This window comes from Georgenia deserti, assembly GCF_042680605.1.
In the GTDB taxonomy this organism is placed as follows: domain Bacteria; phylum Actinomycetota; class Actinomycetes; order Actinomycetales; family Actinomycetaceae; genus Allobogoriella; species Allobogoriella deserti.
Map to the genome: position 1 here is coordinate 1 of NZ_JBHUEE010000004.1, position 111,925 is coordinate 111,925.

A 111,925-nucleotide genomic window follows, 5' to 3' on the forward strand; every position below is an offset into this window, starting at 1 on the left:
GAACGATGTCGCGCCACACCCGTGGAACGATGTCCCGACACAGGCCCGGAACGATGACGTGACACAGGGCGGAACGATGTCCTGAAACCAGACACCGCCACCCCGACCATTGTGATGTCGCAGGACATCGGCGACAGCCCGAACCCTCAGTGTGAGGGTTCGGGCTTCGTCGTTTCCAGGTGCTGGTATGTGCGGCTGGTGTCGAGGGTGAGTTCGCGGAGGATCTCGCCGGTCTCGGCTGTGGCGATGGTGATGTGCAGGTCCTGGATGACCATGACGATCGCAGCTCGGGCGTGGGCCCGGTGGAGCCTGTCGACGGTGGCGGTGGCCAGTGTTTTGGGCATGAGTTCATCGAACGCGGAGGGGTGCAGGTTCGAGGTGATCGCAACCGAGCGTTTCTGGTAGGCGGCGTCGACGAACCGGTAGAGGCCGCCCTCGGCGGCGTCCGCGGCGACCGGCACGAGTCCTATGTTGTCGAGGCCTGGCGTACCGAGCCCTGCAAGCCCGTGGCGGTGGTGCCGTCTCGCGCAGAGGCCCGTACGTCCCGGACCGGCCCGCCTACTCCTCGTCCGGTCCGACCTCTTCCGGGTCCGGCGGGTTGAACAGGTTCGGGTCGTCGAGGTCCTCGTCGTCGACGCCGGTCCGTTCGGCGGCTGCCCCGCCGTCCGCCGGGGCCTGGTCGTCGTCGAAGTCACCGGGCTCGTAGCCCTCGCCGAACCCCGGGGCCGTCGGCGGTGCACCAGGCCCGGGGTCGGCGGCCGGGATGCCGCGCTCCTCGTCGGGCTGCAGATTGGGCTGGAACGGCTGCGCCTGAGACATGCTTCGTGTCTAGCATCGGCCCGGCAGGCCCGCACGGCGAGATCGGCGCGTCCGCACCGCGCCGCACGGGCCGCTGCGACCTCATCGCACAGTGCAGCGACTTCACGACGCAGTGACGTGGATTTTCGGCCCGGTGCCGGCACCGGGCGGGCGGTCACCGGCAAGGACACCCGTGACGCCGTCGAGCCCGACGGACGTCGCAACCAGCACGCGAGGGTCGACCTCACCGCCCGCGTACGCCTCGATCACGGCCCCGAGAGCGGGGGAGGCACTGAGGATGCCGACCACGGTCACGTCGGCGAGCACGAACACGCGTGAATCCACCAGGCTCGGCGTCCCCGACAGACCGACGCAGACGATCCTTCCACCGGGTTCGACGAGTTCCGCCGCCCGGGCCGGCAGGTCCGGCGACGTCGAGGCGTCGATGATCGCGTCCCAGCGCAGGTCCGGCAGCTCGGCTGCCGTCCACACGCCGTCGAAGCCCAACGTCCGGGCGAACTCGGTGGCCGGGCCGGGGAGTCCGAAGAGGTGCACCTCGGCGCCTCTCGCGCGGGCGAACATCGCCGCCAGCAGACCGATGGTGCCCGGCCCCATCACCAGCAGCCGGTCGCCCTCACCCACCGCGGCGGCCCGCACGGCGCGAAGCGCGTTGCCGCCCGGCTCGACCATGGCCCCGGTGATGTCGTCGAGCGTCTCGGGCAGGACATGCAGCGCGGCCGCAGGGACCGCCACCCGTTCGGCCAGCGCTCCGGGGCGTCCACCGCGGATGCCGAGCTCCGTGCGGTGCGCGCACAGGTGCTGCCGGCCGTTGCCGCACCGTCGGCAGCTGCCGCAGCCGAGCATGGTGTCACCGGTGACCCGGCGACCCAGCCACGCCCGGTCGACGCCGTCCCCGACGTCGACGACGGTGCCGCACCATTCGTGCCCCAACCGCATCGGGTACGCCGCGTGCCCGTCGTGGAGGTACTGCATCTGGCCGGTGAAGAACTCCACGTCAGTCCCGCACACACCGGCACGGGCGACCTCGACCACGGCCTCACCCGGAACCGCCACCGGCGGCTCCACCTCCTCGATGCCGGCCCGTCCGGGGGCCGTGACCACGAATGCCCGCATGTTCGTCCGATCATGCCCGAGTCCGACGTCGGTGGCGACGGTGCTCCGTGCACGGCGCAGCCGTTTGGACGCCGCGGCCTCAGCCTCAATACGCTCGCACCACCACGAGGAGGTGCCATGGACGTTCGCGAGGCGACCTACGAGATCCTGCGCGCGCACGGGTTGACGACGATCTTCGGCAACCCTGGCTCGAACGAACTGACGTTTCTCGACGACATGCCGAGCGACTTCCGTTACATCCTCGGCCTGCACGAGGGCGTGGTGCTCGGCATGGCGGACGGCTACGCGCAGGCCACGGGCCGGCCGGCGTTCGTCAACCTGCACGCCGCCGCCGGTACCGGCAACGCCATGGGCGTGCTCACCGACTCCGCCAACGCGCACACCCCGCTCGTGGTCACCGCGGGTCAGCAGGTCCGTTCCCAGGTGGGGACCGAGGTGATGCTCGCCAACGTGGACGCGCCGCTGTTGCCGCGACCACTGGTGAAGTGGAGCGCCGAACCGCTCTGCGCCGCAGACGTACCCCGCACGATCTCGCAGGCGGTGCACACGGCCGGGACACCGCCGACCGGCCCGGTCTACGTCTCCGTGCCGCTGGACGACTGGCAGACCGAGGCCGGTGCGGACGTCGCGCACCTGACCCAGCGGACCGTCACGTCCGCCGGGGCCCTCACGCCCGGACAGCTCGACGATCTGACCGCGATGCTCGACGGCGCGACGTCGCCGGTCCTGGTGCTCGGTGCCGCGGTGGACGCCGCCGGCGCCAACGAGGACGCCGTTATCCTCGCCGAGCGACTGCAGGCACCGGTGTGGATCGCTCCCTCTCCGTCGCGCTGTCCGTTCCCGACCCGGCACCCGCTCTTCCGTGGCGCCTTGCCGGCCGCCATCGGCGCGGTGACCCACCTGCTCGCGGGACACGACGTCGTACTCGTCGCCGGCGCCCCGGTCTTCCGGTACCACCAGTACGATCCCGGGCAGTACCTGCCTGAGGGTGCCCGGCTGGTCCATCTCACCGACGATCCCGCGGAGGCGGCCCGGGCACCGATAGGACGCTCCGTCGTCTCGGACGTGGGCGCCGCACTGCAGGCACTGGCCCGGTCGGTGCGGCAGGCCGACCGCCCGGGTCCGCCGGCGCGCCCGCTGCCGGGCGTGCCGGGAGGCGAGCAGGAGGCTCCGCTCGACCCTGCCGTGGTCCTCGCCACGGTGGACGAGGTCACCCCCGAGAACGTCGTCTACGTCAAGGAGTCGACGTCGACGACGGCGCTGGTGTGGGACCACCTCGACCTCCACCGGCCAGGCAGCTACTACTTCCCCGCCGCGGGTGGCCTCGGCTGGGGGATGGGCGCCGCCGTCGGCGTCCAGCTCGCCGAACCGGACCGTCCGGTCGTCGCGTTGATCGGCGACGGCTCCGCGAGCTACGCCATCACCGCCCTGTGGTCGGCGGCCCGGTACCGCGTGCCGGTGACGTTCGTCGTCCTGGTCAACGGCAACTACCAGGCACTGCAGTCCTTCACCGAGCACATGGGAGTCACCGGCGCGCCCGGCATCGACGTGCCCGGCATCGACTTCGTCTCACTCGCAGCGGGTTACGGCGTCGCCGGGCACCGTGCCCACGGCCGGGACGAGCTGCGGCAGCTGCTCACCGACGCCGTCGCCGACGACGGTCCGCACCTCATCGAGGTCCCCACCCGGGCGATCAACCCCTTCGCGTAGCCGAACCTCCCGAACCGCCGGAAACGTCCTGCGATGCCGCCGCGCCGGGACGGGTACAGTGGAATACATCCGGGCGAGGAGATGTTGCCCGGTCGACGAGCGCTGGTGCACCCCGGCGAATCCGCCCTCGCTGCGAGGGCGCGGTTTCGGCGGGCGTACGTTCGAGGCTCACGCGTCGATCTCGCGAAGATCCGCGTCCAGCGCACGTCCAGGACGGCGGTACAGCCGTCCGGGTCGCCGGATCGTGCCGGCTGAACGGCACGGGCGCGGCCCAGACGCGAGTGTGGAGGATGCCTTTGGCTCAGGGAGCCCGACGCCGATCGGGCGCGACCGCCGACGGTCGTGCCCGCGGCACGAATCGCAGTAATCAGCGGCGCACGCGCCACAGCGACGAGGACGGCATCATGCCCGTGCTGGCGCGCGTCTCGCGCGAGGTCGAGGCGGCCGTGCAGCGCCGCCGGGTCCGGCCCTCGGTGCGGACCAAGTTCCAGGTGGCCGGGCTCCTCATGCGGGAGGAGCGCGCGCGAGTGAAGGCAGACACCTCGCTGGCCGAGTCCCGTCGCGCCGAGGAGCTCAAGCGCCTCGACGGCATCGCCACCATCCTCGCCAAGACGGCCGCCCGCGACACCTCGCTCCTCGGCCTGCTGGACGAGCAGGCGACCGTCACCGACGCCGCACGTGCCCTCAAGGAGGAGATGCTGCGCGAGGCCGGCATGGAGGTCCCCGCCGAGGAACCCGAGGAGGAGCCCGCCGAGGCGTCCGCCGCCCGCCAGCAGCAGGTGGTACCGCCGTCGGTGGCCTCACGGCAGCTGGCCAATCCGTTCCTCGCGCCGGACTTCTCGGCCGCGCAGAAGCGACAGACGCGGCCGCGTCGACTGGCCGGATGGGACCTGTTGGGCCCCTTGCTGACGGCGTTCGAACGCGGCGGGGAGTCCTCATGCATGGACCTGCCGGAACCGACGTTCGTCCGGGCGCCGGACGGTCTCGAGCTCATGGAGCACCAGGCACGGGTGGTCGCCGCCGCGGCGACCGGCCACCGCACGTTCCTCCTCGCCGACGAGCCCGGCCTCGGCAAGACGGCACAGGCCTTGCTCGCGGCGCAGGCGGCGAACGCCTACCCGCTGCTCGTCGTCGTCCCCAACGTCGTCAAGACGAGTTGGGCCCGCGAGGCGGCGATGTGGACCCCCGGCCGTCGCGCCACCGTCGTTCACGGCGACGGCGAGACGATCGACGGCTTCGCCGACATCGTCGTCGTCAACTACGAGATCCTCGATCGGCACATCGGTTGGCTGGGCGATCTCGGATTCCGCGGCATGATCGTGGACGAGGCGCACTACATCAAGAACAAGAAGTCTCAACGGTCCCAGCACGTGCTGCGGATCGCGGACCGCATCCGCAGCCGAGCCGGGGACCCGCTGCTGATGGCACTGACCGGCACCCCGCTGATCAACGACATCGACGACTTCCGCGCCATCTGGCAGTTCCTCGGCTGGATCGACGAGAAGAAGCCGCTCGGCGAGCTCATGGAGGCGCTGGAGGAGATCGGCCTCACCCCGGCCGACCGCGGGTTCTACGCCGCGGCCCGCACGAGCGTCATCGAGCGCGGGATCGTCCGTCGCCGGAAGGTCGACGTCGCCACCGACATCCCGGCCCGCCGCGTCGCGGACATGCCCGTCGAACTCGACGACGGCGCCGGCCGGTCCATCCGGGATGCCGAGCGCGAACTCACCCGCCGCCTCGTCGAGCGCTACGAGCGGGTCTACGAGGCACGGCACGGCAGCCTCCCGGGCGAGGAGCTCGACCTCGAGATCGTGCGTCAGGTCGCCCAGTCGGAACGGGCGGACAAGGCCTCCACCGCCGGCGAGAACCTGTTCACGATGATGCGTCGGATCGGCGAGGCGAAGGCCGGCCTGGCCGCCGACTACGCCGCGCAGCTCGCACGCAACGTCGGCAAGGTCGTCTTCTTCGCCAAGCACATCGACGTCATGGACGCAGCGGAAACGGTGTTCGCCGAGCGGGGGATCGCAGTCGCCTCGATCCGCGGCGACCAGACCGCCACCGCGCGGCAGAAGCAGATCGACGCGTTCACGCGCGAGCCCGAGGTCGCCGTCGCGGTCTGCTCGCTCACCGCCGCAGGCGTCGGGCTCAACCTCCAGGTCGCCTCCAACATGGTGCTGGCGGAACTGCCCTGGACCGACGCCGAGCAGACCCAGGCGATCGACCGGATCCACCGCATCGGCCAGGACCAGCCGATCACGGCGTGGCGCATCATCGCGGCCCAGACACTGGACTCACGGGTCGCCGAGCTCATCGACAACAAGGCCGGGCTCGCCGCCCGGGCGTTGGACGGCTCGGACGAGGAGGTCTCGTCCTCCTCGGACGTCCAGCTCGAGGCGCTCGTCGCGCTGCTGACCGACGCGCTGGCCACGTCCCACGGTGCATACCATGCACACGAGCCGACATCTGTGGCGTCGTAGGACGGTCATGAGTCGAGGTGTCGTGCGACTCAAGCGGGTTTACGACCCCGTCTGCCCTGACGACGGCGCCCGCATCCTGGTCGACCGGCTGTGGCCGCGTGGCATCAGCAAAGAGCGCGCAGCCATCGACCTGTGGTTGAAGGAGATCGCACCTAGCCCCGACCTGCGCGTCTGGTGGCACGGTGAGTCCGGAACCTTCGACGAACTCGCCGCCCGCTACCGCGTCGAACTCGATGACAACCCCGGCCGTGGACGAGCTCCGGACCGCGCTCAGCGCGCACTCCGTGGTCACGCTGGTCTACGCCGCCCGTGACACGCAGATGAACCACGCCGTGGTTCTTCGCGACTACCTCTGAGCTGTCTCGGCATACGCACGGACGAAGCGGCTGGCCACAGCGTCGACGTAACGTTCGATGTCCCATGCAAAGGAGAACAATGGATCCGCAGCTGGAGTCGGTGTTCGACGAGGTGCTACGTCGTAATCCTGGCGAGGCAGAGTTCCACCAGGCAGTCCGGGAAGTCTTTGACTCCCTCGGCCCGGTGCTACGAAAGCACCCGCAGTACGTCGAAGCAGCGGTCCTCGAACGTATCTGCGAGCCCGAACGCCAGATCATCTTCCGGGTACCGTGGGTCGATGACGCCGATCGCGTCCGAATCAACCGGGCGTTCCGCGTCGAGTTCAACTCGGCCCTCGGCCCGTACAAGGGCGGCCTGCGGTTCCATCCCTCCGTATACCAGGGCATCATCAAGTTCCTCGGCTTCGAGCAGGTGTTCAAGAACTCACTGACCGGTATGCCGATCGGCGGAGCCAAGGGCGGTTCCGACTTCGACCCCCGTGGGCGTTCCGCTGGCGAGGTCATGCGATTCTGTCAGTCCTTCATGACCGAGCTGTACCGCCACATCGGCCAGTACACCGATGTGCCTGCTGGAGACACAGGCGTCGGCGGCCGCGAGATCGGCTACCTGTTCGGGCAGTACAAGCGGATCACGAACCTTTACGAGTCCGGCGTTCTCACAGGCAAGGGCATCACCTGGGGCGGCTCGCTGGTCCGCACGGAAGCGACCGGATACGGGACGGTCTACTTCGCTGAGCACATGCTCGGCACCCGCAACGAGAGCATGCACGGTCAGCGCGTCCTCGTGTCGGGGTCCGGCAATGTCGCCATCCACGCGATCGCCAAGGCACAGGAACTGGGCGCCGAGGTGCTGACGTTCTCGGATTCGTCCGCGTACGTGATCGACGAGCGCGGAGTCGATCTCGATCTGCTGCGGCAGATCAAGGAAGTCGAACGTGGGCGGGCCGCCGACTATGTCGCCCGGCGCCCCGAGGCCCGGCTCGTCGAGGACGGTCGTGTCTGGGACGTCCCCGCCACCGTCGCACTGCCGTGTGCCACCCAGAACGAGATCACGAAGGACGATGCACGTCGGATGGTCGGCAATGGTGTCGCCGTCGTCGCCGAGGGAGCCAACATGCCGACGACCTCCGAGGCCGTCGCATTGTTCCAGCAGGCCGGGGTCCTCTTCGGTCCCGGCAAGGCCGCCAACGCCGGTGGTGTGGCCACGTCAGCACTGGAGATGCAGCAGAACGCATCCCGGGACTCTTGGTCCGCCGAGTACACCGAGGAGCGACTCGCCGGCATCATGGAAGGCATCCACGATCGATGCCTCGAGACCGCTGACGAGTACGGCGAGCCGGGCAACTACGTACTTGGCGCGAACATCGCGGGCTTCACCAAGGTGGCAGACGCCATGATCGCTCTGGGAGTGGTGTAAACGCGCGGTACGTGAGTCGCTTCTCTGCGCGCAGGTCGCCGCCTGCTCGGGGCACAACGAAAGATGCCTCCCGAAGCGCAGCTAGTTTTCGGCATTCCGCACATGGGTGACGCAATCTCGCCAGAATGCGGAAGAATAGGAATCGATGCCTCCCGATACCCCCGCCGGGGCCGACCTGTCGACCCTGGCCTCCTTGCGTCGTCTACTTCCGTACGTTCGCACCGCCCTGCCGCGCCTGACGGCGGGCCTGCTCTCCGCCCTCGGTGCCAGCCTCGCGGCACTGGCTATCCCGCGCGTGCTCGAGCGCGTCGTCGACGGCCCGCTGACCGGCGCCGTCGGCGACCACGACTTCAGCGTCCTCATCTGGCCGGTGCTCATCGTCCTCGCCCTCGGCGTGGCCGAGGCTGCGCTCATCCTGCTGCGCCGGACCCTCGTGATGTTCCCCGGGACACGCGTCGAGTCCGAGATGCGCATGGCGATGTTCCGTCACCTGCAGGACCTGCAGATCGCCTTTCACGACCGGTGGCCCGGCGGCCAGCTCCTCTCGCGGATCGTGGGTGATCTGGGCCTGCTGCGGCGGTGGCTGGTCTTCGGCCTGCTCCAGCTCGTCGTCAGCTTCGTCACCATCATCGTGGGCATCGGCATCCTGCTCACGACCGCCGGGTGGCTGGGCCTGATCTACCTCGCCGGCGCCGTCCCGGTGACCGTGATCGCCTTCCGCTTCTCGCGGCGGTACCGCGTGGTCGCGCGCCGCTCGCAGGACCAGCTCGGTGACCTCGCCAACAGCGTCGAGGAGTCCGTGCACGGCATCCGCGTGCTCAAGGCCTTCGGCCGCGGACGCGACGCTCTGTCCTCCTTCACCGGGCAGGCCGAGCAGCTGCGTCAGACCGAGATCCAGAAGGCGACGACGCAGTCCTGGATGGTCGCCGCGCTCCAGCTCATTCCCGAGGCCACCCTGGCGATCTCGCTCGTGGTCGGGACGCTGCTGGTGGTCGACGAGCAGATCACCATCGGGGCCCTGGCCGCCTTCTTCGCGACCGCCGCGGTCATCACCGGCCCGGTCATCGAGCTGGGCATGACGCTCTCGATGACCCTGCACGCGCGCACCGCCGTCGACCGCTTCTTCGAGGTGATGGACACCCCGAACCTCGTCGATGACCCGACCGATCCGCTCGAACCGGGCACGCCGGGTCCGCACGGCTCCCACGTGCATCTGGACGACGTCGAGTTCCGCTATTCCGACGCCACGACCCCGCTCCTGCGGCACATCGACCTCGAGCTGCCCGCAGGGACCACGACGGCGCTCGTGGGCCTGACCGGCTCGGGCAAGTCCACCCTCGCCATGCTCGTCCCGCGGCTGTACGACGTGACCGGCGGTGCGGTCGAGATCGACGGCGTCGATGTGCGCCGCCTGCGCCGGGCGGACGTGCGTGACGCCGTCGCGGTCGCGTTCGAGGACCCGACCCTCTTCTCCGCGTCCGTGCGGGAGAACGTCCTCCTCGGCGTGGACGACGCGCTGCCGGCGGCGGAGAAGGAGGCGATCCTGCACTCCTCGATCGACGTCGCGCAGGCCCATTTCGTCTATGACCTACCCGAGGGTGTGGAGACCCGCATCGGGGAGGAGGGCCTGTCCCTGTCCGGTGGCCAGCGGCAACGCATCGCGCTGGCCCGCGCGATCGCGCCCCGGCCCCGGGTCCTCGTCCTGGACGACCCGCTTTCCGCTCTTGACGTCGCCACCGAGGAGGCGGTCAGCGCGCGGCTGCGGGAGGTGCTCACGGGCACCACAAGCCTGGTCATCGCGCACCGCCCCTCGACCGTGGCCCTCGCCGACCGGGTGGCGGTGCTCCAGGACGGGCGGATCACCGCCGTCGGCACGCACACCGACCTGCTCGCCACCGACCCGCACTACCGGTACATCATCTCCACGCTCGAGGACGACGCCGCCGAGCACGGCGTCGGGCGGCTCGCCGAGGACGACGCCTTTCCCGAGTGCGACCCGCAGGACGTCGACGACGAAGCGAGAGGAGCCCGCCTGTGAGTGCCCCGACCGCTCCGCGCGCCGGCGCGACGGCTAACGAGGACGATTTCGACCTGGACCGGGACGCCTCGCGCACGGTCCGGCGGCGATCGCTGCGCCTACTCGGCAACCTGCTCAGTCCGCATCTGAAGAAGCTCGCGATCGCCGGCGTGCTGGTCGTCATCTCCACCCTGGGCCAGGTTGCCGGCCCCGCGCTGGTCGCGGTGACCATCGACCGTGCGCTGCCCGCTCTGCTGGAGCGTGACGACTCCGGCCTGTTGACCCTCTACGGCGTCCTCTACGCCGTCGCGGCCGTGGCCGGCGGCCTGGCCGCCGGCGCCTACATCCGGCAGGCGGCCCGCATCGCCCAAGGTGTGCTGCTCGATCTACGACGGCGGGTGTTCCGCCAGACCCAACGGTTGTCGTTGGAGTTCCACGAGACCTACACCTCCGGTCGGATCATCTCCCGGCAGACCTCCGACCTGGAGGCGCTGCGTGAGCTGCTCGACGGCGGCCTGACGGGCGTGATCTCGCAGATGCTGCTCATGGTCTTCGTCGCCGTCTCGCTGGTGATCCTCGACTGGCGCTCGGGCGTCGTGCTGGCCTGTGCGTTCATCCCAGCGGCCATCCTCACCCGCTGGTTCCAGCTGCGCTCCCAGGTCTTCTACCGTGAGCAGCGCACCGCCTCGGCTCGGCTCATCGTCAAGTTCGTCGAGACGATGACCGGGATGCGGGCCGTCCAGGCGTTCCGCCGTGAGTCGACGACGGAACGCGACTTCGGCGGCCTGTCGGACGACTACCGCGAGGCGAACCTCAAGACGTTCGGGCTGAACGGACGCTTCCAGCCGGGGCTCATGCTCATCGGGAACCTCACCGTCACCGTCGCCCTGGCCTACGGCGGATGGCGGGTGCTGGGCGGCACCATGGAGGTCGGCGTCCTGGCGGCGGCGCTGCTCTACGTCAAACGGTTCTTCCAGCCTATCCAGCAGATCGGCATGTTCTACAACGCCTTCCAGTCCGCCGCGGCGGCGCTGGAGAAGGTCTCCGGGCTGCTGGCCGAGGAGCCGAGCGTGGTCGAGCCGAAGCGTCCGACGCCGCTGCCAGAGCCACGCGGGGAGCTGCACCTGGACCATGTGCGCTTCCAGTACGGCGACGGCCCGACGGTGCTGCCAGACCTCGATCTGCACATCCCGGCCGGTCAGACGATCGCCCTGGTCGGCACCACCGGCGCGGGAAAGTCCACGGTGGCCAAGCTCGTCACCCGGTTCTACGACGCCACCGACGGGCACGTGCGACTGGACGGGATCGACGTACGCGACCTGTCCTCGACCGATCTTCGTCGCGCCGTCGTCATGGTGACCCAGGAGGCGTACCTGTTCAGTGGCTCGGTACGCGAGAACATCGCCCTGGGCCGGCCCGATGCGTCGATGGCGGAGATCGAACAGGCCGCCCGCGCCGTCGGAGCGCACGAGTTCATCGAACAGATGCCCGACGGCTACGACACCGATGTGAACAAGCGCGGCGGCCGCGTCTCCTCCGGCCAGCGTCAGCTGCTGTCCTTCGCGCGTGCCTTCCTCGCCGATCCGGCGGTGCTGGTCCTGGACGAGGCCACCAGCTCGCTCGACATTCCCGGCGAGCGCCAGGTGCAGCACGGGCTGCAGACGCTGCTCGCCGACCGCACGGCGATCATCATCGCGCACCGGCTCTCGACGGTGGCCATCGCGGACCGCGTGCTGGTGATGGCGCACGGCCAGATCGTCGAGGACGGCACTCCCGCCGACCTCATCGCCGGCGACGGGCGGTTCGCCGCACTGCACGCCGCCTGGCAGGACTCGCTGGTCTAGGTCGCGCCGGCAGCCCGTGCCGGTCCCGGAACGCTCCGCCCCGGCCGGACGGCACGCGGCAGGTGGGTGACATCCGCTGCGAGAGGAGGGACCGATGCCTGTCATCGATCTCAACGCCGACCTGGGGGAGGGCTTCGGTCGCTGGGAGCTCGGCGACGACGACGCCATGCTCGACGTCGTCACGAGCGCCAACGTGGCGTGCGGGTTCCACGCGGGAGACCCGCGCTCACTGGCGAACACCCTGCACGCGGCAGGGACCCGGTCCGTGGTAGTGGGCGCCCACCCGGCCTACCGGGACCTCGCCGGGTTCGGGCGACGGTACGTCGATGCCTCGCCCGCCGAGCTCCGCGCGGACGTGATCTATCAGATCGGCGCGTTGCAGGCGCTGGCCCGCGCCAGTGACACGGCCGTCCGGTACGTCAAGCCGCACGGCGCGCTGTACAACACGATCGCGCACGACCGTGCCCACGCCGGCGCCGTGGTCGACGCGGTCGCCGACCTGGACCTGGATCTGCCTGTGCTCGGTCCGGCCGGCTCGGTGTTCCTCGAGCTCGCCCGGGACGCGGGCCTGCGGGTCTACGCGGAGGCCTTCGCCGACCGCACCTACACGCCCGACGGGCGGCTGGTCTCGCGCCGGGAGCCGGGCTCCCTCCTGCACGACCCGGAGGAGGTCGCGGCTCGGATGGTGCGCCTGGTGCACACCGGCACCCTGCAGGCCGTCGACGGCAGCGTGATCGCGCTGGAGGCCGACTCGATCTGCGTGCACGGTGACTCCCCGGGAGCGGTCGGGACGGCCCGCGCGGTGCGCCGGGCCCTCGAGGCTGCCGGGATCGACGTGCGGCCGTTCGTCACCGGCCCGGGCATCTCCTGATGCGCGCCCTGCGGGCCGGGACGGACGCCGTTCTGGTCGACGTGGCCGACCTGGAAACGGCACTCGCGCTGACGTCGTCGTTGCGGGACCAGCTGCCCGACGGAGTCGTCGAGGTGATTCCGGCCGCTCGGACCGTGCTGCTGCGATTCGACCCGACGGTCACGACGGCGCGGCGACTCGCCGACGAGGTCCGGTCGCGACCGCGCGGACGCGACGCGCCGCCACCTGCGAGCGAACCTCTCGAGATCCCGGTGGTCTACGACGGCGCGGACCTCACCGAGGTCGCCCAGTGGTGCGGCCTCAGCCCTGCAGACGTCGTCGCGCGGCACACGCAGGCCGTTTACACGGTGGCCTTCACCGGCTTCGCGCCGGGCTTCGCCTACCTGTCTGGAGGCGATCCGGTGCTGCGGGTTCCTCGGCGCGCGAGCCCGCGCACGTCCATCCCGGCCGGCTCCGTCGCGATCGCGGGCGAGTTCTCCGGCGTCTACCCCCGTTCCTCCCCGGGAGGCTGGCGGCTCCTGGGGCGCACGGACGTCGACCTCTTCGACGTCGACCGGGATCCGCCGGCTCTGCTGCAGCCGGGCGGGCGCGTCCGGTTCGTCGCGGTCGAGGAGCTGCCCGGCCGGCGCGTCATCGCCACCGGCCTCGGTCCCGCCTCCCGGTGGCGCACCGCCGATCGGCAGGCTTCAGGCGACGTCCCGGGCCCGGGCCTGGAGGTGACGGCCGTCGCCGGGCAGGCGCTGCTGCAGGATCTCGGCCGCGACGGTGTGGCCCGGCTCGGCCTGGCGTCCTCGGGGGCGATGGACCGCGGCGCGCTGCGCCGGGCGAACCGGCGCGTCGGCAATCCGCCGCAGGCGGCGGCGATCGAGGTGGCGCTCGGCGGGCTCACGCTGCGCGCCCGGGGTGATCTCGTCGTCGCCGTCGCCGGAGCGCGGGTGCCGCTGACGGTGGAGGGCCGGCAGGTCCCGTCGGATCGCGCCGTCGCGGTGGACGACGGCGAGGAGATCCGTCTCGGGCCACCGGAGACCGGCGTGTACACCTACCTCGCGCTGCGGGGCGGTTTCGACCTCTCGCCGGTGCTCGGTAGCGCCGCCCGCGACGTTCTCGCTGCGGTCGGCCCCGAACCCCTGGCAGCGGGTGACGTGCTGGCTGCCGGCGGTAGGCGGGCCGACGCGGTTCCGCTGCCGGAACCGGAGCCCGTGCTGCCGGGCACGCACGAGACCACGACTGTCGACGTCGTCCTCGGTCCGCGGGCCGACTGGTTCAGTTCCGGTGCCCTGGCGGTGCTCACGGGGCAGACCTGGACGGTCCTGCCGGAGTCCAACCGGATCGGACGACGTCTGACCGGCGAGCGGGCGCTCACCCGCGTGGCCGAGGGCGAGCTCGCCAGCGAACCGACGGGGCGGGGTGCCCTGCAGGTACCGCCCGAGGGCCGCCCGGTCCTCCTCGCGGCCGACCATCCGGTCACGGGTGGATACCCGGTGATCGCCCACGTCGCGGCACATGACCTCGACCTGGCCATGCAGGTCCCGCCCGGAGCATCGATCCGGTTCCGCGCCGTCGATCTCGCACAGGACGCCGAGGCGGAGGAGGAGCGATGACGACGGTCCTCGTCGCCGATCGCGGCGAGATCGCGGTCCGGATCATCCGCGCGTGCGCGGAGTACGGAGCCCGGTCGGTGGCCGTGTACGCCGACAGCGACGTCGAGGCGTTGCACGTGCGCATGGCCGACGAGGCATTCGCGCTCCCGGGCGGATACCTCGACCTCGACGGTGTGCTCGACGTCGCCGTGCGTTCCGGGGCCGACGCGGTCCACCCCGGTTCCGGGTTCCTCGCCGAGAGCGTCGAGGCCGCACGGCGCGTCGAGGCGGCCGGGCTGACGTGGATCGGGCCGACGGCCGAGACGCTCGTGGCGCTCGGGGACAAGACCCGCGCACGGGAACTGGCCCGCCAGCTCGGCGCGCCGCCTGTGCCCGGCAGCGACGGTCCGGTCGCCTCGGCCGAGGAGGTCCTCGAGTTCGCCCGCACGCATGGCCTCCCGGTGATGATCAAGCCGTCCCGCGGCGGTGGCGGCCGCGGTCTGCGCGTGGTGCGCCGCATGGCGGATGCCAGGGACCTGTACCACTCGGCCGTGCGGGAGGCCACGGCGTCCTTCGGCAGCGGCACGTGTTTCGTCGAGGCGTACGTCGACCGGCCCCGGCACGTCGAGGTCCAAGTGCTCGGTGACGGCACCGGGTCGGTCGCCACGCTCGGCACCCGGGACTGCTCGGTCCAGCGCCGCGGCCAGCAGCTTCTCGAGGAGGCACCCGCCCCGTTCCTGACGCCGGAACAGACCGCTGCCATGACGACGGTGGCCCGCCGGCTGTGCTCCGCAATGCGGTATCGCAGCGCCGGCACCGTCGAGTTCCTCGTGGACCGGCGGGGCACCGTGTCCTTCCTCGGGGTCGATGCCCGAGTCCAGGTCGAGCATGCTGTCACCGAGGAGGTCGCCGCCGTCGATCTGATCCGCCAGCAGCTCCTCGTGGCCGACGGCCGGCCGCTCGAGGTCGCCGGGGACGTGCCGCTGGGCGGTCATGCGATCGAACTGCGGCTCGCCGCCGAGGACCCGGGCCGTGGATTCGTGCCGGCTCCCGGCACGGTTGTCCGGTTCGATCCTCCCGGCGGTCCCGGCGTGCGGGTCGATTCCGGCGTCGTCTCGGGTTCTGCGGTACCGGCGGCATTCGACTCCCTGCTCGCCACGGTGACCGCCCGCGCGCCGGATCGTCCGGCGGCACTCGCACGCGCTCGGGCCGCACTCGCCGGCACCGAGATCGGGGGCGTCCCGACCGTGGTGAGCTTCCACCGTCGGCTGCTGGCAGACCCGGCGCTGACCGCCGAGGGTGAGACTCTCGGGGTCCACACGCGGTGGGTGGAGGACGAGTGCGCCTGGCTGACGGACCTCGGCGAGAAGCGGCCCGAGCCACCGGATGAGCCGCTCCTGCGCACATGGATCGAGATCGAGGGCCGGCGCACATCCCTCGGACTGCCGGCCGTACTCCTGGGCCGGTGGGAGCCGGATCCGCCGACGGAGGAGGACGCGTCACCGGCGCCCGGTCCGTCCGCAGGGAGCGGGTCGGCGTCGGCGGGATGACCGCGCCGTCGCCGGCACGCTGGGCGCGTGACCGCGACCGTCGTGATTGGCTGTGCCGCATCACCCGTCACCGGAATGACCTGGGGGAACAGTGGAGTCGTCCGTGCTGTACGCCGCTGCCGGCGTCGCCGCGCTGCTCGCGGCACTCCTGCCTCGGCTGCTCAGCGGTGCGCCGACTTCCATGCCGATGGTGTTCCTCGGCGCCGGAATCCTCGGGTTCGCGCTCATGGACGACCTGCCGGACCCGGACCCCATCGCGCACCAGGCGGTCGCCGAACACATCACGGAGCTGACGGTCATCGTCTCCCTCATGGGTGCTGGCCTGGCGTTGGACCGCCCGTTCGGCCGTCGGAGATGGTCGACCACATGGCGACTGCTAGGTCTCACCATGCCGATGACCGTGATCGCCGTCGCCGTGCTCGGAAGCTGGTTCCTCGGACTCGGCGCCGCGGCAGCGATCCTCCTCGCCGCCGCGCTCGCGCCGACCGACCCCGTACTCGCCAACGAGGTCCAGGTGGGCGAGCCGACGGAGGAAGAAGGGAAGGAGGACGAGACACGCTTCGGGCTCACCTCCGAGGCCGGCCTGAACGACGGCCTCGCCTTTCCGTTCACCTACCTCGCGATCACCGTCGCCGCCGCGGGTTTCGCGCCCGCGGCCCTCGGATCATGGGTCGCGATCGACGTGCTCTGGCGCATCGTGGCCGGCGCGGCCGTGGGACTCGGTGTCGGCACCGGGCTCGCCGCGCTCTTCTTCCGGGCGCGGCCGGCACGGTTACGGCTCGCCGAGAGTGGCGAGGGCTTCGTGGCACTGGCGGCGACATTCGGCGCCTACGGGTTGGCCGAGGTGATCGAGGGCTACGGCTTCATCGCCGTGTTCGTCTGTGCGGTCGCGATCCGCGCGGCCGAACGTGACCACGGCTACCACAACGTGTTGCACGACTACATCGAACAGGTCGAACGGCTGCTCACCGTGGTGGTGCTCGTGCTGCTCGGCGGTGCCGTCGCGCGCGGGTTGTTCGCCGAACTGACCTGGCAGCAGATCCTCCTGGCCGCCGTGGTGCTCGTCGTCGTTCGGCCGGCCGCCGGCTGGGTGGGGCTGACCCGCTCCGGCGTGGAGCGGGGTGATCGGGCCGCGATCTCCTACTTCGGCATCCGGGGCATCGGTTCCCTGTACTACCTCTCCTACGGCCTGGGCGAAGGCGAGTTCGGCCATGCCGAGACCTTGTGGGGTGTCGTCGGGCTCGTCGTCGTCGGCTCGGTGGTGCTGCACGGCGTCACGGCGACTCCCGTGATGGGGCTCGTGGACCGGATGCGCGGGGACCGGTCCGGAGAGCCACCGGCCTAGACTGGTGCGTCGTGCAGTGTGCCTATTTCGACGCCGCCGCATGCCGCTCGTGCACCTTGATGGGCATGGCCTACGCGGAGCAGCTCGCCGAGAAGCAGCGGCACTGCGCCGACCTGCTCGCCGGGCACGACGTGGAGTGGCTCGCGCCCGTGGCCGGCCCCGAGACCGGCTACCGCAACAAGGCCAAGATGGTGGTCGGCGGCAGCGTCGATGCCCCGACTCTGGGAATCCTCGACGCGGACGGTCGAGGAGTCGACCTGCGTGAGTGCGGGGTCACCGGTGACGCGGTGCGTACGGCGATGCCGACGTTGGCGGCGTTCATCAGCCGGGCCATGCTCACGCCCTACGACGTCCCGGCACGACGCGGGGAACTGAAGTATCTCCTCGTCACCGAATCGGCGACCGGAGAGCTCATGCTGCGGTTCGTGCTGCGTACGGACGAGGCCGTGCCGCGGATCCGCAAGCACCTGGCCTGGCTGCACTCCCAGCTCCCTCAGCTCGCGGTCGTCACGGCGAACCTGCAGCCCGAGCACAAGGCGGTCCTCGAGGGCGCGTGCGAGATCGAGTTGACGGAGTCCGTCAGCATGCGCATGCCGGCAGGCGATCTCACACTGCGCCTCCTGCCGCAGAGCTTCTTCCAGACGAACACCTCCGTGGCCACGGCCCTATACCGCCAGGCTCGCACCTGGATCGAGGAACTGGCGCCCCGGACGGTGTGGGACCTCTACTGCGGTGTCGGCGGGTTCGCGCTGCACGCCGCCGGGCCCGGGCGCCAGGTCACCGGCGTCGAGGTGAGCCCCGCCGCCGTCGATGGCGCGGAGGCCGCCCGAGATGAGGCCGGGATCAGCGGCGTCGAGTTCCTGGTCGGGGACGCGACCGAGTTCGCCGAGTCTGCCGCGACCGCCCCGGACGCCGTGATCGTCAACCCGCCCCGGCGGGGCATCGGGCCGCGACTGGGCGCGTGGCTCGAGGCCTCCTCGGCGCGGCACCTGGTCTACTCCAGTTGCCAGGCCTCCACTCTCGCGAAGGATCTCGCGGCGATGCCGTCCTGGCGGGTGCGGCGGGCACGCGTGCTGGACATGTTCCCCCAGACCCGGCACTACGAGGTCATCACGCTGCTGGAGCGGACCGCCCCGTCCACGGGCCGCTAGATCCGCACCGTCTCGGGCTCCGCCGCCCGGAGCTCGCGTTCACGGCGCAGCGCTGGGCGGAGGAACCACATGCCCCCGACGCTCACCGCGCCACCGAGCACCATCGCGAGTTGGGTGGACGTCGCGTCGGCCGCCCAACCCAACACCGGGGATGCCACGGCGTAGGCCGCGAACGCGCACATGGACGCCATGGACAGCACTGTCGCGCGAGTGGCGGAGCTCGACTCGCGGTGCAGCAGGGCGTGCACCAGCGGCCCGCCGGCGCCGTGCCAGCCGTAGGTGATGAGGTAGACGGCCACGAGGGCTCCTGGGCCGGCCACCAGCCCCATCCAGACACAGCCGAGACCGTGACAGACGCGCGCCACCATCGCCGCCCGGGCGACCCCGATGCGCCGCGCCATGATGCCGCCGAGAGCCGCGCCGCCGGCGAAGACCGCCCACCCGACCGAGGCGACCGGTCCCATGAGTGCGCCCGCCTCGTGTTCGCTGCCGAGGATCTCGGCAAGGCGTATCGGCTGGAAGGACTCCATGACCACCATGGCCACGGACCCACACGCCTCCAGGGCGAGGAGGCTGCCCAATACGCGGTTCCCTCCGGCCAACCGCAGACCGTGGACGGCGGTCTGTGGCGCCTGGCGGGCTGCGGCCGCGGCGTCCCGCAGGCGGGAGCGGTCCTGGGCCGTCGCCCTGGCAGGCTCGCGCAGGAGCACCGCGACGGCGACCAGGTGGCCCGCCGCGAGCACGGCGTACACCACGAACGGCAACGTCATGGACGACCACGCCTGAACCGGGTGCCACCACACCAGGCCACCGGAGACGAGCGCGCCCGTGGCCATGGATCCCCCGAGCACGGCGCCCTGGTGAGCGAGGGTCCGGTCGACGTCGGCGCCGGGGGAGGTGGCGTGCACGGTGTCGACGAACCAGGCCTCCAGCGGGCCGGAGTCGAGCGCCCGGAACACGCCCATGGCGGCGGCCGCCACCATGAAGATCACGACCGAGTCGGCCACGACGTACAGCGCGACAGCCAGGACCTGCGCAGCGGCCGCAGCGAGGAGGACCGGGCGTCGACCGAGAGCGTCCGCGAAGCCGCCGGTGGGCAGTTCGAGGGCGAAGACGACGGCGCCGGTGACCGAGGCGAGGGTCAGGGTCTCGGTCACTGTCAGCCCGCGATCGATCGGCAGCAGCGTCACGGCCGCCACGACGAGGCCGACCGGGAACCATCGGCTCACCGTCAGACCTAGGTAGACCCGGCGGGCGGCGCCGGGGGAGAAGGGGGTCATCGGTCGCCCGCGGCGCGGGGGACATCGTCGGGCTCGACGGGGAAGGCGAAGCGCCAGACGTGGATCCGACGCGCGTTCGGATCGCCCGTGCCGGCTCTGGCGTATCGTTCGAGCACCGCGGCGAGCTCGGCCTGCATGTCGGCCATCTGTTCCGGGGTGACCTCGACCCAGGTGTCGGACATGCCCGTCGCGTCCTGCCACTCGGCGGGCCACGACTCCTCGACATCAAGCCAATGCGCGTACGCGGTGTCGAACTGACGGTGGTAGTCACGGACGAGCCAGCCGACCGCGGTGCGTGCGTCCTCGTCGGCACTGAAGGTCGAGGGCGTCCAGCCGTGGCTCTCGGTCGCGGCCCGCCAGAGGCGCTCTTTGCCACGCCCGCCGCCGGTGTCCTCCACCAAGCCGACCGACTCCAGACGGCGCAGGTGGTAGCTCGTCGCTCCGGTGTTGGTGGACAGGTGCCCAGCCAGCGCCGTGGCAGATGCGGGCCCACCTTGACGGAGAGCAGTCAGCAGCCGGGAACGGAGCGGATGCGCCAGGACCTTGACGGCGTCCGGGGTGAGGTCGAGATGCGAGTCGGGCATGCGTGCACACTAACCGTGCACAGATACTGTGCACAAGAGTTATGCACGATCACCCGGACCCAGTGAGCACCTCGAGATACCGCCGGGTCAGGACGCCGGCGTCGACGGCGGTCGCGACGCGGACCGGTGACCACGGCTCACGGGCGGCGAACTCGTGCCGCGAGGAACGCCGGTCCGCCAGGGTCATCCCGCGTGTGGGACCGGGGCGGGTGTCGACCATCACCGGCATCTCGGTGTAGGTCACACCGCCGACGTCGAGACTCGTCACCAGCCCGGCGTCGCCGAGGTAGGGCCGTCCGGAGAAGGCGTCCTGGCCACGCCGATCCAGCAGCTCGCCCGCGAGGGAGGCGGCGACGTCGTCATCCGCGCGGAGGGCAGTGATCGCGGACTCGGGAACGACGGGATCGTAGAACACGTCGAGTCCGTAGGCGGTGACCGGCCAGGCTGCGCCGAGCACCACCGCGGCGGCGTGCGGGTCGACCCAGTGGTTGAACTCGGCGGTGGCGGTGATGTTGCCGGCGCCGAGGCTGCCGCCCATGACCCGGATCTCGGCGACCTGCTCGGCCACGTCGGGGCGGGTCCGCAGCAGGAGCGCCAGGTTGGTCAGCGGTCCGAGTGCGACGACGGTGACCTCGCCGGGCGCCCCGGTGATCGCCTCGTGCAACACCTCGACGGCGTGGCGTCGGTCGACCGCGATCGGTCGCCCGGGTGGGGCGATCCCGAGGAGCCCGTCGTCACCGTGGACGCTGACGATGTCCGGCGAATCGACCACGAGCGGCCGGTCTGCCCCGGCCGCCACAGGGACGTATGCGCCGAGAGCGCCGGCCAGCGCCACGGTGTTCCGGACCACGTGCGAGAGGGCGACATTGCCGGCGACGCACGTCAGCGCGCGTACGTGCAGGTCCGGGCTGCGGAGCGCGTACAGCACCGCGAGCGCATCGTCCACGCCCGTGTCGACGTCGAGGATCACCTCACGCATGCCCGACCCTTGTCACACCTGTCCCGTCCCGGCACGTCCCCGGGGATGTCGCACCGCCGCGACGATACGCTCCGGCATCGAGCGAAGCTGTTCCCGGCCGCTGGCCGGCCAGAGCAGCACACCGAGTCGACGGCGTCTCGGTAGGCGGCTGCGGGCCTGCTCGAGGATCACCCGCACGTCGGCGGCCACGGCGCGCGTCCCGGGCCCGTCGTCAGCCGCGCCGGCGGCGTAGCGGGCGCGTTCGAGGCGGGCGACCATCCGGTCCAGGGCCGCCGCAGCGGCACCGGTCAACTCGGCGTCGCGCCGGTAGCGGTCAGCGGCGCGGCGGGGCGTCGCTCCGACCGGTGCGCGGACACCCAGATCGGCCAGACCGGCGACGAGGGCCTGCCAGTACCCCTCGACCCGGCTCGCGGGATCCTCGGCGCGACGCAGCGCCGACTCGCGACGCCACCGTCCCGCCGCCGGCACCACGAGGAGCAGGGCGGCCAACGCGAGCAGGCCGAGCACGACCGGTGCAGCGACTCGTCCGACGTCGCTCGAGGTGGGCGGGGAGGACTCGTTCGGCTCGCTCGTCGCGGCGGTGGTCTCCTCCTGTGTCGGCCGTTCGGGCTCCTCCACGGGAGTCGGATCCGCCGTCGACGGGGCGTCGGGCAGGTCGGCCGCGCTGAGGTAGACCGGTGCAGTGCCGGACCGCGCGGCCGGCGTGGGCTCGAAACGCGTCCAGCCGAGCCCGTTGATGTACAACTCGGGCCAGGCGTGCGCGTCCGAGGCGACGACGGTGTACGACCCGTCGACCTGTCGTTCGCCGGGGAGGAAGCCGAGCGCGAGCCGCGCCGGGATGCCCGCGGCGCGGGACATCATGACCATGGCGGTGGCGAAGTGGGTGCAGTAGCCCACCTGTGTGGTGAGGAAATGGGTGATCGGGTCGGCCTGGGGATCGGTGCGTTCGCCGTCCTCCTCGCCGTCCTCCAGCGGTGCGGGATCGGCGAGGGTGAGCGAGTAGGTGAATCGGGGGCCACGGAGGTAGGACTGGATTTCGCGGGCGAGTCGGAGCTGATTGTCGGCGGCCCCGGGGCGGGCCGTGTCGAGGACCTCGGCGAGCGCCTCGGAGACGATGCCGGCGGAGGCGTCGTCGACGTCGAGCAGGTCCGGGTCGAGCGAGCGCTCGGGCCCGCCGGCGCCGATCCCCGCTGGCAGGCGCCCGGTCACCTCGGTGAACGTGACGGAGTAGCTCTCCGGGCGCCGATCCACCCGCACGGTTCCGGTCCGCGGGTCCTCCTGCCAGGGAATGTCGCCCAGATCCAGGCTCGACCTGGGGTAGGGCAACGCGACCTGGGGCGCGGAGAGCTCGTTGGCGACGACCGTGAGTTCGTGGTCTGTCCGCTCCACGTCCTCACGGTCGACCACCTCGGGTGGGAGATCGTCGGGCTCGCCCTCCTCATCGTCCTCGACCGGGCGCCATCGCCCGTCCTCGTACCGGTGCGAGGCCAGGACGCGCAGGGGCGCGGTGCCCTCGTCGGCGGCGCGGTACTCCAGGACGGGCCGTCGGCTGCGGTCGGTGAGATCGGCAGCGAGGTCGAAACTCTCGGTGAACTGGACCGCGGAGTCCCCGCCCGGGCCGTTGCCGAGGCCGCGGACCAGGGTCCGGGGCTGCAGGTGCGGGACGGCGCCGGCGACCACGACCGCTGCGACGACGCCGACCGCACCGAGCGTCAGCGCCCATCGGCGGTGGCCGCGGCCGGGCCGCTTCACCGGCTCGCTCGCCACGGCGAGCGGGCGGCCGTGCCGCCGGGAGGACCAGGCGCGCATCGTGAGATAGGACTGGCGAGCCAGGAGCAGCAGCCAGGCGCCGGCTGCGGCGACGAAGTAGCGCGCGGAGAGCGGTTCACCGGTCCCGGAGGCGGAGACCACGAGAGCGATCATCAGGGGCAGGCCGGCCGCGGCCGGTGAGCGGACGGAGACGGCGAGCGCGTCGACCGCCCAGCCCAGCAGCACCATGGCGGTGGCGACGATGAACGACAGCCCCGCCGTCTCGGTCACGGGCACCGCCTCGTGCCGGATGGTGGCGGCGCCGGACTCGACGAGGTCTGCGGCAGCGCGTGCGGCGTCGAGCAGCGGAAGGCCGTAGGCGAGGTGACCGGGGACGAAGATCCACGCCAGCATCCACCAGGCGGCGAGCAGCTGGACGACGAGGACGACGGCCGGGGGGACACGCGCGCCCCGCGCCACGGCTCCGGTGACGGCGACGGCGAGCAGCCCGGCGAGCATGGCCGAGCCCCATGCGGTCCCCGCGACGAGCGCGCGCACGGGCCAGCTGACGACGACGGTGGCGAGCAGCGCGAGCAGCGCGTCCAGCCACAGACCGCGACGGATCATGCTCCGCCCCGGGTGAGAGCGACCGTCCGGGACGACTCGATGGCGGTCACGTCCCGCCACGCGACGCCGACCGGGCAGTCCCCGGCGACGACGCGAGTGCGCCAGCCGGCCGTGAGGGCCATCTCGGCGACCTCGGACGCGGCGCCGCCGGCGGTGTGACCGGTGCCGCCGGCAGCGGCGCGGTCGAGCACGAGCATGATCCCGGCGGTGTCACCGCGGCGGGAACGGACGAGTGGACGCAGCTCGTCGCCGTCGTACGCACCGACGACGGCGACGAGGACATCGCCGTCGACTGGCCGGGTCGCTCGGGTGACCGCGTCGAGGTCACGGGCCTCGGGCAGCGCCAGAGCCAGCGACCTCAGGACCTCAGGCAGGGCCATCGCCGATCCGGCGCGTTCGCTGCGCACCGTCTCGGTCGTCACCAGGTGGAGGGTGTAGCCGCGATGGTCGAGGTCGACCGCCACGGACGCGAGTAGGCTGCAGGCCCAGTCGAACGAGCCGTCGGCACCACCGTGGCGGGCCAACCGCCGCGAGTCCAGGATGAGAACGGCGCGCCGCTGGGCGGGCTGGTCCTCCTGGCGGACCATGAGTTGGGCCCGGTGGGCCGTGGCGGGCCAGTGGATACGCCGCAGTTCGTCACCCTGCTGGTAGGCGCGGGTGCTCACATCGTCCTCCCCATGCCTGGCGACCTGGTGGGGCACCGGCCAGTCGCCGGCACCGCCGTGGCGGCGCACCCGGGACTCGCTGAGCCGCACGATGTGGGGCAGGACCACGACCTCACCGCTCGGTCCGACCGTGCGAACGGCCCGGGCGAGCCCGAACGGGTCGGTCACGGTGATGCGCAACGGGCCGGGCCGGTACACCCCTCGGGCACCGCCGCCGATCTCGTACGCCGCGCGGCGGACATCGCCGGGCTCGGTGCGGGGCAGCAGGAACCGCGCCGGGCCGCCGAGGGCGTCGTCGAGGCTCTCCTCGGCGAGGTGCTGGCGCAGCGTGCGGCGGCCGATGTTGCGCAGGTCGAGGACCACCTGGCCCGTCTCGCCCTGGCGCAACTGCTGCGGTCGCGCCGTCCGCCTGACCTCCAGCCGCGGGCGGGCCCGCCAGACCGAGGCGACGGCGAGGAGGGGGAGGAGCACGAGCAGGGCGCCGACGCGGGTCACGTCCGGGAACCCGAGCAGGGCGGCCCCGGCGACGAGGACGACGCCGAGGACGAGGAAGGTCCGGCCGCGACCGGTGAGGCGGACCCGCACGGTCTAACCCGGGACCCGGACCGAGTCGAGGATCGTGGCGAGCACCTCGGCGGGCGTACTCCCGGACAGTTCGGCGTCGCCGGAGAGGATCACCCGGTGCGCCAGGACCGGGGTGAGCAGTTGCTGGACGTCGTCGGGCAGGACGTGGTCGCGGCCGGCGAGCGCGGCATGGGCTCGGGCGGCGCGCAGCAGTTGCAGTCCCGCCCGGGGTGAGGCGCCGAGCCGCAGATGGGGCGAGGAGCGGGTCGCGGTGACCAGGTCGACGACGTACTGGCGCAGGGCGGGGGAGGCGTACAGCGACTCGACACCGCGCACGAGCCGGGTCACGGCCGCCGCGTCGGTCACCGCGACCAGGTCGTCCAGCGGTGGGCGGCCACCGTGGTTGGCGAGCATGCGTAACTCGGCCGACGGATCCGGGTATCCCATGGAGATCCGGGCCATGAAACGGTCCCGCTGGGCCTCGGGGAGCGGATACGTGCCCTCCATCTCGAAGGGGTTCTGCGTGGCCATCACCAGGAACGGGTCGGGCAGCGGGTACGTACGGCCGTCGACGGTGACCTGTCGCTCTTCCATCGCCTCGAGCAGGGCGGACTGCGTCTTCGGAGAGGCACGGTTGATCTCGTCCCCGACCACGACGTTGGCGAAGACGGCGCCGCGCCGGAACTCGAACGCGTGCGTGTCCTGGTTGAAGACGCTTACGCCGGTGATGTCCGAGGGGAGCAGATCGGGGGTGAACTGGATGCGGTGGACCGTCGCGTCGACGGTGCGCGCCAAGGTCTTGGCGAGCATCGTCTTGCCCACACCGGGCACGTCCTCGATGAGCAGGTGCCCGCCCGCGAGCAGCACGGTCAGTGCCGTGCGCACGACGTCGTCCTTGCCTTCGATGACGGCGGTCATGGCCCGTTCGATCTCGGCCGTGACGTGGTGCAGCTCGTCGAGTCCGATCCCGGGGTCCACCACCACGCGTTCCATGCTCCGATCGTGCCGCATCTTCAGCCCGTGCGTGTCCTGGACGGGAGATCGCCCCGACTCCTCGGTCCGTGCGGGAGAATAGTCGTGGCGAGGCGAATCGCCGTGGCGAGCAAGGAGGACGATGAGCGGCACGGTGGTAGTCGTCGGCGGCGGGCTGGTGGGGCTCGCCGTCGCCCATGCGCTGGTCGGCCGGGGCCGCGAGGTCGTCGTGGTGGAGAAGGAGCCCGACTGGGCACGGCATCAGTCGGGCCACAACTCCGGCGTCATCCACAGCGGCCTGTACTACCGGCCGGGCAGCCTCAAGGCACGGCTGGCCACCGAGGCCGCCCGGACGTTGCCCGAGGTGTGCGCGGAGTGGGGCGTGACGGCACGCCGGACGGGCAAGCTCGTCGTCGCCACACGCACGGAGGAACTCCCGCGACTGCACGCACTGCACGAGCGGGGACTGGCCAACGGCGTGCCGGTCGACCTGCTGAGTCCGGCAGCGGCACGCGAGATCGAACCGCACGTCGCGTGCGTGGCGGCGTTGCACGTTCACTCGACTGGGGTGTGCGACTTCCCGGGCCTGGCCCGGGCCCTGGCCGAGCGTCTGGCCGCCGCGGGCGCCGAGCTGCGGACATCCGAACGGGTCACGGCTCTGGACCGCGGCCACGGACGGGTCCGGGTCGTGACCGACCGAGGCGAGATCAGCGCGACCCACGCCGTCGTGTGCGCCGGACTACAGGCAGACGCGTTCCTCGCACCGGCCGCTCGGCGCCAGGTGCGGATCGTCCCCTTCCGTGGCGAGTACTGGACGTTGCGTCGCCCGGACCTCGTCCGCGGGCTGGTCTACCCGGTGCCGGACCCGACCATGCCGTTTCTCGGCGTGCACCTGACGCGCGGGTGGGACGGCGAGGTGCACGTGGGTCCGAACGCCGTGCTCGCCCTCGCCCGGGAAGGCTACCGGCGGCGAGACGTCGATCCGCGCGAGGCGGCGGACGCGCTCGGGTTCGCCGGCCTGTGGCGTCTGGGTCGGCGCTACGCGGTGACCGGGGCGCAGGAGGCGTGGCGTTCGTTGGTGCCGCCCGCGTTCCTGCGCACGGTCCGGCGGATGCTTGCCGAGGTGAGCGCCGAGGATCTGCAGCGACGGCCGGCCGGTGTGCGTGCACAGGCGGTGCTGCGCGACGGTTCGCCCGCGGACGACTTCGTGGTCCGCGGCGGCCCACTGGTCACCCATGTGGTGAACGCGCCGTCGCCGGGTGCGACGGCATGCCTGCAGATCGGCGCGCACGTCGCCGAGCGCCTTCTCGCCCGCGCGGCGCTCTGACGGTCGGGTCAGGTCACGCCTGCCGCTCGGGCACCGTCCTCGCCCTCGTCCTCCTCGGCCTGCTCGTCTTCCTCACCGTCACGGTTCGTGCTTCCGGTCCTGCGGTAGAGGAGCGGTAGGACGATCCAGGCGACCGCGACCAGCGCGAACACCCCTCCGGCGACGGCCACGGCCACCCCGCGGTCGAGTACGACGTCGAAGACGAGGAGGACGGTGCCGACGACCACCAGGCCGAGGCAGATGAGGCCGGCCATGGCGAGGCGATGTCCAGTCCGGACGAGCTCGGACTTCAACCGGCGCTGGAAAAGGAAGCGGTGCAGGCTGACCGGAGCGACCACGAGCATGGTCGTGGTCGCCGCGAGGACCACCAGGGTGAGGTAGATCCCGACCTGGACGTCGTCGAGGTCGGCGAAACGCGGTTGGAAGGGCAAGGTCAGCAAGAACCCGGTCAGCAACTGCACGCCGGTCTGGGTGACCCGCAGTTCCTGCAGGAGCTCGACGAAGTTCCGGTCCGCCCGCTCGTCCGGCGTCTCTCGACGGCCGCGGGCGAGCGGCATACCGGTATGGGCCTGTCCTGCCGGGCCGCTGCCGCCGGTCGTGCGCTGAGGCTCGCTCACGGCGCCATGGTGGCACCCCGCGCGCGGTTCGTCGCGCTCCCGCCGGGCGCCGCTCGTCCCGGCGCACGCGCGATGAGACAGGCGCCACCGTGGACAATCCTGAGCGCGGGCGGCTTCGGACGCTATCCTCCTGGCGACGAATTGCCGGTTGGGGCGTCCGCGTCGATGGCCGGTACGTGACGTAGACGCAAGGCTGAGAGAACTCATGACTTCGATGCCACCCGCCGGTTGGTACCCGGACCCCGAGAACGAAGGCGCCACCCGCTGGTGGGACGGCTCCCAGTGGGGGCCGGCGCAGCAGGCGGCGCCGGAACAGGACGGTCCCTCCGGCGCGTCCTCGGCCGACTCGGACGCCGACGTCCCCGGCCAGGTGCCCGGCACCGGGTACGACCCGGGTGAGTACAACCCCGCCGGCACCGGATACGACCCCGGTGAGTACGGCCCCGCGAGCACCGCGCACGACACCACCAACCCGTACGCCTCGCTGCAGGGCCAGGACTCGTACCAGGGCCAGCAGCCAGGCGCCGGATGGGCCGGCCCGACGGGCTCGCAGGCTCAGGGCGCCGGCGACGCCTACGGCACGTACGGCTCGTACGACGCGTCCGGCAACGCGGCGAACCCGTGGACCCAGTCCGCTCCCAAGAGCAGGACGGGTCTGTTCGTCGGGCTCGGTGCGGGCGCGCTGGTCGTCGTCGTCGCGCTCGTCTTCCTCGTCGTCAACCTGCTCAGCCCCAGCGACGGAGGAGGTGGTGGCGGCGGTGGCACCGCCGAGCCGACCGGTGACCCGGCGACGCCGACCGAGACACCCTCGAGCTACCCGGCGAGCTTCGAGCTCGAGGTGCCGGAGGACGGTGAGGCCCGGCAGGACTTCGTCATCGAGGAGCCCGGCGACTACGACATCAGCGTCGATGCGACCAACGGCGAGGACCCGGTGGCCACCCTCGAAGGGCAGGGCGGTGAGGTCGCCCGGGACGACGACGGCGGTGACAGGTACAACTCGCTCATCTCCGAGTCCCTCGAGCCGGGAACGTTCACCCTGGTCGTGACCGAGTTCGGCGGCGACGCCCTCAGGGTCCGGGTGACCATCGAGCAGACCGGCTCCTCGTCCGCGGACCCCAACTCGGCGGACCCGTCGGAGGAGCCCTCCGAGGAGCCGTCGGACGGCCCGACCGGCCAAGGCTCGGGCACCGTCGTCGACGAGTTCGAAGCCGACGTGCCGGCCGACGGCGAGTTCACCCAGGAGATCGTCATCGAGGAAGGTGGGGCCTACGAGATCAGTGTGGTCGCCACCAACGGCGCCGACCCGGTGCTGGACCTGGAGTCGGAGGACGGGGAGACCTGGAACGACGACGACGGCGGCGAGGGATTCAACTCCCTGCTCGAGGCGCCACTGACCCCGGGCACGTACACGCTCACCATCACGGAGTTCCACGGCGACGCCCTCACGGCCGACGTGACCGTCACGCAGCGCTGACCACCCCGGTCGGCACCGAGCACGAGGAGCGTCGCGCGTGGCAGCACGAACGAGGACCTGGTCGACCCAGACCGAGCTGGGCAAACTGTTCGGCCTCACGGCCCGCGAAGTCGGCACGCACCTGACTGCGCTCGGGCTCAAGGCCGGGCCGCGCGCCACGGAGCGCGCCGTCACCGAGGATCTCGCCGCCGAGCGGACCTTACGGGACGGCACCCCCTTCTTCGTCTGGCACACCGAACGGGTGCGTGACCTGCTCGCCTCGCGCGGTCTGCAGCCACGGACGGAGCACGCGGGTGGCGGGGAGTCGCCGGCGCGGCAGGACCCTCCGCCGCGCGCGACCGACGGCTACGACCGGGTCATCGCCACCGACGGCTCGGCCCTCGGCAACCCGGGTCCGACCGGCTGGGCCTGGGTGGACCAACGCAGCGCGGAGACCGGCTCCGGCGGTCTCGCGCACGGGACCAACAACATCGGCGAGCTCATCGCGGTCCGGGAGGCGTTGCGCCACGCCGGGCCCGAGGGCGACCTGCTGATCCGCGCGGACTCGCAGTACGTCATCAACGTCGTCACCTCCTGGGCGCCCGGCTGGCGGCGACGGGGCTGGCGCAAGGGTGACGGAAAGGCGCCGGAGAACCTCGAGCTGGTCAAGGAGATCCTCGACCTCGTCGAGTCACGCACGGGCCGGACCGACTTCGAATGGGTCCGGGGCCACGCGGGGGACGAGCACAACGAACGGGCCGACGAGCTCGCCGTCGCCGCGGCCCAGGCGGTGCGCACGGCCGGGTGACGCGCACCGCCGGGTGACGCGCACCGCCCGAGCCGCGCACGCGGGCGCCGAGGGCGCCCTGACGCGGGTCAGCGCAGCGCCGGGATGACCTCGCGCTCGAACAGTTCGATCTGCTCGGTCGAGTAGGCGGCGTCGGCGAAGTAGAAGATCCCGTAACTCATGCCCTGATCGCGCACCGCGCTGAGCTTCTCGACGATCTGCTCGGGGGTGCCGTGCGCGGGCATGTCGCGGTAGCCGGCGATCTGCCGCTGGACCTCGTCCTCGTCGAGGTACCGCCCGAGGCGGTCCGCGTGCGCGCGCTCACGCTCGCGCAGTTCGGCCTCGTCCGCACCGATCATCACGTTGTAGTTCGAGCTGCGCACGATGGCGTCGAAGTCGGTGCCGACGTCGCGGCAGTGCTCACGGAGCACCTCGCTCTTGTGGGCGAACCCTTCTGGCGTGCCGTCGAAGTTCGTGTACTGCCCGTACCGGGCGGCGATGCGCAGGGTGACCTTCTCACCACCACCGGCGATCCACAGCGGCAACCCTCCCGGCTGGACGGGCCGGGGCTGGCAGATGGCGCCGTCGACCTGGTAGTGCTCGCCGTCGAACGTCGCGACGCCGTCGGTCCAGGCCTGCTTGAAGATCTGCACGCCCTCCTCGAGCATTTTCAGCCGGACCCCGGCACGGGGGAACCCGTACCCGTAAGCACGCCACTCGTGCTCGTACCAACCGCCGCCGATCCCCATCTCCACACGACCCCCACTGATGTGGTCGGCGGTCGCGGCGACCTTCGCCAGGTACATCGGGTTGCGGTAGGCCATGCAGGTACACATCTGGCCGAGGCGCACGCGGTCGGTGACGGCCCCCAGCCCGGCCATCAGGGACCAGGCCTCGTGGGTCGCCTCCTCCGAGGGACGTGGTGTGGTGTGGAAGTGGTCGTAGACCCAGACCGACTCCCAGAGCTCACCGGCGTCCGCGCGTCGAGCTAGCGAGGACATGGTCGCCCAGTGCTGTGACTCGTCGATCCCGACGAGGTCGAAGCGCCAACCTTGGGGAATGAACATTCCGAATCGCATCGATGCCATGCGTCGGAGTCTATGGGCCGGTCCGCACCGGCACGGAAGTCCCGCGAGATCACCAGGGCGGACAACTACGCTGGTCCGGTGGGAACCGAGACCTCGCAGGCCGATCCGACCGGCCGCGCCGGCGAACCGGTCGAACGCGTCTGGACCGTGCCTAACGTCATCTCGGGCCTGCGTCTGCTGCTCGTGCCGGTTTTCGGTGCGCTGGTCTTCACCCACCAGGACCTCGCGGCGCTGGTCGTCCTGGTGGTCGCCGGAGTCAGCGACTGGGTCGACGGCGTCATCGCCCGGACGTTCGACCAGACCTCCCGGCTCGGTCAGCTCCTCGACCCGGCGGCCGACCGGCTCTACATCTTCGTCACCCTCGTCGGCCTGGCCTGGCGGGAGTTCCTCCCGTGGTGGCTGGTACTGGTGATCGTCGCGCGGGATCTGCTGCTGGCGTCCCTGTTCCCACTGCTCCGGCGCCACGGGTACGGCCCGTTGCCCGTCCACCTCGCCGGCAAAGCCGGCACCTTCGCGCTCATGTACGCCTTCCCCCTGCTGCTCCTCGCCGGCATGCCCGGGACGGTCGGCACCCTCGCCTGGACGTTCGGCTGGGCCTGTGCGCTGTGGGGTGTCGGGTTGTACTGGTTCGCCGCGTTCGTCTACGTCGAGCAGGTGGCTCGGATCGTGCGGGCGGACCGGGCATGAGCACTCCGGAGCCGGACCGCCCCGGGCGCGAGCGACGGCCGGACGCGTCGATGTCGCTGCTGCGGGAACTGCTGGAGAACCCGCTCGACGGCGGCTACCGCGCCGTCGCGGCGCGGCGGCAGGGGCCACGGCCGGTGCCGTGGTGGCAGCGGGTGCTCGTCGTCGTCGGCTGTGTCGCCATCGGCCTGGGCAGCGTCTGGGCCGCTCGCGAGCTGCGCGCCCCGGCGAGCGGGCTGCTACCGGCCCGGACCCTGCTCGTCGAGCAGATCGACGAGCGGACCACCGAGGGCGACGCCCTGAGCACCCAGAACGCCCGCTACCAGGCGGAGATCGAGGCCCTGGAGCAGGCCGGCTTGGAACTGGTCGACGAGGACCTCGCCGCGCAGCTGGAACGCCTTGCCGTCCCCTCGGGCAGCGTCGGGGTGGCCGGGGAAGGGCTGGTCATCGAACTCCAGGACTCGGCGGCCGCCCAGCAGGGCGCTCCCGGAAGCGAGGAGGAACGGGTCACCGACGTCGATCTGCAGGTGGTGGTCAACGCGTTGTGGGCCTCCGGCGCGGAGGCCATCGCGATCAACGGACGCCGACTCGGATCCACGACGGCCATCCGCCGCGCGGGCGAGGCGATCCTGGTGAACCTCGATCCCGTCGTCTCCCCCTACCGGGTGCAGGCGATCGGCGACCCGAACCGACTGCAGACCGAACTCACCAGGACCCCGGCCGCGACACACCTGGATGTCCTGGAGAGCACGTACAACATCTCCGTGGCCATGTCGACGGAGGAGTCCATGAGAATGAGCGCGCTGACCGGCGTGGCGCCGCGTTACGCCGAACCGTTGGGCGGCCGGGGCTCCGGTGTGCCACCCTCGGGTTCCGACGACGGTCCGGACGACCGGGACGAGGGGGTGGGCTAGTGCTCGCGGTGCTCGGGCTGCTGGTCGGGATCGTCCTGGGCGTCGTCCTGGACCCCACCGTCCCGGCGTTGCTGCAGCCGTACCTGCCGATCGCCGTCGTCGCGGCGCTTGACGCCCTCTTCGGTGGCCTGCGCGCCAGGCTCGACGGCGTGTTCGACGACCGCGTGTTCGTGGTGTCGTTTATCTTCAACGTCCTCATCGCCGCTTTCCTCGTTTTCCTGGGCGACCAGCTCGGTGTGGGCACGCAGCTGTCCACCGCCGTCATCGTCGTCCTGGGGATCCGCATCTTCTCGAACGCCGCGGCGATCCGGCGTCAGATCTTCCGGGCCTGAGATGACCGACAAGCACGACACCACGTCCGAGGCCGGCCCACGTCCGCGCCGCACGTGGCGCGTCGTGCGCTCGCTGCTGGTCGGCCGGCCCACGATGGTGCACCTGCTCGTCGGTCTGCTGTGCGTCGGCCTGGGCTTCGCCGTCGTGGCTCAGGTCCGCCAGACGCAGGACGACGTGCTGTCCGGGATGCGGCAGGACGATCTCGTGCGCCTGCTCGACGAGCTCACCCGCCGCAACGACGAACTCACCGCGGAACAGGAACAGCTGCAGCAGGACCTGTCCGACCTGCGCTCGTCCGCCACCTCCCACGACGCCGCCCGCGAGGCCGCGGAACTGCGGGCCACCACGCGAGGCATCCTCGCCGGGACGTTGCCGGTGCACGGCCCCGGCATCACGCTGAGCATCGAGGACCCGGGCCAGGACGTCAGTGCGCAGGTGCTCGTCACCATCCTCGAGGAGCTGCGCAACGCCGGCGCGGAGGCGGTCTCCCTCTCCGGCCGGCGGCTGACCGCCACGAGCTGGATCCTCGACGCTCCTGGCGGCGGGGTCATCGTCGACGGGGCGACGGTAACCCCGCCGTACCGCTGGGTGGCCATCGGGGAACCGGAGACCATGGCAGTTGCGCTGAACATCCCCGGTGGCGCCACCGCGGCGGTCCGAAACGCGGGGGCAACTCCGACGTTGAGCGAGGTGGACGACGTGCAGATCACGGCCGTCCGGCAGGTCGAGGAGGCGGAGGTGGCTCGCCCGGTTCCGTCCGGCGGCGGGGACGGATAATCTCGTCGGGGTGTCCGGTACCCGGCTTCACGGACGGGGATGACCGGGCAACCTCCACGACCTCTATTGTTGGTCTGAACGGCCGACGCCCGGACCACTCTCACCAGGAGGAAGGCCCATGACGACTCCGCAGCCGCCGGACCGCGCCGGGGACGAGGGCGAGCGCCCCGACCCCTCCACCACGGCGCGCTTCGGGGCCGTCGGCGCGGAGCTCGAGGCGGAGCTGCTGCACCAGGGCCTCAACCCCGACGACGTCGCCGCGATCGAGGCACTGCCCGCGGCGTCCGCGCTGCTCATCGTCCAGCGTGGCCCGAACGCGGGCGCCCGGTTCCTCCTCGACGCCGAACGGACGACGGCGGGGCGCCACCCTGGTGCGGACATCTTCCTCGACGACGTCACCGTCTCGCGCAAGCACGCCGAGTTCGTCGCCGACGAGGCCGGGTTCTCCGTGCGGGACGTCGGTAGCCTCAACGGCACCTACGTCAACCGCGAGCGCATCGACCGCACCACGCTGCGCCCCGGGGACGAGGTCCAGATCGGCAAGTACCGGCTGACCTTCCACCCGAGCCCGCACCGCGGACCGGCGGACGCCGAACAGCAGTGAGCACGCCGGCACGCCGCCGTTCCCCGGAGGAGGGGCACGGCCCGAACGCGCGTCCCGCACCCCATGACGGCGCGGAACTGTCCTGGCCGCAAGAGGTCTCGCACACGCCGTCGATGAGCATCGGCGCCGTGCTCGCCCTGCTCAAACCGGAGTTCCCGGCGGTGACACTGTCCAAGCTGCGTTTCCTCGAGGAGCAGGGACTCGTCTCGCCGCGCCGGACCGGCTCGGGGTACCGGATGTACTCGCGGGCCGACGCCGAACGCATCCGCTACGCCCTGACCCAGCAGCGCGACAGCTACCTGCCGTTGCGGGTGATCCGCGAACAGCTCGCCGACCTCGACGCCGGACGCGAGGTCGAGGCGCCCTCCCGCGCCCGCGTCGTCAGCCGGGACGGGGAGCTCGTGCGTCCGGCCCCGGGCGCCCGGGTCAGCGCGAAAGAGATCTGTGAATTGACCGGGTGCACCGAGGACGAGCTCGACGAGATGGCCCGGGCTGGCCTGGTGCTGGCCGACACCCGGGGCCGGTTTCCCGGACGCTCGGTGCAGGTGGTCCAGGCCGCTCTCGCCCTCGGCCGCCACGGCATCACCCCGCGTCATCTGCGCCGGGTGCGTACGGCGGCGGACCGCGAGGCCGACACCATCGACCAGGTCGTCGCGCCGACAAGGGCCCAGCGCACGGGTGCGGCCCGGGAACGCGGTGCCGCCCAGGCCGGTGAGCTCGCGGAGCTGTACGCCTCGTTGCACGCCGAGCTGCTGCGTTCCGCCGTCGACGAGCTCGGCTGACCGTTCCGTCGGCGCGGCCCGGTGGCTCCGCGACCCGCGATATCTTCCGGGGCGCGTCACCCAGTCCGGCGTCGTACCGTTGCGGCATGCGCGAGATGGTGGTGCTCGGTGTCCGAGTCTCCGTCCCCGGCAACGAGGTGGTGGTCGTCCTCGGCGAGCCGGGGGGTACGCGTGTGCTGCCGATCGTCATCGGACCGCGGGAGGGCGCGGCGATCGCGTCGGCACAGGCCGGCCTGGTCCCACCCCGGCCATTGACGCACGACCTGCTGGTTTCGATCCTCGACCACCTCGGCGTCGGCGTGAAGGAGATCCGCGTGACCCGGGTGGTCGACGGGATCTTCCACGCCGAGATCGAGCTCTCCGGTGGCCAGGAGGTCGACGCGCGCCCCTCGGACGCGATCGCGATCGCGCTGCGCGCCAAGTGCCCGGTGCTGTGCGACGAGGAGCTGCTCGCCGTCGCCGGTGTCCCCATCGAGGAAGCCGGTCTGGACCAGGAGGAGGCGCAGCAGCTTCCGGCGGCCGAGAGCGGCGCGGAGGTCCTCGAGCAGTTCCGCGCCTTCCTCGAGGGCGTCGAGCCGGAGGACTTCGCCACGGGCAGCTCGGCGGGCGGCGAGGGGCACGAGGACGACGATGGCGGCGAGGGAGGCGCGCCGGGCTCAGGACCGCCGGGCTCGGGACCGGCGGGACGCTGAGGGACCACGTTGAAGGACACTGCGCGACCGGACACGACGGCCCTGGCCTAACCCTCAAGTTGAGGATGAGACTCGCCGAGGCAACACGCCGACGGTTCTTGCGGTGTGGTTCGTTGACCAGCCCTGGGGCCGGTTCTACGTTGGTCACATCCAACGATGACCCGCAGCTACGGACGGATCGGGACTCGCGCGAGTATCCTCGAACCAGCAGACGGCGGGCGAGTCACTTCGCGAGGCACGAGAGTAGGAGAGTCCCTGTGAGCGGCACTGATGCGACGGCCGGCGCGGTTCCCGGCGTGCCCCAGCGAGCCCAGGGCATGCTGTTCGGCGACGAGCTGCCTGACCTGGACCAGGACACCGGATACCGCGGGCCGACGGCGTGCCGCGCAGCGGGCATCACCTACCGTCAACTCGACTACTGGGCCCGCACCGGCCTGGTCGAGCCGAGCATCCGGGGCGCGGCCGGCTCGGGAAGCCAGCGACTTTACAGCTTCCGCGACATCCTCGTCCTCAAGGTCGTCAAGCGGCTGCTCGACACCGGCGTCTCGCTTCAGCAGATCCGCGCGGCGATCACCTCGCTGCACGAGCGGGGTGTCGACGACCTCGCCGAGATCACGTTGATGAGTGACGGCGCCTCGGTCTACGAGTGCACCTCCGCCGACGAGGTCATTGACCTCGTCCAGGGTGGTCAGGGTGTGTTCGGTATCGCGGTCGGCCGCGTCTGGCGCGAGGTCGAGGGAGAGCTCGCGCAGCTCCCGACCGAACGCGCGGAGGACGACGGCGCACCGCTCGTCGAGGACGAGCTCGCCCGGCGCCGTGCCGCACGCAACGCCGGTTGATCCGCCCGGCGCAGCACACCTGAGGACCTGACCCCCGTCGTCGCCGGCGGGGGTCTTCTCGCGCCCCGAGGACGCCATGTCAGTGCCATCCTCCATCCTGTCGTACACACGTTCGATGATGGAGGTGGAGAGAACATGACCGTCGACGACGGTGTCCGCGCACTGGAGATCGAGCTGGCGGAGCTTGCCGCGGACCTCACCGCGGTGGGCTGGCACGAGTGCGTGCTGTGTTACGTCAATCGCATGGTGGTCGCGCACGGGTGTGACGGAACGCTGCGCTGGCTGCGCAGATGGCGGCAGTCGAGCGCGCCCCGCGCGACGAGGCTCGAACGCCGGGCCGGTCAGGTCGGCGCCTACTGCGACTGCGAGCTCTTCCTCAACGGCTGGGACGTCACGGTCGATATCGTCAGGGACGAGAGCACCGGAGACGAGTACTGGCCGGACACGGTCACCGGTTGCCGGGGCGTACCGGCCGGCGTGACGCAGCCGTGCTCGCTGTGGGAGCGGCTCAACGGCGCCACACGCTGGTGAGAGGCCACCTGAGACAGGACTGGACGAGGCCGGGGTCAATTTGGTTAGTTGTGTGTGCCGTAATTCGGTAAGGCTTACCTTGCTTCTGAACGGAAGGGCGCCGTGACCTCGCTACGACCTCGGACCCCGCACGCCGACCCGTCCCCGACGTACCTGTTTCACCCCGCCAACAGCGCGTTGTATGCCGAGTCCGTGAAGGCCGCGTTACTCACGGTGGTCAACGCTCAGGCCGGCGCCCACGGCCCGGCGACCGGCACGAGCCCTGCACAGGCCCGGACCAGCGTGAATCAGGTCGACCTCGACGCACCATTGCCCGGGCTGGATGCCGCACTCGAGGAGGTCCGGAGGCTGTGGCTCGACGATGCCGTGTGGTTCCACGACCCGGCCTATGCCGCCCACCTGAACTGTCCGGTCGTCATTCCGGCCGTCGTCGGTGAGCACATCGTGGGCGCGGTCAACAGTTCGCTCGATACGTTCGACCAGAGCGTCGGAGCCACGATGATCGAGCAGCGCCTGATCCGCTGGGTCGCTGACCGCGCACGCCTCGGCGCTCACGCGGACGGTGTGTTCACGTCCGGAGGTTCACAATCAAACCTGCAAGCGCTCATTGTCGCGCGCCGGCGGACGCCAGCCGCACCGGCCGACCGAGTCCGCGTCTTCACGTCTGCGGAAAGCCACTTCTCGATCGAGAAGTCGGCGGCGATCATGGGCATGCCGCCGGAGGCAGTCATCGCGATCCCGGTCGACGCCGCCCACCGTATGGACACCGAGGCACTGGCGAACGCCATACGCAGGTCTGCCGCACGCGGAGAAGTTCCGCTTGCCGTCGTCGCGACAGCCGGCACCACGGACTTCGGAGCGATCGACCCCCTGGAGGACATCGCCGACGTGTGCGCCGCGGCCGGTACCTGGTTCCACGTGGACGCGGCCTACGGTGGCGGGCTCCTCGTGTCCCGGAAGCGCCGCGGCCTCCTCGCCGGGATCGAGCGAGCGGACTCCGTGACAATCGACTTTCACAAGACCTACTTCCAGCCGGTCTCCTCCTCGGCGCTGCTCGTGCGCGACGCAGCGGCCCTCCAGGCCGTCACCTGGCACGCGGACTACCTCAACCCGACGGGCTCGGGCAATCCGGACCAGGTGAACAAGAGCCTGCAGACGACCCGGCGGTTCGACGCACTGAAGTTGTGGCTCACGCTGCGCGTGATGGGACCAGACCTGGTCGGCGACTACCTGGACGATGCGATCGACCTTGCCCAGGCGGTCCACGCCGCCATGGCACAGATGGACGACCTCGAGATCGCTGCACCGCCGCATCTCAGCACGATCGTCTTCCGCTATCGGCCCGCCGACCCACCGGAGGACGCCGAACTCGACGAGGTCAACGACGCAATCCGCTCCGAGCTTTATCGGAGCGGTACTGCCATGGTCGCGGCCACCTCGGTGAACGGCCGCAGGCATCTCAAACTGACTCTGCTGAATCCCATGGCGAGCCTGGAGGACATCCTCGTGATCGTGGCGCACGTCCGGAGAATCGGCCAGCGGATGACACTCCTGCGGCGGCGGTCGGCCGCGACGGGGAGTGCTCACCAATGAGGGGCGGCCGTGTCCACGACGTTGTCGGCGTCGGGCTGGGCCCGTTCAACCTCGGGCTCGCATGCCTGCTCGATCCTGTGACGGAGGTCGACGCTGTGTTCCTCGAGGCTCGGAGCCGGTTCGCCTGGCATCCAGGGATGTTGCTCCCGCGCGCGACACTCCAGGTGCCGTTCCTTGCGGACCTGGTGACTATGGCTGATCCGACGTCACCGTTCTCATATCTGTCGTTCCTCAAGGACGTCGGGCGGTTGTATCCGTTCTACATCCGCGAATCGTTCTACCCGCTGCGCCGAGAGTATGACGAGTACTGCCGATGGGCGGCCGACCGGCTCTCGTCCGTGCGGTTCGGTGCCGAGGTGGCTCGGATCGAGCACGACGGCGCGTCCTACGTCCTGCACACCCGTACGGGAGAGGTCTATCGGGGTCTGCGCCTGGTGCTGGGCACCGGCACCAGCCCGTACGTGCCGACAGAACTGCGCCGGATACTGAAGGAGCCCGGTGTCACGCACTCTGCCCACTATCTGTCGCACAAACCGGACCTCCAGGCACGACGGACGATCACTGTTGTCGGCAGTGGGCAGTCGGCGGCGGAGGTGTATGCCGACCTGCTTGCCGAGATCGACGACCACGAGTACGAGCTCGTCTGGCTCACCCGCTCACCGCGGTTCTTCCCGATGGAGTACACGAAACTCACCCTCGAGATGACGTCACCGGACTACACGCGGTACTTCCAGTCGTTGCCCGAAGCCCGGCGGCACACGTTGCTGCGGGAACAGCGCAGCTTGTACAAGGGCATCAGCGCCGAGACCGTCAACGAGATCTACGACGCGCTCTATGCCCGCCAGGTCGCGGGCGGCACTGATACGAGCCTGCTGACCTCGACCGCCGTCGTCGGCGCGCGCCGGGCGTCCGGTGGATACGAGCTGGAGTTGCGCCATCTCGAGTCCGGCGAGGCCTACACGTTGAGGACCGACGCCGTCATCGCCGCCACCGGTTACCGCGGCCATGTGCCCGAGTTCTTGACCCCGATCCGCGACCGGATCGCCCTGGATGAGCAGGGGAGATATGCGGCCGACGAGCAGTATGCCGTCGACCACGCCCGGCGCGAGATCTTCGTTCAGAACGGGGAGGAGCACACGCACGGATTCGTGGCGCCCGACCTCGGCATGGGGGCGTTCCGAAACTCCGTCATCATCGCAGCCCTGCTCGGTCGGGAGGTCTACCCCGTCGAATCGCGCATCGCGTTCCAGGAGTTCGGTGCGCCATCACGCTTGACCGACAACGCACCGGCCGGGGCGGGGCGCGAAGGAGCCGCCCGATGATCAACTTCGACCCGGTTGACATCGATCGCGATCTCGTCACGATCCACCGGTGGGTGCGGGATCCGCACGCGGCGTTCTGGATGATGCAGGAGGCCACGCCACAGGACGTGCGCCGGGAACTGACGACGTTGACCACGCCACCGCACCGCGCGTTCCTCGGGCGCCTCGACGGCCGTCCCGTCGCCCTGCTGGCCACGTACGACCCGGCTTCCTCGCCGCTGGACGGCGTTCCTGAGCTCCGGCCGGGGGACCTGGGGATGCACATTCTCATCGCGCCGGCCACGGGCGAGCGCGTGCCCGGATTCACCACCGAAGTCTTCCGCGACGCGCTCGCGCTCTGCTTCTCCGATCCGACGGTCGCACGGGTCGTTGTCGAACCGGACGTGCGCAACGAGGCCGTGCGCCGGAAGAACGTACAAGCTGGTTTCGAGGAGGTACGGCCGGTCGAGCTACCGGACAAGACCGCGATCTTCTCCGTGTGTGAGAAGGCGGCCTTCCAGCATGCCGCCGCCGTTGACCACCTGACACCTCGGAATCTCGACGCAGCCCAGCGCCGGCTGGTGGCCAAGGCGATCGGCGAGTACACGCACGAGCGCCTCATCGCACCACAGCCGCTGGCGAACGGACGGTGGAGGCTCGAGACCGCGGGATCGGTGTACACCTTCACGGCTCACCGGTATGCCCTCGATCACTGGGTCGTCGAACCGGCAACGATACGCCGGGAGTCCGGGGGCCGACGCTTACCGGTCGATGCTCAAGTCCTCGTGGCGGAGCTGGCGCCGGCGTTAGGCGTGCCGGATAAGGTGCTCCCGGTCTATGTCGAGGAGGTCGCCTCCACGCTCGCGGCAGCCTCCTGGACGATTGCCCGGAAGCGGCACACGAGCGCCTCCCTCGCCTCGGCGCTCACCGACCCGCATGCGCCGGTGGACAAGACCTATCAACTGCTCGAAGGAGCGATGACGGAGGGGCATCCGGCGTTCGTGGCCAACAACGGCCGCATCGGATTCGGAGTCGACGACTACGCCCGATACGCACCTGAAGTGGCGGAGCCGGTCCGCCTGCACTGGGTCGCGGTGCGTCGCAGTCACGGCGTCATGACCCTCGGCGAGCAGACCGACGAGAGCGCCTTCTATCGCACGGAGCTCGGCGCGTCAGCGCTGACCGGGTTCCGGCGTCGCCTCGAGGCACACGATCTGGACCCGGACGACTACTTCTACCTTCCGGTACATCCCTGGCAGTGGCAGAACAAGCTCGCGATCACCTTGGCACCTGATGTCGCCCGGCGGGACGTCGTCGATCTCGGGATTGGCGCAGACCACTACGTGCCCCAGCAGTCGATTCGCACGTTCTTCAACACCACCCACCCCGAGCGCCACTACGTCAAGACCGCCCTGTCGATCCAGAACATGGGCTTCGTGCGGGGGCTGTCGCCCGCCTATATGCGGGCAACCCCGGCGATCAACGACTGGGTCGCCGGCCTGGTGCGGGCCGACCCGGAGCTGCGCACCTGCGGCTTCGACGTCCTGCGTGAAGTCGCAGCCGCGGGCTACACGGGCGACGCCTTCCATCGTCACACCGGACACGGACCGCACCAGAAGATGTTGGCAGCCCTGTGGCGTGAGAGCCCTCTGGACCGGGTCCGGCCGGGTGAGCACCTCACCACCATGGCGGCCCTGCTTCATCGTGACCGGGACGGCCACAGCCTTGCCGGCGCCCTGCTGCGGGCGTCAGGGCTCTGCGCGGAGGAATGGGTCCGCTCCTACCTCACGGCCTATCTGCGCCCGCTCGTCCACTGTCTCCTCGCCTACAACCTGGCCTTCATGCCACATGGTGAGAACCTCATCCTGGTCCTTCGCGACGGGGTTCCGCAGCGCGTGCTGATCAAGGACGTCGGCGAGGAGGTCGCTGTCATGGGTGACCTTCCGTTGCCGTCCGCCGTCGAGCGCATCCGTGCCTATGTCCCTGATCCGGCGACCCGAGCGCTGGCGATCCACACCGACGTCCTCGACGGCGTGCTGCGGTTCGTCGCCGCAATCCTCGACGCGGACGGTGCGCTGCCGGAAGCAGACTTCTGGAGAATCTGCCGCGACGTGGTCACCGCCCATGCAGCGGACCATCCGGAACTGGCGCGCGAAGCTGCGGAGGTCGATCTGCTGCGTCCGTACTTCGCTCATTCGTGCCTCAACCGGCTTCAGTTGCGAAACGCCACGGAGATGGTCGACATCACGGACCAGGAGTCATCCCTGTTGTTCGCCGGAGAGATGCCCAACCCGATCGCACGCGATGACGAGGGCGACGCTCTCCGACCGTCACGTGACGAGTCACGACGGTAGGTCCCGTCAGCGGGTCGGCTCACGTATTGGCCCGCTCCTCGGCGGCGATCCGGCGCTCGAGTTCCTCGAGTGGGACCGAACCGGGTTCGCCGCCGCTGGCGACGAGTTCGTTCGCGAGCCGCTGAAGCGTGGTGTTGACGGGCGTCGGGACGCCGTGCAGCCGCCCGAGCAGGACGATCTCGCCGTTGAGGTGGTCGGTCTCGATGTCGGGGGAGTGCCGGGCCAGCGACTGCCACGACGAACTGCCAGGGTGCGGCGCGCCCGGCACCTCACCGAGGGTGAGGACGGACTCGCGGCGGGCCTTGTCCTCCGCCGCTGGCACGGCGTCGATGCCTGCGGCGGCCAGGCAGGCGTCGGCTTCGGCGGCGGCGCGTTCCCACAGTCCGGTGCCGAACTGTCGGCCGGTGGCCGCGCCGATCGCGTTGGAGAGGTTCATGATGAGTTTGCGCCACTTCCAGCGCATGATGTCCGTCCGGGCCTGCGAGGCCAGTGTCGACTCCTCGAACGCGGCGGCGATCGAGCGTGCCGTCTCGTCGACGCCGTCGGGGTAGCGGCCGATGTCCAGGACACCGGTGACGGGGGAGTAGTAGGCAGTGACCACGCCAGGTTGGAGGTGAGCGGCCATGAGAGCGACCATGACGCCGTAGACGTGGGGGAAGCGGCGCAGGGCTTCACGCTCGTTGTTCACGCCGTTCTGCAGGCACACGACAGGGACGTCGTCCGGTGCCACGGCTGCCAGGTCATGCAGGACGGAGGCCGTGTGCTGGCTCTTCACGCACAGCAGCACCACCTCGTCCCCGCGCCAGTCGATGGCCGCGGGATGGCCGACCACGTCGAGCGGTACGCGCTGCGAGCCCGTGGGATCGTGAATCTGCAAGCCGTGTGCTGCCACGGCCTCGAGGTGGTCGCCGCGGGCGATCGCCGTGACGTCATGGCCGTGCTGGTGCAGCCGGGCGCCGACCACGCCGCCGATCGCGCCGGCACCGTAAACGACGAAACGCATGAGCCTCCCCGGATCGTGACAGGTATCGAGACAGACGTGGGCCACAGCAGGCTTCCACCGCTCGGTTCAGGACACAAGAAGCGCTCGGCGGCCGGGCAGAGCGCTGGGTCGTGGCCACGACATGTCAAGGCGGCGAGGAGATCATGAACATGCGAGTTCGTGTGCTTGAGACCGGCCCCAGACCGGGGTACGACTCCTAGCATCGAAGGATGGATCTCGGTGTGCACTACTTCAGCTTCACCCAGCCCGAGTGGGAGACCACTCTGACCGACCACCTCACCACGACGGCGGAGATCGCCGACGCCGGGGGAGTCCACACCTTCACCGTCATGGATCACTGGTTCCAGATGCTGGATGTCGGCGGACCGTACGAGCCGATGCTCGAGGGATACACCACGCTCGGTTATCTGGCCGGTATCACGGCGAATGTCCGGCTGAGTCTGCTGGTCACCGGCGTGACGTATCGCCACCCGGGCCTGCTGGCCAAGACGGTTGCCACACTGGACGTGCTCTCGCGCGGGCGGGCCATGTTGGGCATCGGGGCGGCGTGGTACGACCGGGAGCACGCCGGGCTCGGGGTGCCGTTCCCGCCGACGGCGGAGCGGTTCGAGCGGCTGGAGGAGACACTGCAGATCTGTGAGCAGATGTGGTCCGACGACGACGGCGCGTACGAGGGCCGGCACTACCGGCTGGCCGAGACGATCTGCCTGCCGCGGCCGGTCCGCGGCACGGTCCCGACGATGGTCGGGGGTGGGGGAGAGAAGAAGACGCTGCGCCTGGTCGCCCAGTACGCCCAGGCGTGCAACCTGTTCGGCGCACCCGGGCAGGAGGGCCTCGACACGGTGCGGCACAAGCTCGAGGTGCTCCGCGACCACTGCGACCGCCTCGGCACCGACTACGACGCCATCGAGAAGACGATGCTGTACCCGGCCGACGTGCTCGGGGACCAGGACTCCTTCCTGCGCGAGATGGAGGCCTACGCCGAGCTCGGTATCTCACTGGTCTCGGTCATGCCGCCGCCGTACCAGGACCCCGAGCCCTGGGCGAACGCGCTGGTCGCCGACGTGGTGCCGCGCCTGAGCTCCATCTGATCGGATCCGCGGGACACGCTGCTACGCCTCAGCGTGCCGCTCGGCATTCAGGCGGGCCGCCTGCCGGGTGAGGTTGCGGCGCTCCGCGACGCTGCCGGCCTTGTCGGCGGCGCGGGCGTACAGCCGGGCGGCCTCAGACCGGTTGCCGTGCCGCTCGTGCAGATGCGCGGCCGCGGCGTCGTACCGGGGGAGCTCAGGGTCGAGCGCGGCCAGTGCCGCGAGACCTGCCCGCGGGCCGTCGGCGTGGCCGAGGGCCACCGCGCGGTTCAGCGCGGCGACCGGGTTGGGTGTCAGGGCGAGAAGCTCGTCGTACCACTCGACGATCTGGGCCCAGTCGGTCTCCTCGGTACTCGGTGCATCCGCGTGGAGGGCGGCGATGGCTGCTTGCGCCTGGAACTCGCCGAGTCGGTCCCGGGCGAGAGCGGCCTGCAGAATCCGTACGCCTTCGGCGATGAGCTCGGTGTCCCAGGCCCCGCGGTCCTGGTCGGCGAGCGAGACAAGTTCGCCGTCGGCATCGATGCGGGCCGGCCGGCGCGCGTGGTGGAGCAGCATCAGCGCGAGGAGTCCGGCGACCTCGGGATGATCGACCCCGGCAGCGAGCTGACGCGTCAGGCGGATCGCTTCCGCGGCGAGATCGACGTCGCCCGAGTAGCCCTCGTTGAAGATGAGGTACAAGACCCGCAGGACGGTCGCTACGTCGCCCGGCTCGCCGAGCTCCGCGGCGGCGACGGCGTGCTTGGCGCGGGAGATGCGCTGGGCCATGGTCGCCTCGGGCACGAGATAGGCCGCCGCGATCTGCCGGGTCGACAACCCGCCGACGGCGCGCAAAGTCAGCGCGACCGCGGACGCCGGCGTCAGCGACGGGTGGGCACAGAGGAAGTAGAGCCACAGCGTGTCGTCCACACCGGAGACGGGTCCCGGCTCCGGCGCGGCGTGCACTGCTTCCTCCCGCCTGGTCCGGGCGACCTCGGAACGAACAGCGTCGAGGTATTTCCGCCACGCCACCGTGACCAACCAGGCCTTCGGATCCCCGGGCGCACTGTCGTGGTCCCAGACCCGCCACGCCTCGACCAGGGCGTCCTGGACGGCGTCCTCGGCCGACGCGAACCCGGCGCCACGACGGACGAGGACGGAGATCACCTCCGGAACGACGCGGCGGACCAACGCGCCGTCCACGTCTCAGTCCGCGACCGTCGGTGCCTCGCCGAGAAATGGCCTCAGCTCGAGCCATTCGTGGATGGGCCGGCCGCCGGCACCCGGGGCCGCGGAGAGCTCGCCGGCGAGTTCCACAGCCCGGTCGTAGGTCTCGACGTCGATGATCATCCAGCCCGCGATGAGGTCTTTGGTCTCAGGGAACGGGCCGTCCGTCACCGGTGGTCTTCCCTCGCCGTCGTAGCGCACGAAGGTGCCCTCGGGGGAGAGTGCGTCGCTGGAGACGAACTCGCCTGTGCGTTCCAGCCGGGCCGCGAAGTCGTTCATGTACTGCACGTGGGCGGCGACCTCCTCCGGCGTCCACCGGTCCATCGGGACGTCGTTCACCGCCTCCGGTGCGCCGCGGTAGTGCTTGAGCAGTAGGTACTTGGCCATCGTGTTCTCCTCGCTCGGTGCGTGCCCATTGTGGCCGCGTTCATCCAGGGGACGGAGCCGACGTCGCGTTCTCGACATCCACTGCCGTCCGCCGCCGGGCGACCAGCGGATCAGCCCGGACGGACCCGAGAGCCGGCGACGGCGTCGTACGCCGTCACACCCGAACGGCGGAGGACGCCCCAGAGGCCGACGCCGATGATCAGGTACGTCGCCACGGTCGTGACCACGAGGGTCGGGCGCGGCTCGTCGAAGCCACCGAACGCGCCCTCGATGGCCACGAGGTGGCCCAGGTGCCAGGGGATCGCGATCTTGAGCACGTTGCGCGCCAGTGCCGGCCCGAGGCTCAATGCGGCGCCATCGGGCGCCGCCACCCGTAGTGCCTGACGGCGCTTGCCCCAGGTGCCGCCTCTGATCTCGGCGCGAGTCGCGATCGCGGTCGCGAGAAGTACCGGTACCGCACTCGCCGAGATGACGAACGCCTGGGAATCGCCCCAGCCTGCGCGCCTGGCCAGCAGGCCCAGCGGGATCATGGCGGCCGCGATGCCGACATAGCCGGTGGCATCGAGCGCGTAGGCGACGATCCGCCGGCGGGCGAGCGGGTTCATGGCAGTCAGCGTGCCAAGAGATCGGCGGGCCGGCAGCGCTTTGAGAGACTGCGACCCATGAAGCTGAAGCTCGATCTGCACGACATCTACAACCGTGGTGGCCAGATCGACCGCGCCCTCGCCGACATTCTCGACGAGGCCGAAGCCACGAAGGCGTCCGTCGTCGAGATCATCCCGGGCAAGGGCTCTGGGCAGCTCAAGAAGCGGGTGCTGCGGTTTCTCGACCGCAAGGACGTCAAGGCCAGGTATCACCGCGTGGAGAAGGACTCGCGCAACTTCGGACGGGTGTTCGTGCACTTCCGCTGGCGGTGACGCCGCGGGGGAGAGGGGCGCTCAGTCCCGGGACCGTTGCCGCCGCGCCTCGTAGAGCACCACGCTGGCCGCGTTGGCGGCGTTGAGCGAGCTGGCCGAGCCGGTCATCGGGATCCGCAGCATCTGGTCGACGGCGTCGCGCCAGGTAGTGCTCAGCCCGGAGGTCTCGTTGCCGATGACGAGCAACGTCGGGCCGGTGAGATCGGCGTCGAAGACGTCGGCTGCGCCGTGCTCGTCGGTCCCGACGATCTGGATCGGAACTCCCGCCGAACGGTGGGCCTCCACCCAGGCGAGGACGTCGCGCGGTGAGGCGGTACGTACCGTCGGGACTGCGAAGAGTGACCCGGTGCTCGCGCGCACCGCGGCGGTATCGTACGGGTCCGCGGCGTGGCCGGTGACGATGACGCCGCCCGCGCCAAAGGCGTCGGCGGACCGAATGACGGAGCCGAGGTTTCCAGGCCCCGCCGGTCGGTCGAAAACGACGCCGAGGAAGTCCGGCCCTGGGGTGATCCTGTCCAAAGTGTCCTCAGGGAGGCAGACGACCGCGAGGAGTTCCGGCGCGCCGTCGTCCTTCTCGCCCAGTTCGGCGAGCAGGGCGGGGGAGAGGGCGTAGTGGGCCGCGTCGACGGTCTCGAGAATCGTGCGCGCCCACTCGGACAGGCGCCGCTCGGCGTCGAACAGCACGGCGTCCACGCGCCACCCGTGCTCGACCGCCATGGTGATCGGCCGGACGCCCTGCACGACGAACGCACCCAGGCGCCGGCGCTTGGTGCGGTTGCTCAGCAACGCCTGCCACTGCTGGAACCGCGCGTTGCGCGTGGTGATCCGGGGGACCGAGGCGGGCATGTCGCTCAGCCTAACCATGCGGGCGCATCGCACCGTCCCCTCGGAATAGCCAGCGCAAAGCGTCGGGAAGGAGAACTCCGCCATGATTAAGGCTGTGGCCGCCGTCGCCCAACACCAGTCGGAAGTCGTAGGACGATTCCGCCAACGCAGCCGCGGTACGTAGGTTCTCAGCCAGCCAGTTCCGCTCGGATTCGTTCCAGCGGAGGTCACGATGCCCGGCCTGCATGAAGATGCGTAATGGCTTACGCGACGAATGCGGAATAAGCCGAGGGTACGGGTTGCCACCGGGCATTTGAGCAAAACTGGACAAGAAGCAGATCACGCGTCGAAAGCGGCCTGGTCGCAACCATGCCGCCGTGAAGGCACAGTTGCCACCGCTGCTACCACCACAGATCGCCCACCAGTCCGGATCGCTACTGATTGAGACGTGACGCCTGACGTGGGGAATGACCTCATCCAAGAGAAACGTGGCGTATCGATCGTCGAACGCGTCGTACTCGCGGTTGCGGTTCCTGCGCCCTTCTGACTCATTGACGCCATCGAACACGCCGGGATCCACGAATACGCCGATCGTGACTGGAATCTCGCCATGCTGAACGAGGTTGTCGAGAACCATACCGGCGCGAACTTCGCCGGCCGGATCGAGATACCACCAACCATCCTGGAATATCGAGAGAGCAGCTGGTTTCGCCGGATCATATGCTGCTGGAATATGGATCCATATCTTGCGCGACGTTCCAGGATAAACCGCACTGTCGTCCAAACAAATCTCGACGGTCTTACCCACGGGCACGTCCGGTTGAACGAACGACGCGGGACCGTGCGCGTACGAGACGTCGGACTGGTCGAGGGGGAGCGGTCGGTAGGCGACCCGCGTGCTCATAGAGGCCGAGCATAGGGAGAACCTCTTCCATCGTGAGCATCATTTTCGCGTCAGCGGCGCCCCGTACTCTCGCCGCATGGGTGTCTCTCTCCGGCCGTTGAACGACGCCGATCTGGACCAGCTCTATCGCTGGGAGTGCGACGACGCCGCCATCGCCATGGCAGCGTTCACGCGGCCGGACCCAGCAGACCGCGCGGCTTTCGACGAGCATTACCGTCGCGTACGTGCCGACCCGACCGTCGCCGACCTCGCGGTCGAGCATGACGGGCACGTCGTCGGGATGATCGCCGGTTTCACCGTCGAGGGCGACCGGGAGGTGACCTACTGGATCGATCCGGCGCGATGGGGGCGGGGGATCGCCTCGGAAGCGCTGCGGCTGTTTCTGGCACGCGAACCCATACGCCCGCTCCATGCTCGCGCCGCTCAGCACAACCTCGGCTCAGCCAGGGTCCTGACGCGCAACGGCTTCGCGAAGGTCGGTGAGGAATCGTCGTGGTCACCGGGGCTAGGACGCACGATCACTGAAGACGTGTACCGCCTTGAGTGACCCCGTGTGACCGGCGAGGTCCTGGACCACGACATCGCGTCAGGCGCGATCGAGATGCCCACGTGCCGCCCCGGGGGGCGAGGAGCTGTCGCAGGATCGGCTGGGGAGGGCGCACGGCCGGTCCCGCTCGAATACTGGACACGCTGCGTATCAAGATCGGGCGTATCCGCCGCACCCGGGCAAGATCGGCGTCGTCGACTACGCAGGGGCAGCTTCACGACGACGGAACGCGGCTGGCTCTGAGGACCTCCTCGAGTTGCTCGCGCATCCACTCCTCGAGAGATCCCTCGCGGTGCAGCGCCCAGCCGATCATGGCACCGTGATAGGTCGTTTCGACGAGCTTGGCGAGGGCCCCGACGTCCGTGCCGTCACGAAGCTCGCCGGCGACCGACGCCGCCTGCAGGTGTCGCTCGAGCGCCGCGCGTAGGCGGCGCGCGCCGCGCAAGGTCTCTGCGTGGAAGTCGGGCTCGACGAGATCGAGCTGGAGCATGGCCACCGAGTTCGCGATTTCCTCTGGGGTCATGTCCGGGTCCACCGCACCGAGCAGGCCCTCCACGACCCGGTCCAGCGGCGAGGGGTGCTCAGCCTCCTCGACCGGGGTGACCCACAGCTCTACGCCGCGACGGTCTGCAGCGAGCAGCAGCTCGTGCTTGGTGCCGTAGCGCTGGATCAGGGTGGCGGGAGAGAGGCCGACCTCGCGGGCCGCGGCGGCTAGCGTCAGCTTCGCCGGGCCGACGCGGTGGGCGAGCGCGAGGACGCCGTCTAGGACGGTCTCGTCGGAGACGGTGCGCGGACGCGGCATCTACTCGCCCGCGGGCAGCGCGGCCTCGGCGTCGGCCGCTCGAGCCTCCGCGTCGACCAGGCCCCAGTCCGGGCGCTCGCCGTCGATGTCCGAAAAGTCGTAGGTGTGCATAAGGTCCCACGAGCCGAGGCACTGCCCGGCGAAGCGGGCTCGGTCGGGGTCGGCGGCGAGCGCCGCGACTCCGCGGCCGAGGAGGTAAGGCGTCTCGGAGTAGCGGAAGTAGCCACCGTGGGCGTCGGAGGCGTCGCGCCAGGTCGCCTCCGTGACGCCGAAGTTCTCGAGCATCGCCTCGGAGCGCAGGAAGCCCGGAGTCACGGACAGCGCGGTCGCACCGTACGGGCGCAGCTCGGCCGCCAGCGAGAAGCCGAGCCGCACGACCGCCTCCTTGACGTGGTCGTAGGCGACGACGCCTCGGAACGGGACGCCGGCCTTGCCGTCACCGACCTCCACGACCAGCCCGTCTCCGGTCTCGATCAGCAGAGGCAGCGCGTGGTGCGCGGTGATGAGATGCGTCTCGATTCCGTTGCGCACGGTCCGGAGCGTGTCCTCGAGCGGGTGCTCCCACACGCCCTTGACCCAGCGGGTGAACGGATCGCCGCCCCAGACGTCGTTGACGAGCACGTCTAGGCGGCCCTGCTCGGCGCGGATCCGCTCTACCAACGCCGCGACGTCGGCCCCAACGGCATGGTCGCAGCGGACAGCGATCCCGGTCCCGCCCGCGGCATCGACAAGCTCCGCAGTGTCCTCGATCGTCTCTGGTCGGTCCATCTCCGAGCGCTCGTCGCGCGTCGTGCGGCCGCTTCCGTAGACGGTGGCACCGAGCGCTCCGAGCTCGACAGCGATCGCGCGACCACAGCCGCGGGTGGCGCCGGCGACGAGAGCGACCCGGCCGGCGAGGGGGCGTTGCTTGCTCATGACGCTCGAGTATAAACGAATGATCCGTTATATACGAAGGCACTTCACGTCATGTGCGACTGCTCCTTATTCTCAGAGCAGGTCGAACGGGTTGTTGCCGCAGGTGGGTGCGGGCATCTGGCCTCATGCGCCCCGGCTGCCGGCTCGTCGCAGTCAACCATCTGAGAGCCGCCCGTCCTTCGGCATGAGCGTGCGGATTTCTCGTAGTTTGGCGCAGTGCCCTGCTGGAGTATTACGGCTCGCGCATGTGGCGGCCGGTATAGCGCGCCCAGGGTTCTGCGGCCTTGTCGGCGTGCAGAAACCCAACCTGGGTGCGGTAGCAGAGGGCCTCGGCGACGAGCGAGGTGGCCATTTGAGGACGAGTTCGCCGATGGCTCGGTTGCAGGCGCCGAGGAGGTTGATGCCGAGGTCGCGGAGTCGGTCCATGACGGTGTTGGGGTGCAGGTGGCGTCCAGCGAGTGTGTTGGGAAACATCCAGGGGCTGTCGGTGCCAGCGCCGGTACGGAGATTGGGGCGCGTGGCGAGATGCTCCCTGATGAGCGACGCGAACGTTCGGGAACGTCAGTCGGGTGCCCGCCGAGCGTCATGCTCATGCCCGTCTCGCTGTCGTCGACGATGCTGGTCGGGAAGGTAACGACCTTGACTACCGACTGGGCGTAGAGGAGCAGAAGCATGCCGGCGACTCGGTAGGGGAATGACTTACTGGTGCCGGTGAGGAGCTCGTGAATCTAGGCGAGCCGCTGAACCTGACTGAGCGACAGACTCGTCCTGGCACTCCATCCAGGCACGAGGGGACGTCACCAGTCAGTGCGTCGACGTGATGGCGTCTTTGATCGCTTGCGCGTCGCTGTCGAGGAGCGACCTCTCGCGCTCCTGCGACTCGGGACAGATGGTCCAGCCGTCTCCTGCGTAGCGAGGGATGACGTGAAGGTGGAAGTGGAAGACCGTCTGAAAGGCGACCTCGCCGTCACAGACAAAGACGTTAATCCCCTCGCAGCCCATGTCTGAGCGTCGCAACGCTCGTGCCATGTCATGACCGACCGACCAAACGTGAGCACCGATGACTCGATCGAGGTCTTCGAGGCCCACCGCGTGCTTGCGTGGCACGACGAGAAGATGGCCGGGCGTGACGGGGTTCAGGTCCATAAAGGCCACAACGATCTCGTCCTCGTACACCACACTGGCCTCGGCGTGTCCGGTCGCGATGGCGCAGAAGATGCACCTCTCCGCGGCCGATGTCCCGTTCCGTGTCATGCGCGCAATAGTCCCACTGCGTGCAGAGAGTGTCGGTGGGGCAGTGCTGTCATGTGCCCCAGATGATTTATCTGATGCGATGCACAGGCGAATAGCCGCGTCGCCGGGGATCATGGTGTGTCGCGCTCGGTGCCTCGTGTAGACATGGCGTGTGACCGGTTCGGCGACGACTCCGGGCGGCGCCGTGGTCGCCGTCTTCAGCGACTCACCAGTAGGCCGGCGATTCCTGCTGCTTCACAGCGCCGAGTTTCCCGTCGGCGAAGCCGGTGACTGGGCGTGGGGCTTCCCTTCGGGGTGCCGCGAGCCGGGGGAAGACATCGATTCAACGGCAGCCCGCGAACTGGACGAGGAGACCGGGATCTCAGGCGACCTCACGCCGGTCCGCACCCATGACGTCGCTTGGGCCATCTACTACCTGCAGGTTCCTTGGGGAACTCCTGTCCAGCTCGCGCCCGGTGAGCACAACGCGTACGAGTGGGTTGACCGCGACGGCGCGCTCAGTCGACTCAAGCCGGCGACGCTCGTCGATAGCTTCCGGCTAGTTCTGCATGCGATCGGCTAGCCGAAGAGCCCATTCACATCAGTTCTGTCCCAACTTCGAGACTGTCCTAGCCGATTCATCACCTGACCCCGCCGTCCGCAGCGACATCTGTCCAGGGCAGAGCCTTGGCCGACCGGCCTGTGGCTGCTCGCCGCCCAGGGGACCGGCGTGATGCATCAGGTGCACTACGCCGACTGCAGAATGACATAATGTACCTTATCGGATCAGACCTAAGGCTTAGAGGCTCCCAGTCCGGTCAGTCGACACCGTCGGCGCCTATCTGCATGTGCAACCGATCATCGGCGCACGCGATAACGCAGGTGGAGCACACGGTCGCCCTGGGTCACCACGTCAGGATCGTCCAGCAGGTGCTGTGTGTCGATCGACCCGAAGTACCGCTTGCCGGAACCGAACACCACGGGCACGACGTCCATCCGCACCTCGTCGACCAGACCGGCGGCCAGGACCTGTCCGCCCACGTCGCCGGCGGCCACCTCGACGACCCGATCCCCCGCAAGCTCCTGCGCCTTGGCCATGGCCGCCTCGACACCGTCGACGAAGTGATAAGCCCCCTCGGGATTCCAGCCGTCGGGCTCCGGCCGGTGCGTCACGACGACCACGTGGTCGACCCCACCCGGAGGCTTCCCGTCCCACCCGTTCGTCAGGTCGAAGACGTGACGGCCGACGATCGTCACCCCGACCCGGTCCCAGTACGGTCTGGTGTAGTCGTACGACGTCTGCGAGACCGTCATTTGGCCACTCTCATCCAACGGGACATCACCGTTGAAGTACCAGTCGAAGAGGTGCCCGGGCCGGTCCTGCTCATCGGCGATGAAGCCGTCCACTGACACCACGTTGTACATGACCACCGTGCCCATGCGGGTTCCTTCCTGTGGGATGCCCTGGCACGGTAGGCAGGCGCGACCCTGCAGCGCTTGTACAAAATCAATCGGCCGGTAGTGGCCAGCTGTCCAGCGCGTGGCCGGGATGCTCGCGGAGGAATTGCCGGCGCACTTCGAGGTATCGCGTCGGGGTGAGCCCGGTGAACGTCCGGAACTCGTGGCCGAAGTGCGCCTGGTCGTAGTAGCCCGAGCCGGCGGCGAGCTCGGCCCAGTCGACCGGTCCGGCCGGGTCGATCGAGAACACGGTGGCCATGAAGCGGTAGCTGCGGGCCAGCCGCTTCGGCGTGACGCCGATCAGTCTCTTGAACGTCTGGGTCAGGTGAGTGCTGCTGACACCGGATGCCTCCCGCAGGTCACCGATCGGCACCGCCCCGCGGGTTGCCGCGATGACGTCGCCCATATGGCGAACCAACTCGAGCCCGGAAATCTCACCCAGGCGTTGCATGAGCTCCTCCTCGAGGATGGTCAGCATCTCCTGCGGTCCGCCCGCCGCGGCCAGCCGGTCTCGCAGCTCCGCAACGGCGGGCGCGCCCCACACCTGCTCGACCGTCACCGGACGGTTACACAACTCCGCCGCGGGAATCGGCAGGAATGCCGCGGGTCCCCACGGTTTGAAGTGCACGCCGACTGAGCGCGTCCCGGGTGGATAGCCGAACTCCACCGCGCGCGTGGACGCGGTCACCACGCAGCCGTCGGCGTACGCCTCCGTCGCGAGGCCCGGACCGGCCCGAATGCAGAAGGGTGTCCCGAGGTTGACGACGAGAAACGCCGCCGGCGACGGCGGCAGCGTCAACCGAGCGTACGGCGGCTCGCCCGCCAGGTAGTAGATGTCGTCGATCAGTCCGTCCAGCGGCGTTCGCGGCACCCGGGACACATACCTCACATGCACAGCATCGCCGACGCCCCGTTCGCATGGCACGTGGCGGCGTTCTACCACCGACGGCTGCCTCGACTCCCCCGGCGCGTACGTTGGGACCATGTACCTGGAGAACCTCATCTTCGACGCCGTCGACCCACGGCGACTGGGCGGGTTCTGGGAGGCGGCCGTCGGCGGTGACCGCCTCACCGACGAGGCCGACGTCGTCGAGACACGCATGACGATCGAGGGTGGTCCCGTCCTCGATCTGTGCTTCGCGCGGGTGCCCGCGCCGCCGTCCGAGCCTCAGCGGTTCCATCTCGACCTGCTCGGCGGCGACCGTCAGGGCGAGGTGGTCGAACGACTCGTCGCGCTCGGTGCGCGGCACGTCGACATCGGCCAGGGTGAGGTGCCGTGGGTGGTTCTCGCCGATCCCGAGGGCAACCCGTTCTGCGTCATGGAGCATCGGGACGCCTACACCGGGACCGGCCCGATCGCCGCACTCCCCCTCGATTCGGCCGACCCCGTCCGCGACAGTGAGTTCTGGTCCTGGCTCACCGGATGGACGAATGCGCCGGGAGTCGCCCCGCGGACGCTTCGCCACCCTTCCCGCCGCGGCCCGCTTCTCGAGTTCTGCCCAGAGCCCGAGCCCAAGGGTGTGGCGAAGAACCGACTGCATCTCGACATCCGGCTCGAGGCCGGTGACGACGCGGACGAGGTCGCCGCCGGCATCGCCGAGCGCGGCGGACACGAACTCCACCCCGACTGGGGCGAGCTGCCCTGGCGGGTCTACGTCGACCCGTCCGGCAACGAGTTCTGTGTGCTGCCCGCCCGGTCATGACGGCCCGGACCGAAAGCATCGTCTTCACGCCACCACGGGCGAGCCCTGCCTGACCGGCTTCTTGCGACCAATCCCGCGTCGTGGCAACGTCCAAGCCATGACCGTCCTGGGCCTGCTGCTGTTCGGTGGCGGCGTCCTGCTCGCCACCCTGGCGCAACTGCGCATCAGCAACACACACGCGTCTCGCCGTCTGTCCTGGTGGCGCGATCCGCCCGCGGCACTCGGCGCGCGAATCCTCCGCGCGCTCGGCGCGGGCGCCATCATCGCCGGCGTGCCCGCCGTGACCGCCGCCACGGGCTGGCCCTGGTGGAGCGTCGCGGTCGTCGCTCCCGCCGCCTTCATTCCTGGCTTCGCTGTCATCGCCCGGCACAATCACCGGCTACATGCCGCTACTCCCCCACCGACGGCGTGACCCGAGGAGGTGTCGTCGCCGGGCGACACGTCAGACAGAAGCGCGGCAGGGCGTCGCCACCCTGCCGCGCCCTCTCGCTCTTCGCTGAGCTCTGCTCAGGCGCCGAGCAGCGAGTGATAGTCCGGCTCCCGGTGCGCGCACCGACGCCGCGCATCCTCGGAGACCGGTGTGCCATGACGCATGGCATTCGCCGTATCCACCGCGGCGGCAACCTCCCGAATAGCACCCCACAGCTTGCTGACCAGGACCATCACGACACCCCCTACACTGATCTGTGAACCTACGGCAGCAACGTACTTTCACAGACCTGTGAACGCAAGAGGTGAGCGTGAATTTCGAGGAAACGGATATCGACGATCTGACGCCCGGTGCACGGCAGATCCTCGAGGTTGCCTCAGAGCTGTTCTACGACCACGGGATCCACGCCGTCGGGGTCGACACGATCGCCGCCGAGTCCGGCGTCACGAAGCGCACGCTGTATAACAACTTCGGCTCCAAGGACTCCCTCGTCACGAGCTATCTGCAGAATCGCCATTCCGGTTGGTGGCAGCACCTCCAGGACCGACTGGCGGATGCTGTCCCGCCCCGCGCCCTGACCGTCTTCGACGTCTACGCCGAGGACTCCCCCGCCATCACCCGCGGCTGCGCGTTCCTCAACGCCGCGGCCGAGATACCGCCCGACCATCCGGCCTACGCCGTCATCCGCTACCACAAGCAATCCATCGAGGAGCAGCTCTGCGTGCTCATCGCCGAGGACTCCCCCGCCGCAGCCGACCCACAGCGTCTGGCACGGCACCTGTTCCTCCTCCTCGAGGGCGCGTTCGCTCATCAGGGCATCAGCGGCCACGGCCTGCTGATGGAGGCGCGCGAGATCGCCGCCGACCTGCTGGTCCGCTAGCGCTCAGGACGGCCCCGGCCCCTTCCGAGCGCGGCGATCACCGAGCCGGCGCAGCCAACACCGCCGCGAGCCCCTCCCGAAGATCTGCGACGAAGTCACCGGGTACCTCCAGAGACGGGAAGTGACCGCCGGCCTCGGGCTCGTGCCACCGGACGATCCGGCGATACCGCTGCTCGGCCCACGGGCGCGGGCACTTCTCGGGGTCGCGCGGGTACATGGTGAGGGCCGACGGCACGTCCACGCGCAGTTCCGGGTCGAGCGAATCGTGACTCTCGTAGTAGATCCGGGCCGCCGAGGCCGCGGTCCGGGTCAGCCAGTACAGCGTGACGTCGTCGAGGATCCGGTCCACCGGGATCCTCTCGAACGCAGAGTCCTCGGTATCCGACCACTCGGCGAACTTGTCCAGCATCCAGGCGAGCAGCCCTGCCGGTGAGTCCACGAGCGCGTACCCGATCGTCTGCGGCCGGGTCGCCTGTTGCTTCGCGTACGCGGCGCGGTTGCTCCAGAAGTCGCGGGTCGACTCGGCCCAGGTGCGCTCGGCGTCCGTGAGCCCGTCCATCGTCAGTCCGGGAGGTCCCTGCGCGAACGTGGTGTGGATCCCCAGAACGTGGTCGGGGTACCGCCCGGCGAGGATCGTCGTGATGTTCCCTCCCCAGTCGCCGCCGTGGGCGAGAAACGTGTCGTACCCGAGCCGATTCATCAGGTCCACCCAGGCCGCCGCGATCTTCTCGGTGCCCCAGCCGGTCACGGCCGGCTTGTCGCTGTAGCCGAAACCCGGCAGCGATGGGACGACCACATGGAAGGCCGGCGCCGCAGGATCCGCCGGGTCCGCCAACTGGTCGACGACGGCGGTGAACTCCGCCACGCTTCCCGGCCAGCCATGCGTGAGGATCAGCGCCGTGGCATCGGGTCGGGGTGAGGGGCGGTGAAGAAAATGGATCCCCAGGCCGTCGATGACCGTGCGGAACTGGCCGATCTCCCGCAGACGACGCTCGAACCTGCGCCAGTCATACGCGGTGCGCCAGTGGTCCAGGACCGCCGCGAGGTCACCGAGCGGAACCCCCTGGTCCCAGCGCCGCGGATCGGGCGCGGGACGGTAGACCGTCTCCGGCTCCGGGAGCCGCGCCGCGGCGATCCTGGCTCGCAGATCTTCCAGGTCGGAGTCGGTGGCGCGGGCGTCGAACGGGTGCACGTCGTCGGTCGGGCGTGGCATGTGTCCTCCTGACAGTGGGGCCGGCCACGTACTCTGTGAACCAGCTATGCCGGTTCTAGCAGGCGCACGGCATGCTGCGCAACCGGCTAAGGTGGTTCCATGCCTGACCGCCTCCCCGAGTTCCGCCTCGGTAGCGTGTTGTCGACCAGCTTCACGGCAACGTTGACCGAACGTCGTGGGGACCCAGTCGAACGGATCCCGACGCCGCAGCGCCTGCTCGACTGGCTCGCCGTGAACGGCCTCCCGGTGGGCTCCTGCACCACCGACGAGTTCACGCTCGCCCGGCAGCTACGGGAGGCGATCCATGCCGCGGCGACGGCGCGGGCGAGCGATCATCCGCTGCCGCCCCAGGCCGTCCGGACCATCAATGACCGCACCACGCAGGGCCGGCCCGCGCCGGTTCTGACGCTCGACGGCCGGCGCGAGTGGCGGCTCGACGGTGTCACCGACGCACTGGCGGTGATCGCCGCCGACGCCATCGGCATACTCACCGGTGAACGCGAAGGGCGGATGGCCCTGTGCGCCTCGCCGACGTGTCGAGCGGCGTTCTTCGACACCAGCCGAAGTCGGAGCCGTCGGTGGTGCGAGATGAACACCTGCGGCAATCGCCAGAAGAAGGCGCGGTTCCTCGCCAACCAGCGACGGACCGGAGGCGACACTCCGGCGGGCGACGCCTGATCACTGACCTGTCGCCGGCCGAGCCCGCTCCCGTCACAGGTTCACTGGGACCACCGCCGGACGGCGCACGACGTCCAGGGCGATGAATGCGCACGCCACGAACGACGGCCACAGGGCGAGCCGCTCGATCAGGCCACCCCATTGCACCTCGAGCCGCACGAGCATGAGCAGTCCGGCCGCGGCGCTCAACGCCCCCATCACGATCAGCCACCACGCCCCGGACCGTCGCGAACGAATCACCGCCGCCCCGGTGAGCACCATCGCCGCTCCGCTCAGGACGATGCCCGGGGCCGAGACCAGAGCATGCAGGGTGAGCATCTGGTCGAGCGGAGTCAGGCCGCTTCCGATCGACGACGCGCCCGCGATGACCCACGCCACCACGGCCGCCGTCGTCGTCCGACCCCGCGGAAGCACGCGCCGCAGCAGCACCGCTCCCACCGCCATGGCAAGCCCGAACACCACGAACGAGGCGTTCACCACAGTGTGCAACGGCGAGCACACCGGGACGTCCTCAGCCGGATACGGGATCGTCGTGCACGTGGTCGCCCCCAGGTCGCTGATGGTGTTGTGCAGCAGGCTGTACGGCGCCCTGGAGAGCCCGGTGGCGAGCAGTTCGACCAGAAGGTAGACGGGCTGCGCCAGCCACAGCGTCGAGCCGATGCGCAGAGCCCGGGACGAGGGCGCGGTTTCCATCTCCCGATGCTCGGCACGATCCTCCGGCGTCGTCATCCACCGAACGAATGACGACGCCGGGTGACGCGGAGAGGTCGACGGGGACGTCAGCCTGTCACGTACTCCGCGAGGTGCTCGCCGGTCAGGGTGGGCCGGGCAGCGACGAGCTCGGCCGGCGTGCCCTCGAACACCACCCGGCCACCGTCATGACCGGCCCCGGGGCCGAGATCGATGATCCAGTCACCGTGTGCCATGACCGCCTGATGGTGCTCGATGACGATCACCGACCGCCCCGCGTCGACGAGCCGGTCGAGCAGTGCGAGGAGGTTCTCCACGTCCGCGAGGTGCAGTCCGGTGGTCGGCTCGTCGAGGATGTAGACGCCGCCGGTCTCCCCCATGTGTGTCGCCAGCTTGAGCCGTTGCCGCTCGCCGCCGGAGAGGGTCGTCAGCGGCTGGCCGAGCGTGAGGTAGCCCAGGCCGACGTCGGCGAGCCGGTCGAGGATCTTGTGCGCCGCCGGCGTCCGGGCCGGGCCGGTGCCGAAGAACTCCTCGGCCTCGGCGACGGACATGGCCAGGACCTGGCTGATGTCACGCGCGCCGTCCCCCTCGCCGAGCGTGTACTCCAGCACGGAAGCCTGGAAGCGGCGCCCCTCGCACTCCTCGCACGTGGTGGCGACCGTCTCCATGACGCCGAGCTCGGTGTAGACCACGCCGTTGCCGTTGCAGGTGGGGCAGGCACCCTCGGAGTTGGCGCTGAACAGTGCGGGCTTGACGCCGTTGGCCTTCGCGAATGCCTTGCGGATCGGCTCGAGGAGTCCGGTGTAGGTGGCGGGGTTCGAGCGCCTGGACCCCCTGATGCCGGACTGGTCGATCACCACGACGCCTTCCCGTCCGGCCAGGTTCCCGTGGATCAGCGAGCTCTTGCCGGACCCGGCCACGCCCGTGACGACGGTGAGCACCCCGGTGGGGATATCGACGTCGACACCGCGGAGGTTGTTCTGCTCCGCGCCACGGATCTCCAGGGCCCCGGTCGGCGTCCGGACGATCTCCTTGAGAGCGGCCCGGTCCCCCAGATGGCGGCCGGTGAGCGTATCGCTGGTCCGCAGACCTTCCACGCTCCCCTCGAAGCACACACTCCCGCCTTCGGTTCCGGCGCCCGGGCCCAGGTCGACGACGTGATCCGCGATCGCGATCGTCTCGGGCTTGTGCTCGACGACCAGGACGGTGTTGCCCTTGTCCCGCAGCCGGAGCAACAGGTTGTTCATCCGCTGGATGTCGTGCGGGTGTAGGCCGATCGTGGGTTCGTCGAAGACGTACGTGACGTCGGTCAGTGCCGACCCCAGGTGGCGGATCATCTTCGTCCGCTGCGCCTCACCCCCGGAGAGCGTTCCGGCCGGCCGGTCCAGGCTGAGGTAACCCAGGCCGATCTCGACGAAGTTGTCCAGGGTCTCCCCCAGCGTGGTCAGCAGCGGTCCGACCGAGGGCTCGTCGAGGCCTCGAACCCACTCGGCCAGATCGGTGATCTGCATGGCGCACGCGTCCGCGATGTTCAGTCCGTCGATCCGTGACGAGCGCGCGCCCTCGTTCAGGCGGGTGCCGTCGCACTCCGGGCAGGTGGCGAAGGTGACCGCGTGGTCGACGAACCGGCGGATGTGGGGCTGCATCGCCTCGCGGTCCTTGGACAGCATCGACTTCTGGATCTTGGGGATCAGTCCTTCGAAGGTGAGGTTGACGCCCTCGACCTTGACCTTGGTCGGCTCCTTGTACAGCAGGTCGTCAAGCTCGCGCCGGCTGTAACGGCCGATCGGCTTGTCCATATCGAACCCGGCGCCGGCGAAGACGCGGCCGTACCAGCCGTCCATACTGAACCCGGGGACGTTCAGCGCTCCCTCGCTGAGGGATTTCGTCTCGTCGTACAGCGCGCTGCGGTCGAAGTCGGTGACTCGCCCGGTGCCCTCGCACGCCGGGCACATGCCGCCGGTGATCTGGAAGTCGCGTCGTTCCTTGACCTGCCTGCCGCCCTTCTCGAAGGACACGGCACCGGCGCCGCTGATGGAGGCGACGTTGAAGGAGAACGCCTGCGGGGATCCGATGTGCGGCTGCCCGAGCCTGCTGAACAGGATCCGCAGGAGCGCGTTGGCGTCCGTCGCGGTGCCCACGGTCGAGCGCGGATTCGCGCCCATCCGCTCCTGGTCGACGATGATCGCCGTGGTCAGGCCCTCGAGGACGTCGACGTCGGGACGTGCCTGCGTGGGCATGAACCCCTGGAGGAAGGCGCTGTAGGTCTCGTTGATCATCCGCCGCGACTCGGCGGCGACGGTGGCGAAGACCAGCGATGATTTTCCCGAGCCGGAGACGCCGGTGAAGACGGTCAGCCGTCGCTTGGGGATTTCGACGTCGATGTTTTTGAGGTTGTTCTCTCGGGCGCCGTGGACCCGGATGAGGTCGTGACGGTCCGCGGGGTGCGCCGCCGGCGGCGCCTGTTCAGTCGGTGCAACCATGCTCGTCTCGCTTCGTCTCTCGATCGGTCAGACCAGCCACCGGCCCGCGCGCATGAGGTCGCGGCCGGAGAGCTCGTCCTCCTCGCGCCAGGCCTGGATCCTCCTCGGAGTCACCCGGAACCACGAGTATCCCGCGAGCGAGCGCGGATCGAAGCCGCATCGGGCGGCGAACCTGTCGCCCTCCTCGGGCGGGAGCTCGTCGATCCCGAGAATGTCGACGTCGCCGTCGATAAGGACGACATCGCGTGTGGCTCCGAGCGCGATCCGGACGGTCGGGTTCTTCGCGAGGTTGGCTCCGGTCCGTTGACTCCTGGCCATGGCCAGCAGCAGTGTCCGTCCGTCCCATGAGAACGACAGGGGGATGAGGTACGCGGCGTCATCGGAGGCGCTGGCGACCCAGCAGTCGACGTCGTTCGCGAGACGGTGCTCGGTGTCGCGTCGGCGTTGCTCAGGGGTGCGTGGCTGGGTTATCGGCACGTTCACGGGACCTGCTGGAGGCGGACCGTGTTGCCGGCGGGGTCGCGGAAGGCGCAGTCCCGCATGCCCCAGTCCTGGTCCGTGGGTTCCTGCAGGACTTCGGCCCCGGTGGCCTGAATCTGCTCGAACGCGGCGTCGACGTCACCGGTGGCAAGCATGATGCTGGCGAACGTCCCTTTGGCGATCATCTCGGTGATGACCCGGCCTTCCTCCTCGGTGATGCCCGGATCCGCCGTCGGCGGGTAGAGGACGATGTTGGTGTCCGGCCGGGACGGTGGCCCGACGGTGAGCCAGCGCATGTTCTCGTAGCCGACGTCCTTGCGGACCTCGAAACCCAGGGCGTCCCGGTAGAACCTCAATGACGCCTCCGGGTCGGTGTGCGGAAGGAAACTGGCGTGAATCGTGATGTCCATGCGCCACAAGCTAGTCGTGACCGGCCGGCAGGACTTCTCGATTCCTGACCGGTCTGGTGACCCGCTTGGCCATGCACGGCGGAATCCCGGCCACGGCGTCGTCACCTGCGCGGCGGTAGGCGCCGGGCGAGATCCCCACCAGCTCGGTGAACCGCGTGGTGAACGTCCCGAGCGAGGAGCAGCCGACGGCGAAGCACACGTCGGTCACGCTCATCTCGCCGCGCCGCAGCAATGTCATGGCCCGTTCGATGCGCCGCGTCATCAGGTAGGAGTACGGCGACTCGCCGTAAGCCTTCTTGAACTCCCGGCTGAGGTGACCGGCGGACATGTGCGCGGCACCGGCGAGCGCCTCGACGTTCAGCGGCCGGGCGTACTCGCGATCGATCCGGTCGCGGACCTGCCGCAGTCGCGCCAGGTCCCGCAGCCGTTGCTCCTCTGCTGGTCGGGCGGCCACGAGCGCGAGACTAGGCGTACCAGGTCAGGGGGTCCAGCTCGAGGTAGAACAACTGGCGCGCGCCGTCGAGCGTCTCGCCGTACCGGGTGGCGAAGACCGCGTCCGCGCCACGTCCGGCGTCCTCGTCCGGCCATACCTCCCGGGCGCTGGCGAGCAGGAGCGCGATGTCGGCGTACGGGTCGGCAAGGCCGACGCGGCCGAGGTCGACGAATCCGCTCACGCGCGAGGTCTCGGTGTCGACGACGATGTTCGGTAGACAGAGATCACCGTGGCAGACCACAGCTTCCTGCCGTTCGTCGCCGAGACGGTCCGGATACTCGGTCTCGAGCCGGTCGAGCAGGTCCTGCGCTGGCCGGTCGCGCCAGCCTTGAGGCAGGTAGTCCGGCACCACACGGTCCTGCCCGACGACGTCGCGCGCCCGCTGCATCATGGCCGGAAGGTCGCGCCGAAAGGGACACCGATCGGGCGAGACCTCGTGAATGTCCCGGACGGTCTCCGCCAGGTGCGGCCATACCGCGGACAGGCCATCGAGGTCGAGACGGTCCGCCGTGACGCCCGGAACGGCCGACATGACGAGGCAGGCGCCGTCGTCATCGCTCGACCAGTCCAGCACGGCCGGACCGGCGAGGCCGGTGGCGTGCCACCACTCGATGCGGTCCCTCTCCCCCGCCAGCTCCTCGGCTGCGGCGGCGCCGACGACCTTCGCGAACGAGGCTCCGTCCGGGCTGCGCAGCACTGCCGCCCGCGACTCACCCCCGGTGACCGGCGTCCAGTCCTCGCCGCCGCGGACGAACCGGCTCAGCACGGCGTCCTGAATGCCCATACCAGCACTGTGCCTTCCCCTGGCGCGAAATGCCTACTCGGCAGGCCGTCGTACCACCCGTTGAGCAGTCCCGCGCCGCTGCTGCCCTACCGCAACGTCCTGCGGGCCGCGACGCCGATGGCCACGAGGCAGGCCAGCAGGACACCGGCGAACGTGGCGACGGCAGCCTCCAGCGCAATGGCCTGCGCCGTGGCACCCAGGCCCACGACCGGGACGAAGATGCCCACGTATGCCGTGAGAAAGATCCCGGCCAGCGATTCGCCGCGGTGCGCCGGATCGGCCAGCGCGCCGGCGGTCTGCGTCGCTCCCTTGAAGGTGATACCGGCGCCCGCCCCACCGATCGTGCCGCCGGCCGCGAACCACAGGGCCGTCCCCGTCACGCCGGCCAGCACGATGAGGGCCAGCCCGACGAACAGCAGGCCGAGCCCGACGGTGACCTGGCGAGGGGCCGCCCAGCTCCCGGTGGCCAACTGTCCGAGGACCGCGCAGACGAACACGGCCGCGGCCAGCGCACCCGTCGAGGCGAGCGAGGAGACGCCGAGTGCGTCGGTGAGGATCTTCGGCCCGAGCGAGGTGAACAGCCCGAAGAGCGCGAAGGCGACGAACGCGGCGGCGGCCACGACCGCGTACCGCGCGCGGGCCCCGGCCGGCACGATCACCGTCTGCGGGCGGTAACGCCAGCCGCGCGACGTGGGCACGGTCTCGGGAACCACGGCAAGAGCGACCAGGCAGAGACAGAGCAGCCCGGTGAAGACCGCGTATGTCGTCGTCAACGGGCCAGGGAACACCTGGGCGATGACGCCGGAGACGAGTGCGCCGGCGCCGAGACCACCGAGATTGGCGCCCGTGGCCACGTGGCCGGGGCGTGGTGATCGCGATCCGGGACGGTCACGTTCGTGGAGCTCGGCGAGGTAGGCCGTCGCCGTCGCCGTCGTCATGCCGACGCCGAGCCCGCAGATCGTCCGGGCGATCAGCAGCACCCACAGTTCGTGCGAGGCGAGGAAGAGCCCCGCCGAGACGAGCTCGAGGACGACGGCGGGCACCAGGGCAGTCCGTCGACCCACCCAGTCGGACACGTGCCCGGCCAGGAACAACGCGATCAGCACGCCGACGGCATAGGCCGAGAAGGCGACGGTCACCATGACCGTGGAGAATCCGTCCGCGCGCTGGTACAGGGGCCACAGCGGCGTGGGCACCGTCGAGAACGCCATCACGACGGCGAAGGTGGCACCCACGATCCAGAACGCGACGCCCGGCCCGAGCCGGCCACGTGCACGCACAGTCACGAGTCCAGCCTGCCCCCACATCGGGTCTGCGCGGCAGTCCGACGCGTGTGATGTCCGCCGCGGCCGCCGCCACCGCCGGTGCGCGCCGCCACGCGTGACACTCCGGTACTGGGCGCGAGATCGCCCCTCAGCGCTCACGGTGCGAAAATGGTGCGACGTCGCCGCGTCAGTCCGGCCACGAGTTGAGGAGTCACGATGTCCACGGCCGCTGCGCGGAGCCCACGCGCCGTCGTGGCCGCGGACGTCGGGGTCACGGTGCTGCTCGCTGCGCTCGTGGTCGGCGTCGTCATCGACCAGGACGGTTTCTACCTCCGTGGCAAGGCCGGTGAGCTGCGTGCCGCGACCTATCCCCTGCTGGCCGGGGCCGTTCCGGCGGCCTGGGCGATGTGGTGGCGTGACCGCCCGTTCCCGTGGCTTGCGGACCTGCTTGTCACGACGGTCTGCGCGGCCGATCTGCTGGGTAACCGGCTCAACCTGTACGACACCGTGGCCTGGTTCGACGACGTCATGCATCTGGTGAACACCGGCCTACTGGCTGCCGCCCTGGTGCTGCTGACCCGCTGGCCTGCCCGTGCCCTGCTGCCCGTGCTGGAACGTGCCGTCGCCTTCGGCGCGAGCGCCGCCATCGTGTGGGAGGTCGCCGAATACTTCGCGTTCCTCGCCGCGTCCCCGGACGCCGTCACCGTGTACCCGGACACGCTCTCCGACCTCGGTTACGGGCTGGCCGGTTCCGCGGCGGCAGCCGTCGCGCTGACACTGCTGTGGCGCGGTGGCCGATTGCGGTGGGTCGTGCCGATGGCACTGCCCCGTACCGGTCGCACCGTGCGCTACTCCGACGAGCAGCACGGACCGGATGCTCTCGTGACCGATCGGCCGGGGTGACTGGCCGAACCACCCCAGGCAGTCAGAAGTCGATGCGCATCACGACGCTCCGTGGTGTGGGGTGGCTGACCTCGCGGAAGCCGGCCTCGGCGAACGTCCGCACCGTACCGACATGCAGTTCCTCGGCGATCGCGCGCGTGGTCGTCATCGGGTACCCCTCGAGCGCCCGGGCGCCGCGTTGCCGCGCGTACTCGACCGCGGCGCGCACCAGGGCCCGGCTCACACCCCGCCGCCGGTACCGTGCGCGGGCGAAGACGCAGGTCAATGCCCACACATCCGGGTCGGTTGGATCCTCGAAGCGCCCTTCCCACGGAACGCGGAAGGCGCGGATCAGTCCGGTGTAGTGCGGACGTGGCTCGACGGCGCACCAGCCGACCGGCAGACCGCCCAGATAGGCGAGAAGACCGCTCGTCGTCGAGGACTCCGGATGACCGGTGTCGGTCTGCTCCCGCAGGCGATGTGCCCGCTCCTCAGCGGGAGAGCCGGCGAACGACTCCCCCGGCGCGAGCTTGTAGCGCTGGCACTGGCACAGCGCGCCGGTGCCCCGCGTACCGAGAACGGCCTGGATGTCGTCCCAGGAGGCCTCGTTGGCGGGGATCACGGTGATGATCCCCTCCGCCGTCGTCATCGTCCCATTGTGGCGAGTAGGCCACTCAGACGGGAGGGCCGGCGCTGTCCGCCTGCACTCCGGGCCGTCCGTGCTCGACGACGAACGAGGCTCGGGTGCGTACCGGGGCGTCCGGTTCGGTGACGGCGGGGACCACACGGAAGTCCGTCAACCAGTAGTCGGGGGTGACGACACACCGGACATAGCCGCGGCGGGCGTTCGCGAAGTGCATGTGCGGGTTGGCGGCCAACGCGGCCCGGACGTATTCGTCGGTGTCCCCGCCGTCCCCGCCGGAGGTGATCGAGGAGCAGATGAGCTCGCTCGCCAGAGTCGGCGCGTCCGGGTCGTCGTAGTTCGCCTTGAGGTCACTGGCGTGATGGCGGTGGCGGTCGCCGGTGAGCACCACTAGGTCGTTCGCACCACGGTCATGGGCACCGTCGAGCACTCTCCGACGGGTGGCGTCGTAACCGTCCCACGGGTCCATAAAGACGGCGAGGCCGCCGCTGTCGTCGACGTTGGTCCGTGCCATGGGAGCCTGCTGGGCCAGCACCTGCCAGCGGGCCCGGGACTGGGCGAAGTTGGCCAGCAGCCACTTCTCCTGGTCGAGGCCCAGCATCGAGCGGGACGGGTCGGCGCTGTCCTCGTTCGGAGGTTCGGGCTCGTGTCCACCCGCCTGCACGTCGCGGTACTGGCGGGTGTCGAGCACGCTCAGGTCGATGAGCTCGCCGTAGCGCAGGCGGCGGTAGAGCCGCATGTCGGGTCCGTGCGGTGTCGCCGTCGCGCGCAGCGGCATGTGCTCGTAGTACGCCTGGAACGCCGCCGCCCGGCGGCCGACGAACGTCGCGTCCTCTGCGGGGTCGGCCGCGTGGTCACCGGCCCAGTCGTTGTCGACCTCGTGATCGTCCAGGGTGACGATCCACGGGGCCGCGGCGTGGGCGGCCTTGAGATGCCCGTCCGACTTGTACAGCCCGTACTGCTGCCGGTACCGAGCCAACGTCACGGTCTCCTCCCGCATCGTGGCCGGAACCTCCTCGGGGCGCGGACCGTCCTGGTGAATACCCTGCTCGTAGATGTAGTCCCCGAGGTGGAGCACGACGTCCAGATCCTCGTCGGCGAGATGCTGATAGGCGGTGAAGAAGCCGTCGTTCCAGCTCGCGCAGCTGGCGAAGGCGAGCGAGACCTGCCCCGGTGTGCCCAGGTAGTCCGGGGCGGTCTTCGTCCGGCCGGTCTCACTGACGTCGTCGCCCACGATGAATCGGTAGTAGTACTCGCGGCCCGGTTGCAGGCCCCACACCTCGGCGTGTACGGAGTGGCCCAGTTCCGGTGTCGCGGTCGCCGTCCCGGACGCGGCGAGCCGCTGGAATCGATCGTCGTGCGCCAGTTGCCACGTCACGGCGACGGGCCGGCGCGGCATACCGCCGTGCCCGTCCGGCGCGAGCGGTTCCGGCGCCAGACGTGTCCACAACACCACCGAGTTCGGTAACGGGTCCCCCGAGGCCACGCCGAGGGTGAACGGGTAGCCGCTCAGCCTCATGGCTGCGGGAGCCTCGACCGCGTGCGCACCGGTGCCGAGCAGGACGGTGGCCGCGCCGACTCCGGTGAGCCCACCGAGCAGGCCACGCCGGGACAGCGTGTGCCGGGACAACATGTGCCAGGACGGCACGTGCCGTCGCGGAAGCGGCATCGAACGCTCCGGGTGGTGCGGGCGGGTTCGATTCCGCAGTCAAACGAGCGCGCGTCAACGGGAACCGAACGCCTCTCGACCACCCGGCGAAGCCTCGGCGAACATTCCGCCGCGAGCCGTCCGGTACGGACGAGTCCGGTGTGTCAGCGCCAGCCCAGCTCGGGCGCCACGTGCCGCACGACCGAGTCGAGCACGTGGGCGTTGTAGTCCACGCCGAGCTGGTTCGGCACGGTGAGCAGCAGCGTGTCCGCGGCCGTGATCGCTTCGTCCCGGGCCAGGTCCTCGACGAGCTGGTCTGGCTCACCGGCGTACGTCTTACCGAAGGTGGCGCGCCCGCCTTCGAGGATGCCGACCTGATCCTCGCTGTCCTGTTCACCGCCGAAGTAGCGGCGGTCGAGGTCCGTGACGATCGGGAAGATGCTGCGCGAGACGGAGACGCGGGGCTCTCGCTCGTGGCCGGCCTCCGCCCAGGCGTCGCGGAAACGCTGGATCTGCTCGGCCTGGAGTTGGTGGAACGGCACGCCCGCGTCCTCGGTCAACAGGGTAGAGCTCATGAGATTCATGCCCTCGCGGGCCGTCCACTCCGCGGTCGCGCGCGAGCCGGCGCCCCACCAGATGCGCTCCTGCAGCCCGGGTGAGTGCGGCTCGATCCGCAGCAGCCCCGGTGGGTTCGGAAACATCGGGCGCGGGTTGGGCTCGGCGAAACCCTTGCCTTCGATGACCTTGCGGAACACCTCGGCATGGGCACGGGCCATGCCGGCATCTGAGGTGCCCTCCTCTGGCACGTAACCGAAGTACTTGTATCCTTCGATGACCTGTTCGGGCGATCCCCTCGAGATGCCCAGCTGCAGCCGACCGCCGGAGATGACGTCCGCCGCGCCGGCGTCCTCGGCCATGTAGAGCGGGTTCTCATACCGCATGTCGATCACGCCGGTGCCGATCTCGATGCGGCTGGTCCGGGCCCCGACCGCTGCCAGCAGCGGGAACGGTGAGGCGAGCTGACGTGCGAAGTGGTGAACACGGAAGTACGCGCCGTCGGCTCCGATCTCCTCGGCCGCGACAGCCAGCTCGATGGACTGCCGATGGGCGTCCACCGCCGAGCGCACCGCGGAGGCGGGCGACGGCGTCCAGTGCCCGAAGGAGAGGAACCCGATCGTCTTCATGTCAGCCTCAACCCCCCACGCACACGATCATTCCCGCGACCAATGGCCGTACACCCACGGCGGGGTCGTGAGACGCTGTCGCTGTGACCGCGTCGGTTCTCGCCGTGCATCTGAGCCCCACCCATTCCTTCTCCAAGGCCCGCCGTGACCAGATCACCCTTGTGGCCGGACGAGGCGTCGAGGGGGACGCGCACTGCGGTGAGACGGTCAGGCACCGGTCCCGGGTCGCGGCCGACCCGACTCAGCCCAATCTCCGGCAGGTCCACCTCATCCATCGTGAGCTCTTCGACGTACTCGCGCACGCCGGGTACCGCGTGCTCCCGGGCGAGCTCGGGGAGAACATCACCACCGACGGGCTGGCTGTGCTCGAGCTGCCTGAGGGGACGCGCCTGCACATCGGTCCGGCCCTGATCACGGTGACCGGCCTGCGCAATCCGTGCCAGCAGATCAACAGCTTCGCGCCGGGACTCCTCAAGCAGGTCTTGCGCCGCGGGGAGAACGGACGGATCGAGCGGCTGGCCGGGATCATGGGCGTCATCGACCGGGGCGGAACTGTCAGGCCCGGTGACGAGGTCCGTGTCGAACTCCCCGCGCGGCCGCACCGGCCGCTCGAACGCGTCTGATCCCGTCGGCATCACCCAGCGACGAGATCGACGAGAACCCGTGCGCGCGAGCCGTTGTCGACAGGCGAGTCGGTCCGATCGTGGCACCGCGGCCGTGTGGGCGGAACCCGGTGCATCGACGGCTCGGGGTCTTGCCGCGTCGAGGGACACTGTGCTTGTGCTCCCGACACGTCCACGGGACGGTGAGGCAACGGCCGGGAGGGACCCGGCCGCGTCAGGAGGCGGACATGACCCACGAACGGGAGCTGGACGAGCAGGGGCGTCCTGATCCGCCGCCGGCGGCAGGCGAGGTGGCCACTCTGCTGGGGTTCCTCGAGTTCCACCGGGGCACGCTCGCATGGAAGTGCGAGGGCCTGGACGCGGCGGGCCTGACCGCCACGGTGGGCGCTTCGACGATGACCCTCGGGGGCCTGCTCAAGCATCTCGCCTGGGTCGAGGACCACTGGTTCTCGGTGCGGTTGCACGGCAATCGCCCGGACGAGGCGTGGCAGGGCGTGGACTGGGCGGCGGACCCGGACTGGGAGTGGCACTCGGCCGCGGACGACTCGCCGGACGCGCTTCGCGATCTCTGGGAGGCGGCCGTGAGTCGGTCGCGAAACCTGGTCTCCCGCGCCCTCGACCACGGCGGTCTCGATCAGCTTGCCGCCCGCCCTTGGCCGGACGGCCGCTCACCGAGCCTGCGGTGGATCCTCACGCACATGGTGGAGGAGTACGCCCGGCACAACGGGCATGCGGACCTGTTGCGCGAAGCGGTGGACGGACAACGAGGCGAGTGACCTCGCGTGCTCGATACCGGGTGTGCGCGGCAGCACGGTGACACGGCGGAGTCCGGCGCCCATCTTCGCGCTCCTCGCTGGGCGAACCGAGAAGTCCTGCACGTCCGCCTGGAGTGCTCACCGGTCACACGGCGAGCCGGACGACCACCGGCCGGTGGTCCGAGCCGGGCTCGTCGCGCCGTGCGGTCGGTGTGTCGGCGATGGAAGGCGGCTGCCCCGGGCCGGTGCCGGCCTCCTGTAGCGCGTCCAGCAGGGAGTGGCTGACGAGGATGTGGTCGACGAGTTCGCGCCGGCCGCGGTAGATACGCGTGTAACGCTCGTCCTCGGGGATCAGTGGAGCGAGGTTCCACAGCCGCTGGGCGTCGCCCTGGTCGGGCCGGTCGAAGCCGCCGCTGCCGATCTCGGAACCCGGCGGACCGAGCAGGATCTGGGTGGTGGCGGCCTCGGCCTCGTCGTTGAGGTCGCCCGCGACAATGACGGCACGATCGGGGTCGTCGCCGAGCAGGCCGGTCACGTATGTCCGGACCGCGGCCGCCTCCGCGGCCCGGCGGTGCAACGCGTACGTGGCGTACCGGGCACGCTCGTCCTCGTCCCGCGGAGAGAAGCGGCCACCGGGATAGCTGAGGAGCTTGGACTTCAGGTGCGCGGTGACCAGGTCGATCCCTCGACCGCCGACGGTGACGGTCAGGTGGAGGCCAGCCCGGCCGAGCCGGTCGATGGTGGCACCGGCGTCGTCCACCGTGACGGGCCCGATCCGCGGGGGAAAGTCCACCACCTGAGCGACGCCGTCCGCGGGCATTCGACTCAGCGTCGCTACCCGGATTCCTCGGTCGTCCGGCTCGGCGATCTCGGTGTGCCAGGCACCGTCGAGCTGCTCCACCAGGTCGCTGAGCGCCTCGGGCGACCCGACCTCCTGCACGGCGAGCACGTCAGGGTCGATCTCGCCGATCGTGGCCGCGAGGGTGTCGAGTTTGGCCGTGTACTCCTCCTCTCCGCTCGGTCCGCTCTCCGTACCGGGTCGGAACAGGTTCTCCAGGTTCCAGGAGCCGATCGTGACCATCTCGCCCTCCGCCGATGACCGTCGCGGTCTCACCGTGGCGCGCGAGCCTGGGTGTGGAGCGTCAGTCCGGTGGACCGGCGGTGAACGGCACGGGAAGCGTCAGCGGCCGAGCCACCTCACGACCGGTGTGTACGGGCGCAGATCGCTTCCCCCGGTCACCAGATCGGTCCCGATGCGGAAGAGCAGGGCACGCAGCACGTACTGCGCGAATTCCCGAGCCGGATCGAGCTGTTCGAGGAGGTCCGTCGCGGAGGCGTGGAAGCACACCGCATCGACCGCCACGACGGCGGTGGCGAATGACGGAGGGCGCCAGTACAGGCTGAGGTCGAGCACCGCGGGCGGCTCCTGCGGGTCGAGCAGCACGTTCTCGGTCAGGTCGCCGTGGACCAGGGTCGGTGCATCGATCACCGGACGACGCAGCCGGAGCAGGGCTGCTACCAGGGACGGAACGTCGGGAATGTCGAGCTCGCCCCAGGCGAACCTGTCGGCCCGTGCCCACGGATCGTCGCGCCGGTCGAGAAACGAGGGGCGGTCCAGGCCGGACGTGAGCCGGCTGAACGCACGGCCGACGGCGGCGATCTCGTGCCAGCGTCCCTGCGGATGGTGCCCGCGCAGGTAGGGCAGGGCGATCCAGCCGGCAACCTGCCGCCGGCCCGAGCGAGCACGCAGGGGCAAGCTCACCCGGATCGTGGCATCGACGACGCGTGGGCGCAGAGCCGTGTCCATCCAGGCGAGTTCGGCGTCGGTGAGATCGGCCGGCTTGAACACCAGGTCGCCGCACCGCCAGGACGTGCCTCGGCCGCCGGCGAGCCGTACAAGCTGCGTGGGATCGCCGCCGTAGGCGGAAACGACGTCGGACGGCGGTGGGCGCACAAGGACGAGGCTAGAGCGTGTCGCGGCCCACCGGCGCTCCCTGCCGTAGTCGCCTCAGCATGGGCACGGGACGCTAATCTCGGTGCCGTGCGCATCGTGCTCGACGACCTGACCGGGCCCGAGGTGCGGGCCATGGTCTCGGACCACCTCGCCGACATGCGTGCGACCAGCCCACCGGAGAGTGTCCACGCGCTGAGCATCGCGCAGATCCACGCCGACGCAGTGACGTTCTGGTCGGTCTGGGACGGCGAGCACCTCGCGGGATGCGGTGGGTTGAAGGCCCTGCCTGGGTGCGAAGGGGAACTCAAGTCGATGCGGACCGCCGCCGGCTACCGCGGGCGTGGCGTCGGCACCGTCATGCTGGCGCATCTGATCGAGGAGAGCCGCACCCGTGGCTACCGGCGCCTCAACCTCGAGACGGGGTCGCAGGACTTCTTCGCACCGGCGCGGCGTCTGTACGCGCGGCACGGCTTCGTCGAGTGTCCACCGTTCGGCGAGTACATGGCCGATCCGAACAGTGTGTTCATGTGCCGGGATCTCACGTGACACCGGATTATCGGATCGACGACCACACGCTACGCGAGGTCGTCGACGATCAGGTTGCTGCACGATCACATGTCGAATCGTTGGCCCGCCTCGGACCGGAGGGCGATCATGAGCGTGTCGTCTGGCTGCGGATGCTTGGCGAGCTTGACGCCGCCGAGCGGCTTGGCCGAGCGGTCCTTCGCCGTGCCGGTGGCGCGACAACCACCGGCGGAGCCGCGTCGGCACTTCGCCTGGCCCACGTCCTCCACTGGCGGGGGCGATATCGGGACGCCGATGTCCTCTTCGACACCGCGCGCCGAACGGCGGAGCGGGCGCTCGCCGGCCGGGAACCCACACGCCGAAAATGGGCCTCGGCGATGATCGCCTTCGCCGACCAGCACCAAGCCAAGGCACGTTTCGACGAGGGGCGGTACGACGAGGCCATGGACCTCGCCGTGCGCGCGCTTGAACGGCGACTCGCGGACCAGGCACCAGACGATCAGGTCGCATCCAGCCGGCAGGCGGTGGCAACCATCCGGTCGCGGCTCACCGGTGACATCTCGCCAGAAGGGCCGGGGGTGCGAACTCAGACCTCCACGAGGACAGCCACGTGGAACGATGAGCGCACCGTCCTCGCCCGGGCGCCTCGGGCTCACGACCAGAAGAGGAACACGATGCCTGCAGAACGGTTCGTCACCCGGCTGAACGAGCAGATCGGCCACGAGTTCGCCGCCCATCAGCAAATACCTCGCGGCCGCTGTGTACTACGACGCACTCACGATGCCGCAGACGGCTGGCTTCTTCTATCGCCAGGCCATGGAGGAACGCGGCCACGCGATGATGATGGTCCAGTACCTCCTCGACCAAGGCGAAGCCGTCGCGATCCCGGGCGTGGCTGCACCAGTCACCGACTTCGCGGACGTCGTCGCCCCGATCCGTCTGGCGCTGGAGCAGGAGCAGCGAGTCACCGAGCAGATCAACGACCTCACCAAGATCGCCCGTGACGAGGCGGACTACGCGTCCGACCAGTTCATGCAGTGGTTCATCAAGGAACAGGTCGAGGAAGTGGCCACCATGAGCGATCTGCTGGCCGTCGCCTTCCGCTCACGCGAGAACGTCGAGCTGCTCGAGGAGTACATCCTGCGCGAACAGCAGGGCGAGCCGGAGGACCCGACCGCGCCACCCGAGGCCGGCGCCGCCGGCTGACCGGAGCGCGAGTCAGCTCCAGCAGAGACAGAACGGGTGGCCTGCGGGATCCGCGTAGACGTGGAATCCCTCCGACGCATCCGGATCCTCGGCCTCCTGGAGCATCCGGGCCCCCAGCCGCAGCACCTCCTCATGGGCGGCAGCCACGTCGGCCACGTGCAGATCCAGGTGGATCTGCTGCGGCGGCGTACCGTCCGGCCAGTCGGGCGGGACGTGGTCGGGGGCAAGCTGGACGGCGACGTGCGGATGCCCGTCCACAATGACGGTGTGCCAGTCGTCATCGGCCTCGACACGGCCCCCGAGCACCCGGGCCCAGAACTCCGATTCGGCTGCGATGTCGGCGGCGTCGAACACGACGATTCTCTCAGTGATCTCCATCACACCATGGTGGCACCGAACACTGACACTGTGCCCGGTGAGACGGATAGACAGGCCCGGACCACCGGACGACGGCGCTACTCACGTACCACTCACCCGAAGGCGCAAGACAGCCACGGTGCGGACGCGCGGACACCCGTGCAGGCGTCATTGCCGTCGCAGCATGCGCCACGTGCCGGGCAACAGCAGCGCCGCACCCACGGCCTTGATCGTGTCACCCACGAGGAACGGCACGACCCCCATTGCGACGGCCTGGGCCGGTCCCACGCCCGTGAATCCCATGAGCCAGAGCACGCCGGGAACGTAGACGACCGCCGTTGCGGCCAGCGCGGCCGGCGCGGTGCGCCAGACCGACCGGTCGGCTCCCCGACGTGCGAGGTGACCGAGCAGCATCGCAGCAGGCAGGTAGCCGAGGGCGTATCCGAACGACGCGAGCGCCCAGCCACTGCCGCCGTCGGCGAAGACCGGTGCACCAGCCACCCCGAGCGCGAGCAGAAGCAGCACGCTGAGTGCCGCCCGTACCGGGCCGAGTGCCGCGCCCACCAGGAGCACCGCGAACGTCCCGAGCGTGAGCGGCACCGGCGTGAACGGCAGCGGCACGCTCAGCTGGCCGATGCCGGCGATCAGTGCGGTTCCGGTGACAACCAGGAGCCCGTCGCGGACACGGGAGCCGGGAATCGCGTCGGCGAGGACGCGGTGGCGGACCGGTGACGGGGCAACGGCGACAGTCACGGACAACTCCAGTTCACTCTGCACTACGGGGATGCCGCCCCAGCATGCCCTACCTCGGGCGAAGGATGCTGGTGCCGTCCCGCCAATGAAGTGGCGGCGTCGTTAGACAGAGGTCACAATTCTGAGCCCGTGGCGTTGGAACACCGCCCACGGTCCACGCGTTGGACAGGGTGGACAACAGCGGGTGGTCCGCCTTCGTGCGGCCACATCCGGACGGCGTGCGCCGGCCGGACCAACGAGCGAGGGAGATGCTCATGGCGGAACGCTCACTACGCGGTATGAAGATCGGCGCCAACAGCCTGGAGTCAGAGGAGGGGGTCGATCTCGCGCCACGGATGACGGCAGAGTTCAGCTGCCCCGACGGCCACACCTTCAGCCTGCCGTTCTCCGTCGACGCCGAGCTCCCGCCCGTGTGGGAGTGCAAGGTCTGCGGCAAGGAGGCACTCCTGCGGGACGCCACCAAGCCCGAGCCCAAGAAGCCCGTCAAGCCGCCGCGCACCCACTGGGACATGCTCCTGGAGCGCCGGTCGATCCCGGAGCTCGAGGCGCTCCTGGAGGAGCGGCTCGAGCTGCTCCGCAGTGGTGAGCTGCGCCGTCGTAGCGCATGAGTCGTTGCGGCCGGACCGGCCGCAGGTCTCGAAGAGCCCGTCCGCAGGGACGGGCTCTTCGTTCGTCCGGGGCGTCCCCGGCGGTCGGCCGCCGTCCGTCATGGGCGGTGGTCGACGCGTACGCTCTGCGGACTTGACCGCCCCGTGGCATGGAGTTCGCTCAGCACGACGGTGCCGACGACGGCGAGCGCCGTCGCGCCGACGATCTGGATGAGGTCCAGGGCCGGAATCGAAGCGACCGCCGAGCCGGATGACACGTCCGCGCGGTCGATGAGCACGAGGATCAGCGAGTAGCAGTTGCTCCCCCATACCGCTCCGGTGCCGACCCAGGCGAGCGTCAACGCGGGCCACGTTCGGCTGCGCCGCGGGTACCGCCACAGCAGCATGACCAGACCTGCGATGGCCGCGGCGGCGGCCAGCGCCGCCGTGCCGTCGGACAGACGCTCGGCGATCCCCCGCTCCGTCGCCAGATGGGAGGTCCCTGCATATCTGCCAAGATTGGGGAGCAGGCGTGGCACCGACGCCGCCACCAGCAGCGTGACGCCGCCGGAGGTGACCGCCACCAGCGCGTGCTGCGACGCGCTCTCGGGGCGGTCGGCGAGCCGTGCGCAGATCACGTGGCTCCACCGCTGCCGGGCGTAGAGGGCGAACAACGTCACCAGCCCGAGCGCCTGGCCGGCGAAGCTCAGGTACACTAACGGGCCCACCCACGCCGCGAGAGACCCGTCGCCGGCCGGGGCTCCGGAGGCGACCGAGGCGGCGATCGCCGGTCCGGTCACGACAAATGGTGCCAGCAGCCCGATGCCCGCCCAGGCCGGAGCGAGCACGAGCCACGCCGGCAGCCGCAGGCCCCAGGTGTGGGTGAAGGTCAGGACGACGCCGACGGCGATCAGCTCCAGGCTCGCAGTGACCATGTTTCCGGTGCGGACGGTGCTGGCGTCCAGCGTGGAGGGGCGGACGATGCCGACGGTCGAGCCGGCGATCCACGCCACCTTCAGTGTCAGGTAGGGCAGGACAGCCAGGACCGTCGCGTACCCTACGAGCACTCGCGTTCGAGCTGCGCTGCGTCGGCGCGCCGCCTTTCGCCGGCTCGATGCGAAGGAGTCGCTCGTCGTCAGTGTCATGCGGCGAGCTTCCCGTGGTCGGCTGGTCGGCGCGTCGCCCGGACGGGTGAACCCGGTACGCCGGAAGGATGACCGTCCGTGCGCGCGCCGCCGTCCCGGGGCGGGTCAGCGACGGCGTCGCAGGATGTCCCGGAGCTGCTGGGTGCGGTGGGCCAGGGCCCACGCCGTCGTGCGCCACAGCGCTTCGGCCACGATGGCCCGGCTCATCTTCGAGCGCCCCTCGACCCGCTCGACGAAGGTGATCGGGACCTCGGTGATGCGACCGCCTACACGCTGGACGCGCCAGACCATGTCGACCTGGAAGCAGTAACCCTGGGACTGGACGTCGGCGAGCGACAGCGAGCGCAGCGTGCGGGCCGGGAAGGCCCGAAAGCCACTGGTGGCGTCACGCACCGACAAGCCCAGGGAGCGGCGTACCCAGGTGTTGCCCCCGCGGGAGAGTATCTCGCGGTGCGTGGGCCAGTTGACGACCTCGCCGCCCGGAACCCAACGCGATCCGAGCACCAGATCCGGTCGGTCGTGCGCCGTCACCCGCGAGAGGAGCAGGGGCAGGTCCTCCGGGCGGTGTGAACCGTCGGCGTCCATCTCGACCACGACCTCGTAGCCCCGGTCGAGTGCCCACGCGAATCCGGCCACGTAGGCGCGACCGAGTCCATCCTTGGCGGGCCGGTGCAGGACGTGGATGTGCGGGTCCCGCGCGGCCGCGTCGTCGGCCAGTCTTCCGGTGCCGTCCGGACTGGCATCGTCGACGACGAGGACATGCGCCCCGGGCGCGGCCCGACGGGTCCGGGCGAGCGCGTCCGGGAGGGTATCTCGCTCGTTGTACGTGGGGACGATGACGAGCGTGCGTGCGCCGGTCACCGGTGCCGCTCCTTCCCCGCGCGGCCCCTCGGGGTCCGCCCCTTCGGGGCCCGACCCTTCTGGGTTCGGCCCTTCATCGGTCGTGCCCGCGCCGCGGCCCGCTCACGAACCGCCCGGTCGATCGTGCCCACGACTCCGCCGAGCACGGCCAGCGCCCCCATTGCGGTGAGCACGACCGCCGGCCACTGGCCGAGCCGGTCGGCCACGGTCAGTGTGGTGCGCAGCGGCAGAGTCTGGACCATCTCGTCCGCGGTCCACAGTTCGGTGGTGTCCTGGAAGACACCGTTCGGGGCGATGACGCCACTGACGCCCATCGTGGAGATCTGCACGACGGCGCGACCGTGCTCGACGGCGCGGAACCGCGACATGGCCAGCTGCTGGGTCGACTCCTGGCTCGGCCCGAAGGACGCGTTGTTCGTCGGGATCACGATCAGCTCGCCGCCGTCGACCACGCCGTGTCGGATCAACTCGTCGTAGGCGACCTCGAAACAGATGCCCACGGCCACGGGAACGTCCCGTTGCATCCGCTCGATCGGGACGGCCATCAGGCCGTCGCCGTCCCCCGCCATCATGTCGACGCTGACCCGGTCCACCTGCTCGGTGAACATCCGGAAGAAGTCGCGGTGGGGCATGTACTCGCCGAACGGAACCGGGTGCTGTTTGGCGTACACGAGATCGTCGATCGGACCGCGCCCGGGCTGCCAGACGATGAGCTCGTTGTACCGGATGGTCAGATCCGGCGTGTCCTGGGAGGGCTCGTAGCGTTGGGTGCCCAGCAGGACCGGTGCCTGGATCGCGTCGGCGGCGCGGGAGACTGTCGCGGCGACGCCGGCATCGGTGCGCGGGTCGATGTCCGCCGCGCTCTCCGGCCACAGCACGAGGTCGAGCTCGTCGGGTTCGACCCGCTCGAGCAACCGCCCGGTCCCGTCGGCGTGATTCTTCGTGACCTCGCGGGCCTGGGCCGTGGCGTCGGCCCCGCGGACGGGAACGTTGCCCTGCACGGCGCCGACCCGGAGCGTCCCGGTCTCCGGTTGGGCGCCGAGGGGCACGAGCCACGGGCCGAAGGTGGCGACCGCCGCGAGGACGATCATGGCGCTCGCCCCACCGATGCGCAGTCGCCGGAGCCGGAGTGCGGCGTGCGCGAGCGCGCCACCGATGAGGACGACGACGCCGCTGACCAGCGCGGTCGAGCCGATCGAAGCCAGGTGCACCAGGGGTGCGTCCGTCTGGGAGAAGGCGAGCGTCCCCCACGGGAAGCCCTCGAACGGCCACCGCGCCCGGACCTGTTCCACGCCCACCCACACCGCGGCGACAGCCATGATCTCCGGCCACGCGCGGTTCCGGATCCCCGGTGCTCGCCGGACGAGCACGGCACCGACGGCGGCGACGCCGACGATCGCCGCTTCGGCGATCGAGAGCGCGAGCCAGCCGATCGGCTCCCCGACCGAGTAGTTGGCCCACCACAGGTGCGGCAGGAAGAACCCGAGCCCCCACACGAACCCGACCAGCCAGCCCCACCAGACGGAGTCCCGGCGCAACGCGAGCAGCAGCAGCGCGATCCCGACGTAGGCCATGGGCCACCACGATTTGCCGGGAAACGCCGTCTCGGTCGCCAGTCCCCCGGCCGCGGAGAGCACCAGCGTCGTCACGCGCGCGGGGACAGGAGGTGGCACCAGCCGAGTCTAACGAGCCGACGGCGCCGGACGTGGAAACCCCCGGGTCTCAGGGAGGGCGCGGGAGGTGTCGGCGTACTGGTGTGCTTCGAGCGGAATCCGGCAGGCGAGCGGTGGCCGGGCACGACAAGGCCCGCGTGCCCCTCGGTCCGGATGACTCCCCCCTGGGGACTCTCGCCATCCGTTTTCTAACGAGCACGCGGGCCCAGTCACGGTCCCGCCACCGGGCCGACACGGGACGTACCCGAAATCGATGCCGTCCGGCGGGGAACAGAGGACGAACTTAGCGCCGCAGCGGCGTCTCAGACAACCCTCCGACAGCGCAGGTCATCGGTAAGTGTGCAGGTCACAGCGCTGGAGCGGAAAGCCGCACAGGAGCCGGTGGCGGCGTGTCGGTGCCGCGTGTCGTGACGGATGTGACGTATAGGACGGGCGAGCCGGAGCCCTTTCAGTCATCTCGGCGACACCTGGCGGGACGGTGGCCCTCAGACGCTCGACCACGCCACGACCCCGCGCCGGACCAGGCTCATCGCCTCGTGCGCACGCACGGCGAGATCACCATTCGGTGCGGCGACCGAGAGTTGGTCCAGGACGTCGAGCACCTGCTTGCACCACCGCACGAAGTCGCCGGCACCCAGGTCCGCCTCGTCGAGCACGTCTCCGAGTGGGGCGTCGGAGGCCCAAAGATGGACCGCCGTGACCAGCCCCGGGTCCACAGGGGCCGTGACCGGGACTCCGTGCTCACGCTCGAGCTCACCGAGCTCGTTGGACAGCGCGATGGTGGCGTTGAGTGCCTGGCCGAGCATGCCGTGCCGGCCGCCGGGCAACGCGCCGATTCCCCGGCTCTCTGGACTTCTGGCCTCGTAGACGACGGTCGAGACGACGGCGGCGAGCTCGGCGGGCGAGAGCTGATCCCACGCTCCTGAGCGCAGGCACTCGGCGAGGAGCAGGTCCTTCTCGGCGTACAACCGTCCCAGCCACTTGCCGGTGTCGGTCACGACGGTCCGCTCGCCGTGCTCGTCGAGGTAGCCGAGCTGGAGCAGGACACCGCACACACGGTCGAAGTCCTGCGCGATGGTGCCGGTACGGCGCTCGATACGGCCGAGCAGCTCCTCGTGCTCGGCCTTGGCCTTCTCCCAACGGTTGGCCCATCGGGCGTGGTCCTCCCGTTCGGCGCATCCGTGACACGGATGCGCACGCAGTCGGCGACGGAGTTCGGCGATCTGCTCGTCCGGGCCCGCCGGAGCCTTTTTCTTCCGTGCCGTGCCCGCCTGGGCGAGCCTGCCCTCGGCGAGGGCGTTGCGCAGCGTGGAGGCAAGATCACGACGCTGCGCGGGGTTGCGCGGGTTGAAGTTCTTCGGGACCCGGACCTTTCCCACGTTCTCACCACCGTGCGGCAGGTCGGCGGCGGTGAGGGTGCGGAGCTGTCGCTCGTCGGTGAGGACCTGCAGCGTCGGGCCGTCCAAGGAGTCACTGCTCTGCAGCACGACGGCGTGTGCCGTCCGCCTGCCACGACGGTAGGCGAGCACGTCTCCGCGGCGCAGCTCGGACAGCGCGCCGCGCACCGCTCGGCGCCGGTCGGCGGCACGTTCCCGGGAGGCGTCGGCCTCGGCCTGCTTCAACCGCCGCCGCAACTCGGCGTACTCGGTGAAGTCGCCGAGATGGCACTGCATCGCGTCCGCGTAGCCCTCGACCGCCTCGGCGTGCCGGCGGGCTTGACGCGCCAGCCCGACGACGCCGCGGTCGGCCTGGAACTGGGCGAAGGAGGATTCCAGGACCTCGCGGGCCTGGGACCGGGTCATCGTGCCGAGGAGGTTCACGGCCATGTTGTAGGTGGGGTGGAAGGCCGACCGCAGCGGGTACGTGCGGCGTGAGGCGAGGCCGGAGACCGCGACCGGATCGATCTCATCGCTGTAGAGGACGACCGCATGCCCCTCGACGTCGATGCCCCGGCGGCCGGCCCGTCCGGTCAGCTGGGTGTACTCCCCCGGCGTGAGCTGGACGTGGGCGCTGCCGTTCCACTTCACGAGCTGCTCGAGCACCACCGAGCGGGCAGGCATGTTGATGCCCAGGGCCAGGGTCTCGGTGGCGTAGACGACCTTGACGAGTCCGGCCGTGAAGAGCTGCTCGACGGCTTCCTTGAACACCGGCAGGAGGCCCGCGTGATGCGCCGCGACGCCGCGCTCCAGCGCCAGGGACCAGGTGTCATAGCCGAGGACGGCAAGGTCTTCCGGTGGGACGCCGACGACCGCGGTCTCGACCACCTCACGGATGCGGCGCTGCTCCTCCGCCGTCGTCAGCCGCACGCCGGCGCGGACCACCTGCTGCACCGCGGCCTCGCACCCCGCGCGGGAGAAGACGAAGACGATCGCGGGCAGGAGCCCGTTCCGGTCGAGCCGGTCCACGACCACCGGCCGTGGGGCCGGACGGACCCGCGGCGCGAATCGGGGCTGGTTCCCACGGCCGCCACGGGCCGCCTGCCGGGCCCGCCCGTGCCCGGACCGGCCTCCGCCGCGGCGGCGGCGCGATCCGCGCCCGGTCCCGGCGTGACCACGACCCCGCCCGGGCGCCTCCCGTGCCGAACCGGTCCGCTGCGCACCACGGATCGCCTCGAGGAGATCCGGGTTCAGCGGCGGGTCGGCACCGACCGCCGTCGGGTCGACGTGCGCGCTGTAGAGCGGCAGCAGCCGCGACCCGACCATCATGTGCTGCCAGAGCGGCACCGGCCGGTTCTCGGTGACCACCACCTCGGTGTTGCCGCGGACCATGGTCAGCCACTCACCGAACTCCTCGGCGTTGGACACGGTGGCGGACAGCGAGACCACCTGCACGGCGGCGTCGAGGTGGATGATGACCTCTTCCCACACCGGACCGCGGAACCGGTCGGCGAGGTAGTGCACCTCGTCCATGACCACGAACCCGAGGCCCTCGAGGGTGTCCGAGCCCGCGTAGAGCATGTTCCGCAGCACCTCGGTGGTCATGACCACCACGGGGGCGTTGCCGTTGATCGACGTGTCGCCGGTCAACAGGCCCACGTGGTCGCGGCCGTGCACGGCGACGAGGTCGAGGTACTTCTGGTTGCTCAAGGCCTTGATGGGCGTCGTGTAGAACGCCTTGCGGCCGGTGGCGATGCCGAGGTGGACGGCGAACTCACCGACGACCGTCTTACCGGCGCCCGTCGGCGCCGCCACGAGGACGCCGTGCCCGGACTCGACCGCTTCGCAGGCGCGGACCTGGAAGTCGTCCAAGGGGAAGTCGAGGCGGTCCCGGAAGGTGGCGAACTCGGTGGCCGATTCCCGCTGGCGGCGCCGAAAGGCGGCATAGCGTTCGGCAGGAGACGTCACGCCGCGAACTTTCCGTGGATACTGCTGGAACTCATGATTCGAGCGTACGTGCCAGCACCCCGACCGCACGCGGGTGCAGATCGCACTGAAGCGGCAACGACGCCAGCAACTCGCCGTCGGCGAACGCTGCCGGGGGCGGGGCCCCTCGGCTGAGCAGCGGTTCGATGAGAACCGAGCGGGCTCGGCGGACCGAGACTCCAGGGTGGCGCACATGCGTCCCGCGATAGAGGCGTGGGAAGACGCGCAGCAGCTCACTGCGCGAGAGGCCCTCGGCCAGGACGACGTCGAGCAGGCCGTCGTCGGCGGCGGCGTCGGGGGCGATCCGCAGGCCGCCGCCGAAACAGCGCGTGTTCGCCACGGCGACGAGTGCACCGTCGGACTCCCACACCGAGCCGTCCATGGTGACGCGGTAACCGAACGGCCGGTAATGGGTCAGCTCCACAGCGAGCGCGCGCAGGTAGCGGCTCGCCCCGGAGGGCCAGGTCATCTCGTTCGCGCGGGCGTTGACCGCCGCGTCGATGCCGCACGACAGCACGGCGAGGTACCAGTGCTCGACCACGCCACCCGGCCGGGAGACGCCCACGGCGTCCAGCAGGCGCAAGCCCTCGCCGTCGGGACCTGGCCGTCCGCCTCGCCGGGCCGCCAGAGCTTCGGCGATCATGCGCAGCGAATCCGGGACGTCGTGCACGGGAAGCCCGAGATCGCGCGCGATGTCGTTCCCGGACCCGGCTGCGACGATCCCAAGTGGTACCCCGGTCCCGGCCACGACGTTGACGCCGGCATGGACGATGCCGTCGCCGCCCACCACGATCAGCGCGTCGAGGCCGAGCGCGAGTCCGGTGCGCGCCCGCGCGGTGGCGGTGGCCAGGTCGCGGCCGGAGAGGTCCAGGACGTCGAACCGCGCGGCGGCGAGTCCGGAGAACACCTGCTCACGGACGGCGCGCCCACGGCCGCGGCCGGACGCCGGGTTGAGCAGGACCCCCACACGTCCGGAGCGGGGCTGCAGACTCTGCGTCCGCGCCACCTACTCGTTCCCGGCCTCGCTCGCCAGTTCGGCGTCCCGGCGCGCCCGGCGCTTGTCGGTGTACCGGTCGCGCAGGAAGCAGATCCCGATCGCGACGAAGAACAGCGCCGAGATCGAACCGCCCATGATGATCATCGACCAGACGTCCGGCAGCGGATTGGCGATCGCGGTGAAGGCGAAGGCGAGCAGGACGGCCCACCGCCACGCCTTGAGGAACGTACGGGCGCGGACGACGCCGAGGAAGTTCAGCCCGACCATCGCCTCCGGAAGCAGGAAGGCCACGCCGAAGACGACGATCACCTTGGTGAAGAAGGAGAAGTACTCACGAGCGGTGAGGAAGTTCTGCGCGACCTCCGGTGTGAAGGAGGTGAGGATCTCGACGGCGTGCGGGAGGATCCACCACGCCAGCGCGCCGCCGCCGATGAACAGCGCCGCGCCGGTGAGGACGAAACCGAGGGCGTAGCCCTTCTCGGTGCGTGTCAGGCCGGGCGCGACGAACAGCCAGAGTTGCCCGATCCACCAGGCGCTCGTGATGAAGATCCCGAGCACGATCGCAACCTGGATGCGCAGGTCGAACGCCTGCCCGACCGTGGTGAAGTTGAGTTCGCCGCCGATCGCCTCGACCGGGGCGACCATCTGGTCGAAGAGGTAGGGGTAGAGGATCCAGCCGCCGATGGCACCGACGAGGATCCCCGCGGCCGCGAGCATGATGCGTCTGCGGAGCTCGCGGAGGTGCTCACCGAGCGGCATCCGCCCCTCGGGGTCCTTCTTCCGCGGCGGGCGCTCGGCGCCCACCCGTCAGGACTTCGGCGGCGTGCCGGCCGAGGGGTGCTCGGCGGACGTACCCGCCTGTGTTGCGCCCGGCGGGTCCTGCGGTGCCTGGTACGGAGGATTCTGCGGATACGCCTGCTGCTGCGGAGGCTGCCCGCCCGTGGCGGTGTAGGAGCTGGTGGCGCCGCCGGTGCTCTCGCCGTCGTCGTCGTCGCGCAGCTCCTTGACCTCCTTCTTGAAGACCTTGAGCGACTGGCCGACGTTCCGGGCGATGTCCGGGAGCTTCGTGGCGCCGAAAATGAGCACGATCACCACCACCAGGATGATGATGTGAGAGGGCTGTAGGCCGTTGCGGAGCATCGATCCACCTTCGGTCGGGACGGTCGTGATACGAGGATAACGCCCCGGGGCCGAAGTCTCCGACCGTTCACCGTGGCGACGGGCGCCCGTACGCCGATGGACAGGTGCCGGTCAGCGCACCAGGCGCGCACGGCGCCAGCGCGCGACGGCCCGGGCGAGTCGCGCGGCACGCGCGCCGTCACGCTGGGCGCGGATCCGCTCTCGTACCTCTCGGGCCTTCGCCACGACCTCCGGATCGCCCGTGGCGCCCGGCACGTGCCGTGGTGGACCCGTGGTGGCGCCGGCGCTCGCGAGCCGGTCCAGATGGGTGCCGGCCGCCTCGACCTCGCGGCCGAGGGCCTTGACGTCGCGCCACAGCCGGCGGGCGAGCAACGCCAGGACGGCAGCGGCCAGCGCCACCTCCGCCGGCCACACGAGCCACCAGATCCCGCTCACAGCTGCTCGTACTCCTGCAGGGCTCGCCGGGCACGCTGGGCGATCTCTCCGGCGAGCTCGGGCGGGGAGACGGCCAGGACGTCGTCACCGAGGGAAAGCAGGAGATTGGTGACCCACGCCTGGTCCCACACCCGCAGGACGACCCGGTGGTTGCCCTCGGGCAGGTCCTCGACCTCCTCGACCGGCACGTACTCACTCACCCACCGCGCCGTCGAGGACAGTTCCAGGGTGACCAGTCGGCCCTCTCGGCCGAATCCGGGATTGTCGAACTCGAGATCGGGGTGGTGACCGGCGGGGCTGTCCAGCTCGACGGCGTCGAGGACGCGATCGAGGCGGAAGGTGCGCGCGCCGTGGGCGCGATGGCACCACGCCCGCAACGACCACATGACGCCGTCGGAGTGGACCTCGACGGGATCGACGTCCCGCTCGGTGACGACGTCGGCCGCGGAGACGTAACGCAGGTGGACCCGGTGTCCGCGCGCGAGCGCGCCGCGCAACGTGTCGAGGTGCTCCGAGACGCGACCGGAGGTGTTCTCGGCCCGCACCCGGACCTGGACCGACGCGGCCTGCTCGGCGGCGTGCCCGGTGGCCTGTTCCAGCTTGCCGAGCGCCGAGGCGAGTGCCTCCGGCTCGAGTCCCGGTTGCTCGGCGAGCAACTCCCTCAGCGACCGCAGCGCCAGCAGCAGTGCCAGACCTTCCGAGCTCGACAGGCGCAGCGGTCTGTCCATGCCGCGCGCCTCGGTGAGGGTGAGGACGCCGCGGTCGAATGCGTCGACGGAGAAGTCGATGAGGTCGTCGTGCAGGTAGCCGGGCGTGCCGCTCACCCACAGCAGGTTCACGTCGGAGAGGACCTGAGCCTCGGTGGTCTCGAAATGCTCGGCGACCTGCCGCACGGGGACGTTGGGATGCTCGCCGAGATAAGCGACGAGGGCGAGCAAGCGGGTCAGTCGCTCGGAGAGAGGTTCAGGCACGGCCCGCCTCCCCGCCGTCGAGCAGAGCGATAGCACGCAGCCGCCGCAGTACGGATTCGCGTAGCTCCGGTGGGTCGAGTGCGAGCACCGAGGCGCCGTAGGCGGCGATCTCCTCGGCCAACAGTTCGACGTCGGTGTAGGCGACCTCGAGGACGTCGCGGTCGGCGAGCGGTCCCTCGCTGTCAGGGGTGGCGTCGGCTCCGGTCACGTCCTCGGCGCGGGCTCGCAGCGCCGCCGCACGTCCCGGGAGGACCGCGACCCGTGCCGTGCCGGGTCGGGGGCTGGCCACTTCCACGAGACCGGAGATGTCCACGTCCTCATCGGGGACGTCGAAGGCGTGGGTCGGTCCCGTGGCCCGGACCTGTCCGGCGATCCGGGAGAGCCGGAACGCTCGCGGCGCGTCGCGGTCCACGTCGTGCCCGACGAGGTACCAGCCGCGGCCGCTGCTGAGCAGTCGCCACGGTTGGACCGTGCGCCGGGTGACCTGACCGGTGCTTGCGGCCCGGTAGGTGAAGGTCACGACCCGGCGCCCGTTGACGGCGTCGAGGATCGGCGCGAAGGCGGGCTCGGGCCCCCGCACGCGCAGGGCGAGACCGAGCTGGGCCGCTGGATCGGGGGCGGGGCCGACGGCACGGAGCTTCGTCACCCCGCGACGGGCGGACGAGCGAAGGGTGGCGTCCTGCCAGACCTCGGCCGCCAGTGACAGGACGCCGACCTCGGCGGGTGTGAAGGCCACCGGTGGGAGAGTGTAACCGGAGGTGTCCACCCGATAGCCGACATCGTCCTCGTGCGCCGGGTCGTGCTCGACGATCAACGGGACGCCCATATCGCGGAGCAGGTCCTTGTCCCGCTCGAACATGCGCTCGAAGGCGGCATCACTGGCGGCGTCGGCGTATCCGTTGACGCGGGTGCGGATGTCCTGTTTGGTCATCCAGCGCCGGGTGTGCGTGAGCGCGATGACGAGGTCGAGCAGGCGTTCGGCTGCCTCCACACGCTGAGCCACTCCCCCACGCTAGCGGTCCGGACGGTGCGCCGTGGTCAGGCACGCAGGGTGCGCAGCGGGCGGAGGGCGAGCGTGGTGGCGACGGCCGCCTCGGCGGCCTCGGCGCCCTTGTCCTCGCGGGAGCCGGGCAGGCCGGCGCGCTCACGCGCCTGTTCCTCGGTATCGACGGTCAGGACGCCGAAGCCGACCGGGACGCCGGTCTCCACGCTCACCTGGGTCAGGCCGGTGGTCGCAGCCTGGCAGACGTAGTCGAAGTGGGGCGTCCCGCCGCGCACGACGACGCCGAGCGCGACCACGGCGTCCGCTCCGGCGTGTGCGGCGGCCCGTGCTGCGACCGGGAGCTCGAAGGATCCCGGCACACGGACGATCTCCGGCTGTGTCCCCGCCTCTTCCAGGGTGCGTTGTGCCCCGGCGAGGAGGCCGTCGGTCACGGCCGCGTGCCAGCGGGCTGCGACGATCGTGACGCGCAGGCCCGTGGCGTCGGCCTGGATCCGGGGTGCTCCGGTTCCGCTCATGTGGGGGCTCCTTACTCATGTGGGATTCGGTCGCCGGTGGCATCTGGTGGACAGGTCGGGGTGGCCCTGGGTGGACCGGGGGTGCCCGGTTCTCAGGATCCGGTCCGGCTGGCGGCAGCGGCTCGGGCCCTCGCGGCGACGAGGTCCGCCACGCTGAGGACCACGAGGCCGTGCGCCGCGGCGAGGCGACGCGCACCGGGAAGGCGGGTCATCGCGCCGTCGTCCTCGGTGAGCTCGGCGATGGCCGCGACGTCGCCGGCCCCTGCGAGGCGGCAGAGGTCGACGGCGGCCTCGGTGTGCCCGGGGCGCTCGCGGACGCCGCCGACCACGGCCCGCAGCGGGACGACGTGCCCGGGCCGCACGAGATCCGCCGGCGTGGCGGCCGGGTCGGCGAGGACGCGCAGGGTCCGAGCCCGGTCGGCGGCCGAGATGCCGGTCGTGACGCCGGAGGCGGCGTCGACGGTGACTGCATACGCGGTGTGATAGCTGTCCTGGTTCTGCGTCACCATGAGGGGCAGGTCGAGCGCGTCGGCACGAGCGGCCGGCATGGGCGCGCAGATGTATCCCGACGTGTGCCGGACAGTCCACGCCAGCCATTCCGTGCTGGCGGTTCGGGCCGGGAGGACCACGTCGACCTCGTTCTCGCGCTCGGCGCCGTCGGCGACCAGGACGGGCCTGCCGGCAGCCAGGTCGGCCAGCGCGTGGCGGAATGCGCCCTGCCGCCGGTCTGTGTCCGGGGTGGTGTCCCGCGTGGTCTTCCCGGTCATGTCCGGCGCGCTCATGATCCCACCAGCCGCTCGACATACTTCGCGAGCACGTCCACCTCGAGGTTGACCGGTGCACCGGGGTGGAGATCGCCGAGGGTCGTGGCGGCGAGCGTCGTGGGGACGAGCGAGACCCTGAAACGGTCCTGCCCCGTCGCCGCGACGGTCAGGGACACCCCCTCGACGGCGATCGAGCCTTTCACGACCACGTATCTCGACAGGTCCGCCGGGAGGTCGATCTCGACGTCGTCCCAGCGTGGACCGGGGCGACGGGCGCGCAGGCGGCCGACGCCGTCGACGTGCCCCTGGACAACATGGCCACCGAGTCGTCCGCCGACGGGGACGGCACGCTCGAGGTTGACGCGGGTCCCCACGCCGACCGAACCGAGAGTGCTGCGCCGGAGTGTCTCGGGGACGACGTCCGCGACGAAGCCGGCATCGTCGTGGTCGGTGACGGTCAGGCACACGCCCGCGACGGCGACGGACTCGCCACGTCCCAGCTCCGCGGCCACGCTCGGCGCGCCGATCCGTAGGCGGGTGGCGCCGTCGTCGTCCTCGCGGGCGAGGACGATACCGAGCTCCTCGACCAGTCCGGTGAACATCAGGACGCTCCCTCCGAGGTGGGGGTGGTGGGCCGCGCGATCACGAGAATGTCCTCGCCGAGCCGCGTGGTGGAGACGGTCCGGAACCGGGGCGCCTCGGCGAGTGTGGTCACGCCCAGATCGGTCACGGCACTGCGTCCGGCACCGATAAGCGCCGGGGCGAGGTACGTGTGGAGTTCGTCGACGAGGCCGGAGCGCAGCGCGGCGGCGATGAGGGTGGGGCCGCCGTCCAGGAGGACCCTGCGAGCGCCGTCGGCGTAGAGCACGTCCAGCGCGGCCGAGATGTCCCGGGTGCGCAGGTGGCGCCACGGGCCCGGCTGCCGGCGGAGCTGAGCACCGGGTGGGACGTCTCGCTCACCGATGACCACACGGAGCGGCTGGGACGGTCGCGGGCCCTGACCCGTACGGGCGGTCAGCGCCGGATCGTCAGCCAGCACCGTGCCGGTCCCGACGACGACGGCGTCGACGCCAGCCCGGACGGTGTGGGCGTGTGCGCGGGCCTCCGGCCCGGTGATCCACCGCGAGGTGCCGTCCGGGGCGGCAACGCGCCCATCGAGGCTGCTGGCGGTCTTGGCCGCCAGCCAGGGGCGGGCACGGCGAACGGCGGTGCGCCAGGCGTGGGTGAGCTCCTCGGCACGGGCGCGCGCGGCTGGTGAGACACCGGCCTGGTCGGCGGTGAGCACCTCGACTCCAGCGCTGCGGAGCGCGTCCGCTCCCCCGGCTGCAGCCTCGTTCGGGTCGGCCACGGCGTAGACCACCCGTGCGATGCCCGCGGCGCGGATCGCCTCAGTGCAGGGCGGTGTGCGTCCGTGGTGACGGCACGGCTCGAGGGTGACGACCATCGTGGTCTCGGCGAGCTCGGCCGGTGAGAGACGGGGCAACGACCGGAGTGCCGCGATCTCCGCGTGCGGGCTGCCCGCGCCGCGATGGAAGCCGGTCGCGCGCGCGGAACCTGCCGCGTCGACGATGACGCAGCCCACGCGCGGGTTGCCGCCGGCGGATCCGCCGCGTTCGGCAAGCGTGACGGCGTGGTCCATCGCCGCGGTCAGGGCGTCCGCCCGGGTGGTGACGGTGGTCGTCACATCGGTCCTCCTGCCTCTCGGCACGAGCGGCCGGGAGGGAGGATGCGACGACGCCAAGTTGCGCCTGCGGACGCCGGTCGGCGCCCACCGGCGCCGGACGGCAGGCTGCCGCCGGCGCCACGTGCTTCCTCCCATCCGGACTTTCACCGTCGGTCCTGGAGTTCCACCAGGTCCACCGTTCACCCTCGCGGGTGTCCGGGTCGCGGACTGTCACCGCCGGTTCGGACTTTCACCGACCCCGGAGCACGTGCTTGCTCGACGCCGATGATGCCATACCGCCGCGGGCTCAGGGACGCTCCCGGCGGGATGTGGACGCGGGCGCCGGTAGCGTGTCGGTCGTGATCATCTGGCGAGACGGTCTGGTGCAGGAGCGGGTGTCCGGCTGGAACGGAGCGGTCGTGGTCCGGGCGGAGATCACCGGACCGCTCGACGACGGCGCGGATGTCCTGCCCGTCGGGACCGAGGTACGCGCGCTGTGCTATCCGGACCTGGTCGGCGAGCCCCGGGCCGGCGACCGGGTGCTCCTGTCGGTGGCGACCCTGGCTCGGGGTCTGGGCACCGGTGGTTACGCCATGGTGGTGGCCGTGCCGGACCGCATGCCTCACGATGCGGCGGGCGGGCCCGGGCATCTTGTCAAGGCCCGGTACACGCCGCTGCAGACGATGGTCCTCGGGGCCGACGAGCAGGAGTCGGAGCATCACAACGTCTTGCGCGAGGCCGATGACCTGGACGGTATGCCGGTCGTCGTCGCGGACCTCCACTCGGCGCTGGCGCCGGTGCTGGCAGGGATACGGGCCGAGGAGCCCACGCTCCGGTGCGCGTACGTGATGACGGACGGCGGGGCGCTGCCGGCGTGGTTCTCACGCGCTCTCAGCGGCCTGCGCGAGGCGGGCTGGCTGGCCGGATCGGTCACGGTGGGACAGGCGTTCGGTGGTGATCTCGAGGCGGTCAACGTGCATACCGGGCTGTTGGCGTCCCGGCTCGTGCTGGGGGCCGACGTCGCCGTCGTGGCGCAGGGCCCGGGGAACCTGGGTACCGGGACGCGGTGGGGCTTTTCCGGGACGAGCAGCGGTGAGGCGATCAACGCCGCGGCCACCTTGTCCGGCCGCCCGGTCGCCTCACTCCGGGTCTCAGCCGTCGATCCACGTGAGCGTCATCGCGGGGTCTCCCACCACTCCCTGACGGCGTACGGGCGTGTGGCGCTGGCACCGGCGGACGTCGTGGTACCGCGGTTCGACGGCGGTTCGGACATCGAGGAGGCAATGCCGCCGGGATTCGGGGCTCAGGTGCACGATCAGGCCGAGGCGTTGGGGGCGCCGATGGGGCGGCACCGCCTCGTGTCGATGTCGACGTCGGGACTCGTACCGGCGTTGCGACAGTCACCAGTGCGCCTGTCGACCATGGGGCGCACGCTCGAGGATGACCCGGCGGCATTCCTCGCCGCGGCGGTGGCCGGCCGCCACGCGGCCCGTCTCGCGGGTTGAGCCGGACGCGTAGCGCCCACCGAGCCGCACGGCGGACCGGGTGAGATGTCTACCCGTCCCCAGCAGGCACGCCACCGGAGACGGTATCCACAGTCCGAAGCTGGCCGGTGCTTGGCGACGGGCGAGCACTCTAGCCTGCACGCATGTTCGAGTCCGAGGAGCCGAGCGAGCAGCCGGGGACGCCACGACCGGCCACGTCCGAGACCGCCGGCTCCGACGCGTCTCCCCGTCAGCCGGACGTCGACGCCGAGCAGCTGGCCACGCTCAACGCACGGGCCTCGGTCGAAGACTGCCGGCGCTTTCTCGTCGAGATCGCGACGCTCCTGGCGCGACTCGATGCGGCAGAGATGAGCGACGCCGCACTGGTCGAGGCCGTCGCAGCGAGCGAGCGCTTGGCGGCAGGTGCGCAGGCAGGCCAAGCACGTTTCGTGGGTGAGCTCCTACGCCGGCGCGGCTCGTCCGGCCCCGGTTTCGACGAGGTGGTCGACGAGGTCCGTGCCCGACTGGCCACCACTGGGCATGCAGCCCACACCAAGGTAGCGCTCGCGGCGGCTTTGGACACCTACCCCGAGGTTGCCGACGCCCTCGCCATAGGATCCATCGATCCGCGCAAGGCCGCTGTCCTAACCGACCGGCAACCCGGAGTCAGCGAACGTGACCATCGCGACCTCACCCGTGAACTCGTGACCGAAGCCGCCGGGTCCACGGCGCCACAACTGCAGGCCAGGGTGCGGCAGCATGCGTTGGAACACGACCCAGATGCTGCACAGCGCCGTCACGAGGCCGAGTACACGGCGCGCCACGTGCGCATCGAACCGTTGGCGGACGCGATGGCGAGAGTGACGGCGTATGTGCGGGCCGACGATGCCCAGCGGGTGCGTGCGTGCCTCGACGTCCTCGCGGACGACACTCGCGGTGGACGGGCGGGGCGACGGGCGGACCCACGGACCATCGACCAGCGACGCGCCGACGTGTTCGTCAATGTCTTCACCCATGCCCGGGAGTTGGTCGAGCTGTCCGCGGAACGGGGCGAGCCCCGCGCTTCCGGTGCCGATACGGACGGCCCACCCACGGACGCCGCGCCGGCCGACCCCGCCGGCGAGAACGGTTCGGGCCGGACCTCGCAGGGTACGTCCCGTCGGCGACCACGTGCCGAGGTCCAGGTGACGATCGGCGCGGGCACGCTGCTCGGCATGGACGACGAGCCCGGTGAACTGGCGGGTCACGGGCCCATCCCCGCCGACGTGACCCGTCGTATCGCGGCCGACGCCACCTGGCGCGCCCTGATCGTCGACGCCAACGGCGAGTTCGCTGCCCTCGGGACGAAGGCGTACCGCCCCGGCGTCATCCTCGATCGCACGGTGCGCGCACGGCACATGCGCTGTTCGTTCCCCGGCTGCGGGCAACCCGCGGTCTACTGCGACCTCGACCACATCATCGAATACGACCCGGCCCTGGCCGATCGGCTCGTACAGACCACGGAGCTCAATCTCCATCCGCTCTGCCGCCGCCACCACAACCTCAAGACGTCGAAGCGGTGGAAAGTTGTCCGAGAGCCGGACGGGACACTCGTCTGGATTACGCCCACCGGACACCGATACCGGTCCAGACCTGACCCGCCCCCCGGCTCGTCCGGAGCGTGGCGACAACGTACCGGTCCCGGACGACGAGCCCGTGCCTCCTCGGAAGGGGAGTCGGAGGGGCCAGCCGCGTAGGTGCCGGCAATACCGGGCGGTCCGCCCGGGCCAGACTCAGTCGTCGGCGTGCGGCTCGTGCAACGCCACAAGGGTCGCCAAGCGCCGGGCCTCGGCCTGCCCACGGTCGCCGTCGGCTCGCTGGATCGCCATGACGGCCAGTGTGTCGCCGTCGTCGAGGTCGAGCCTGACCCACGGATCCCCCGAGCCGAAGGCGACCCGGACGATCTGCGACCACTCGACGTCGCGGGTGTGGATGAGGTTACGCACGCGCAGGCCACTCGTGTCGGGGCGAGCCCGCACGCTCCCCTGCCGGTAGATGAACCAACAGACCCCCGTTGCCAGGAGCGCGGTACCGACCTGGTCCCCTGCACCGAACCGACTCCCTGGCAGTTGCGGCATCGCGACGATGATCGTCACGGCACCCGCGAACGTCAGGAGCGCCAGCACCGTCGCCACCAGCCGGGCGGCACGCGGACGGAACGGGGCGTAGAGCTGCTCCTCTCCCCCGCTCTGCGGGCGCGCCCGATCGGTGTGCGGCACGTCGGACCCCGTTCCCCTCAGATTCGGCATGCGAGCAGCGAGGTCACGAGGATCGCGCGGGCACCGACGTCGTAGAGCTCGTCCATGACCCTGTTGGTCGCGTCGCGCCGCACCAGAGAACGCACGGCGAACGACTCGCCGTTGTGCAACGGCGAGACGGTCGGTGACTCGAAGCCGGGAGTGATGGCCACGGCGGCCTCGAGCTTGTCCGCCGGGACGTCGTAGTCGACGAGGACGTAGTCCCTGGCCACGAGCACACCTTGGAGGCGACGGTCCAGGACCGAGACGCCGTTGGTGGCCTCTGCTGTCGTGGAGCGGATCAGGACGGCTTCCGACTCGAGGATGGGCTCGCCGAATGTCTCCAGCCCGGCCGCGCGCAGGGTCGATCCGGTCTCCACCACGTCCGCGACGACGTCGGCGACACCGAGGCGTACCGAGGATTCCACGGCCCCGTCGAGGTGGACCACGGTCGCCTCGATCCCGCGTTCGCGCAGGTAGGTACCCACAAGGACGTCGTAACTGGTCGCCACTCGCTTCCCGGCGATGTCGGCGACTTCGCGCATCTGGCCGGACGGCGCCGCGAACCGGAAGGTCGAGCGGGCGAAGCCCAGCGCCCGGTGCTCCACGGCCTCCACGTCCGAGTCGAGCAGAAGATCGCGCCCAGTGATCCCGACGTCGACCGTGCCCGACCCGACATACACCGCGATGTCGCGCGGCCGGAGGAAGAAGAACTCCACGTCGTTGTCCGGGTCGGCAAGAACGAGCTCTCGTCCCCGGCGACGACGGTAGCCCGCCTCGGCGAGCATGTCTGATGCGGGATCCGCGAGAGATCCCTTGTTGGGCACAGCGATACGCAGCACGGTCGACTCCTGCTCGAACTGGGTTGAGGATCTGGTCCGGATCCTTCGCGGGTCGGTCAGCTCATCTGGTCGGCGCGTCAGAGATGTCGGTAGACGTCCTCGAGCGTCAGCCCTCGCGCGACCATCATCACCTGGAGGTGGTAGACGAGCTGCGAGATCTCCTCCGCGGCGGCGTCGTCGGACTCGTACTCAGCCGCCATCCACACCTCGGCGGCCTCCTCGACGACCTTCTTTCCGATCGCGTGAATACCCGCATCGAGCTCCGCGACCGTTCCGGACCCCTCGGGCCGGGCGGCCGCCTTGTGCTGGAGCTCAGTGAACAGGTCCTCGAACGACTTCACGCCGTCAGCCTAGTTGGTGCGGGACGGCAGGAACTCGTCCGTCCACGCCTCGCCACCCGGGACGGGGCCGGCCAGCAGCCCATGAGCGTCCATGAGCTCGGCCATGGCTCGCCAGGTCCGCGGATCCTGCGCACCGACCTCCTCTTGCCGGCCGTAGAGCGGCACCGTCGCGTCCAGGGTCGCCCGGGCGGCGGCGCGCTGTTCCTCGGTTGCGAGGTCAGGGACGTGTGCGGACGACGCCTCGATCGCCGCTTCGGGATCCTCGATCACGTCCCGGACACCCCGCAGTGTCGCCTCCACCAAGGCGGCGACGGCCTCCGGCTCACGCTCGGCCGTCTCGTCGAGAACGCCGAGACCGATGCCGACCAAGGGTGCGTCGCCTTCCGCGATCGGGATCGTGCGTACCGACTCGCCGGCGGCCTCGAACTGCACGGCGTCGTTGTTCACGAACCCCATCACGGCGTCGACATGACCCGCGGTCAGGGCAGCCTGCTGGGTGTAGCCGATGTGCTCGACACGCACGTCATCTTCCGCGAGCCCGGCCTCGTCGAGCAGAGCCAGGAGGCCGAAATAGGTCTCGCCGAACGGCCCGGGGACACCGACGGTACGGCCCGCTAGGTCGCCGGCCGATCGGATGTCACTCTCGTCGGGAACGATCGCCGTGACCGGATACTCCTGGTACAGCGTCGCCACGTCGAGCAACGGCGTCCCTTGACTGCGCGCCTGGAGCATCTCGTCACCACCGGCAACGACGACGTCCTCCCGCCCGGACTCGATAGCACCGAACAGCCCCTCGCTGGCGCCGTGGTGACGCAGCGTGACGTCGAGGCCGGCGTCGTCGTAGTAGCCCTGCTCGGCGGCCACATAGAACGGGGCGAACTGGATGTCCGGCGTGTAGGTCAGCCCGACCGTGAACGTGGTGGGCGTGCCCGCGCCCGGCGAGGGATTGTCGACTGATCCCCCGGGTGTGGCACAGGCGCTCAGGGCGAGCACACCGGCCCCGGTGAGCGCGCCGACGCGGGCGAAGGACGGACGGTTCATGACAGGTTCCTTCAGTTCTCGCTGCGGCGCTGCAGGGTGCCGAGCAGGCCGTAGACGGACATGGCCAGGGCGACCAGCAGGGCGAGCGCGACGAACAGGCCCGCGGTGTCGGTGCTGTCCGCGCGGCTGGCCACGAGCATGCCGAGACCCCGCCCGCCCATGACGAACTCTCCGACGACGGCGCCCGTCACCGACAGGGTGAAGCCGTTGCGCAGTCCGGTCAGCAGGGCGGGCAAGGCCAGCGGGGCTTCGATGTGCCGCAACATCTCCCAGTGGTCGGCGCCGTCCAGCAGGGCGGCTTCCCGGACGTCCGGGTCGAGGCCGCGCAGACCCAGCACCGTGGTGAGCACGATCGGGAAGAAGACGAGCAGAGCGCACAGGATCACGATCGGGATCAGGCCGTAGCCGACCCACAACATGAGCAGCGGTGCTACGGCTACGGCCGGGAGTGCCTGTGAGGCGGCGAGGAACGGATCGAGCGCCGCGGCGGCGTGCCGACTGCGAAAGACGAGGTAGCCGAGTGGGAGAGCGACGGCGGCACCGAGCAGGCAACCGAGCACGGCCTCGACGAGCGTCGGTACCACGTAACCGAGCAGACCGGATCCGAGGTCGGCGACGAGACGCGTCGCGACAGCGGAAGGTGGTGGGAGGAAGAACTCCGGCACCAGGCCCACGCGGGAGATGGCCTCCCACCCGACGAGAACAGCAGCACCGAGCAGCAGCGGCGGTGCGACGGGCTGCCGCGTCGCTGTCGTCGCCATGTCCTGTCCCTCCGGTTCACCGTGAACCGGGGACAGGCGGCGGAGTTCCGCAGCCGGCAAGGCACGCGTGCGTGCCCCGTGCTACCTCCCATCCGGACTTTCACCGTCGGTCCTGGAGTTCCACCAGGTCAACCCTCGCCCGAAGGCTCAGGCTCGCGGACTGTCACCGCCGGTTCGGACTTACACCGACCCCGGAGCACGTTGCTTGCTTACCGGGCGATGGTATCGCGTCGGTGCGGTGCCACGGCGGACGCTGTGCGCGAGGTCTCAGCTCCTCATGGTCATGACCGAATGGTCGCCCAACCGTCCTCCCCGGGACTCACAACGCGACGTCGGGGCGCGTGACATCCTGCAGGGCCGAGTCGACGAGCGCGCTGCAGGCTTCCAGCGACGACTCCGGATCGAGGGCTCGCCGCAACTCGGCGCGGTCGACGCCACGGGACACGTCGCTGCGCGCCCCGGCCTCGACGACGGCGTCGACGACCGCTTCGTCGACGGCCTGTGCAGCGCCGGCCGGTGCGGCGAGGTTGGCGGGCGTTGCCGACCGTTCGCGTGCTGCCACGCCTTCGCGCGCCACCGCCATCGCGTCCGCCACCACACGCTGCGCTTCGGCTCGCCCCACGGCCGACTTGAGCACCGTGGTGAGCTGCTCCGCCATGACCGCCGGACGTGCGTGGTCGAGATTCTCGTTCATCCGTTCGGTTTCGACCTGCAGCCCGGCCAGCACGTCGCCGATCCTGGTTGCCGCGCCGCCGGCCAGCGAGAGCAGATCGAACAGCGGTTGCCACTCGGCGTGCCAGCCCCCGGTGGCGCGCTGGTTCTCCTGCAGGGAGGCGGAGTAGATCGTGCTCAGCAGGCCGGGAGCGCGCATCGCCGCGCCACGGACGAGGACCGAGGTCACCGGGTTGCGTTTGTGCGGCATGGCCGAGGAACCGCCGTGGTCAGCTCCGCCGCCCTCGGCGACCTCCGCCACGTCCGAGGCCGAGAGCACCACGACGTCCGTCGCGACCTTGCCCGCGGCCGCCACGACACCTGCAGTGGCGGCAGCCAGGCTCCGCACCCGGGTGCGGTCCGTGTGCCAGGGCGCCGCCGGAACGGCGAGGCCGAGCTCCTCCGCTAGGTGCTCCACCACTGTTCGTCCCGCCGCACCGTAGACGCCGAGTGTGCCGCCTGCGCCGGCCAGTTGCACCGCAAGATCTGCACGCACCCGCAACAAGTCGCGGCGCGCGGCATCGAGCCCGACCGCCCAACCGGCCGCCACGACACCGAAGGTCGTGGGCACCGCGTGCTGGCCGAGAGTCCGGGCGATCTGTCGGGTGGAGCGGTGCCGATCGGCGAGCACGGCCGCGGCGTCACGCGCGGCACCGAGCGCGCTGACGACGACGTCGATCACGCGCGCGGACCGCAGCATCACGGCGGTGTCCCACACGTCCTGGCTGGTGGCACCGTGGTGCAGCCAGGGCCTCACGTCCTCCGGCGCCACCGACAGCATGGCCTTGACGAGTGGTACGACAGGGTTGCCGCCGCCTGTCGACGCCGCAGCGAGCGCATCGGGATCGAATCGGTGCTCCGCGAATGCGGCGTCGGCACGGTCTGCCACACCGTGCGGGATGATCCCGCGACGCTCGAGGGCACGCAGAAGCGCGATCTCGGTCTCGACCATCGAGGCGACCAGGCCATCGTCCTCGAGCAACTCGTCGACCGCAGGGTCCCCGAACAGTGCGCCCAGCAACGTCATGGACGTGACTCTGCCACGGCTACACCTCGAAGAAGACGGTCTCCCCCGCCCCCTGCAGCTTGATGTCGAACCGGTAGCCGTCGCCGTCCGGTCGGGCGAGCAACGTCTCGCGTCGCTCGGCGGGTACGGAGGCCAGCACGGGGTCGGTCGCGTTGAGCGGCTCGTCCGGGAAGTAGATCCGCGTGACGACGCGGTTGAGCATGCCGCGCGCGAGCACAGTGACGTCGATGTGCGGCGCCTCGACCGGGCTGTCCGGATCGTCGAGATCGCCGGCCGGTAGGGGTCCCGGTCTGACGGTGTGGACCGCATAGGTCGTCGTCTCGTTCCACGTCGTCGAACGCGCGAAACCGGTGAACCCGGGGAGCGAGCTGGGCACCGCACCGCGTGGGTCGTCGGGGTGGTCGAAGCGACCGTCGGGGTCCGCCTGCCAGATCTCCACCAGTGCGTCCGGCATCGGCTCGCCGTCACCGTCGAGCACCTGACCGACGATCCAGAACGCCTGCGGGGTGCCGTTGGGCACAGCGAACCGCCCCTCCTCTCCCCAGTCCAGGCCGATCTTGAGGAACGGGCCCACGGTCTGCGACGGCGTCAGGCCCAGACGGGTCCCCTGTTCACTCATCGTCCTCGTCCTCCTCGTCCTCGAAGACGCTGGCCTCGGGTCCGCGGAGGACGATGTCGAACTCGAAGGCGAGCGCCCAGTGATCCTGGGTCTGGTCGTAGTCGAACCGGGAGATCATCCGCTGCCGCGCCTTCTCGTCCCGGACGGAGTTGTAGATCGGGTCCTGGAAGAACAGCGGATCGCCAGGGAAGTACATCTGCGTGACGAGCCGCTGGGTAAACGCCCGCCCGAACAGCGAGAAGTGGATGTGCGCCGGCCGCCACGCGTTCGGGTGGTTCCGCCACGGGTAGGCGCCGGGCTTGATCGTGGTGAAGCGGTAGCGGCCCTCGACGTCGGTCATCATCCGGCCGACGCCGGTGAAGTTCGGGTCGAGCGGCGCCGGCCAGGTGTCCCACTGATGGGCGTACCTGCCGGCCGCATTCGCCTGCCAGACTTCCACCAAGGTGTGCGGCACGGGCCGCCCGTCCTCCTCCAGCACCCGGCCGTGCACGATGATCCGCTGTCCCTGGGGCTCCGCGTCGCCGCCGTGGTTGGTGGTGAGGTCGTTGTCGCCCTCGCGCACGATGTCCTCGCCCAGGGCCGGACCGGTGAGCTCGTTGAGCCGCTGGGGCAGAGGAACGAGCGGCTCCTTGGGGTGACGCAGGACCGTGGACTTGTAACCCGGGCTGTCGAGCGGCGGGTGGACCCCGTCCGGCACGGGGTAGTGCGGCAGCGCCACGCCGCCGCGGGTGATGGCACCGGGCACGAAGAGGTCGTCCAGTCCAGTCATGGTTCCTCCGTCACATCTTCGTGAGCAGGCCCGGTTCGCAAGGGGCACACTCGTTCTCGACAGAGAATGGTCGCCCGGCCCGCGTTGGTCAAGCGGTGGCGCACGCGGCCGGCGAGCCGCGCAAGCGCACCACAGGCGTCCCGGCCGCCATAGTCCGGCGGTTCTTGACGCAACTGCCCACGCCTCCTAAGTTCTCTATGCGCACGAGCGTTCATCGCCGTGCCGCAATGCGAAGAACAAGGGAGTTCACGATGCGACGACGGCACGGGCGTCGGCGGTATGCGCGTCGATCCACCAGCGCGGCTGTACTGACCTCGCTCGCGCTGCTCGCCGCCTGCGCCGGGGGCGAGGGGACGGGCGGCACGGACGGCTCACCGGGTGGCCAGGACCGCGGGGACGGAGAGCTCACGCCCGTCACGGTGGGCTCGCTCCCCATCGTCGACACCGCCGCCATTCACCTCGGCGTCGAACAGGGCATCTTCGCCGAGCACGGACTCGACGTCGACCTGCAGATCGCTCAGGGTGGCGCCGCCGTGGTCCCCGCGGTGGTCAGCGGTGAGTACCAGTTCGGCTTCTCGAATGTCGTCTCACTGCTCGTCGCCTCCAGCCAGGGGCTCGACCTCCAGATCGTCGCATCCGGCAACTCGACCAGCGGTGACCCCGCAGCCGACATCGGCGGGGTCCTCACGACCCCCGACTCCGGGATCAGCGATCCCGCGGACCTCGAGGGTGCCACGGTCGCCGTCAACACCCTGAACAACATCGGGGACGTCACGATCAGTGAAGTCGTCGCCCAGGACGGTGGCGACCCGGCATCGGTCGAATTCGTCGAGATGGGCTTCCCCGACATGCCGGCCGCACTCTCCGGTGAGCAGGTCGACGCCATCTGGGTGCTCGAACCGTTCTTCTCGATCGCCAAGGGTGATGGCGCACAGGTGGTAGCGCACAACTTCGCCGAGGTCGATCCGGACATGATGGTCGCGGCCTACTTCACCTCCGGCCAGTACGCCGAACAGAACGCCGACGTCACCGAGTCGTTCACCGCCGCGATGGAGGAGTCGCTCGCGTACGCCGAGGACCACCCCGACGACACTCGCGCTGTGCTCTCCACTTACACGGAGATCGACCCGGCGATCACCGAGACCATGACGATGCCGAGCTACCCACCGCAGATCAACGCGGACTCCCTGCAGATGCTCGCCGATCTGTCTTTGGAGTACGGCGTACTCGAGCAGGAGGTCGACGCCCAGGAGTTGCTGCCGTGAGCCCGGCGTCGGTCGCGATCGCCGGACCCCAGGCGGCGCGAGCACGCCCACGCCGCCGCAACGGCGCCAGCGAACGCCTGTGGCTCGGTCTCGCCGGAGTCCTGGCGCTGATACTCATGCTGGAGCTGCTGCCGCGGACCGGGGTGGTCGACCCGCGCTTCCTCCCCCCGTTCTCCGAAGTCTTCGCGGCGTTGGTCGACCGCCTGGCTACCGGCGATTTCTGGAGCGCACTCGGCAGCACTCTGACCACGTGGGCGATCGGCCTGGCCGCCGCCATGGTCTCCGGGATCGTCGTCGGCATCGTCGTCGGCACCGTACCGGCGCTCCGCGAGGCGACCGCCTCGACCATCGAATTCCTCCGCCCGATCCCGTCGGTCGCCCTGATCCCCCTCGCCGTGCTGCTGTACGGCACCGGCCGCGAGGCCACCCTGCTGCTGGTCGTGTACGCCTCGTTCTGGCAGGTGCTGGTCCAGGTGCTGTACGGCGTCCAGGACGTCGACCCGGTGGCCCGGGACACGGCACGTTCGTATCGGTTCTCGGTGTGGACCCAGGCACGCACCGTCATCTGGCCCACCGCGCTCCCCTACGTCGTGACCGGCTTCCGGCTGGCGGCGACGGTCGCACTGATCCTCACCGTCACCGGCGAGTTGATCATCGGCACCCCCGGGGTCGGGCAGTTGATCCAGGTGGCTCAGTCCTCGGGCGCCGTCGCCTCGATGTACGCGCTCGTGTTCGTCACCGGCCTTCTCGGGGTGATCGTCAACCTGGCGACCCGGGCGCTGGAGCGGCGGATCCTGCGATGGCACCCGTCCGTGCGACGGGAGGCCACCTCATGACGTCCACATCGGCGACCTCTGTCGGGACGGTGCGCCGCCCGCGCCGCGGCTCGCTGCTGCGGCGAGTCGTGATGATCCTGGGACTGCCCGTGGTGCTGGTGACAATCTGGTGGTTCGCCTCGGCGGACTCCCAGTCGTTCTTCGCCCCGCCCCTACGGACCATCGTCGAGGCCTTCCCTGCGACCTGGTTCGAGGGCAGGCTGACCTCGGACGTGCTGCCCTCGGTGCTCAGGTTGCTCGCGGGGTACGTCTCCGCTCTTGTCGTCGGGATCGCCCTCGGTGTGGCGATCGGACTCTCGCCACGCCTGCGCGCCGTCTGCGAACCACCGCTGGAGTTCTTCCGCGCGATCCCCCCACCGGTGATGATCCCGATCCTGATGCTGTTCCTAGGGATCGGGACGTCCATGAAGGTCGTCGTGATCGCGACGGGTTGCCTATGGCCCATTCTCCTCAACACCATCGAAGGGGTCCGCGGCCTCGACGAGATCCTGCGCGACACCTCGGCGATCTACCGGTTGCGTCGCCGCACGGTGCTGCGCAGCCTCGTCCTACGCGGGGCCTCGCCCCAGATCGTCACCGGCGCCCGCCAGGCGCTCTCGGTGGGAATCATCCTCATGGTGATCTCGGAGATGTTCGCCGCGAACAACGGCCTGGGCTTCACCATCGTCCAGTTCCAGCGGTCCTTCGCCCTGCCGCAGATGTGGACCGGCATCGTCCTGCTCGGCGTCGTCGGCGTCGTACTGTCCGTCGTCTTCCGCGCCGTCGAACGGCCCGTGCTGGCCTGGTACCACGGCCTGCGCCAGTCCCAACGAGGAGGCACCTGATGACCACCGGCACCGCGCCCGTCGATCCGGCCGGACGGCCCGCCCCCGGCGCACAGATGCTCCAGGTCGCTGGCCTGAACAAGACGTACCGATCCGCCCAGGGTGAGACCGAGGCGATCCGAGACCTCACCTTCGACGTCCGTGCCGGCGAGATGGTCTGCGTGGTCGGTCCGTCCGGCGCCGGCAAGACGACGCTTCTGCGCTGCCTGTCCGGCCTGCTCCCACCGACGGCGGGCACCGTGACACTCGAGGGCGACCGGGTGACGGGCCCCCCGAAGGGCATGGCCATGGTCTTCCAGGAGTACGCGCGCTCGCTCTTTCCCTGGATGACGGTGGCACAGAACGTCGAGCTCCCGCTCAAGGAGAAGGGCGTGCCGAAGGCCGAGCGCCGGTCCAAGGTGCGTACCGCCATCGAGGCGGTCGGGCTCGGTGATGTCCCCGATTCGTACCCGTGGCAGCTCTCCGGCGGCATGCAGCAACGGGTGGCCATCGCCCGCGCCGTCGCTTATGAGCCGCACATCCTGCTCATGGACGAACCGTTCGCCGCCGTCGACGCCCAGACACGCGCCGACCTCGAGGACCTCGTCCGCCACCTGTGGAAGCGTCTCGGACTGACCCTGGCATTCGTCACGCATGACATCGACGAGGCCGTCTATCTGGGGCAGCGGGTCCTGGTCCTGTCCGCGCGGCCGACAGTAATCCTGGAGGACGTCACCATCGACCTCCCCGCCGAGCGCGACCAGCTCACCACCCGCTCCGACAGCACCTTCGCCGCGCACCGCGCCCACATCTACGACCTCGTCCAGCAGGCCAAACGCGGATACCGGCCGGAGGACCGGGTCGGCGATGTCGACCACGGGAAGGCACGGCCATGAGCGAGGTCGTCGCCGAACGGACGCAGGTCGCCATTCTCGGTGCCGGGCCGGCAGGCCTGCTGCTGTCCCACCTGCTGCACCAGGAGGGCATCGACTCTGTCGTCGTCGAGGCCCGGGACCAGGAGTACGTCCAGGCCCGCGTCCGAGCCGGTGTGGTCGAGCACGGCGCGGCGGACATCCTGCGCGACGCCGGCGTCGGTGAGGGCCTGGACCGGGACGGGATACCGCACGAAGGTATCGAGCTCCGGTTCGACGGCGAGAGTCATCGGATCCCGATGTCGGATCTGACCGGCCGGCACATCACCGTCTACGGTCAACAGAAGGTGGTTCGCGACCTGACCGAGCGGCGGCTGGCCGACGGCGGGAAGATCCGCTTCGCGTGCGGACCGGCACAGATTCACGACGTCGACGGCGACGAGCCATCGGTCACCTACACCGTGGACGGACGCCGGCACCGGATCGTCGCCGACTTCGTCGCCGGGTGCGACGGCGCCCACGGCTCCGGTCGGACGGCGCTGGGCGCGACGCCGGTCGAGAAGGTCTACCCCTTCGCCTGGCTCGGGATCCTGGCCCGGGCGGCACCGCGGATCGAAGAACTCGTCTACGCGAATCATGAGCGCGGCTTCGCGTTGTACTCCATGAGATCCGCCGAGGTGTCCCGGCTCTACCTGCAGGTGCCCGCCTCGGACCGACTCGAGGACTGGCCGGACGAGCGGATCTGGTCCGAGCTCGCGGTCCGCTTCTCCCTCGGTGGTGAGCCGTGGGAACCGACCCGCGGTGAGATCTTCGAGCGTTCGATCGCACCGCTGCACAGCTACGTCGGCGAGCCCCTGCAACGCGGCCGGCTTTTCCTGGCCGGTGATGCCGCGCATATCGTTCCGCCGACCGGCGCCAAGGGCATGAACCTGGCGATTCGTGACGTCTCGATCCTCGCCCCGGCGCTGGCGGCGCAACTGCGCCACGGGTACGAACACGACCTGCGCAGCTACTCCGCGCGGACGCTGGATCACGTCTGGCGGGTGGAGTACTTCTCGTGGTGGATGACGACGATGCTCCATCGCTTCGGCGAAGATGCGTTCAATCGGCGGGTCCAGATAGCGCAGTTGCGCAGCGTCGTCGGATCTCGGGCACACTCGACGGCGCTGGCTGAGGCGTACGTCGGATGAGAGATGGGACAGGAATGACCGAGGTGAGCAGCGTGGACGCCGGTGAGACACCCGCGGGCAGATCGGCGGGCTACGTGCAGTCGCTCGACCGTGGCCTGGCGGTGATCCGTGCGTTCGACGCCGAGCATCCGCGTCTGACGTTGAGCGACGTCGCCCGGCGCACCGGGTTGACGCGTGCGGCAGCTCGCCGGTTCCTGCACACCCTCGTCGACATCGGGTACGTCGACGCCGACGGACGACTGTTCACCCTTCGCCCGCGCGTCCTCGAGCTCGGCTACGCCTACCTCTCGGCGCTGGGACTGCCCGAGATCGCGCGGCCGCATCTGGAGCGGCTTGCGGCCGTCCTCGGAGAGTCGTCGTCGGTCTCGGTGCTCGACGGCACGGACATCACCTACGTCGCCAGGGTTGCCGCGCGGCGGATCATGAGCGTCGATCTCGGGGTCGGGACACGACTGCCTGCCTACGCCACGTCGATGGGGCGAGTGCTGCTGGCGGGTCTGCCCACCGACGAGCTGGACGACCATCTCGGCCACCTCGTCCCGCTGACGAGGTACACCATCACCGAACGTACCCAGCTGCTCGCCGAGCTCGATCGCGTGCGCGAACAGGGCTGGTCCATCGTGGATGAGGAACTCGAGGAGGGACTGCGATCGATGGCCGCCCCGGTCCATGACCGCAACGGGGACGTGGTGGCTGCGGTGAACGTTTCGACGGCGGCCCGCCGCGGCTCGGTGACGACCATGGTCGATGAGATCCTCCCCCATCTGCATGCGGCCGCCCGGGCCATCAGCGACGATCTGGCTGCCAGCCGGTGAGGCGTGCGACGGGCCTCGGCGCACTGCTCGTCGCCGTCGTCCTGGTCGGGCTGAGTCTGCGCGGGCCGGTCGTGGCCATCGCGCCGCTCATCCCGGCGCTGTCGACCGACCTCGACCTGCCTTCCTGGGCTGCCGGGTTACTCACCTCTCTGCCGCTGCTGTGCTTCGCCGTCGTCTCACCACTTGTGGCCGTGCTCGCCAGGCGCCTGGGAGTCGACGGTGCCCTGTTCGTCGGTCTGGTGCTCCTCGCGTTTGCGGCGGCGCTGCGCCCCTGGGCGGGAGCCGGGCTCTTGCTTCTCGGCACCGCACTCGTGGGCGTGGGGATCACGGTGGGCAACGTCGTCGTCCCGGTTATCGTCCGGCGTGATGCCGGTCGCCGCGCGCCCATGGTCATGGCCGTCTCCACGAGTGCGTACGGAGTCGGGCAAGGCATCGCGTCGGCCTCGGTGGTACCGCTGGCGTCCGAGATCGGCTGGCGGGGGGCGGCGACCACCCTCGCCGTCCCCGTCGTCCTCGCGGTCGGAGCCTGGCTCCTGCGCATGCGAGCGAAACAGGGGGACGCGCTCGTCGTGCCCGCCGGGGCGCCACGCGGTGGCGTCTCGCGGGAGGGTGACGCGTGGTGGCTCGCCGGATTCTTCGGGATGCAGGCGATGCTCTTCTACAGCGCGAGCACCTGGCTGCCGAGCCAGCTCGCCGAGGATGCGGGCCTGAGTGAGACGACGGCGGGAACCGCCCTGTCCGTCTTCCACCTCGTCGGCATCCTCGGGACCCTCGCGGTCCCGGCGTGCATGCGCCTGCTCGCCGGGGGCCGCGGGGCCGGCATCACCTTCGGGAGCCTGTGGTGCGTCTTCTTCGCCGGACTGGCGCTCGCTCCCGCGCTCTGGCCGCTGTGGGTCATCCTCGGCGGATTCACTCAGGGCGCCGGGATCGGCCTGGGGTTGACGCTTATCGCGATCCGCCCCGTCGACCCGGACTACGGACGCGACCTCTCCGCGATGGTGCAGTCGGCCGGCTACGCGGTCGCCGCGGCCGGGCCGGTGCTCCTCGGTGCGGTGCACGAGGCGACCGGCAGTTGGGCCGCCGTCTCGTGGCTGTGCGTGGGGGCGGGGGCGCTCATGGTGGTGGCCGCCCCGCGGGCAGGCGCCGACCGAGCGATCGGCGCGCCGGCACGGAGCTAGCGCTCACCTGCACCGGCACCGTCCGCAACCTCGGGGGCGGCCGACAGGGCGTGCTGCAAATAGACCATGGACGGCTGCGAGGAGTTGACCATGCGCCGGTAGCGGCCGCCGGGCAGGGCGCGCGGGTGACCGGGCGGGAGGTAGCTGCGGCGGAGCGACTCGGCGATCGCGGCCGCGGTGTGCTTCAGACGCCGGACGTGGTCCTCGACGGGGGCGTCGTCGTTCGGAACGACCAGGCTGACCGCTCCGACGACCGCGTCCTCTGCTCCGCGCACCGCCACGGCGATGCCTCGAGAGCCCGGGTAGATGTAGCCGTCGGCAACGGCGAACCCGTGCCGCCGGGTTCGCTCCAGAACGGTTCGCAGCTTCGTCTCGTCCCGGATACTCGTCTCGGTCAGCGGGTGCAGTCCGCGCCGTAGAACACCGGCCAGCACGTCCTCGCCGGCCTCGGCCAGCAGCACCAGTCCGCTCGAGGAATGCTGCAGCTCGATACGGCCGCCGACGATGGTCGCGTTGACCACGGCGTCGCGCGCCGAGAGTCGTTCGAGTACGAGCACGTCGAGGCCACTGCGAACGGTGAGTTGCACGTGTTGGCGTACCTGGGCGTGCAGGGCCTGCAGGTGCGGCAATGCGATCTCGCGGAGTCCGAGCGCGCCGGGCGTGCGCGTCCCCAATTCCCAGAGCCGGTTCCCCAGCCGGTAGCTGCGGTCGGCCATCCGTTCGAGCAGGTCGTGCGCCGTCAGCTCACCGACGATGCCGTGTGCCGAGGAGAGCGGCAGCCCGGTGCGACGTGCGAGCTCGGTCAGGCTCAGGTACGGGTTCTCGACCGTGAACGCGTCGAGTACCGCCATCGCCCGGGTGAGGGCGGACAGTCCGGCGGAGGAACGCGCCATCACACCTCCTTGTGACCTCGAACGGACGCCGGTGAACCCGCGCGCGACATCAGCCTGCCCAGCTTCGCATGAAGCGAAGCGCCGCAAGGTCCACCGGTCGCCGGCACCTAATCTGCCGGGAGCAGACGGCACCACGACAAGGAGGTCGATCATGTCTAGGGAGTCTCTCCAGCAGGCCATCAACCGCGCGGGCAACCCGGTCGAACTGCTGCGCAATCTCGACTACCCGGCGTTCACGTTCCCGATCCGGCCGGAGTTCACGAATTGGCGCAGCGAGCAGCGCGCCTGGCGCGAGACCGTGGCGCTGCTCGATCAGTCGCATCACATGACGGACTTCTTCATGGCGCCGGACGACCGGTTGATCGCACTGCTCAGCCGGATCGGTGTCAACACGTTCCGCAACTTCCGGCCCGGCCGGGCCAAGCAGCTCGTCGCGGTCAACCACGACGGCTACGTCATCGGGGACGGCATCCTCTTCCACCTCGGCGACCGGCTCGACCTGGTCGGCCATCACATCCTCTCCGACTGGGTCCGCTACACCATCGAACGCGAAGGGCTGGACGTCTGGACCCACCTCGACCCGAACTCCGCGGTCCGTGAGAACGGCGACCCCGTGCTGTACCGGTACGAGTTGCAAGGCCCACGCGCCAACCACGTCGTCGAGAAGCTCACCGGCGAGCCCGTGCCGGCGGTGAAGTTCTTCCACATCCACGACTTCTCCTTCGCGGGAACGACCGTCCGCGGCCTCCGTCACGGGATGGCGGGCGAGCCGGGCTTCGAGTTCCTCGGCCCGTACGAGGAGGGCGAGCAGGTCCGCGCCGCGATACTCGAGGCCGGGGCAGAGTTCGGCATCGAGCCGGTCGGTGCCAAGGGATACTCGAGCACACCGCTGGAGTCAGGCTGGGTCCCCACCCCGTTCCCGGCCATCTTCGGCGACGACTTCCGCGAGTACCGGGACTGGCTCCCCCTCGAGCGCGTCGGCAACCTCGCCGGCTCGCTGTACTCGAACGATGTCGAGGACTACTACCTCACGCCGTACGACCTCGGCCTGGGGAGGAACGTGAACTTCGACCACGATTTCATCGGAAAGGAGGCCCTGCAGCGCATCGTCGGAGGGCCGACCAAGCAGAAAGTGACGCTCATCTGGAATGCCGACGACGTCGCCGACGCGGTCCGGTCACAGCTGACGCCGGGCACCCCGGCCAAGTTCATCGACTTCCCGAAGTCGCGCTACGGCTTCTACCAGTTCGACGCCGTCCTGCTCGGCGACCGGCGCGTCGGCGTCTCGACCGATCCGGGGTACGTCACCTACGAGCAGCTCTACATGTCGTTGGCCTCGGTCGACGCCGACGTCGCCGCCGAGGGCACCCAGGTCGAGGTGCTCTGGGGCGAGGATCCGATCTCTGCCAAGGGAGTCGTCGAGCCGCACCGTCAGATCCGGCTTCGGGCCACGGTCGCGCCCGCGCCGTACCACGAGTTCGCACGCACGGCTTACCGGGCCGACCCGCAGGACTGAGCCCCGACGGTCGGTGGCGTCAGGACTCGCCGCGCCGCTGGCGCAGTGCGTCGAGCGCCTCCTCGAGCAGGGCCGCACCGTCCTCCTCAGACCGACGTTCCTTCACATACGCGAGGTGTGTCTTGTACGGCTCGTTCTTCGGGGGCTGCGGCGGGTTGTCCCGGTCCTGACCCGCGGGGAACCCACAGCGGGGGCAGTCCCAGACCTCGGGGACGACGATGTCGGGCTCCTTGGCGAAGCTCGGTCTCACCTCGTGCCCGTTCGAGCACCAGTAGCTCACCCAGACACGTGGCGCAGCCTCGCCTCGTTCTGACTCGCCCATCGGCCCGGCTCCGACACGCGACCCTCGGATCGCGTTTCCCCCACCAGCCACACGTCCTCCCTCAGACGTCGAACTTCTGAATCAGACCGAGCAGCGAGATGGACAGCACCCAGACGACGGCGATACCGATGGTGATGCGGTTGAGGTTGCGTTCGGCCACACCCGAGGACCCGGCGGAGCTCGTCAAACCCCCACCGAACATGTCGGACAGGCCGCCCCCCTTGCCCTTGTGCATGAGGATGGTGAGGACCATGAGCCCACTGGTGATCACCATGGTCACCTGGAGCGCGATCCGCAGAATATCCAAGGGTCAGTTTCCCAACTCAGTCGTCGTCCTGGTGCCGTTACGTCGCCGGCCACCGTCAAGGATAAGCGATGCTCCTCAGAGCCCGACCTGGTGCTGGCGATAACGCACGATCGAGGCGAACTCCTCCGCCTGGAGACTCGCTCCGCCGACGAGGGCACCGTCGACGTCACCCTGGGCCATGATCGAAGCGACGTTCGAGGACTTGACCGATCCGCCGTACAGGATCCGGAGCGCCTGGGCGAGGTCCTCGCCGTACTTCTCGGCCAGCCGGCCCCGGATCGCCGCGCAGACTTCCTGCGCGTCCTCGGGGGTGGCGACCTCACCGGTGCCGATGGCCCAGACGGGCTCGTAGGCGATCACGGTCCTGGCGGCCTGGTCGGCGTCCAACCCGTCGTAGGCGCCGTCGACCTGGGCGAGCGTGTACCGGACGTGGTCGCCCGCCTGTCGCACATCGAGCCCCTCGCCGACGCAGATGATCGGCGTCATGGAGCCGTCGAGAGCGGCCTTCGCCTTCGCGCCGACGAGGGCGTCGTCCTCCCCGTGGTGCTCACGGCGTTCGCTGTGTCCGACGACGACGTAGCTCACCCCCAGCTTGGCGAGCATGGCGGCGGAGATCTCTCCGGTGTAGGCGCCGGAGGCGTGCGCCGAGATGTCCTGGGCGCCGTAGCGGATCTCGAGCTTGTCGCCGTCGACCAGCGTCTGCACCGAGCGGATGTCGGTGAACGGCGGAACGACGACGACCTCGACCTCGGCGTAGTCGTGCTTCGCGTCCTGCAGAGTCCAGGCGAGCTTCTGGACCAGAGCGATGGCCTCGTGGTGATCGAGGTTCATCTTCCAGTTGCCCGCCATCAGCGGGGTGCGGGTAGTGGCCATCGAGCCTCAATCCTCCAGAACCGAGATGCCGGGCAGCGTCTTGCCCTCGAGGAACTCGAGTGAAGCACCGCCGCCGGTCGAGATATGCGAGAAGGTCGACTCGTCGAAGCCGAGCTGGCGCACGGCCGCCGCCGAGTCGCCGCCGCCGACGATGGTGAAGCCTTCCGCCTGGGACATGGCGCGGGCGACGGCCTTGGTCCCGGCCGCGAACGGCTCGAGTTCGAATACGCCCATCGGTCCGTTCCACACGATCGTCCGCGCGTCGGCGAGCTTCGCCGCGAAGTCCTGCTGCGACTGCGGCCCGATGTCCAGTCCGAGCTGTCCGTCCTCGATGGCGTCGGCGGGGACCACCGAGGTCGGGGCGTCGGCCTTGACCTCGGGGGCGACCACGATATCCGTGG

Annotated in this window: 112 protein-coding genes, 3 pseudogenes and 2 riboswitches (1 of these 117 cut by a window edge); of the genes and pseudogenes, 50 read left to right on the forward strand and 65 right to left on the reverse strand. The window is 70.3% G+C overall.

Annotation, left to right across the window (positions count from 1 at the left end):
• Window positions 1-293: 293 nt before the first annotated feature.
• The 3 genes and pseudogenes from ACFSE6_RS18970 to ACFSE6_RS08475 form a co-directional block, all read right to left on the reverse strand.
• Window positions 294-479 (reverse strand): annotated as a pseudogene (locus tag ACFSE6_RS18970) (ATP-binding protein); the annotation flags it as partial.
• Between the two features lie 79 nt (window positions 480-558).
• Window positions 559-819: a hypothetical protein gene (locus tag ACFSE6_RS08470; RefSeq protein ID WP_388005027.1), complete on the reverse strand. Its 261-nt coding sequence runs from the start codon at window positions 817-819 to the stop codon at window positions 559-561.
• 102 nt (window positions 820-921) lie between these two features.
• Window positions 922-1,932 carry a zinc-dependent alcohol dehydrogenase gene (locus tag ACFSE6_RS08475; RefSeq protein WP_388005031.1) on the reverse strand — a complete coding sequence of 337 codons (1,011 nt, stop codon included), beginning with the start codon at window positions 1,930-1,932 and terminating at the stop codon, window positions 922-924.
• Between the two features lie 117 nt (window positions 1,933-2,049).
• On the opposite strand from ACFSE6_RS08475, the gene mdlC reads away from it, so the two are divergent.
• From mdlC to rlmC, 11 genes and pseudogenes are all read left to right on the forward strand, one after another.
• Window positions 2,050-3,642: a benzoylformate decarboxylase gene (gene mdlC / locus ACFSE6_RS08480; protein WP_388005033.1), complete on the forward strand. Its 1,593-nt coding sequence runs from the start codon at window positions 2,050-2,052 to the stop codon at window positions 3,640-3,642.
• A 290-nt stretch (window positions 3,643-3,932) separates the two neighbouring features.
• Window positions 3,933-6,119, forward strand: coding sequence for a DEAD/DEAH box helicase (locus ACFSE6_RS08485; RefSeq protein WP_388005035.1), 2,187 nt, complete (start codon window positions 3,933-3,935; stop codon window positions 6,117-6,119).
• Window positions 6,088-6,475 (forward strand): annotated as a pseudogene (locus ACFSE6_RS08490) (DUF488 domain-containing protein). The gene ACFSE6_RS08485 and the pseudogene ACFSE6_RS08490 overlap by 32 nt, the downstream one beginning before the upstream one ends.
• A gap of 79 nt (window positions 6,476-6,554) precedes the next feature.
• Window positions 6,555-7,892 carry an NADP-specific glutamate dehydrogenase gene (gene gdhA / locus ACFSE6_RS08495; protein WP_388005037.1) on the forward strand — a complete coding sequence of 446 codons (1,338 nt, stop codon included), beginning with the start codon at window positions 6,555-6,557 and terminating at the stop codon, window positions 7,890-7,892.
• A gap of 145 nt (window positions 7,893-8,037) precedes the next feature.
• Window positions 8,038-9,930, forward strand: a complete 1,893-nt coding sequence (locus ACFSE6_RS08500; RefSeq protein ID WP_388005039.1) for an ABC transporter ATP-binding protein — start codon at window positions 8,038-8,040, stop codon at window positions 9,928-9,930.
• On the forward strand, window positions 9,927-11,753 hold the full coding sequence (locus tag ACFSE6_RS08505; protein ID WP_388005042.1) for an ABC transporter ATP-binding protein: 1,827 nt from the start codon (window positions 9,927-9,929) through the stop codon (window positions 11,751-11,753). Before ACFSE6_RS08500 ends, ACFSE6_RS08505 begins: the two co-directional genes overlap by 4 nt.
• Before the next feature lie 94 nt (window positions 11,754-11,847).
• Window positions 11,848-12,624 carry a LamB/YcsF family protein gene (locus ACFSE6_RS08510; RefSeq protein ID WP_388005045.1) on the forward strand — a complete coding sequence of 259 codons (777 nt, stop codon included), beginning with the start codon at window positions 11,848-11,850 and terminating at the stop codon, window positions 12,622-12,624.
• On the forward strand, window positions 12,624-14,225 hold the full coding sequence (gene pxpB / locus ACFSE6_RS08515) for a 5-oxoprolinase subunit PxpB (protein WP_388005048.1): 1,602 nt from the start codon (window positions 12,624-12,626) through the stop codon (window positions 14,223-14,225). Before ACFSE6_RS08510 ends, pxpB begins: the two co-directional genes overlap by 1 nt.
• Window positions 14,222-15,754, forward strand: coding sequence for an acetyl-CoA carboxylase biotin carboxylase subunit (locus tag ACFSE6_RS08520; protein WP_388005051.1), 1,533 nt, complete (start codon window positions 14,222-14,224; stop codon window positions 15,752-15,754). The genes pxpB and ACFSE6_RS08520 overlap by 4 nt, the downstream gene beginning before the upstream one ends.
• A gap of 103 nt (window positions 15,755-15,857) precedes the next feature.
• The gene (locus ACFSE6_RS08525; protein ID WP_388005054.1) at window positions 15,858-17,099 is read left to right on the forward strand and encodes a cation:proton antiporter; all 1,242 of its coding nucleotides are present in this window, start codon (window positions 15,858-15,860) and stop codon (window positions 17,097-17,099) included.
• 11 nt (window positions 17,100-17,110) lie between these two features.
• Window positions 17,111-18,250 carry a 23S rRNA (uracil(747)-C(5))-methyltransferase RlmC gene (gene rlmC / locus ACFSE6_RS08530; RefSeq protein WP_388005057.1) on the forward strand — a complete coding sequence of 380 codons (1,140 nt, stop codon included), beginning with the start codon at window positions 17,111-17,113 and terminating at the stop codon, window positions 18,248-18,250.
• Here rlmC and ACFSE6_RS08535 read toward each other — a convergent pair.
• Genes ACFSE6_RS08535 through ACFSE6_RS08560 form a run of 6 tightly spaced genes read right to left on the reverse strand, consistent with a single transcriptional unit; the run spans window position 18,247 to window position 25,691 of the window.
• Entirely contained in the window at window positions 18,247-19,479 is a 1,233-nt protein-coding gene (locus tag ACFSE6_RS08535; RefSeq protein WP_388005060.1) for an MFS transporter, read from the reverse strand. The genes rlmC and ACFSE6_RS08535 overlap by 4 nt on opposite strands.
• A 47-nt stretch (window positions 19,480-19,526) precedes the next feature.
• Window positions 19,527-20,114 carry a helix-turn-helix domain-containing protein gene (locus tag ACFSE6_RS08540; protein ID WP_388005063.1) on the reverse strand — a complete coding sequence of 196 codons (588 nt, stop codon included), beginning with the start codon at window positions 20,112-20,114 and terminating at the stop codon, window positions 19,527-19,529.
• A gap of 49 nt (window positions 20,115-20,163) precedes the next feature.
• The gene (locus ACFSE6_RS08545) at window positions 20,164-21,093 is read right to left on the reverse strand and encodes a nucleoside hydrolase (protein ID WP_388005066.1); all 930 of its coding nucleotides are present in this window, start codon (window positions 21,091-21,093) and stop codon (window positions 20,164-20,166) included.
• Window positions 21,094-21,105: 12 nt separating this feature from the next.
• Window positions 21,106-23,469: a transglutaminase TgpA family protein gene (locus ACFSE6_RS08550; protein ID WP_388005069.1), complete on the reverse strand. Its 2,364-nt coding sequence runs from the start codon at window positions 23,467-23,469 to the stop codon at window positions 21,106-21,108.
• A complete protein-coding gene (locus ACFSE6_RS08555; protein WP_388005072.1) occupies window positions 23,466-24,719 on the reverse strand; it encodes a DUF58 domain-containing protein in 1,254 nt (417 codons plus the stop codon). Before ACFSE6_RS08555 ends, ACFSE6_RS08550 begins: the two co-directional genes overlap by 4 nt.
• A gap of 3 nt (window positions 24,720-24,722) precedes the next feature.
• Entirely contained in the window at window positions 24,723-25,691 is a 969-nt protein-coding gene (locus tag ACFSE6_RS08560) for an AAA family ATPase (protein ID WP_388005075.1), read from the reverse strand.
• Window positions 25,692-25,812: 121 nt separating this feature from the next.
• Between ACFSE6_RS08560 and lhgO the strand changes: the two genes are divergently transcribed.
• A complete protein-coding gene (lhgO, locus tag ACFSE6_RS08565; RefSeq protein WP_388005078.1) occupies window positions 25,813-26,997 on the forward strand; it encodes an L-2-hydroxyglutarate oxidase in 1,185 nt (394 codons plus the stop codon).
• Between the two features lie 8 nt (window positions 26,998-27,005).
• Here the strand turns inward: lhgO and ACFSE6_RS08570 are convergent, their stop codons facing one another.
• Window positions 27,006-27,614: a DUF6328 family protein gene (locus tag ACFSE6_RS08570; RefSeq protein WP_388005081.1), complete on the reverse strand. Its 609-nt coding sequence runs from the start codon at window positions 27,612-27,614 to the stop codon at window positions 27,006-27,008.
• Between the two features lie 205 nt (window positions 27,615-27,819).
• Here ACFSE6_RS08570 and ACFSE6_RS08575 point away from each other — a divergent pair, with 205 nt between their 5' ends.
• Together ACFSE6_RS08575 and ACFSE6_RS08580 are read left to right on the forward strand one after the other, a co-directional pair.
• On the forward strand, window positions 27,820-29,088 hold the full coding sequence (locus ACFSE6_RS08575) for a DUF2510 domain-containing protein (protein ID WP_388005084.1): 1,269 nt from the start codon (window positions 27,820-27,822) through the stop codon (window positions 29,086-29,088).
• Between the two features lie 37 nt (window positions 29,089-29,125).
• Window positions 29,126-29,875, forward strand: coding sequence for a ribonuclease H family protein (locus ACFSE6_RS08580; RefSeq protein ID WP_388005087.1), 750 nt, complete (start codon window positions 29,126-29,128; stop codon window positions 29,873-29,875).
• A 68-nt stretch (window positions 29,876-29,943) separates the two neighbouring features.
• On the opposite strand, the gene ACFSE6_RS08585 is transcribed toward ACFSE6_RS08580, so the two are convergent.
• Complete coding sequence (locus tag ACFSE6_RS08585; RefSeq protein ID WP_388005941.1) at window positions 29,944-30,933, reverse strand: LLM class F420-dependent oxidoreductase; 990 nt, start codon at window positions 30,931-30,933, stop codon at window positions 29,944-29,946.
• 87 nt (window positions 30,934-31,020) lie between these two features.
• Between ACFSE6_RS08585 and ACFSE6_RS08590 the strand changes: the two genes are divergently transcribed.
• The 12 genes from ACFSE6_RS08590 to ACFSE6_RS08645 all read left to right on the forward strand — a co-directional run bounded on the left by ACFSE6_RS08590 (window position 31,021) and on the right by ACFSE6_RS08645 (window position 42,346).
• Window positions 31,021-31,629, forward strand: coding sequence for a CDP-alcohol phosphatidyltransferase family protein (locus tag ACFSE6_RS08590; protein ID WP_388005090.1), 609 nt, complete (start codon window positions 31,021-31,023; stop codon window positions 31,627-31,629).
• Window positions 31,626-32,540, forward strand: a complete 915-nt coding sequence (locus ACFSE6_RS08595; RefSeq protein ID WP_388005093.1) for a DUF881 domain-containing protein — start codon at window positions 31,626-31,628, stop codon at window positions 32,538-32,540. The genes ACFSE6_RS08590 and ACFSE6_RS08595 overlap by 4 nt, the downstream gene beginning before the upstream one ends.
• A complete protein-coding gene (locus tag ACFSE6_RS08600; protein WP_388005096.1) occupies window positions 32,540-32,872 on the forward strand; it encodes a small basic family protein in 333 nt (110 codons plus the stop codon). Before ACFSE6_RS08595 ends, ACFSE6_RS08600 begins: the two co-directional genes overlap by 1 nt.
• Before the next feature lies 1 nt (window position 32,873).
• Complete coding sequence (locus tag ACFSE6_RS08605) at window positions 32,874-33,650, forward strand: DUF881 domain-containing protein (protein ID WP_388005099.1); 777 nt, start codon at window positions 32,874-32,876, stop codon at window positions 33,648-33,650.
• Window positions 33,651-33,768: 118 nt separating this feature from the next.
• Window positions 33,769-34,254 carry an FHA domain-containing protein gene (locus ACFSE6_RS08610; protein WP_388005102.1) on the forward strand — a complete coding sequence of 162 codons (486 nt, stop codon included), beginning with the start codon at window positions 33,769-33,771 and terminating at the stop codon, window positions 34,252-34,254.
• Entirely contained in the window at window positions 34,251-35,036 is a 786-nt protein-coding gene (ftsR, locus tag ACFSE6_RS08615) for a transcriptional regulator FtsR (protein WP_388005105.1), read from the forward strand. The genes ACFSE6_RS08610 and ftsR overlap by 4 nt, the downstream gene beginning before the upstream one ends.
• 86 nt (window positions 35,037-35,122) lie before the next feature.
• Window positions 35,123-35,728, forward strand: coding sequence for a bifunctional nuclease family protein (locus ACFSE6_RS08620; RefSeq protein ID WP_388005108.1), 606 nt, complete (start codon window positions 35,123-35,125; stop codon window positions 35,726-35,728).
• Between the two features lie 317 nt (window positions 35,729-36,045).
• Window positions 36,046-36,567 (forward strand): MerR family transcriptional regulator, encoded by a 522-nt coding sequence (locus ACFSE6_RS08625; protein ID WP_388005944.1) that lies wholly within the window; start codon window positions 36,046-36,048, stop codon window positions 36,565-36,567.
• Between the two features lie 135 nt (window positions 36,568-36,702).
• Window positions 36,703-37,098, forward strand: coding sequence for a DUF2695 domain-containing protein (locus ACFSE6_RS08630; protein ID WP_388005111.1), 396 nt, complete (start codon window positions 36,703-36,705; stop codon window positions 37,096-37,098).
• Between the two features lie 192 nt (window positions 37,099-37,290).
• A complete protein-coding gene (locus ACFSE6_RS08635; RefSeq protein ID WP_388005114.1) occupies window positions 37,291-38,691 on the forward strand; it encodes a pyridoxal phosphate-dependent decarboxylase family protein in 1,401 nt (466 codons plus the stop codon).
• Window positions 38,688-40,013, forward strand: a complete 1,326-nt coding sequence (locus ACFSE6_RS08640) for a lysine N(6)-hydroxylase/L-ornithine N(5)-oxygenase family protein (protein ID WP_388005117.1) — start codon at window positions 38,688-38,690, stop codon at window positions 40,011-40,013. The genes ACFSE6_RS08635 and ACFSE6_RS08640 overlap by 4 nt, the downstream gene beginning before the upstream one ends.
• Complete coding sequence (locus ACFSE6_RS08645; RefSeq protein WP_388005120.1) at window positions 40,010-42,346, forward strand: GNAT family N-acetyltransferase; 2,337 nt, start codon at window positions 40,010-40,012, stop codon at window positions 42,344-42,346. Before ACFSE6_RS08640 ends, ACFSE6_RS08645 begins: the two co-directional genes overlap by 4 nt.
• Window positions 42,347-42,365: 19 nt before the next feature.
• Here ACFSE6_RS08645 and ACFSE6_RS08650 read toward each other — a convergent pair whose 3' ends face one another.
• Window positions 42,366-43,349, reverse strand: coding sequence for a ketopantoate reductase family protein (locus ACFSE6_RS08650; RefSeq protein WP_388005123.1), 984 nt, complete (start codon window positions 43,347-43,349; stop codon window positions 42,366-42,368).
• Between the two features lie 209 nt (window positions 43,350-43,558).
• On the opposite strand from ACFSE6_RS08650, the gene ACFSE6_RS08655 reads away from it, so the two are divergent.
• Window positions 43,559-44,440: an LLM class F420-dependent oxidoreductase gene (locus tag ACFSE6_RS08655; protein WP_388005126.1), complete on the forward strand. Its 882-nt coding sequence runs from the start codon at window positions 43,559-43,561 to the stop codon at window positions 44,438-44,440.
• A 21-nt stretch (window positions 44,441-44,461) separates the two neighbouring features.
• Here ACFSE6_RS08655 and ACFSE6_RS08660 read toward each other — a convergent pair whose 3' ends face one another.
• From ACFSE6_RS08660 to ACFSE6_RS08670, 3 genes are all read right to left on the reverse strand, one after another.
• Entirely contained in the window at window positions 44,462-45,616 is a 1,155-nt protein-coding gene (locus tag ACFSE6_RS08660) for an RNA polymerase sigma factor (RefSeq protein WP_388005129.1), read from the reverse strand.
• 3 nt (window positions 45,617-45,619) lie between these two features.
• Complete coding sequence (locus ACFSE6_RS08665; protein ID WP_388005132.1) at window positions 45,620-46,027, reverse strand: YciI family protein; 408 nt, start codon at window positions 46,025-46,027, stop codon at window positions 45,620-45,622.
• Window positions 46,028-46,137: 110 nt separating this feature from the next.
• Window positions 46,138-46,632 carry an RDD family protein gene (locus ACFSE6_RS08670; protein WP_388005135.1) on the reverse strand — a complete coding sequence of 165 codons (495 nt, stop codon included), beginning with the start codon at window positions 46,630-46,632 and terminating at the stop codon, window positions 46,138-46,140.
• A gap of 57 nt (window positions 46,633-46,689) precedes the next feature.
• On the opposite strand from ACFSE6_RS08670, the gene ACFSE6_RS08675 reads away from it, so the two are divergent.
• Entirely contained in the window at window positions 46,690-46,944 is a 255-nt protein-coding gene (locus ACFSE6_RS08675) for a Smr/MutS family protein (RefSeq protein ID WP_388005138.1), read from the forward strand.
• 21 nt (window positions 46,945-46,965) lie between these two features.
• On the opposite strand, the gene ACFSE6_RS08680 is transcribed toward ACFSE6_RS08675, so the two are convergent.
• Both ACFSE6_RS08680 and ACFSE6_RS08685 read right to left on the reverse strand, forming a co-directional pair.
• Window positions 46,966-47,790, reverse strand: a complete 825-nt coding sequence (locus tag ACFSE6_RS08680; protein WP_388005141.1) for a TrmH family RNA methyltransferase — start codon at window positions 47,788-47,790, stop codon at window positions 46,966-46,968.
• Window positions 47,791-47,800: 10 nt separating this feature from the next.
• Window positions 47,801-48,673, reverse strand: a complete 873-nt coding sequence (locus ACFSE6_RS08685) for an alpha/beta hydrolase (RefSeq protein ID WP_465254133.1) — start codon at window positions 48,671-48,673, stop codon at window positions 47,801-47,803.
• Between ACFSE6_RS08685 and ACFSE6_RS08690 the strand changes: the two genes are divergently transcribed.
• The gene (locus ACFSE6_RS08690; protein WP_388005147.1) at window positions 48,666-49,220 is read left to right on the forward strand and encodes a GNAT family N-acetyltransferase; all 555 of its coding nucleotides are present in this window, start codon (window positions 48,666-48,668) and stop codon (window positions 49,218-49,220) included. The two genes, ACFSE6_RS08685 and ACFSE6_RS08690, sit on opposite strands and share 8 nt — an antisense overlap.
• Before the next feature lie 214 nt (window positions 49,221-49,434).
• Here ACFSE6_RS08690 and ACFSE6_RS08695 read toward each other — a convergent pair whose 3' ends face one another.
• The 3 genes from ACFSE6_RS08695 to ACFSE6_RS08705 form a co-directional block, all read right to left on the reverse strand.
• Window positions 49,435-50,022 carry a TetR/AcrR family transcriptional regulator gene (locus tag ACFSE6_RS08695; protein WP_388005150.1) on the reverse strand — a complete coding sequence of 196 codons (588 nt, stop codon included), beginning with the start codon at window positions 50,020-50,022 and terminating at the stop codon, window positions 49,435-49,437.
• Window positions 50,023-50,937, reverse strand: coding sequence for an SDR family oxidoreductase (locus ACFSE6_RS08700; RefSeq protein ID WP_388005153.1), 915 nt, complete (start codon window positions 50,935-50,937; stop codon window positions 50,023-50,025).
• An 804-nt stretch (window positions 50,938-51,741) separates the two neighbouring features.
• Window positions 51,742-52,191, reverse strand: coding sequence for an HIT family protein (locus tag ACFSE6_RS08705; RefSeq protein WP_388005156.1), 450 nt, complete (start codon window positions 52,189-52,191; stop codon window positions 51,742-51,744).
• 151 nt (window positions 52,192-52,342) lie between these two features.
• Between ACFSE6_RS08705 and ACFSE6_RS08710 the strand changes: the two genes are divergently transcribed.
• Window positions 52,343-52,753 carry an NUDIX domain-containing protein gene (locus ACFSE6_RS08710; RefSeq protein WP_388005159.1) on the forward strand — a complete coding sequence of 137 codons (411 nt, stop codon included), beginning with the start codon at window positions 52,343-52,345 and terminating at the stop codon, window positions 52,751-52,753.
• Window positions 52,754-53,028: 275 nt separating this feature from the next.
• On the opposite strand, the gene ACFSE6_RS08715 is transcribed toward ACFSE6_RS08710, so the two are convergent.
• Together ACFSE6_RS08715 and ACFSE6_RS08720 are read right to left on the reverse strand one after the other, a co-directional pair.
• Window positions 53,029-53,610, reverse strand: a complete 582-nt coding sequence (locus ACFSE6_RS08715) for a dihydrofolate reductase family protein (protein WP_388005162.1) — start codon at window positions 53,608-53,610, stop codon at window positions 53,029-53,031.
• Window positions 53,611-53,677: 67 nt separating this feature from the next.
• On the reverse strand, window positions 53,678-54,517 hold the full coding sequence (locus tag ACFSE6_RS08720; protein WP_388005165.1) for a helix-turn-helix domain-containing protein: 840 nt from the start codon (window positions 54,515-54,517) through the stop codon (window positions 53,678-53,680).
• Between the two features lie 94 nt (window positions 54,518-54,611).
• On the opposite strand from ACFSE6_RS08720, the gene ACFSE6_RS08725 reads away from it, so the two are divergent.
• The 3 genes from ACFSE6_RS08725 to ACFSE6_RS08735 all read left to right on the forward strand — a co-directional run bounded on the left by ACFSE6_RS08725 (window position 54,612) and on the right by ACFSE6_RS08735 (window position 56,641).
• Complete coding sequence (locus ACFSE6_RS08725; RefSeq protein WP_388005168.1) at window positions 54,612-55,331, forward strand: VOC family protein; 720 nt, start codon at window positions 54,612-54,614, stop codon at window positions 55,329-55,331.
• A 97-nt stretch (window positions 55,332-55,428) separates the two neighbouring features.
• Entirely contained in the window at window positions 55,429-55,743 is a 315-nt protein-coding gene (locus tag ACFSE6_RS08730) for a hypothetical protein (RefSeq protein ID WP_388005171.1), read from the forward strand.
• Between the two features lie 328 nt (window positions 55,744-56,071).
• Window positions 56,072-56,641, forward strand: coding sequence for a TetR/AcrR family transcriptional regulator (locus ACFSE6_RS08735; protein WP_388005174.1), 570 nt, complete (start codon window positions 56,072-56,074; stop codon window positions 56,639-56,641).
• Between the two features lie 37 nt (window positions 56,642-56,678).
• On the opposite strand, the gene ACFSE6_RS08740 is transcribed toward ACFSE6_RS08735, so the two are convergent.
• Window positions 56,679-57,854 carry an epoxide hydrolase family protein gene (locus ACFSE6_RS08740; protein ID WP_388005177.1) on the reverse strand — a complete coding sequence of 392 codons (1,176 nt, stop codon included), beginning with the start codon at window positions 57,852-57,854 and terminating at the stop codon, window positions 56,679-56,681.
• A 99-nt stretch (window positions 57,855-57,953) separates the two neighbouring features.
• Between ACFSE6_RS08740 and ACFSE6_RS08745 the strand changes: the two genes are divergently transcribed.
• Complete coding sequence (locus ACFSE6_RS08745) at window positions 57,954-58,532, forward strand: CGNR zinc finger domain-containing protein (RefSeq protein ID WP_388005180.1); 579 nt, start codon at window positions 57,954-57,956, stop codon at window positions 58,530-58,532.
• 33 nt (window positions 58,533-58,565) lie between these two features.
• On the opposite strand, the gene ACFSE6_RS08750 is transcribed toward ACFSE6_RS08745, so the two are convergent.
• From ACFSE6_RS08750 to ACFSE6_RS08780, 7 genes are all read right to left on the reverse strand, one after another.
• Window positions 58,566-59,225, reverse strand: coding sequence for a DUF998 domain-containing protein (locus ACFSE6_RS08750; protein WP_388005183.1), 660 nt, complete (start codon window positions 59,223-59,225; stop codon window positions 58,566-58,568).
• An 86-nt stretch (window positions 59,226-59,311) separates the two neighbouring features.
• Window positions 59,312-61,705, reverse strand: coding sequence for an ATP-binding cassette domain-containing protein (locus ACFSE6_RS08755; protein WP_388005186.1), 2,394 nt, complete (start codon window positions 61,703-61,705; stop codon window positions 59,312-59,314).
• 27 nt (window positions 61,706-61,732) lie between these two features.
• Complete coding sequence (locus ACFSE6_RS08760) at window positions 61,733-62,188, reverse strand: pyridoxamine 5'-phosphate oxidase family protein (protein WP_388005189.1); 456 nt, start codon at window positions 62,186-62,188, stop codon at window positions 61,733-61,735.
• A complete protein-coding gene (locus ACFSE6_RS08765) occupies window positions 62,185-62,595 on the reverse strand; it encodes a VOC family protein (RefSeq protein WP_388005192.1) in 411 nt (136 codons plus the stop codon). The genes ACFSE6_RS08760 and ACFSE6_RS08765 overlap by 4 nt, the downstream gene beginning before the upstream one ends.
• 10 nt (window positions 62,596-62,605) lie before the next feature.
• A complete protein-coding gene (locus ACFSE6_RS08770) occupies window positions 62,606-63,049 on the reverse strand; it encodes a helix-turn-helix transcriptional regulator (protein ID WP_388005195.1) in 444 nt (147 codons plus the stop codon).
• Between the two features lie 10 nt (window positions 63,050-63,059).
• Window positions 63,060-63,872, reverse strand: coding sequence for an APH(3'') family aminoglycoside O-phosphotransferase (locus ACFSE6_RS08775; protein WP_388005198.1), 813 nt, complete (start codon window positions 63,870-63,872; stop codon window positions 63,060-63,062).
• A gap of 86 nt (window positions 63,873-63,958) precedes the next feature.
• On the reverse strand, window positions 63,959-65,158 hold the full coding sequence (locus ACFSE6_RS08780; RefSeq protein WP_388005201.1) for an MFS transporter: 1,200 nt from the start codon (window positions 65,156-65,158) through the stop codon (window positions 63,959-63,961).
• Between the two features lie 195 nt (window positions 65,159-65,353).
• Between ACFSE6_RS08780 and ACFSE6_RS08785 the strand changes: the two genes are divergently transcribed.
• Window positions 65,354-66,040, forward strand: a complete 687-nt coding sequence (locus tag ACFSE6_RS08785) for a hypothetical protein (protein WP_388005204.1) — start codon at window positions 65,354-65,356, stop codon at window positions 66,038-66,040.
• Between the two features lie 22 nt (window positions 66,041-66,062).
• Here the strand turns inward: ACFSE6_RS08785 and ACFSE6_RS08790 are convergent, their stop codons facing one another.
• From ACFSE6_RS08790 to ACFSE6_RS08800, 3 genes are all read right to left on the reverse strand, one after another.
• On the reverse strand, window positions 66,063-66,668 hold the full coding sequence (locus ACFSE6_RS08790) for a GNAT family N-acetyltransferase (RefSeq protein ID WP_388005207.1): 606 nt from the start codon (window positions 66,666-66,668) through the stop codon (window positions 66,063-66,065).
• Window positions 66,669-66,693: 25 nt separating this feature from the next.
• A complete protein-coding gene (locus ACFSE6_RS08795; RefSeq protein ID WP_388005210.1) occupies window positions 66,694-68,331 on the reverse strand; it encodes an alkaline phosphatase D family protein in 1,638 nt (545 codons plus the stop codon).
• Window positions 68,332-68,474: 143 nt separating this feature from the next.
• Window positions 68,475-69,494, reverse strand: coding sequence for an LLM class flavin-dependent oxidoreductase (locus ACFSE6_RS08800; RefSeq protein ID WP_388005213.1), 1,020 nt, complete (start codon window positions 69,492-69,494; stop codon window positions 68,475-68,477).
• Window positions 69,495-69,577: 83 nt separating this feature from the next.
• Between ACFSE6_RS08800 and ACFSE6_RS08805 the strand changes: the two genes are divergently transcribed.
• Together ACFSE6_RS08805 and ACFSE6_RS08810 are read left to right on the forward strand one after the other, a co-directional pair.
• Entirely contained in the window at window positions 69,578-70,117 is a 540-nt protein-coding gene (locus ACFSE6_RS08805) for an MOSC domain-containing protein (protein WP_388005216.1), read from the forward strand.
• 227 nt (window positions 70,118-70,344) lie between these two features.
• Window positions 70,345-70,893, forward strand: a complete 549-nt coding sequence (locus ACFSE6_RS08810) for a DinB family protein (protein ID WP_388005219.1) — start codon at window positions 70,345-70,347, stop codon at window positions 70,891-70,893.
• Between the two features lie 124 nt (window positions 70,894-71,017).
• Here ACFSE6_RS08810 and ACFSE6_RS08815 read toward each other — a convergent pair whose 3' ends face one another.
• A complete protein-coding gene (locus tag ACFSE6_RS08815) occupies window positions 71,018-71,953 on the reverse strand; it encodes an endonuclease/exonuclease/phosphatase family protein (RefSeq protein WP_388005222.1) in 936 nt (311 codons plus the stop codon).
• A gap of 99 nt (window positions 71,954-72,052) precedes the next feature.
• Window positions 72,053-72,826, reverse strand: coding sequence for a TIGR02569 family protein (locus ACFSE6_RS08820; protein WP_388005225.1), 774 nt, complete (start codon window positions 72,824-72,826; stop codon window positions 72,053-72,055).
• Between the two features lie 87 nt (window positions 72,827-72,913).
• Here ACFSE6_RS08820 and ACFSE6_RS08825 point away from each other — a divergent pair, with 87 nt between their 5' ends.
• Entirely contained in the window at window positions 72,914-73,372 is a 459-nt protein-coding gene (locus tag ACFSE6_RS08825) for a GNAT family N-acetyltransferase (RefSeq protein WP_388005228.1), read from the forward strand.
• Window positions 73,373-73,437: 65 nt separating this feature from the next.
• On the opposite strand, the gene ACFSE6_RS08830 is transcribed toward ACFSE6_RS08825, so the two are convergent.
• On the reverse strand, window positions 73,438-74,088 hold the full coding sequence (locus tag ACFSE6_RS08830) for a hypothetical protein (protein WP_388005232.1): 651 nt from the start codon (window positions 74,086-74,088) through the stop codon (window positions 73,438-73,440).
• Window positions 74,089-74,131: 43 nt separating this feature from the next.
• On the opposite strand from ACFSE6_RS08830, the gene ACFSE6_RS08835 reads away from it, so the two are divergent.
• Complete coding sequence (locus ACFSE6_RS08835; RefSeq protein WP_388005235.1) at window positions 74,132-74,557, forward strand: ferritin; 426 nt, start codon at window positions 74,132-74,134, stop codon at window positions 74,555-74,557.
• A 12-nt stretch (window positions 74,558-74,569) separates the two neighbouring features.
• Here the strand turns inward: ACFSE6_RS08835 and ACFSE6_RS08840 are convergent, their stop codons facing one another.
• Complete coding sequence (locus tag ACFSE6_RS08840; protein ID WP_388005238.1) at window positions 74,570-74,935, reverse strand: VOC family protein; 366 nt, start codon at window positions 74,933-74,935, stop codon at window positions 74,570-74,572.
• A gap of 147 nt (window positions 74,936-75,082) precedes the next feature.
• Window positions 75,083-75,667 (reverse strand): biotin transporter BioY, encoded by a 585-nt coding sequence (locus tag ACFSE6_RS08845; protein WP_388005241.1) that lies wholly within the window; start codon window positions 75,665-75,667, stop codon window positions 75,083-75,085.
• Between the two features lie 254 nt (window positions 75,668-75,921).
• On the opposite strand from ACFSE6_RS08845, the gene ACFSE6_RS08850 reads away from it, so the two are divergent.
• On the forward strand, window positions 75,922-76,275 hold the full coding sequence (locus ACFSE6_RS08850; RefSeq protein ID WP_388005243.1) for an RNA polymerase-binding protein RbpA: 354 nt from the start codon (window positions 75,922-75,924) through the stop codon (window positions 76,273-76,275).
• Window positions 76,276-76,373: 98 nt separating this feature from the next.
• Here the strand turns inward: ACFSE6_RS08850 and ACFSE6_RS08855 are convergent, their stop codons facing one another.
• From ACFSE6_RS08855 to ribD, 14 genes and pseudogenes are all read right to left on the reverse strand, one after another.
• Window positions 76,374-77,321, reverse strand: coding sequence for a hypothetical protein (locus ACFSE6_RS08855; protein ID WP_388005246.1), 948 nt, complete (start codon window positions 77,319-77,321; stop codon window positions 76,374-76,376).
• 183 nt (window positions 77,322-77,504) lie between these two features.
• On the reverse strand, window positions 77,505-78,260 hold the full coding sequence (locus ACFSE6_RS08860) for a polyprenol monophosphomannose synthase (protein WP_388005249.1): 756 nt from the start codon (window positions 78,258-78,260) through the stop codon (window positions 77,505-77,507).
• A complete protein-coding gene (lnt, locus tag ACFSE6_RS08865) occupies window positions 78,257-79,933 on the reverse strand; it encodes an apolipoprotein N-acyltransferase (protein ID WP_388005252.1) in 1,677 nt (558 codons plus the stop codon). The genes ACFSE6_RS08860 and lnt overlap by 4 nt, the downstream gene beginning before the upstream one ends.
• Window positions 79,934-80,418: 485 nt before the next feature.
• A complete protein-coding gene (locus tag ACFSE6_RS08870; protein WP_388005255.1) occupies window positions 80,419-83,277 on the reverse strand; it encodes a DEAD/DEAH box helicase in 2,859 nt (952 codons plus the stop codon).
• Window positions 83,278-83,308: 31 nt separating this feature from the next.
• Window positions 83,309-84,301 carry a diacylglycerol/lipid kinase family protein gene (locus ACFSE6_RS08875; RefSeq protein ID WP_388005258.1) on the reverse strand — a complete coding sequence of 331 codons (993 nt, stop codon included), beginning with the start codon at window positions 84,299-84,301 and terminating at the stop codon, window positions 83,309-83,311.
• Window positions 84,302-85,096 (reverse strand): twin-arginine translocase subunit TatC, encoded by a 795-nt coding sequence (tatC, locus tag ACFSE6_RS08880; protein WP_388005261.1) that lies wholly within the window; start codon window positions 85,094-85,096, stop codon window positions 84,302-84,304.
• 3 nt (window positions 85,097-85,099) lie between these two features.
• Complete coding sequence (gene tatA, locus ACFSE6_RS08885) at window positions 85,100-85,432, reverse strand: Sec-independent protein translocase subunit TatA (RefSeq protein ID WP_388005264.1); 333 nt, start codon at window positions 85,430-85,432, stop codon at window positions 85,100-85,102.
• Window positions 85,433-85,543: 111 nt separating this feature from the next.
• Window positions 85,544-85,867: a hypothetical protein gene (locus tag ACFSE6_RS08890; protein ID WP_388005267.1), complete on the reverse strand. Its 324-nt coding sequence runs from the start codon at window positions 85,865-85,867 to the stop codon at window positions 85,544-85,546.
• A complete protein-coding gene (locus ACFSE6_RS08895; protein WP_388005270.1) occupies window positions 85,864-86,838 on the reverse strand; it encodes a helix-turn-helix transcriptional regulator in 975 nt (324 codons plus the stop codon). The genes ACFSE6_RS08890 and ACFSE6_RS08895 overlap by 4 nt, the downstream gene beginning before the upstream one ends.
• Window positions 86,831-87,841: a helix-turn-helix transcriptional regulator gene (locus ACFSE6_RS08900; protein ID WP_388005273.1), complete on the reverse strand. Its 1,011-nt coding sequence runs from the start codon at window positions 87,839-87,841 to the stop codon at window positions 86,831-86,833. Before ACFSE6_RS08900 ends, ACFSE6_RS08895 begins: the two co-directional genes overlap by 8 nt.
• 35 nt (window positions 87,842-87,876) lie before the next feature.
• On the reverse strand, window positions 87,877-88,356 hold the full coding sequence (gene ribH, locus ACFSE6_RS08905; protein WP_388005276.1) for a 6,7-dimethyl-8-ribityllumazine synthase: 480 nt from the start codon (window positions 88,354-88,356) through the stop codon (window positions 87,877-87,879).
• A 125-nt stretch (window positions 88,357-88,481) separates the two neighbouring features.
• Window positions 88,482-89,123, reverse strand: a pseudogene (gene ribB / locus ACFSE6_RS08910) (3,4-dihydroxy-2-butanone-4-phosphate synthase); the annotation flags it as partial.
• Between the two features lie 11 nt (window positions 89,124-89,134).
• A complete protein-coding gene (locus ACFSE6_RS08915) occupies window positions 89,135-89,722 on the reverse strand; it encodes a riboflavin synthase (protein WP_388005282.1) in 588 nt (195 codons plus the stop codon).
• Window positions 89,722-90,804: a bifunctional diaminohydroxyphosphoribosylaminopyrimidine deaminase/5-amino-6-(5-phosphoribosylamino)uracil reductase RibD gene (gene ribD / locus ACFSE6_RS08920; RefSeq protein ID WP_388005285.1), complete on the reverse strand. Its 1,083-nt coding sequence runs from the start codon at window positions 90,802-90,804 to the stop codon at window positions 89,722-89,724. The genes ACFSE6_RS08915 and ribD overlap by 1 nt, the downstream gene beginning before the upstream one ends.
• 117 nt (window positions 90,805-90,921) lie before the next feature.
• Window positions 90,922-91,055, reverse strand: a riboswitch (FMN riboswitch).
• 87 nt (window positions 91,056-91,142) lie between these two features.
• Here ribD and ACFSE6_RS08925 point away from each other — a divergent pair.
• Both ACFSE6_RS08925 and ACFSE6_RS08930 read left to right on the forward strand, forming a co-directional pair.
• Entirely contained in the window at window positions 91,143-92,288 is a 1,146-nt protein-coding gene (locus ACFSE6_RS08925) for a DUF3866 family protein (RefSeq protein ID WP_388005288.1), read from the forward strand.
• 143 nt (window positions 92,289-92,431) lie between these two features.
• Window positions 92,432-94,003 carry an HNH endonuclease signature motif containing protein gene (locus tag ACFSE6_RS08930; protein ID WP_388005291.1) on the forward strand — a complete coding sequence of 524 codons (1,572 nt, stop codon included), beginning with the start codon at window positions 92,432-92,434 and terminating at the stop codon, window positions 94,001-94,003.
• Between the two features lie 36 nt (window positions 94,004-94,039).
• Here ACFSE6_RS08930 and ACFSE6_RS08935 read toward each other — a convergent pair whose 3' ends face one another.
• The 8 genes from ACFSE6_RS08935 to pcaH form a co-directional block, all read right to left on the reverse strand.
• Window positions 94,040-94,555, reverse strand: coding sequence for a PH domain-containing protein (locus tag ACFSE6_RS08935; protein ID WP_388005294.1), 516 nt, complete (start codon window positions 94,553-94,555; stop codon window positions 94,040-94,042).
• Complete coding sequence (hisG, locus tag ACFSE6_RS08940) at window positions 94,543-95,385, reverse strand: ATP phosphoribosyltransferase (RefSeq protein ID WP_388005297.1); 843 nt, start codon at window positions 95,383-95,385, stop codon at window positions 94,543-94,545. Before hisG ends, ACFSE6_RS08935 begins: the two co-directional genes overlap by 13 nt.
• A gap of 77 nt (window positions 95,386-95,462) precedes the next feature.
• Complete coding sequence (locus tag ACFSE6_RS08945; protein ID WP_388005300.1) at window positions 95,463-95,726, reverse strand: phosphoribosyl-ATP diphosphatase; 264 nt, start codon at window positions 95,724-95,726, stop codon at window positions 95,463-95,465.
• A gap of 9 nt (window positions 95,727-95,735) precedes the next feature.
• On the reverse strand, window positions 95,736-96,767 hold the full coding sequence (locus ACFSE6_RS08950; protein WP_388005303.1) for an ABC transporter substrate-binding protein: 1,032 nt from the start codon (window positions 96,765-96,767) through the stop codon (window positions 95,736-95,738).
• 11 nt (window positions 96,768-96,778) lie between these two features.
• Entirely contained in the window at window positions 96,779-97,528 is a 750-nt protein-coding gene (locus ACFSE6_RS08955) for an ABC transporter permease (RefSeq protein ID WP_388005306.1), read from the reverse strand.
• A gap of 75 nt (window positions 97,529-97,603) precedes the next feature.
• Window positions 97,604-97,731: riboswitch (FMN riboswitch) on the reverse strand.
• A 116-nt stretch (window positions 97,732-97,847) separates the two neighbouring features.
• Entirely contained in the window at window positions 97,848-99,266 is a 1,419-nt protein-coding gene (locus ACFSE6_RS08960) for a lyase family protein (RefSeq protein WP_388005309.1), read from the reverse strand.
• 19 nt (window positions 99,267-99,285) lie between these two features.
• Window positions 99,286-99,885, reverse strand: coding sequence for a protocatechuate 3,4-dioxygenase subunit alpha (gene pcaG / locus ACFSE6_RS08965; RefSeq protein WP_388005312.1), 600 nt, complete (start codon window positions 99,883-99,885; stop codon window positions 99,286-99,288).
• Window positions 99,878-100,654 carry a protocatechuate 3,4-dioxygenase subunit beta gene (gene pcaH, locus ACFSE6_RS08970; protein WP_388005315.1) on the reverse strand — a complete coding sequence of 259 codons (777 nt, stop codon included), beginning with the start codon at window positions 100,652-100,654 and terminating at the stop codon, window positions 99,878-99,880. Before pcaH ends, pcaG begins: the two co-directional genes overlap by 8 nt.
• 251 nt (window positions 100,655-100,905) lie before the next feature.
• Here pcaH and ACFSE6_RS08975 point away from each other — a divergent pair, with 251 nt between their 5' ends.
• From ACFSE6_RS08975 to ACFSE6_RS09005, 7 genes are all read left to right on the forward strand, one after another.
• A complete protein-coding gene (locus tag ACFSE6_RS08975) occupies window positions 100,906-101,919 on the forward strand; it encodes an ABC transporter substrate-binding protein (RefSeq protein ID WP_388005318.1) in 1,014 nt (337 codons plus the stop codon).
• A 116-nt stretch (window positions 101,920-102,035) separates the two neighbouring features.
• Window positions 102,036-102,755 (forward strand): ABC transporter permease, encoded by a 720-nt coding sequence (locus ACFSE6_RS08980; RefSeq protein WP_465254137.1) that lies wholly within the window; start codon window positions 102,036-102,038, stop codon window positions 102,753-102,755.
• Window positions 102,752-103,579 (forward strand): ABC transporter permease, encoded by an 828-nt coding sequence (locus ACFSE6_RS08985; protein ID WP_388005324.1) that lies wholly within the window; start codon window positions 102,752-102,754, stop codon window positions 103,577-103,579. The genes ACFSE6_RS08980 and ACFSE6_RS08985 overlap by 4 nt, the downstream gene beginning before the upstream one ends.
• Window positions 103,579-104,454, forward strand: a complete 876-nt coding sequence (locus ACFSE6_RS08990; RefSeq protein ID WP_388005327.1) for an ABC transporter ATP-binding protein — start codon at window positions 103,579-103,581, stop codon at window positions 104,452-104,454. Before ACFSE6_RS08985 ends, ACFSE6_RS08990 begins: the two co-directional genes overlap by 1 nt.
• Window positions 104,451-105,620, forward strand: coding sequence for a 4-hydroxybenzoate 3-monooxygenase (locus ACFSE6_RS08995; protein ID WP_388005330.1), 1,170 nt, complete (start codon window positions 104,451-104,453; stop codon window positions 105,618-105,620). The genes ACFSE6_RS08990 and ACFSE6_RS08995 overlap by 4 nt, the downstream gene beginning before the upstream one ends.
• A gap of 14 nt (window positions 105,621-105,634) precedes the next feature.
• The gene (locus ACFSE6_RS09000; protein WP_388005333.1) at window positions 105,635-106,435 is read left to right on the forward strand and encodes an IclR family transcriptional regulator domain-containing protein; all 801 of its coding nucleotides are present in this window, start codon (window positions 105,635-105,637) and stop codon (window positions 106,433-106,435) included.
• Window positions 106,432-107,613, forward strand: a complete 1,182-nt coding sequence (locus ACFSE6_RS09005; RefSeq protein ID WP_388005336.1) for an MFS transporter — start codon at window positions 106,432-106,434, stop codon at window positions 107,611-107,613. The genes ACFSE6_RS09000 and ACFSE6_RS09005 overlap by 4 nt, the downstream gene beginning before the upstream one ends.
• On the opposite strand, the gene ACFSE6_RS09010 is transcribed toward ACFSE6_RS09005, so the two are convergent.
• Window positions 107,610-108,506: an IclR family transcriptional regulator gene (locus tag ACFSE6_RS09010; protein ID WP_388005339.1), complete on the reverse strand. Its 897-nt coding sequence runs from the start codon at window positions 108,504-108,506 to the stop codon at window positions 107,610-107,612. The genes ACFSE6_RS09005 and ACFSE6_RS09010 overlap by 4 nt on opposite strands.
• Before the next feature lie 151 nt (window positions 108,507-108,657).
• On the opposite strand from ACFSE6_RS09010, the gene ACFSE6_RS09015 reads away from it, so the two are divergent.
• Window positions 108,658-110,022 carry an aminomethyl transferase family protein gene (locus tag ACFSE6_RS09015; RefSeq protein WP_388005342.1) on the forward strand — a complete coding sequence of 455 codons (1,365 nt, stop codon included), beginning with the start codon at window positions 108,658-108,660 and terminating at the stop codon, window positions 110,020-110,022.
• A 19-nt stretch (window positions 110,023-110,041) separates the two neighbouring features.
• On the opposite strand, the gene ACFSE6_RS09020 is transcribed toward ACFSE6_RS09015, so the two are convergent.
• The 4 genes from ACFSE6_RS09020 to ACFSE6_RS09035 form a co-directional block, all read right to left on the reverse strand.
• Window positions 110,042-110,395 carry an RNA polymerase-binding protein RbpA gene (locus ACFSE6_RS09020; RefSeq protein WP_388005345.1) on the reverse strand — a complete coding sequence of 118 codons (354 nt, stop codon included), beginning with the start codon at window positions 110,393-110,395 and terminating at the stop codon, window positions 110,042-110,044.
• Window positions 110,396-110,405: 10 nt separating this feature from the next.
• Window positions 110,406-110,651, reverse strand: coding sequence for a preprotein translocase subunit SecG (gene secG, locus ACFSE6_RS09025; RefSeq protein WP_388005348.1), 246 nt, complete (start codon window positions 110,649-110,651; stop codon window positions 110,406-110,408).
• Window positions 110,652-110,726: 75 nt separating this feature from the next.
• Window positions 110,727-111,524 (reverse strand): triose-phosphate isomerase, encoded by a 798-nt coding sequence (gene tpiA / locus ACFSE6_RS09030; RefSeq protein ID WP_388005351.1) that lies wholly within the window; start codon window positions 111,522-111,524, stop codon window positions 110,727-110,729.
• Between the two features lie 6 nt (window positions 111,525-111,530).
• Window positions 111,531-111,925, reverse strand: the 3' end of a protein-coding gene (locus tag ACFSE6_RS09035; RefSeq protein ID WP_388005354.1) for a phosphoglycerate kinase. The gene runs 796 nt beyond the window's last position; 395 of the gene's 1,191 nt are visible here — the last part of the coding sequence; its start codon lies beyond the right edge, outside the window; its stop codon occupies window positions 111,531-111,533.

Bases quoted from the DNA above. Each gene is read 5' to 3' on its own strand.
- ACFSE6_RS08470 (WP_388005027.1), bottom strand. From the start codon at position 819: ATGTCTCAGGCGCAGCCGTTCCAGCCCAATCTGCAGCCCGACGAGGAG.
- ACFSE6_RS08475 (WP_388005031.1), bottom strand. From the start codon at position 1,932: ATGCGGGCATTCGTGGTCACGGCCCCCGGACGGGCCGGCATCGAGGAG.
- mdlC (WP_388005033.1), top strand. From the start codon at position 2,050: ATGGACGTTCGCGAGGCGACCTACGAGATCCTGCGCGCGCACGGGTTG.
- ACFSE6_RS08485 (WP_388005035.1), top strand. From the start codon at position 3,933: ATGCCTTTGGCTCAGGGAGCCCGACGCCGATCGGGCGCGACCGCCGAC.
- gdhA (WP_388005037.1), top strand. From the start codon at position 6,555: ATGGATCCGCAGCTGGAGTCGGTGTTCGACGAGGTGCTACGTCGTAAT.
- ACFSE6_RS08500 (WP_388005039.1), top strand. From the start codon at position 8,038: ATGCCTCCCGATACCCCCGCCGGGGCCGACCTGTCGACCCTGGCCTCC.
- ACFSE6_RS08510 (WP_388005045.1), top strand. From the start codon at position 11,848: ATGCCTGTCATCGATCTCAACGCCGACCTGGGGGAGGGCTTCGGTCGC.
- pxpB (WP_388005048.1), top strand. From the start codon at position 12,624: ATGCGCGCCCTGCGGGCCGGGACGGACGCCGTTCTGGTCGACGTGGCC.
- ACFSE6_RS08520 (WP_388005051.1), top strand. From the start codon at position 14,222: ATGACGACGGTCCTCGTCGCCGATCGCGGCGAGATCGCGGTCCGGATC.
- ACFSE6_RS08540 (WP_388005063.1), bottom strand. From the start codon at position 20,114: ATGCCCGACTCGCATCTCGACCTCACCCCGGACGCCGTCAAGGTCCTG.
- ACFSE6_RS08545 (WP_388005066.1), bottom strand. From the start codon at position 21,093: ATGCGTGAGGTGATCCTCGACGTCGACACGGGCGTGGACGATGCGCTC.
- ACFSE6_RS08550 (WP_388005069.1), bottom strand. From the start codon at position 23,469: ATGATCCGTCGCGGTCTGTGGCTGGACGCGCTGCTCGCGCTGCTCGCC.
- ACFSE6_RS08560 (WP_388005075.1), bottom strand. From the start codon at position 25,691: ATGGAACGCGTGGTGGTGGACCCCGGGATCGGACTCGACGAGCTGCAC.
- lhgO (WP_388005078.1), top strand. From the start codon at position 25,813: ATGAGCGGCACGGTGGTAGTCGTCGGCGGCGGGCTGGTGGGGCTCGCC.
- ACFSE6_RS08575 (WP_388005084.1), top strand. From the start codon at position 27,820: ATGACTTCGATGCCACCCGCCGGTTGGTACCCGGACCCCGAGAACGAA.
- ACFSE6_RS08585 (WP_388005941.1), bottom strand. From the start codon at position 30,933: ATGCGATTCGGAATGTTCATTCCCCAAGGTTGGCGCTTCGACCTCGTC.
- ACFSE6_RS08595 (WP_388005093.1), top strand. From the start codon at position 31,626: ATGAGCACTCCGGAGCCGGACCGCCCCGGGCGCGAGCGACGGCCGGAC.
- ACFSE6_RS08605 (WP_388005099.1), top strand. From the start codon at position 32,874: ATGACCGACAAGCACGACACCACGTCCGAGGCCGGCCCACGTCCGCGC.
- ACFSE6_RS08610 (WP_388005102.1), top strand. From the start codon at position 33,769: ATGACGACTCCGCAGCCGCCGGACCGCGCCGGGGACGAGGGCGAGCGC.
- ACFSE6_RS08620 (WP_388005108.1), top strand. From the start codon at position 35,123: ATGCGCGAGATGGTGGTGCTCGGTGTCCGAGTCTCCGTCCCCGGCAAC.
- ACFSE6_RS08625 (WP_388005944.1), top strand. From the start codon at position 36,046: ATGCTGTTCGGCGACGAGCTGCCTGACCTGGACCAGGACACCGGATAC.
- ACFSE6_RS08630 (WP_388005111.1), top strand. From the start codon at position 36,703: ATGACCGTCGACGACGGTGTCCGCGCACTGGAGATCGAGCTGGCGGAG.
- ACFSE6_RS08640 (WP_388005117.1), top strand. From the start codon at position 38,688: ATGAGGGGCGGCCGTGTCCACGACGTTGTCGGCGTCGGGCTGGGCCCG.
- ACFSE6_RS08645 (WP_388005120.1), top strand. From the start codon at position 40,010: ATGATCAACTTCGACCCGGTTGACATCGATCGCGATCTCGTCACGATC.
- ACFSE6_RS08650 (WP_388005123.1), bottom strand. From the start codon at position 43,349: ATGCGTTTCGTCGTTTACGGTGCCGGCGCGATCGGCGGCGTGGTCGGC.
- ACFSE6_RS08655 (WP_388005126.1), top strand. From the start codon at position 43,559: ATGGATCTCGGTGTGCACTACTTCAGCTTCACCCAGCCCGAGTGGGAG.
- ACFSE6_RS08665 (WP_388005132.1), bottom strand. From the start codon at position 46,027: ATGGCCAAGTACCTACTGCTCAAGCACTACCGCGGCGCACCGGAGGCG.
- ACFSE6_RS08670 (WP_388005135.1), bottom strand. From the start codon at position 46,632: ATGAACCCGCTCGCCCGCCGGCGGATCGTCGCCTACGCGCTCGATGCC.
- ACFSE6_RS08675 (WP_388005138.1), top strand. From the start codon at position 46,690: ATGAAGCTGAAGCTCGATCTGCACGACATCTACAACCGTGGTGGCCAG.
- ACFSE6_RS08680 (WP_388005141.1), bottom strand. From the start codon at position 47,790: ATGCCCGCCTCGGTCCCCCGGATCACCACGCGCAACGCGCGGTTCCAG.
- ACFSE6_RS08685 (WP_465254133.1), bottom strand. From the start codon at position 48,673: ATGAGCACGCGGGTCGCCTACCGACCGCTCCCCCTCGACCAGTCCGAC.
- ACFSE6_RS08695 (WP_388005150.1), bottom strand. From the start codon at position 50,022: ATGCCGCGTCCGCGCACCGTCTCCGACGAGACCGTCCTAGACGGCGTC.
- ACFSE6_RS08700 (WP_388005153.1), bottom strand. From the start codon at position 50,937: ATGAGCAAGCAACGCCCCCTCGCCGGCCGGGTCGCTCTCGTCGCCGGC.
- ACFSE6_RS08705 (WP_388005156.1), bottom strand. From the start codon at position 52,191: ATGACACGGAACGGGACATCGGCCGCGGAGAGGTGCATCTTCTGCGCC.
- ACFSE6_RS08715 (WP_388005162.1), bottom strand. From the start codon at position 53,610: ATGGGCACGGTGGTCATGTACAACGTGGTGTCAGTGGACGGCTTCATC.
- ACFSE6_RS08725 (WP_388005168.1), top strand. From the start codon at position 54,612: ATGTACCTGGAGAACCTCATCTTCGACGCCGTCGACCCACGGCGACTG.
- ACFSE6_RS08730 (WP_388005171.1), top strand. From the start codon at position 55,429: ATGACCGTCCTGGGCCTGCTGCTGTTCGGTGGCGGCGTCCTGCTCGCC.
- ACFSE6_RS08740 (WP_388005177.1), bottom strand. From the start codon at position 57,854: ATGCCACGCCCGACCGACGACGTGCACCCGTTCGACGCCCGCGCCACC.
- ACFSE6_RS08745 (WP_388005180.1), top strand. From the start codon at position 57,954: ATGCCTGACCGCCTCCCCGAGTTCCGCCTCGGTAGCGTGTTGTCGACC.
- ACFSE6_RS08750 (WP_388005183.1), bottom strand. From the start codon at position 59,225: ATGGAAACCGCGCCCTCGTCCCGGGCTCTGCGCATCGGCTCGACGCTG.
- ACFSE6_RS08755 (WP_388005186.1), bottom strand. From the start codon at position 61,705: ATGGTTGCACCGACTGAACAGGCGCCGCCGGCGGCGCACCCCGCGGAC.
- ACFSE6_RS08765 (WP_388005192.1), bottom strand. From the start codon at position 62,595: ATGGACATCACGATTCACGCCAGTTTCCTTCCGCACACCGACCCGGAG.
- ACFSE6_RS08775 (WP_388005198.1), bottom strand. From the start codon at position 63,872: ATGGGCATTCAGGACGCCGTGCTGAGCCGGTTCGTCCGCGGCGGCGAG.
- ACFSE6_RS08785 (WP_388005204.1), top strand. From the start codon at position 65,354: ATGTCCACGGCCGCTGCGCGGAGCCCACGCGCCGTCGTGGCCGCGGAC.
- ACFSE6_RS08790 (WP_388005207.1), bottom strand. From the start codon at position 66,668: ATGACGACGGCGGAGGGGATCATCACCGTGATCCCCGCCAACGAGGCC.
- ACFSE6_RS08795 (WP_388005210.1), bottom strand. From the start codon at position 68,331: ATGCCGCTTCCGCGACGGCACGTGCCGTCCTGGCACATGTTGTCCCGG.
- ACFSE6_RS08800 (WP_388005213.1), bottom strand. From the start codon at position 69,494: ATGAAGACGATCGGGTTCCTCTCCTTCGGGCACTGGACGCCGTCGCCC.
- ACFSE6_RS08810 (WP_388005219.1), top strand. From the start codon at position 70,345: ATGACCCACGAACGGGAGCTGGACGAGCAGGGGCGTCCTGATCCGCCG.
- ACFSE6_RS08815 (WP_388005222.1), bottom strand. From the start codon at position 71,953: ATGGTCACGATCGGCTCCTGGAACCTGGAGAACCTGTTCCGACCCGGT.
- ACFSE6_RS08830 (WP_388005232.1), bottom strand. From the start codon at position 74,088: ATGGGCGGCGAACTCGTGGCCGATCTGCTCGTTCAGCCGGGTGACGAA.
- ACFSE6_RS08835 (WP_388005235.1), top strand. From the start codon at position 74,132: ATGCCGCAGACGGCTGGCTTCTTCTATCGCCAGGCCATGGAGGAACGC.
- ACFSE6_RS08840 (WP_388005238.1), bottom strand. From the start codon at position 74,935: ATGGAGATCACTGAGAGAATCGTCGTGTTCGACGCCGCCGACATCGCA.
- ACFSE6_RS08850 (WP_388005243.1), top strand. From the start codon at position 75,922: ATGGCGGAACGCTCACTACGCGGTATGAAGATCGGCGCCAACAGCCTG.
- tatA (WP_388005264.1), bottom strand. From the start codon at position 85,432: ATGCTCCGCAACGGCCTACAGCCCTCTCACATCATCATCCTGGTGGTG.
- ribH (WP_388005276.1), bottom strand. From the start codon at position 88,356: ATGAGCGGAACCGGAGCACCCCGGATCCAGGCCGACGCCACGGGCCTG.
- ACFSE6_RS08915 (WP_388005282.1), bottom strand. From the start codon at position 89,722: ATGTTCACCGGACTGGTCGAGGAGCTCGGTATCGTCCTCGCCCGCGAG.
- ACFSE6_RS08930 (WP_388005291.1), top strand. From the start codon at position 92,432: ATGTTCGAGTCCGAGGAGCCGAGCGAGCAGCCGGGGACGCCACGACCG.
- ACFSE6_RS08935 (WP_388005294.1), bottom strand. From the start codon at position 94,555: ATGCCGAATCTGAGGGGAACGGGGTCCGACGTGCCGCACACCGATCGG.
- ACFSE6_RS08950 (WP_388005303.1), bottom strand. From the start codon at position 96,767: ATGAACCGTCCGTCCTTCGCCCGCGTCGGCGCGCTCACCGGGGCCGGT.
- ACFSE6_RS08955 (WP_388005306.1), bottom strand. From the start codon at position 97,528: ATGGCGACGACAGCGACGCGGCAGCCCGTCGCACCGCCGCTGCTGCTC.
- ACFSE6_RS08960 (WP_388005309.1), bottom strand. From the start codon at position 99,266: ATGACGTTGCTGGGCGCACTGTTCGGGGACCCTGCGGTCGACGAGTTG.
- pcaG (WP_388005312.1), bottom strand. From the start codon at position 99,885: ATGAGTGAACAGGGGACCCGTCTGGGCCTGACGCCGTCGCAGACCGTG.
- pcaH (WP_388005315.1), bottom strand. From the start codon at position 100,654: ATGACTGGACTGGACGACCTCTTCGTGCCCGGTGCCATCACCCGCGGC.
- ACFSE6_RS08975 (WP_388005318.1), top strand. From the start codon at position 100,906: ATGCGACGACGGCACGGGCGTCGGCGGTATGCGCGTCGATCCACCAGC.
- ACFSE6_RS08980 (WP_465254137.1), top strand. From the start codon at position 102,036: ATGCTGGAGCTGCTGCCGCGGACCGGGGTGGTCGACCCGCGCTTCCTC.
- ACFSE6_RS08985 (WP_388005324.1), top strand. From the start codon at position 102,752: ATGACGTCCACATCGGCGACCTCTGTCGGGACGGTGCGCCGCCCGCGC.
- ACFSE6_RS08990 (WP_388005327.1), top strand. From the start codon at position 103,579: ATGACCACCGGCACCGCGCCCGTCGATCCGGCCGGACGGCCCGCCCCC.
- ACFSE6_RS08995 (WP_388005330.1), top strand. From the start codon at position 104,451: ATGAGCGAGGTCGTCGCCGAACGGACGCAGGTCGCCATTCTCGGTGCC.
- ACFSE6_RS09000 (WP_388005333.1), top strand. From the start codon at position 105,635: ATGACCGAGGTGAGCAGCGTGGACGCCGGTGAGACACCCGCGGGCAGA.
- ACFSE6_RS09010 (WP_388005339.1), bottom strand. From the start codon at position 108,506: ATGGCGCGTTCCTCCGCCGGACTGTCCGCCCTCACCCGGGCGATGGCG.
- ACFSE6_RS09015 (WP_388005342.1), top strand. From the start codon at position 108,658: ATGTCTAGGGAGTCTCTCCAGCAGGCCATCAACCGCGCGGGCAACCCG.
- tpiA (WP_388005351.1), bottom strand. From the start codon at position 111,524: ATGGCCACTACCCGCACCCCGCTGATGGCGGGCAACTGGAAGATGAAC.